This window comes from Amycolatopsis sp. 505 (genome assembly GCF_031625235.1).
GTDB lineage: Bacteria > Actinomycetota > Actinomycetes > Mycobacteriales > Pseudonocardiaceae > Amycolatopsis.
In genome coordinates this window covers 789,274-900,073 of sequence record NZ_JACKQP010000001.1, presented here as the reverse complement: position 1 = coordinate 900,073, position 110,800 = coordinate 789,274, and the positions used below count along the sequence as shown (strand labels likewise).

The 110,800-nt window shown below is 72.1% G+C and carries 123 protein-coding genes and 1 pseudogene (2 of these 124 running past the window's edge); 72 read left to right on the top strand and 52 right to left on the bottom strand.

What is annotated here, in order from left to right; genetic code table 11:
* Together H5965_RS04310 and H5965_RS04305 are read left to right on the top strand one after the other, a co-directional pair.
* Positions 1–298, top strand: the final stretch of a protein-coding gene (locus H5965_RS04310) for an SAM-dependent methyltransferase (protein ID WP_310967994.1). The gene continues 551 nt to the left of window position 1, outside the view; only the last 298 of its 849 coding nucleotides appear in the window; its start codon lies off the left edge, out of view; its stop codon occupies positions 296–298.
* Positions 295–903: a class I SAM-dependent methyltransferase gene (locus tag H5965_RS04305; protein ID WP_310967993.1), complete on the top strand. Its 609-nt coding sequence runs from the start codon at positions 295–297 to the stop codon at positions 901–903. Before H5965_RS04310 ends, H5965_RS04305 begins: the two co-directional genes overlap by 4 nt.
* Positions 904–966: 63 nt before the next feature.
* Here the strand turns inward: H5965_RS04305 and H5965_RS04300 are convergent, their stop codons facing one another.
* Complete coding sequence (locus H5965_RS04300; protein WP_310967992.1) at positions 967–1,221, bottom strand: hypothetical protein; 255 nt, start codon at positions 1,219–1,221, stop codon at positions 967–969.
* A gap of 429 nt (positions 1,222–1,650) precedes the next feature.
* Between H5965_RS04300 and H5965_RS04295 the strand changes: the two genes are divergently transcribed.
* Positions 1,651–1,905, top strand: coding sequence for a DUF397 domain-containing protein (locus H5965_RS04295; RefSeq protein ID WP_043788437.1), 255 nt, complete (start codon positions 1,651–1,653; stop codon positions 1,903–1,905).
* Positions 1,906–2,016: 111 nt separating this feature from the next.
* Here H5965_RS04295 and H5965_RS04290 read toward each other — a convergent pair whose 3' ends face one another.
* From H5965_RS04290 to H5965_RS04270, 5 genes are all read right to left on the bottom strand, one after another.
* Entirely contained in the window at positions 2,017–2,562 is a 546-nt protein-coding gene (locus tag H5965_RS04290) for a hypothetical protein (RefSeq protein ID WP_310967991.1), read from the bottom strand.
* A complete protein-coding gene (locus H5965_RS04285; protein ID WP_310967990.1) occupies positions 2,555–3,697 on the bottom strand; it encodes a hypothetical protein in 1,143 nt (380 codons plus the stop codon). Before H5965_RS04285 ends, H5965_RS04290 begins: the two co-directional genes overlap by 8 nt.
* Positions 3,698–3,719: 22 nt before the next feature.
* A complete protein-coding gene (locus tag H5965_RS04280; RefSeq protein WP_310967989.1) occupies positions 3,720–4,112 on the bottom strand; it encodes a FixH family protein in 393 nt (130 codons plus the stop codon).
* Entirely contained in the window at positions 4,109–5,506 is a 1,398-nt protein-coding gene (locus tag H5965_RS04275; RefSeq protein WP_310967988.1) for a hypothetical protein, read from the bottom strand. The genes H5965_RS04280 and H5965_RS04275 overlap by 4 nt, the downstream gene beginning before the upstream one ends.
* Positions 5,507–5,601: 95 nt before the next feature.
* The gene (locus H5965_RS04270; RefSeq protein WP_310967987.1) at positions 5,602–6,456 is read right to left on the bottom strand and encodes an alpha/beta hydrolase; all 855 of its coding nucleotides are present in this window, start codon (positions 6,454–6,456) and stop codon (positions 5,602–5,604) included.
* Between the two features lie 54 nt (positions 6,457–6,510).
* Here H5965_RS04270 and H5965_RS04265 point away from each other — a divergent pair, with 54 nt between their 5' ends.
* Positions 6,511–7,086: a CGNR zinc finger domain-containing protein gene (locus H5965_RS04265; protein WP_310967986.1), complete on the top strand. Its 576-nt coding sequence runs from the start codon at positions 6,511–6,513 to the stop codon at positions 7,084–7,086.
* Between the two features lie 430 nt (positions 7,087–7,516).
* On the opposite strand, the gene H5965_RS04260 is transcribed toward H5965_RS04265, so the two are convergent.
* The 3 genes from H5965_RS04260 to H5965_RS04250 are packed head-to-tail and all read right to left on the bottom strand — an operon-like array spanning position 7,517 to position 10,301.
* Complete coding sequence (locus H5965_RS04260) at positions 7,517–8,383, bottom strand: oxygenase MpaB family protein (RefSeq protein WP_310967985.1); 867 nt, start codon at positions 8,381–8,383, stop codon at positions 7,517–7,519.
* A complete protein-coding gene (locus H5965_RS04255; protein WP_310967984.1) occupies positions 8,383–8,958 on the bottom strand; it encodes a TetR family transcriptional regulator in 576 nt (191 codons plus the stop codon). Before H5965_RS04255 ends, H5965_RS04260 begins: the two co-directional genes overlap by 1 nt.
* Positions 8,925–10,301 (bottom strand): amidase, encoded by a 1,377-nt coding sequence (locus H5965_RS04250; protein WP_310967983.1) that lies wholly within the window; start codon positions 10,299–10,301, stop codon positions 8,925–8,927. The genes H5965_RS04255 and H5965_RS04250 overlap by 34 nt, the downstream gene beginning before the upstream one ends.
* A 126-nt stretch (positions 10,302–10,427) precedes the next feature.
* Here H5965_RS04250 and H5965_RS04245 point away from each other — a divergent pair, with 126 nt between their 5' ends.
* Both H5965_RS04245 and H5965_RS04240 read left to right on the top strand, forming a co-directional pair.
* Positions 10,428–10,976 (top strand): dihydrofolate reductase family protein, encoded by a 549-nt coding sequence (locus tag H5965_RS04245; protein ID WP_310967982.1) that lies wholly within the window; start codon positions 10,428–10,430, stop codon positions 10,974–10,976.
* A 38-nt stretch (positions 10,977–11,014) separates the two neighbouring features.
* On the top strand, positions 11,015–12,049 hold the full coding sequence (locus H5965_RS04240; RefSeq protein ID WP_310967981.1) for a D-cysteine desulfhydrase family protein: 1,035 nt from the start codon (positions 11,015–11,017) through the stop codon (positions 12,047–12,049).
* Between the two features lie 78 nt (positions 12,050–12,127).
* On the opposite strand, the pseudogene H5965_RS04235 reads toward H5965_RS04240, so the two are convergent.
* Both H5965_RS04235 and H5965_RS04230 read right to left on the bottom strand, forming a co-directional pair.
* A pseudogene (locus H5965_RS04235) lies at positions 12,128–12,694 on the bottom strand (DUF998 domain-containing protein); the annotation flags it as partial.
* 34 nt (positions 12,695–12,728) lie between these two features.
* A complete protein-coding gene (locus H5965_RS04230; RefSeq protein ID WP_310967980.1) occupies positions 12,729–13,514 on the bottom strand; it encodes a protein phosphatase 2C domain-containing protein in 786 nt (261 codons plus the stop codon).
* Positions 13,515–13,804: 290 nt separating this feature from the next.
* Between H5965_RS04230 and H5965_RS04225 the strand changes: the two genes are divergently transcribed.
* Entirely contained in the window at positions 13,805–14,014 is a 210-nt protein-coding gene (locus H5965_RS04225) for a sigma factor-like helix-turn-helix DNA-binding protein (protein WP_004559389.1), read from the top strand.
* The gene (locus H5965_RS04220) at positions 14,014–14,541 is read left to right on the top strand and encodes a Clp protease N-terminal domain-containing protein (protein WP_310967979.1); all 528 of its coding nucleotides are present in this window, start codon (positions 14,014–14,016) and stop codon (positions 14,539–14,541) included. The genes H5965_RS04225 and H5965_RS04220 overlap by 1 nt, the downstream gene beginning before the upstream one ends.
* On the opposite strand, the gene H5965_RS04215 is transcribed toward H5965_RS04220, so the two are convergent.
* On the bottom strand, positions 14,538–15,158 hold the full coding sequence (locus H5965_RS04215; protein ID WP_310967978.1) for a hypothetical protein: 621 nt from the start codon (positions 15,156–15,158) through the stop codon (positions 14,538–14,540). The genes H5965_RS04220 and H5965_RS04215 overlap by 4 nt on opposite strands.
* A 61-nt stretch (positions 15,159–15,219) precedes the next feature.
* Between H5965_RS04215 and H5965_RS04210 the strand changes: the two genes are divergently transcribed.
* Positions 15,220–16,668 (top strand): PLP-dependent aminotransferase family protein, encoded by a 1,449-nt coding sequence (locus H5965_RS04210; protein ID WP_310967977.1) that lies wholly within the window; start codon positions 15,220–15,222, stop codon positions 16,666–16,668.
* A 495-nt stretch (positions 16,669–17,163) separates the two neighbouring features.
* Here H5965_RS04210 and H5965_RS04205 read toward each other — a convergent pair whose 3' ends face one another.
* Entirely contained in the window at positions 17,164–18,465 is a 1,302-nt protein-coding gene (locus H5965_RS04205) for a hypothetical protein (RefSeq protein ID WP_310967976.1), read from the bottom strand.
* A gap of 720 nt (positions 18,466–19,185) precedes the next feature.
* Complete coding sequence (locus H5965_RS04200) at positions 19,186–20,352, bottom strand: pyridoxal phosphate-dependent aminotransferase (protein ID WP_310967975.1); 1,167 nt, start codon at positions 20,350–20,352, stop codon at positions 19,186–19,188.
* A gap of 29 nt (positions 20,353–20,381) precedes the next feature.
* On the opposite strand from H5965_RS04200, the gene H5965_RS04195 reads away from it, so the two are divergent.
* A complete protein-coding gene (locus H5965_RS04195; protein WP_310967974.1) occupies positions 20,382–21,680 on the top strand; it encodes a DUF445 family protein in 1,299 nt (432 codons plus the stop codon).
* A gap of 213 nt (positions 21,681–21,893) precedes the next feature.
* Here the strand turns inward: H5965_RS04195 and H5965_RS04190 are convergent, their stop codons facing one another.
* A complete protein-coding gene (locus H5965_RS04190) occupies positions 21,894–22,355 on the bottom strand; it encodes a CGNR zinc finger domain-containing protein (RefSeq protein ID WP_310967973.1) in 462 nt (153 codons plus the stop codon).
* 83 nt (positions 22,356–22,438) lie between these two features.
* Here H5965_RS04190 and H5965_RS04185 point away from each other — a divergent pair, with 83 nt between their 5' ends.
* From H5965_RS04185 to H5965_RS04175, 3 genes are read left to right on the top strand one after another with little or no spacing between them, the layout of a single operon-like run.
* Positions 22,439–22,807: a VOC family protein gene (locus tag H5965_RS04185; RefSeq protein WP_310967972.1), complete on the top strand. Its 369-nt coding sequence runs from the start codon at positions 22,439–22,441 to the stop codon at positions 22,805–22,807.
* A 7-nt stretch (positions 22,808–22,814) separates the two neighbouring features.
* On the top strand, positions 22,815–23,198 hold the full coding sequence (locus H5965_RS04180; protein WP_310967971.1) for a zf-TFIIB domain-containing protein: 384 nt from the start codon (positions 22,815–22,817) through the stop codon (positions 23,196–23,198).
* A gap of 1 nt (position 23,199) precedes the next feature.
* Positions 23,200–23,811 (top strand): AAA family ATPase, encoded by a 612-nt coding sequence (locus tag H5965_RS04175; RefSeq protein WP_310967970.1) that lies wholly within the window; start codon positions 23,200–23,202, stop codon positions 23,809–23,811.
* On the opposite strand, the gene H5965_RS04170 is transcribed toward H5965_RS04175, so the two are convergent.
* Positions 23,808–24,953 carry a methyltransferase domain-containing protein gene (locus tag H5965_RS04170; RefSeq protein ID WP_310967969.1) on the bottom strand — a complete coding sequence of 382 codons (1,146 nt, stop codon included), beginning with the start codon at positions 24,951–24,953 and terminating at the stop codon, positions 23,808–23,810. The two genes, H5965_RS04175 and H5965_RS04170, sit on opposite strands and share 4 nt — an antisense overlap.
* A 144-nt stretch (positions 24,954–25,097) precedes the next feature.
* Between H5965_RS04170 and H5965_RS04165 the strand changes: the two genes are divergently transcribed.
* The 6 genes from H5965_RS04165 to H5965_RS04140 all read left to right on the top strand — a co-directional run bounded on the left by H5965_RS04165 (position 25,098) and on the right by H5965_RS04140 (position 29,586).
* On the top strand, positions 25,098–25,517 hold the full coding sequence (locus tag H5965_RS04165; RefSeq protein ID WP_310968491.1) for a helix-turn-helix transcriptional regulator: 420 nt from the start codon (positions 25,098–25,100) through the stop codon (positions 25,515–25,517).
* Entirely contained in the window at positions 25,514–26,203 is a 690-nt protein-coding gene (locus H5965_RS04160) for a hypothetical protein (protein ID WP_310967968.1), read from the top strand. The genes H5965_RS04165 and H5965_RS04160 overlap by 4 nt, the downstream gene beginning before the upstream one ends.
* An 84-nt stretch (positions 26,204–26,287) precedes the next feature.
* Positions 26,288–26,581 (top strand): DUF2516 family protein, encoded by a 294-nt coding sequence (locus H5965_RS04155; protein WP_013222364.1) that lies wholly within the window; start codon positions 26,288–26,290, stop codon positions 26,579–26,581.
* Between the two features lie 10 nt (positions 26,582–26,591).
* On the top strand, positions 26,592–27,137 hold the full coding sequence (locus tag H5965_RS04150; RefSeq protein ID WP_310967967.1) for a YbaK/EbsC family protein: 546 nt from the start codon (positions 26,592–26,594) through the stop codon (positions 27,135–27,137).
* Entirely contained in the window at positions 27,134–28,141 is a 1,008-nt protein-coding gene (locus H5965_RS04145) for an ornithine cyclodeaminase family protein (protein ID WP_310967966.1), read from the top strand. Before H5965_RS04150 ends, H5965_RS04145 begins: the two co-directional genes overlap by 4 nt.
* Positions 28,138–29,586 carry an aromatic amino acid lyase gene (locus H5965_RS04140; RefSeq protein WP_310967965.1) on the top strand — a complete coding sequence of 483 codons (1,449 nt, stop codon included), beginning with the start codon at positions 28,138–28,140 and terminating at the stop codon, positions 29,584–29,586. The genes H5965_RS04145 and H5965_RS04140 overlap by 4 nt, the downstream gene beginning before the upstream one ends.
* A gap of 229 nt (positions 29,587–29,815) precedes the next feature.
* Here H5965_RS04140 and H5965_RS04135 read toward each other — a convergent pair whose 3' ends face one another.
* Entirely contained in the window at positions 29,816–30,751 is a 936-nt protein-coding gene (locus tag H5965_RS04135; RefSeq protein WP_310967964.1) for a GNAT family N-acetyltransferase, read from the bottom strand.
* A 155-nt stretch (positions 30,752–30,906) separates the two neighbouring features.
* On the opposite strand from H5965_RS04135, the gene H5965_RS04130 reads away from it, so the two are divergent.
* Positions 30,907–31,479, top strand: coding sequence for a cadmium resistance transporter (locus tag H5965_RS04130; RefSeq protein WP_310968490.1), 573 nt, complete (start codon positions 30,907–30,909; stop codon positions 31,477–31,479).
* A gap of 101 nt (positions 31,480–31,580) precedes the next feature.
* Positions 31,581–32,285 carry a M15 family metallopeptidase gene (locus tag H5965_RS04125; protein ID WP_310967963.1) on the top strand — a complete coding sequence of 235 codons (705 nt, stop codon included), beginning with the start codon at positions 31,581–31,583 and terminating at the stop codon, positions 32,283–32,285.
* 183 nt (positions 32,286–32,468) lie between these two features.
* On the opposite strand, the gene H5965_RS04120 is transcribed toward H5965_RS04125, so the two are convergent.
* Positions 32,469–33,179: an ABC transporter permease subunit gene (locus H5965_RS04120; RefSeq protein ID WP_310967962.1), complete on the bottom strand. Its 711-nt coding sequence runs from the start codon at positions 33,177–33,179 to the stop codon at positions 32,469–32,471.
* Positions 33,176–33,874, bottom strand: a complete 699-nt coding sequence (locus H5965_RS04115) for an ABC transporter permease (protein ID WP_310967961.1) — start codon at positions 33,872–33,874, stop codon at positions 33,176–33,178. Before H5965_RS04115 ends, H5965_RS04120 begins: the two co-directional genes overlap by 4 nt.
* 138 nt (positions 33,875–34,012) lie before the next feature.
* Here H5965_RS04115 and H5965_RS04110 point away from each other — a divergent pair, with 138 nt between their 5' ends.
* Positions 34,013–34,933: an ABC transporter substrate-binding protein gene (locus H5965_RS04110; RefSeq protein WP_310967960.1), complete on the top strand. Its 921-nt coding sequence runs from the start codon at positions 34,013–34,015 to the stop codon at positions 34,931–34,933.
* Positions 34,934–34,948: 15 nt separating this feature from the next.
* Here the strand turns inward: H5965_RS04110 and H5965_RS04105 are convergent, their stop codons facing one another.
* From H5965_RS04105 to H5965_RS04070, 8 genes are read right to left on the bottom strand one after another with little or no spacing between them, the layout of a single operon-like run.
* Positions 34,949–35,728, bottom strand: a complete 780-nt coding sequence (locus tag H5965_RS04105) for a class I SAM-dependent methyltransferase (protein WP_310967959.1) — start codon at positions 35,726–35,728, stop codon at positions 34,949–34,951.
* A 29-nt stretch (positions 35,729–35,757) separates the two neighbouring features.
* Positions 35,758–36,228, bottom strand: a complete 471-nt coding sequence (locus H5965_RS04100; protein WP_310967958.1) for a MarR family transcriptional regulator — start codon at positions 36,226–36,228, stop codon at positions 35,758–35,760.
* Between the two features lie 9 nt (positions 36,229–36,237).
* Positions 36,238–38,910, bottom strand: coding sequence for a fumarate reductase/succinate dehydrogenase flavoprotein subunit (locus H5965_RS04095; protein ID WP_310967957.1), 2,673 nt, complete (start codon positions 38,908–38,910; stop codon positions 36,238–36,240).
* Positions 38,907–39,626, bottom strand: a complete 720-nt coding sequence (locus H5965_RS04090) for an ABC transporter ATP-binding protein (RefSeq protein ID WP_310967956.1) — start codon at positions 39,624–39,626, stop codon at positions 38,907–38,909. The genes H5965_RS04095 and H5965_RS04090 overlap by 4 nt, the downstream gene beginning before the upstream one ends.
* The gene (locus H5965_RS04085) at positions 39,623–40,456 is read right to left on the bottom strand and encodes an ABC transporter permease (RefSeq protein WP_310967955.1); all 834 of its coding nucleotides are present in this window, start codon (positions 40,454–40,456) and stop codon (positions 39,623–39,625) included. The genes H5965_RS04090 and H5965_RS04085 overlap by 4 nt, the downstream gene beginning before the upstream one ends.
* Complete coding sequence (locus H5965_RS04080) at positions 40,453–41,841, bottom strand: ABC transporter substrate-binding protein (RefSeq protein WP_310967954.1); 1,389 nt, start codon at positions 41,839–41,841, stop codon at positions 40,453–40,455. Before H5965_RS04080 ends, H5965_RS04085 begins: the two co-directional genes overlap by 4 nt.
* A complete protein-coding gene (locus H5965_RS04075; RefSeq protein ID WP_176173465.1) occupies positions 41,838–42,065 on the bottom strand; it encodes a ferredoxin family protein in 228 nt (75 codons plus the stop codon). Before H5965_RS04075 ends, H5965_RS04080 begins: the two co-directional genes overlap by 4 nt.
* Before the next feature lie 11 nt (positions 42,066–42,076).
* Positions 42,077–42,793, bottom strand: a complete 717-nt coding sequence (locus H5965_RS04070) for a GntR family transcriptional regulator (protein ID WP_310967953.1) — start codon at positions 42,791–42,793, stop codon at positions 42,077–42,079.
* 198 nt (positions 42,794–42,991) lie between these two features.
* Between H5965_RS04070 and H5965_RS04065 the strand changes: the two genes are divergently transcribed.
* Positions 42,992–43,426 (top strand): SRPBCC family protein, encoded by a 435-nt coding sequence (locus H5965_RS04065; protein WP_310967952.1) that lies wholly within the window; start codon positions 42,992–42,994, stop codon positions 43,424–43,426.
* 151 nt (positions 43,427–43,577) lie between these two features.
* Complete coding sequence (locus H5965_RS04060; RefSeq protein ID WP_310967951.1) at positions 43,578–44,585, top strand: NADP-dependent oxidoreductase; 1,008 nt, start codon at positions 43,578–43,580, stop codon at positions 44,583–44,585.
* Here the strand turns inward: H5965_RS04060 and H5965_RS04055 are convergent.
* Positions 44,582–45,205 (bottom strand): HAD family hydrolase, encoded by a 624-nt coding sequence (locus tag H5965_RS04055; RefSeq protein ID WP_310967950.1) that lies wholly within the window; start codon positions 45,203–45,205, stop codon positions 44,582–44,584. The two genes, H5965_RS04060 and H5965_RS04055, sit on opposite strands and share 4 nt — an antisense overlap.
* Positions 45,206–45,276: 71 nt before the next feature.
* On the opposite strand from H5965_RS04055, the gene H5965_RS04050 reads away from it, so the two are divergent.
* Positions 45,277–45,663 carry a helix-turn-helix transcriptional regulator gene (locus tag H5965_RS04050; RefSeq protein WP_310967949.1) on the top strand — a complete coding sequence of 129 codons (387 nt, stop codon included), beginning with the start codon at positions 45,277–45,279 and terminating at the stop codon, positions 45,661–45,663.
* On the opposite strand, the gene H5965_RS04045 is transcribed toward H5965_RS04050, so the two are convergent.
* A complete protein-coding gene (locus tag H5965_RS04045; RefSeq protein WP_310967948.1) occupies positions 45,578–46,192 on the bottom strand; it encodes a pyridoxamine 5'-phosphate oxidase family protein in 615 nt (204 codons plus the stop codon). The genes H5965_RS04050 and H5965_RS04045 overlap by 86 nt on opposite strands.
* A 9-nt stretch (positions 46,193–46,201) precedes the next feature.
* Complete coding sequence (locus tag H5965_RS04040) at positions 46,202–46,801, bottom strand: TetR/AcrR family transcriptional regulator (RefSeq protein WP_310967947.1); 600 nt, start codon at positions 46,799–46,801, stop codon at positions 46,202–46,204.
* A gap of 102 nt (positions 46,802–46,903) precedes the next feature.
* Here H5965_RS04040 and H5965_RS04035 point away from each other — a divergent pair, with 102 nt between their 5' ends.
* A complete protein-coding gene (locus H5965_RS04035; protein WP_310967946.1) occupies positions 46,904–47,953 on the top strand; it encodes an NAD(P)-dependent alcohol dehydrogenase in 1,050 nt (349 codons plus the stop codon).
* A 21-nt stretch (positions 47,954–47,974) separates the two neighbouring features.
* Here H5965_RS04035 and purU read toward each other — a convergent pair whose 3' ends face one another.
* The 5 genes from purU to H5965_RS04010 all read right to left on the bottom strand — a co-directional run bounded on the left by purU (position 47,975) and on the right by H5965_RS04010 (position 51,332).
* Positions 47,975–48,841, bottom strand: coding sequence for a formyltetrahydrofolate deformylase (purU, locus tag H5965_RS04030; RefSeq protein ID WP_310967945.1), 867 nt, complete (start codon positions 48,839–48,841; stop codon positions 47,975–47,977).
* Positions 48,842–48,938: 97 nt separating this feature from the next.
* On the bottom strand, positions 48,939–49,277 hold the full coding sequence (locus H5965_RS04025; RefSeq protein WP_310967944.1) for a hypothetical protein: 339 nt from the start codon (positions 49,275–49,277) through the stop codon (positions 48,939–48,941).
* 4 nt (positions 49,278–49,281) lie between these two features.
* Entirely contained in the window at positions 49,282–49,983 is a 702-nt protein-coding gene (locus tag H5965_RS04020) for a VTT domain-containing protein (protein ID WP_310967943.1), read from the bottom strand.
* A 63-nt stretch (positions 49,984–50,046) separates the two neighbouring features.
* The gene (locus tag H5965_RS04015; protein WP_310967942.1) at positions 50,047–50,847 is read right to left on the bottom strand and encodes a class I SAM-dependent methyltransferase; all 801 of its coding nucleotides are present in this window, start codon (positions 50,845–50,847) and stop codon (positions 50,047–50,049) included.
* Positions 50,826–51,332 carry a DUF2505 domain-containing protein gene (locus H5965_RS04010; RefSeq protein ID WP_310967941.1) on the bottom strand — a complete coding sequence of 169 codons (507 nt, stop codon included), beginning with the start codon at positions 51,330–51,332 and terminating at the stop codon, positions 50,826–50,828. Before H5965_RS04010 ends, H5965_RS04015 begins: the two co-directional genes overlap by 22 nt.
* A 24-nt stretch (positions 51,333–51,356) precedes the next feature.
* Here H5965_RS04010 and H5965_RS04005 point away from each other — a divergent pair, with 24 nt between their 5' ends.
* From H5965_RS04005 to H5965_RS03975, 7 genes are all read left to right on the top strand, one after another.
* Positions 51,357–52,409: a UDP-N-acetylmuramate dehydrogenase gene (locus tag H5965_RS04005; RefSeq protein ID WP_310967940.1), complete on the top strand. Its 1,053-nt coding sequence runs from the start codon at positions 51,357–51,359 to the stop codon at positions 52,407–52,409.
* A 161-nt stretch (positions 52,410–52,570) separates the two neighbouring features.
* Positions 52,571–53,749 (top strand): Ig-like domain-containing protein, encoded by a 1,179-nt coding sequence (locus H5965_RS04000; protein ID WP_310967939.1) that lies wholly within the window; start codon positions 52,571–52,573, stop codon positions 53,747–53,749.
* 3 nt (positions 53,750–53,752) lie between these two features.
* A complete protein-coding gene (locus tag H5965_RS03995) occupies positions 53,753–54,568 on the top strand; it encodes an alpha/beta hydrolase (RefSeq protein WP_310967938.1) in 816 nt (271 codons plus the stop codon).
* A gap of 49 nt (positions 54,569–54,617) precedes the next feature.
* Positions 54,618–55,892 (top strand): D-inositol-3-phosphate glycosyltransferase, encoded by a 1,275-nt coding sequence (gene mshA / locus H5965_RS03990; protein WP_310967937.1) that lies wholly within the window; start codon positions 54,618–54,620, stop codon positions 55,890–55,892.
* Positions 55,889–56,401, top strand: a complete 513-nt coding sequence (locus H5965_RS03985; protein ID WP_310967936.1) for a YbjN domain-containing protein — start codon at positions 55,889–55,891, stop codon at positions 56,399–56,401. The genes mshA and H5965_RS03985 overlap by 4 nt, the downstream gene beginning before the upstream one ends.
* 70 nt (positions 56,402–56,471) lie before the next feature.
* Positions 56,472–57,347 (top strand): DUF4349 domain-containing protein, encoded by an 876-nt coding sequence (locus tag H5965_RS03980; RefSeq protein ID WP_310967935.1) that lies wholly within the window; start codon positions 56,472–56,474, stop codon positions 57,345–57,347.
* Positions 57,348–57,779: 432 nt separating this feature from the next.
* Positions 57,780–58,529, top strand: a complete 750-nt coding sequence (locus H5965_RS03975) for a phosphoglyceromutase (protein ID WP_310967934.1) — start codon at positions 57,780–57,782, stop codon at positions 58,527–58,529.
* 4 nt (positions 58,530–58,533) lie between these two features.
* Here H5965_RS03975 and H5965_RS03970 read toward each other — a convergent pair whose 3' ends face one another.
* Together H5965_RS03970 and H5965_RS03965 are read right to left on the bottom strand one after the other, a co-directional pair.
* Positions 58,534–59,409, bottom strand: a complete 876-nt coding sequence (locus H5965_RS03970; RefSeq protein ID WP_310967933.1) for a hypothetical protein — start codon at positions 59,407–59,409, stop codon at positions 58,534–58,536.
* Positions 59,406–60,044, bottom strand: coding sequence for a DNA-binding response regulator (locus H5965_RS03965; protein ID WP_310967932.1), 639 nt, complete (start codon positions 60,042–60,044; stop codon positions 59,406–59,408). The genes H5965_RS03970 and H5965_RS03965 overlap by 4 nt, the downstream gene beginning before the upstream one ends.
* Positions 60,045–60,111: 67 nt before the next feature.
* Between H5965_RS03965 and H5965_RS03960 the strand changes: the two genes are divergently transcribed.
* The 12 genes from H5965_RS03960 (at position 60,112) to H5965_RS03905 (ending at position 72,156) form a co-directional block, all read left to right on the top strand.
* A complete protein-coding gene (locus H5965_RS03960; RefSeq protein ID WP_310967931.1) occupies positions 60,112–60,972 on the top strand; it encodes an aldo/keto reductase in 861 nt (286 codons plus the stop codon).
* A 146-nt stretch (positions 60,973–61,118) separates the two neighbouring features.
* Positions 61,119–62,360 carry an ATP-binding protein gene (locus H5965_RS03955; RefSeq protein WP_310967930.1) on the top strand — a complete coding sequence of 414 codons (1,242 nt, stop codon included), beginning with the start codon at positions 61,119–61,121 and terminating at the stop codon, positions 62,358–62,360.
* Positions 62,357–63,046, top strand: a complete 690-nt coding sequence (locus tag H5965_RS03950) for a response regulator transcription factor (RefSeq protein ID WP_086680214.1) — start codon at positions 62,357–62,359, stop codon at positions 63,044–63,046. The genes H5965_RS03955 and H5965_RS03950 overlap by 4 nt, the downstream gene beginning before the upstream one ends.
* Before the next feature lie 112 nt (positions 63,047–63,158).
* Positions 63,159–64,142, top strand: a complete 984-nt coding sequence (locus H5965_RS03945) for a Ppx/GppA phosphatase family protein (protein ID WP_310967929.1) — start codon at positions 63,159–63,161, stop codon at positions 64,140–64,142.
* Positions 64,143–64,305: 163 nt separating this feature from the next.
* A complete protein-coding gene (locus H5965_RS03940; protein WP_310967928.1) occupies positions 64,306–65,985 on the top strand; it encodes a hypothetical protein in 1,680 nt (559 codons plus the stop codon).
* Positions 65,986–66,053: 68 nt separating this feature from the next.
* Positions 66,054–66,866 carry a sugar phosphate isomerase/epimerase family protein gene (locus H5965_RS03935; RefSeq protein ID WP_310967927.1) on the top strand — a complete coding sequence of 271 codons (813 nt, stop codon included), beginning with the start codon at positions 66,054–66,056 and terminating at the stop codon, positions 66,864–66,866.
* Positions 66,867–66,999: 133 nt separating this feature from the next.
* Positions 67,000–67,818, top strand: coding sequence for a thioesterase family protein (locus H5965_RS03930; RefSeq protein ID WP_285994060.1), 819 nt, complete (start codon positions 67,000–67,002; stop codon positions 67,816–67,818).
* 522 nt (positions 67,819–68,340) lie between these two features.
* Positions 68,341–69,150, top strand: coding sequence for a pyrroline-5-carboxylate reductase (proC, locus tag H5965_RS03925; RefSeq protein WP_310967926.1), 810 nt, complete (start codon positions 68,341–68,343; stop codon positions 69,148–69,150).
* Between the two features lie 208 nt (positions 69,151–69,358).
* Positions 69,359–69,574 (top strand): helix-turn-helix domain-containing protein, encoded by a 216-nt coding sequence (locus tag H5965_RS03920; RefSeq protein ID WP_013222402.1) that lies wholly within the window; start codon positions 69,359–69,361, stop codon positions 69,572–69,574.
* Positions 69,575–69,729: 155 nt separating this feature from the next.
* On the top strand, positions 69,730–69,831 hold the full coding sequence (locus H5965_RS03915; RefSeq protein ID WP_007030867.1) for a 30S ribosomal protein bS22: 102 nt from the start codon (positions 69,730–69,732) through the stop codon (positions 69,829–69,831).
* Between the two features lie 256 nt (positions 69,832–70,087).
* On the top strand, positions 70,088–71,131 hold the full coding sequence (locus H5965_RS03910) for an NAD-dependent epimerase/dehydratase family protein (RefSeq protein ID WP_310967925.1): 1,044 nt from the start codon (positions 70,088–70,090) through the stop codon (positions 71,129–71,131).
* Entirely contained in the window at positions 71,128–72,156 is a 1,029-nt protein-coding gene (locus H5965_RS03905; RefSeq protein WP_310967924.1) for a lysophospholipid acyltransferase family protein, read from the top strand. The genes H5965_RS03910 and H5965_RS03905 overlap by 4 nt, the downstream gene beginning before the upstream one ends.
* 1 nt (position 72,157) lies before the next feature.
* On the opposite strand, the gene H5965_RS03900 is transcribed toward H5965_RS03905, so the two are convergent.
* The 5 genes from H5965_RS03900 to H5965_RS03880 all read right to left on the bottom strand — a co-directional run bounded on the left by H5965_RS03900 (position 72,158) and on the right by H5965_RS03880 (position 77,006).
* Positions 72,158–72,940 carry a maleylpyruvate isomerase family mycothiol-dependent enzyme gene (locus H5965_RS03900; protein WP_310967923.1) on the bottom strand — a complete coding sequence of 261 codons (783 nt, stop codon included), beginning with the start codon at positions 72,938–72,940 and terminating at the stop codon, positions 72,158–72,160.
* 219 nt (positions 72,941–73,159) lie between these two features.
* A complete protein-coding gene (locus H5965_RS03895; protein WP_310967922.1) occupies positions 73,160–74,068 on the bottom strand; it encodes a type II CAAX endopeptidase family protein in 909 nt (302 codons plus the stop codon).
* Positions 74,069–74,169: 101 nt separating this feature from the next.
* Positions 74,170–75,057, bottom strand: a complete 888-nt coding sequence (locus tag H5965_RS03890; RefSeq protein ID WP_310967921.1) for an HAD-IB family hydrolase — start codon at positions 75,055–75,057, stop codon at positions 74,170–74,172.
* Positions 75,058–75,131: 74 nt separating this feature from the next.
* Positions 75,132–76,199: a DUF5667 domain-containing protein gene (locus tag H5965_RS03885; RefSeq protein WP_310967920.1), complete on the bottom strand. Its 1,068-nt coding sequence runs from the start codon at positions 76,197–76,199 to the stop codon at positions 75,132–75,134.
* 114 nt (positions 76,200–76,313) lie between these two features.
* A complete protein-coding gene (locus H5965_RS03880) occupies positions 76,314–77,006 on the bottom strand; it encodes a sigma-70 family RNA polymerase sigma factor (protein WP_310967919.1) in 693 nt (230 codons plus the stop codon).
* Positions 77,007–77,320: 314 nt separating this feature from the next.
* Here H5965_RS03880 and H5965_RS03875 point away from each other — a divergent pair, with 314 nt between their 5' ends.
* The 7 genes from H5965_RS03875 to H5965_RS03845 all read left to right on the top strand — a co-directional run bounded on the left by H5965_RS03875 (position 77,321) and on the right by H5965_RS03845 (position 85,915).
* On the top strand, positions 77,321–78,832 hold the full coding sequence (locus H5965_RS03875) for an AMP-binding protein (RefSeq protein WP_310967918.1): 1,512 nt from the start codon (positions 77,321–77,323) through the stop codon (positions 78,830–78,832).
* 10 nt (positions 78,833–78,842) lie between these two features.
* On the top strand, positions 78,843–79,082 hold the full coding sequence (locus H5965_RS03870; protein WP_310967917.1) for a glutaredoxin family protein: 240 nt from the start codon (positions 78,843–78,845) through the stop codon (positions 79,080–79,082).
* Positions 79,083–79,139: 57 nt separating this feature from the next.
* On the top strand, positions 79,140–80,696 hold the full coding sequence (locus H5965_RS03865) for a molybdopterin-dependent oxidoreductase (protein WP_310967916.1): 1,557 nt from the start codon (positions 79,140–79,142) through the stop codon (positions 80,694–80,696).
* A gap of 413 nt (positions 80,697–81,109) precedes the next feature.
* Positions 81,110–82,042, top strand: coding sequence for a redox-sensing transcriptional repressor Rex (locus H5965_RS03860; protein ID WP_310968489.1), 933 nt, complete (start codon positions 81,110–81,112; stop codon positions 82,040–82,042).
* Positions 82,039–83,346 (top strand): glutamyl-tRNA reductase, encoded by a 1,308-nt coding sequence (locus H5965_RS03855; protein ID WP_310967915.1) that lies wholly within the window; start codon positions 82,039–82,041, stop codon positions 83,344–83,346. Before H5965_RS03860 ends, H5965_RS03855 begins: the two co-directional genes overlap by 4 nt.
* A gap of 20 nt (positions 83,347–83,366) precedes the next feature.
* Positions 83,367–84,296 carry a hydroxymethylbilane synthase gene (hemC, locus tag H5965_RS03850; RefSeq protein WP_310967914.1) on the top strand — a complete coding sequence of 310 codons (930 nt, stop codon included), beginning with the start codon at positions 83,367–83,369 and terminating at the stop codon, positions 84,294–84,296.
* A gap of 86 nt (positions 84,297–84,382) precedes the next feature.
* Positions 84,383–85,915 carry a bifunctional uroporphyrinogen-III C-methyltransferase/uroporphyrinogen-III synthase gene (locus H5965_RS03845; protein WP_310967913.1) on the top strand — a complete coding sequence of 511 codons (1,533 nt, stop codon included), beginning with the start codon at positions 84,383–84,385 and terminating at the stop codon, positions 85,913–85,915.
* A gap of 48 nt (positions 85,916–85,963) precedes the next feature.
* Here H5965_RS03845 and H5965_RS03840 read toward each other — a convergent pair whose 3' ends face one another.
* Positions 85,964–86,836, bottom strand: a complete 873-nt coding sequence (locus H5965_RS03840; RefSeq protein ID WP_310967912.1) for an NAD(P)-dependent oxidoreductase — start codon at positions 86,834–86,836, stop codon at positions 85,964–85,966.
* Complete coding sequence (locus tag H5965_RS03835) at positions 86,833–87,627, bottom strand: AraC family transcriptional regulator (protein ID WP_310967911.1); 795 nt, start codon at positions 87,625–87,627, stop codon at positions 86,833–86,835. The genes H5965_RS03840 and H5965_RS03835 overlap by 4 nt, the downstream gene beginning before the upstream one ends.
* An 85-nt stretch (positions 87,628–87,712) precedes the next feature.
* Here H5965_RS03835 and hemB point away from each other — a divergent pair, with 85 nt between their 5' ends.
* From hemB to H5965_RS03795, 8 genes are all read left to right on the top strand, one after another.
* Positions 87,713–88,684: a porphobilinogen synthase gene (gene hemB, locus H5965_RS03830; RefSeq protein WP_310967910.1), complete on the top strand. Its 972-nt coding sequence runs from the start codon at positions 87,713–87,715 to the stop codon at positions 88,682–88,684.
* A gap of 17 nt (positions 88,685–88,701) precedes the next feature.
* Positions 88,702–89,238, top strand: a complete 537-nt coding sequence (locus H5965_RS03825; RefSeq protein ID WP_310967909.1) for a hypothetical protein — start codon at positions 88,702–88,704, stop codon at positions 89,236–89,238.
* Positions 89,235–89,675, top strand: coding sequence for a hypothetical protein (locus H5965_RS03820; protein WP_310967908.1), 441 nt, complete (start codon positions 89,235–89,237; stop codon positions 89,673–89,675). Before H5965_RS03825 ends, H5965_RS03820 begins: the two co-directional genes overlap by 4 nt.
* A gap of 236 nt (positions 89,676–89,911) precedes the next feature.
* Positions 89,912–90,250, top strand: a complete 339-nt coding sequence (locus tag H5965_RS03815) for a hypothetical protein (protein ID WP_310967907.1) — start codon at positions 89,912–89,914, stop codon at positions 90,248–90,250.
* Between the two features lie 62 nt (positions 90,251–90,312).
* Positions 90,313–91,593 carry an efflux RND transporter periplasmic adaptor subunit gene (locus H5965_RS03810; protein WP_310967906.1) on the top strand — a complete coding sequence of 427 codons (1,281 nt, stop codon included), beginning with the start codon at positions 90,313–90,315 and terminating at the stop codon, positions 91,591–91,593.
* Complete coding sequence (locus H5965_RS03805; RefSeq protein WP_310967905.1) at positions 91,590–92,294, top strand: ABC transporter ATP-binding protein; 705 nt, start codon at positions 91,590–91,592, stop codon at positions 92,292–92,294. The genes H5965_RS03810 and H5965_RS03805 overlap by 4 nt, the downstream gene beginning before the upstream one ends.
* Positions 92,291–93,493: an ABC transporter permease gene (locus tag H5965_RS03800; RefSeq protein WP_310967904.1), complete on the top strand. Its 1,203-nt coding sequence runs from the start codon at positions 92,291–92,293 to the stop codon at positions 93,491–93,493. The genes H5965_RS03805 and H5965_RS03800 overlap by 4 nt, the downstream gene beginning before the upstream one ends.
* A 10-nt stretch (positions 93,494–93,503) precedes the next feature.
* A complete protein-coding gene (locus H5965_RS03795) occupies positions 93,504–94,013 on the top strand; it encodes a hypothetical protein (protein WP_310967903.1) in 510 nt (169 codons plus the stop codon).
* Here the strand turns inward: H5965_RS03795 and H5965_RS03790 are convergent.
* Positions 94,010–94,486, bottom strand: a complete 477-nt coding sequence (locus H5965_RS03790; protein ID WP_310967902.1) for a TspO/MBR family protein — start codon at positions 94,484–94,486, stop codon at positions 94,010–94,012. The two genes, H5965_RS03795 and H5965_RS03790, sit on opposite strands and share 4 nt — an antisense overlap.
* A 60-nt stretch (positions 94,487–94,546) precedes the next feature.
* Here H5965_RS03790 and hemL point away from each other — a divergent pair, with 60 nt between their 5' ends.
* The 4 genes from hemL (at position 94,547) to H5965_RS03770 (ending at position 97,492) form a co-directional block, all read left to right on the top strand.
* A complete protein-coding gene (gene hemL, locus H5965_RS03785; protein WP_310967901.1) occupies positions 94,547–95,848 on the top strand; it encodes a glutamate-1-semialdehyde 2,1-aminomutase in 1,302 nt (433 codons plus the stop codon).
* Positions 95,845–96,471, top strand: a complete 627-nt coding sequence (locus H5965_RS03780) for a histidine phosphatase family protein (RefSeq protein WP_310967900.1) — start codon at positions 95,845–95,847, stop codon at positions 96,469–96,471. The genes hemL and H5965_RS03780 overlap by 4 nt, the downstream gene beginning before the upstream one ends.
* The gene (locus H5965_RS03775) at positions 96,468–97,031 is read left to right on the top strand and encodes a redoxin domain-containing protein (RefSeq protein ID WP_310967899.1); all 564 of its coding nucleotides are present in this window, start codon (positions 96,468–96,470) and stop codon (positions 97,029–97,031) included. Before H5965_RS03780 ends, H5965_RS03775 begins: the two co-directional genes overlap by 4 nt.
* An 89-nt stretch (positions 97,032–97,120) precedes the next feature.
* Positions 97,121–97,492, top strand: coding sequence for a hypothetical protein (locus tag H5965_RS03770; protein WP_310967898.1), 372 nt, complete (start codon positions 97,121–97,123; stop codon positions 97,490–97,492).
* Here the strand turns inward: H5965_RS03770 and H5965_RS03765 are convergent.
* A complete protein-coding gene (locus H5965_RS03765; RefSeq protein ID WP_310967897.1) occupies positions 97,438–97,857 on the bottom strand; it encodes a hypothetical protein in 420 nt (139 codons plus the stop codon). The two genes, H5965_RS03770 and H5965_RS03765, sit on opposite strands and share 55 nt — an antisense overlap.
* Between H5965_RS03765 and H5965_RS46110 the strand changes: the two genes are divergently transcribed.
* The 5 genes from H5965_RS46110 (at position 97,780) to H5965_RS03745 (ending at position 103,189) form a co-directional block, all read left to right on the top strand.
* Entirely contained in the window at positions 97,780–98,643 is an 864-nt protein-coding gene (locus H5965_RS46110; RefSeq protein WP_396136875.1) for a phosphotransferase, read from the top strand. The two genes, H5965_RS03765 and H5965_RS46110, sit on opposite strands and share 78 nt — an antisense overlap.
* Positions 98,528–99,241 carry a cytochrome c biogenesis CcdA family protein gene (locus H5965_RS03760; RefSeq protein WP_396136874.1) on the top strand — a complete coding sequence of 238 codons (714 nt, stop codon included), beginning with the start codon at positions 98,528–98,530 and terminating at the stop codon, positions 99,239–99,241. Before H5965_RS46110 ends, H5965_RS03760 begins: the two co-directional genes overlap by 116 nt.
* Positions 99,238–100,830 carry a cytochrome c biogenesis protein ResB gene (locus tag H5965_RS03755; protein WP_310967895.1) on the top strand — a complete coding sequence of 531 codons (1,593 nt, stop codon included), beginning with the start codon at positions 99,238–99,240 and terminating at the stop codon, positions 100,828–100,830. The genes H5965_RS03760 and H5965_RS03755 overlap by 4 nt, the downstream gene beginning before the upstream one ends.
* A gap of 3 nt (positions 100,831–100,833) precedes the next feature.
* Positions 100,834–101,802, top strand: a complete 969-nt coding sequence (ccsB, locus tag H5965_RS03750) for a c-type cytochrome biogenesis protein CcsB (RefSeq protein WP_310967894.1) — start codon at positions 100,834–100,836, stop codon at positions 101,800–101,802.
* A 76-nt stretch (positions 101,803–101,878) separates the two neighbouring features.
* Positions 101,879–103,189, top strand: a complete 1,311-nt coding sequence (locus H5965_RS03745; RefSeq protein ID WP_310967893.1) for an AAA family ATPase — start codon at positions 101,879–101,881, stop codon at positions 103,187–103,189.
* A gap of 177 nt (positions 103,190–103,366) precedes the next feature.
* On the opposite strand, the gene H5965_RS03740 is transcribed toward H5965_RS03745, so the two are convergent.
* Positions 103,367–103,552 (bottom strand): hypothetical protein, encoded by a 186-nt coding sequence (locus H5965_RS03740; RefSeq protein ID WP_310967892.1) that lies wholly within the window; start codon positions 103,550–103,552, stop codon positions 103,367–103,369.
* 147 nt (positions 103,553–103,699) lie between these two features.
* Positions 103,700–103,912: a BldC family transcriptional regulator gene (locus H5965_RS03735; protein ID WP_086837800.1), complete on the bottom strand. Its 213-nt coding sequence runs from the start codon at positions 103,910–103,912 to the stop codon at positions 103,700–103,702.
* A 277-nt stretch (positions 103,913–104,189) separates the two neighbouring features.
* Between H5965_RS03735 and H5965_RS03730 the strand changes: the two genes are divergently transcribed.
* From H5965_RS03730 to H5965_RS03720, 3 genes are read left to right on the top strand one after another with little or no spacing between them, the layout of a single operon-like run.
* A complete protein-coding gene (locus H5965_RS03730) occupies positions 104,190–104,663 on the top strand; it encodes an Lrp/AsnC family transcriptional regulator (RefSeq protein ID WP_310967891.1) in 474 nt (157 codons plus the stop codon).
* An 11-nt stretch (positions 104,664–104,674) separates the two neighbouring features.
* Entirely contained in the window at positions 104,675–104,962 is a 288-nt protein-coding gene (locus H5965_RS03725) for a DUF4229 domain-containing protein (RefSeq protein WP_310967890.1), read from the top strand.
* Positions 104,959–106,038 carry a PLP-dependent cysteine synthase family protein gene (locus H5965_RS03720; protein WP_310967889.1) on the top strand — a complete coding sequence of 360 codons (1,080 nt, stop codon included), beginning with the start codon at positions 104,959–104,961 and terminating at the stop codon, positions 106,036–106,038. Before H5965_RS03725 ends, H5965_RS03720 begins: the two co-directional genes overlap by 4 nt.
* Here the strand turns inward: H5965_RS03720 and H5965_RS03715 are convergent.
* From H5965_RS03715 to menE, 4 genes are all read right to left on the bottom strand, one after another.
* On the bottom strand, positions 106,035–106,907 hold the full coding sequence (locus tag H5965_RS03715; RefSeq protein ID WP_310967888.1) for a 1,4-dihydroxy-2-naphthoate polyprenyltransferase: 873 nt from the start codon (positions 106,905–106,907) through the stop codon (positions 106,035–106,037). The genes H5965_RS03720 and H5965_RS03715 overlap by 4 nt on opposite strands.
* Positions 106,908–106,930: 23 nt before the next feature.
* Entirely contained in the window at positions 106,931–109,735 is a 2,805-nt protein-coding gene (locus H5965_RS03710) for a BTAD domain-containing putative transcriptional regulator (RefSeq protein ID WP_310967887.1), read from the bottom strand.
* A 190-nt stretch (positions 109,736–109,925) separates the two neighbouring features.
* Positions 109,926–110,069: a hypothetical protein gene (locus H5965_RS03705; RefSeq protein ID WP_310967886.1), complete on the bottom strand. Its 144-nt coding sequence runs from the start codon at positions 110,067–110,069 to the stop codon at positions 109,926–109,928.
* A gap of 51 nt (positions 110,070–110,120) precedes the next feature.
* Positions 110,121–110,800, bottom strand: the 3' portion of a protein-coding gene (menE, locus tag H5965_RS03700; protein WP_310968488.1) for an o-succinylbenzoate--CoA ligase. 445 nt of this gene lie beyond the right edge of the window; only the last 680 of its 1,125 coding nucleotides appear in the window; the start codon falls outside the window, past its right edge; its stop codon occupies positions 110,121–110,123.

Sequence of the window (110,800 nt, the reverse complement as noted above, 5' to 3'; positions counted from 1 at the left end):
GCTGCCGTCCGGCTCCTACTTCCTGTCCTCGCACCTCACCGACGATGGCCTGCACGACATGGCCGACGCGGACAGCCGCGAGACGATCATGAAGCAGTACAACCAGTCGAGCACGCCGCTGCACCTGCGCAGCCGCGCGGAGTTCACGTCGTTCTTCGAGGGACTGGAGCTGGTCGAGCCGGGCATCGTCTACCTGCCGGAGTGGCACCCGGAGGAGATCGAGTCCAAGGCCACGAAGAAGCTCGCGAACGACCCGGCGTTCGTCGGTCACCTCTGCGGCCTCGGCCGCAAGCCGTGACGGCGGCCGCCTACGACGCGATCGCCGATCAGTACGCGGAATTCGCCGCCGAGGTCTGGGACAAGCACCCCCTGGAGCGGGCGGTGTGGACGGCGTTCGCGGATTCCGTCCGCGGGCGCGGTCCGGTCGCCGACCTCGGCTGCGGGCCCGGGCACCTGACGGCGCACCTGCGTTCGCTCGGCGTGGACGCGTTCGGCGTCGACCTGTCGCCGGCGATGATCGCGCTCGCCGGGGCCGCCCACCCGGGCCTGCGGTTCGAAGTGGGTTCGATGGCGGCGCTGGACCTGCCGGACGGGTCGCTCGCCGGGATCCTGTCGTGGTACTCGCTGATCCACACCCCACCGGCGGAGGTGCCCGCGTACTTCGCCGAATTCGCCCGAATGTCGGCGTCCGGTGGTCACGTTCTGTTGGGGTGCTTCGAATCCGGCGGCGGCCCGCTGACGTCGTTCGACCACAAGGTGACGACGGCCTACAGCTGGCCGCTGGACGACCTGGCCGGGCTGGCGGCCGCGGCGGGCTTCACCGAGGTGGGGCGGGTGTACCGCGAGCCGGTGGCGGGGGAGCGGCCGATGCGGCACGGCTGCCTGCTGCTCCGGAAACCGTAGCCGGAGAAGGCAAGAGCCCCGGTTCCGCAGGAAACCGGGGCTCTTTCGCGGTGGTACGGCAGTTCAGGCGCGCGAGCCGATCCGGCCGCTCATCAGCGGCGTCAGGTCGATCGCGGCTTCCAGCGGGCGGGTCGTGCGGACCCCGTCGGCGTGGCGCCGCAGCGGGAGGTCCTGGTCGGTGGCCCACGTCGTGGTCTTGCGCAGCGGCGCCTGGATCAGGCTGAAGCCGAAGCGGTTGCGCAGCTCGTTCCCGATGCCCCGGCGGCCACGGTGTTCTTCGTCCTCGCGGCGGAAGAGCGAGTTCACTCGGACGGCCATTCGTCTACACCCCCAGCTCTCGTCGCGGTGCTTCGGCGCCCCGGAGGGAAAGCGCTTCCGCTTCCGGAGTTCGGACCAGCCTGGTCACGGCCAGCGCGCCGGGTGGCGCACCTTCCTCGACGATCACGCTGTTCCTCCCCCATGAGGTCCTGCGGTGGCGTTGGCTTGGTTGGTTCCGGCTCTGGTCGTTCCGGCTGTTCGGCCCGCCTCGACGACCGCCCGCCGCGGGCAGGCAGTCATTCACCGACACCAGCGCCCCGGCCGATGCGATTAATCCTACTCCTGGAATAATCTTCATGTCGAGGCCGTACCCAGTTGATCACCCGCTTGGCCCTGTGGCTTGCTCCATTGAGACACTGAGTAGCCGGGAGCGGGTGCCTTCGACCAGGTCACGACCGCGCCCCCCATCGATCCTCGGAGGTACGACCCATGGCGGATTATCCGTCGTTCGCGGATTACGATCCGAACACGGCCGTGACCCTGTTCGAAGAGGCCGCCTGGGAGAAGTCGTTCGCCAGCGAGCCCAACGGCGGCAGCTGCGTCGAGGTCAACCTGGGCCGTGACGGCCTGATCGGCGTCCGGGACACCAAGCTCGCGACCAGCCCGGTCTTCGTGTTCGACACCGCCGAGTGGGAAGCGTTCCTAATCGCCGTCAAGGCCGGGCAGTTCGACCTGCCCGCCTGATCGCCCGTGCCCCGGAAGACGAATGGTGAAGGCCCCCTTCCCCGCTCTCTACGGTGAAGGAGGCCTTCGCGGCCGTCCGAATACGTCCGGACACCCGATGTGAGGGGAATCTCACCCGATTGCCGGAAGCTCACCCCCGCGCAGGCGGCCGCGGGTCCGGCGCCAGGCCACCACGACCAGTGCCACGAGCCCGATCAGCGGCAACGTGCTGATCGCCCAGCTCACGCCCATCGGCGGCCCCGGTTGTTCCAGCACCGGCAACGCGCGCAGTTCGCCGGTGCCGGAACCGGCGGGGCCGTTGACGGTGAAGCGGAAGGTCCAGTCGCCCGGCCGCGGCATCGAGCGGACGTCGAGTCCCCACACCTCGAGTTTGCGCGGGTGCCGGACCAGCGGCTGCTTCCGGTTCTGGCCGCCCTCCGGGTTGAGCATGGTGAGCGTGCCGGACTTGCCCTCGATCCCGCCGTCGGGGATGAAGGTGAAGTCCAGGGACTGCATGGCCTTCAGCGGCCAGGTGCTGAAGCCCACGGTCAGCCCGTACGGCCCGGCCTGCACCCGCTCGGTGTGCACGATGTTGACCGGCTCGTAGGCGTTCGCCGGCGCCGCGGTGGCGAACAGCAGCCCGGCCACGACGGCGAGAGCGAGCAGACTCTTACGCATCAGCGGTTTCCCCCTTCTTCGCGGGCGCCAGCAGGCAGAGCATCCCGCCGAACCGCCACCCGGCGAACCCGCCGAGCAGCCCCAGCGCCGCGCTGAGCACGGCGGTCGTCGTCAGGTACCAGGCCGGCGGCACGTGTGCGCCGGTGTAGAGCAGCGCCCGCTGCAGGGGCAGGCTCAGCCCGAGCAGCAGCCCGGCGATCCCGCCGGCGACCACGGACACCCGGCCCGCGCGCCACCCCCGGCGTCGCCCGGTGAAGTAGACCAGCTCCATCAGCGCGGCGACCGGCAGCAACGCCATCGGGGTCAGCGACGGCATCGCCGGCACCCCGGAAATCGCGTCCCGTAACGGCAGGCCGACCAGGTCCGCGTACGCCTTCGCCGCCCACGGCGAGAACCACCAGAACACCGCCTGCACGGCCGCGACCAGTGCCGCGGTGCCTGCCGCCCCGCCCGGACGGCGGGCGAACCCGGCGCCGACGGCGACCAGCAGCACCGCCATCATCGACGTCCCGATCGCGACGGCGTCGGCGTAGTCGTCCGGCACCTGCTGCAAGCCGAGCGCCAGCACCGGCCCGAAGGTGAGCAGCACGGTCAGCGACGCCAGCGTGCCGAGCCGGCCCCAGCGGTGCTCCCGGGCCGCGGCGAACACCGCGGTCGTGCCGATCAGCGACACCGTGATCGACAGCAGCAGCCCGATGTGCGGCGGCGAGTCGATGACCGCGTCGAAGCCGTAGAGCCCGTGCCACCACTGGTCCCACAGCCCGTACAGCAGGAAGGTCGCCGCGCCGACGCCCGAAACCAGGTACCCCAGCGGGGCCGCGAACGTCCGGCCGAAGACGTTGACCACGCGCCCGCCGATCCGCGGGTCGACCGGCCGTCCCGCCCGCCGCGCCGCCGTCGTCAGCAGCACGACGGCGAGGCTCGCCAGGCCGACGACCGCGCTGCCCGCGTACAGGAACAGGTGCGGCAGCGTGAAGAACGTGTCCGGCCCGACGTCGTCGTGCCACTGGATGTCCCAGGTGAGCCCGACCAGCGACAGCAGCGACCCGCCGAGCACGGCGTTCGCCGGCAGCAACCCCGTTCGAGCCTGTTTCGCCACCGACGTGGTGCGCACGCCGGATGCGGTGAGATCCATGCCCCCTCCTTTACTCGACCGACTACTTGACCAACACGGGAAAGACGATCTGCGCGGGCCCGCCGGGGCCGCGCAGCGAAACGGAAATCTCCCACTGCCCGGACATCGGCAGCCCGACGTCCGTGGCGCGGTACCGGCCGGGCCCGTCCGGCGCGGCGGGGACCGCCGGGAACGCGTGCCCCATCTGCGCCATGACCGGAGCCACCGTGACGGCTTCGGGCGTCGGCCCGCTCACCGTGACCACGATCGTGTTGCCGCCGAGGTGGGGCTGTTCCGCGGAGAACTGGACGGTGTAGGGACCCGAAACCGCCTGCTGGGCCGTGGGTTTCGCGTCGCCGCCACCCCAGAGCAGCCACGCGGCACCGGCCGCGACGACCAGGGCGACGACGGCGATCAGCAACGTCGGGCGTTTCACCGGCCGGCTCCGGTCGCCGGGACGTCGACCACGGCGGGCACGGTGAGCACCCGGTAGCCGCGTTCGGCCTGCAGCCAGATCCGGTACCGGCCGGGCTGGGCGAAGGTGTAGGTGAAGCCGACGTCCGGGCCGTACGCGGCAACCGTCTCATCAGGACGGTCCCGCTGGCCCGCGACCGGCGGGATCATGGCGTGGACGTGCGCCCAGGTGGGTGCCTTCGCGGCGCTTTCGCCGACGGGGCCGGTGATCGGCCCGGCGATGATCAGGTGGCCGAGCATGCCCAGCCACGGCTGGAGGTCCTGGGCGGGGAAGCGGGCGGTGATCGTCGTCGGCGTCCCGGGACTGATGGTGAGGTCGACCGGGGTGCCGTCGATCGTCCGCGGCCCGGCGCCGGGTGGTTCGGGTGCGGGGGCGGCGGTGCCCTTGAGGTCCACTGTGGACCGGGCGAGCTGGACCCCGCCGCCGCGCCGGGCGAGTTCGGCCGCGACCGCGTACGTGCCCGTTTCCGGATCGGCGAGGTGGACGCGGTAGTCGCCGGGGCCGACGCGCACCGGGTGCAGGTGGCTCAGCCGGCCGGACGGCGAGACGAGCACCAGGTGCACCAGGGCGTTGTCCCGGACCAGCAGGTCGTCGGCCGGGCGGCCGGTGGCGCCGTCGGTGAGGCTCAGCTCGAGGTCGTCGTTCCCGGCTCGGACGGCCAGGTTCACCGGCGGCCGCGAATAATCCACAGTGGACAGCTGGGCGTTTGCGTACGGATCGGTGACGTTGTCGAACGTCGGGTCCAGCTGGCTGCCGGGCGCCGGCGGCGGCGGAGTGCCCGCCGACAGCAGCGCCCCGGTGACGGCGACGGCGATCGCGGCGACCACGCCGGCGCCCGGGATGAGCGCGAACGCCGTCCGCTTGGCGCGCAGCCCCACGGCCAGGGCGATGAGCAGGAAGGCGCCCGCGGCGACGAACCCGCCGTAGGTCGCCTTTTCCCACGGCGGGACCACCCGGGCGGGCACGATGAACGGGATCGTGGCTGTCCGCCCGGTGTCGTCGCTCAGCGAGAGTTCCCACGGTCCCGGTTTGTCGACTTGGAGATTCCCCGGGTAGACGCCCGGCGTGGCGCCGAGGGCGACGTCCGTGCGCGAGCTCGGGACGCCGTCGGCCGCGACGGCCAGGTGCAGCGTGCCGGGCGCGGTGCCCTGGTGCGTCACGACGTCCACCCTCAGCGGCGACGGTGTGGTGTCGACGCGGCGGATGATCACGGTGAGCTCGCGCTCGCCGAGCGTCTGGGCGACCTGGACGTCGGCGCCGCTCGGTGCGCCGTCGGCGTGCGCGATCCCGCCGCCGGCCACGATCCCCAGTGCGGCCAGCAGCATCAGCAGTACGGCTCTCGGTTTGCTCCCCATCGTGTGCCGAACCTAACCGGTGGATCCGGTGGCGGGCGTCACGGCGGCGAGGGAACTCCGGTCCCCAGTTCGGGGGACCGGAGGCCCCGGGAGTCTCAGGGGTGGAGGAATTTCCGCAGGTGGGCGACCACTTCGCCGGGCTGCTCCTCGGGCAGGAAATGGCCGCACTCGGCGAGGGGTTCGCCGGTGACGTCGTCGGCGTACTCGCGCCAGATGTCGAGCGTGGGGAGGGTGCCGAGCAGGCCGTTCGCGCCCCAGAGGGCGAGAAGTGGCTGGGTGAGGCGCTTCCCGGCGGCGAAGTCGGCGTCGTCGAGTTCGGCGTCGTCGGGGAAGGAGGCGCGGTAGTCGTCGAAGCCGGCCCGGAGCGCGCCCGGCTGGGAGAAGGCGCGGACGTACTCGGCCTGCGCGTCGGCGTCGAGGGCGTGGCGCTGGTGGGTCCAGCGCTCGAAGAAGTAGCCGAGGTAGGCGGCGATGTTCTGGCCGGCCAGGAGTTCCGGCAGGTCGGGCTGGAGGTGGAAGAGCCAGTGCCAGTACCCCTTGGCGATGCCGGCGTCGAGGCGCTGCCACATCGCGCGGGTCGGGGCGATGTCGAGGACGGCGAGGCGGTCGACCTGGTCCGGGCGGTCGAGGGCCCAGCGGTGGGCGACGCGGCCGCCGCGGTCGTGCCCCACGACGGCGGTGGTGGCGAACCCGAGGTGGTCGGCGAGGGCGGCGATGTCGGCGGCCATGGTGCGCTTGTCGTAGCCGTCCCTCGGCTTGTCGCTGCGACCGTAGCCGCGCAGGTCGGGGGCGATCACGGTGTGCGTCTCGGCCAGGGGGTCCAGGACCTTGTGCCAGCAGTGCGACGTCTGCGGCCAGCCGTGCAGCAGGAACAGCGGCGGGCCGTCACCGGCGCGGAGGTAGTGCAGGCGGATGCCGTTGACGGTGGCCATGTTGTCTAACCGGTTCATAGGGTTAGACGGTAGCGCTGCTTCTAACTGTCTTCAAGGGTTAGAATGACCGGCATGGAGTGGGTCTTCGACGGCGGACGGCCGTGCCTCGACCTCGTCAACACGATGCGCAGCCGGCACGAGTCCGGCGTGGAGCTGCTGACGGGCCCGGACGCGCTGGCGGAGTGGTTCTCGTTGGCGGGGCTGACGACGGGCCCGGTGCCGGTGACGGCGGGCAACGTCCTGGCGGCGAAGGCGCTGCGGGAGGCGATCGACCGGGTGCTGCTGCCGCCGGAGGAACCGTCCTCGATGGACGTCGAGTTGGTCAACAACGCGGCGGCCTCCGCGCCGGCACCTCCGCCGCGCCTGGCGTTGGCGGGCGGAGCGCTGCGCCGCGAGGTCCCGGCCCCGAAGGACCCGGTGGCGGCGGCGTTCGCAGCCCTGGCGGCGGACGCAATCGACCTGGCCACGAGCGACGCCGAGGTCCGAGTCTGCGCGGCCGACGACTGCGGCTTGCGGTTCTGCGACGCCTCACCCCGCCGCAACCGCCAGTGGTGCTCGATGTCCCGCTGCGGAAACCGAGCCAAAGCCCGAGCCCACTACGCCCGAACCGCTCCACAGGCGAGGCGAGATGTGGACAACCCGGCCTAGCCAGCCGTCTCACCACCGGTTTCCGTCATAGCCAGCCGATACGCTGGAGACGGGGGGCGCCCCCGCGGGCCACTCCCTCAAATCCCACGTGTCGCCCTGCCAATCACGCGTGTCGCCCTGCCAATCACGGGTGTCGACCCTCCAGTCACGCGTGTCGACCTTCCAAACACGTGTCGACCCTCCAGTCACGCGTGTCGACCCTCCAGTCACGCGTGTCGACCCTCCAGTCACGCGTGTCGACCCTCCAGTCACGCGAGTTGCCCTTCCAGACAGGCGAGGTGCGCCTCTAATCACGCGAGTTGCGCCTTCAATCACACGAGATCGCTCTCCAATCACGTGAGATCGGCCGGCGATCACGCGAGATCGCACCTCGATCACGCGAGATCGCGCCAGTTGCGCCCTCGACCACCCAAGGCTCAGCCGGCCGGCGTCAAGACCGCTGCGCCGAGCCCGGGCCCCTGCCGCCAATCAACCGGTCGTAAACCCCCGGATGCGCGCGGAACCACACGTTGAGCTTCCCGATCCACCGCATGTGCGCGGTCCGCAACCCGGCCGGAATCGGTGTCGCCAGCAGCCGCACCGCCGCCGCGAACCGGTCGAACCGCCGCTGGTCCCGTGACGTCCACTGTAGACCGAGGCGCTCCCGGAAAGCCGGTGGCAGCGTCGCCCGGATCAGGAACATCTGGATCCGCGCGTGCCACCGCCACCACGAGTCGGGCAGCCACCGGACCGGCTTCGGCACCGTCCGGATCGTCTCGAAAAGCTGCTCGATCGCCGGGTTCGTCACGAACCCCGCGACCATGGCGTCGTAATACCGCTCGAAAGCCGCCCAGTCCGGCGGCAAATCCCGCGAACGCACCCCCAGCATCCGCCCGACGTCGCACATCTGCGCGTAGTACTCGTCCAGTTCCGATGTGGACAGACGCCGTCCAAAGAACCGTTGCGCGTCAACCGGAACCTTTACCAACGTCGCATGCACCCACGCATACGCCGCAGGGTCCAGCGCGCTGTACCGCCGCCCGTCCGCCACGCCCGTGAACCTCCGGTGCAACGCGCGCAACCGAGCCGCCTCGACACGCGCGCCCGCCGGGCCGCCGTAGACGTAGATCGACAGCGATGCGCCCGTTCGCATCAGGCGCGTCCACGGGTCCGACGTGTAATCCGAGTGGTCCCGCACCCCCGCCGCGACGACCGGGTGGGCCACCTGCAGCACCAGCACCTGCCCGGCCAGCAGCCCGTCGCGGAAGTCGCCGAAGTACTTCCACGCCGCCGTGCCGCGGACGACCGGGCGGGCCATCAAGCTCCGCGGAGCAACATTATCAGCGGCTCGGCCACCGGCGTGTCCGTCTCGCCCGTCGCCAGGCGCCGCAGCTGCAACCCCGCGATCAGCGCCACCACCGGCCCTGCCAGCCGGGCCGGATCGGGCACTCCCAACGCGCTGAGGATCGTCACCGCCAGTTCGTCGTACGCCGCGAAGCACCGCGAAGAAGCTTCGTGCAGCTCCGGGTCCCGCGCCGCCTGGAGGTACAACTCGTGCGCGCCGAGCTCGTCCGCGCCGAACGGCAGCTGCGCGATCACGTGCTCCACCACCGACGCCGCCTGCTCGACGCTCAGCCCCTCCGAGCGGTAGCCGTCCACGATCGCGCCGAGCTTCGCCGTCTCGTCCTCGACGAACAGCAGCATCGCCTCGCGCAGCAACGCCGTCTGGCTGGGGAAGTGGTAGGTCAACGTCCCGAGGGAGACACCCGCGGCGGCGACGATCCGGCGGTTGGTCAGCCCGCCGACACCGTGTTCGCCGACGACGGTCAGCGCGCCGCGCAGGATGGCCTCCCGGGTGCTCACCAGCTTGTCGCGGGATGCCGCTCCGGCCACCGTTCGACCTCTTCCAGTTGCGCGGCAAGCGAAATCAGCCGCTCCTCGGCGTGCGACGGGCCGAGCAGCTGCGCGCCGAGCGGCAACCCGTCCGCCGTCTGCCCGGCCGGGACGTTGACTCCCGGCCAGCCCAGCACGTTCCACGGCCAAGCGTACGGGCACGCGGCGATCATGGCCTGGTCGGTCTCCCAGCCGGACAGCCCGTCGAACGTGCCGATCGCGGGCGGCGGGGTGGCGGTGGTCGGCGTCAGCAGGACGTCGACGCGGCCGAACACCGAGCCGATCCGCCGGTGCAGGCCCGGCTCGAGGGCACGGGCCAGCCGAAGCGCGGGGCCGGCCAGCAGGCGGCCGTGACCGGCGTTGCTGCGCGTGCGCGGGTCGAGCCCGGCCCGGTCGGGCACCCGCAGCGCCCAGTCGCGGACGCCGGTGAGCGACCGCGGCAGGAAGGTCAGCCCGATCAGGCCGTAGTCCGGCTCGACCTCGACGATCTCGTGCCCCAGCCCGGCCAGGGACTCGGCGAGCCGGCGCACGGCGGCGTCGACGACCGGGTCGAGGCGGGTCTTGGTGGCGGTGAACGGGATTCGCGTGGACAGCCCGATCCGCAGCTTCCCGGGCTCGCGCGCGGCGGCCGCGCGGAACACGCCGGACGTCCCGGCGGCCGCGTCGAGCAGCAGGGCGGCGTCCTCGGTGGTGCGGGCCAGCGGCCCGAGCACGGTCAGGCCGTGGAACAGCTCGCCGTCGGTCGGGATCCGGCCGCGCTGGGTCTTGATGCCGACCAGCCCGGTCCACGCGGCCGGGATGCGCACCGAACCGGCGCCGTCGGACCCGAGCGCGGCCGCGATGACCCCCGACGCCACCGCGGCCGCGCTCCCGCCCGAAGAACCCCCTGGGGTGTGGCCGGTGTGCCACGGGTTGCGCGTCACGCCGAAGGCCGGGCCCTCGGTGAACGGCCACTGGCCCAGTTCGGGGGTGTTTGTCTTGCCGATGATCACCGCTCCGGCCTCGCGCAGCAGCGCGACCGCGGGCGCGTCGGCCGTCGCGCACGGGAATTCGCCGGGGCAGCCGAACGAGGTGGGCAGGCCGGTGAGGTCGACGTCGTCCTTGATCGCGACCGGCACGCCGAGCAGGGGAGCGCATTCGCCGGCGGCCAGGCGCCGATCGGCCTCGGCGGCTTCGGCGAGGGCTTCGTCGTCACGCAGGTGGCGGAACGCGTTGAGCGTCGGCTGGCTCGCGTGCGCCCGCCCGAGCGCGGCCGCCGTGAGCTCCGCGGAGGTGATTTCACCCGCGGCGAGCTGCGCGGCCTGGGCGGCGAGGCCGGTGAAGTCGAGGCTCGTAGCGGTCATGGTGGCCCCCGAAGGTTCTCGTTCGTTCGAACGAACGTTACCGGATACCGACGGTCTTCGGCTACTCCCGATGAGTTTTCCCGGCCCCGGCGGTCTACCTCGCCGACGACTACGTGAGGAGAAACCATGGCCACGGTGCACGCGGGGATGAGCATGTCGCTGGACGGCTTCGTCGCCGACCGCCACGGCGGCACGGCGCGGCTGTCCGACCCGGCCGCCTCGAACGGCAGCGAGTACATGACCGGCCTGATCCGCGAGACCGGCGCGGTCGTCCTCGGCCGCCGCACCTTCGCGATGGCCGAGGACCCGGACTGGTACCTCGGAAACTACGAGTTCCAGGTCCCGATCTTCGTCGTCACGCACACGCCGCCGGCCGTGTCGCCCGCGCAGGACGAGCGCCTCACCTTCACCTTCGTGACCGACGGGATCGCGTCGGCGATCACGCAGGCGAGGGCGGCCGCGGAAGAGTGGGCGGTCAAGGTGATCGGCACGAGCGTGGTCCGGCAGGCCGTGCGGGCGGGGCTGGCCGACGAGCTGCACGTCCGGATGGCCCCGGTGCTGCTGGGCGCCGGGCTGCCGCTGTTCGGCGACCCCGAGCTCGACGGCGTCAGGCTCCGGCGGATCGGCGTGCGCGAGGTCGGGCCGCACACCGAGCTCCGCTTCGCGGTGCTTTAACCCCCTATAGTGGTTAGAAAGCCGAGCCTGGAGGGCCGATGACGTTCGACTTCGCCGGATTCCCCGACGCCGCGCTGGCGGCGATCCCCCGCGTCGACCTGGGTGGCTGGCCGACGCCGCTGCACGAGGCGCCGCGGCTCGGCGAAGCCCTCGGCCTGCGCAACCTCTGGCTGAAGCGCGACGACGTCCACCCGCTCGGCGCCGGCGGCAACAAACTCCGCAAGCTCGAGTATCACCTGGGCGCGGCCCAGGCGGCCGGCGCGGACACCGTGATCACGTTCGGCGCGCTCCAGACCAACCACGGGCGTCAGACCGCCGCTGCGTGCGCGAAGCTGGGCCTGCGCTGCGAACTCGTGCTGACCGCCAAGGTCCCGCGCGACGGCGAGGCGTATGAACGCGGCGGCAACCTCCCGCTCGACAAGCTGTTCGGCGCGACCGTCCACGTCTGCGCGGACGGCGAGGAGACCGGCCGCACGTACGACCGGCTCGTCGCCCAAGCGCAGCAAGACGGCCGGAAGGTCTTCACGATTCCGGTCGGCGGCTCCAACGACCTCGGCGCCCTCGGTTACGTCCGTGCTACCCATGAACTCGCGAAGCAGCTGGAGGAACGCGGCATCGAGCGCGCTCACCTCGTCGTCCCGCACGCCAGCGGCGGCACCGCGGCCGGGGTGGTCCTGGCCACCGCCCTGCTCGGCGGCCTCGGCGTCGGCGTCGCCTGCGTCAGCCACCCGCTCGACGAGGCCACGGAGAACCTCCGCGACCTCGTCGACGGCGCGGCCAAGCTCCTCGGCGTCGAGCCGCCGCCCTCGCCCTTCCCGCACGCGAGACTGGGCGATTCCACCCTCGGCCCCGGCTACGGCATCCCGACCGACGCCGTCTGGAACGCGCTACGGCTCTTCGGGCGCACCGAAGGCGTGGTGCTCGATCCGGTCTACACCGGCAAAGTGGCCGCCGCGCTGGTCGAATGGGCGGGCCACTTCGCCCCGGACGACCACGTGGTGTTCCTGCACACCGGCGGCATGCCCGGCCTGTACGGCTACGCGCCCGAATTCGCGGCGGCCGTCGAAAGCTGACTCGAGCCGGGCCGCCAGCCACAGCAGCGTCCCCAGCAGCACGACGTCGGCGAGCAGCAGCAGCCGCTGCGTGACGCCGATCGGGAAGGCGTCGGAGATTTCGCGGAACGGCGTCACCCCGGCCTCGCTCAGCCGCACGAACACGAAGCTCAGGGCGAAGAGCGCGAACGCGCCCGCGGTCAGCCGGATCGACCGGACCAGCGCGACGCGCTCGGGCCGGCCCTTCAGCGGCTCCAGCAGCGAGATCGCCGCGCCGGGCAGGCTGCAGAACGCGACCAGGCACGCGTAGAGGTGGATTTCGCCGCTCACCGGGTCGGGTGCCTCGGGGTAGCTGGCCGGGAAGATCGCGGCCGCGGCCAGCCCGAGCGCCCACAACGCGAGCAGCAGCCGGGTCGTCCGCGACAACGGCACGCCGGCGACCTGCAGCGCGCCGAGCACCGCGAGCGACCCGATGGCCAGCGAGAGCACGCTCGCCGCGAGCATCCCTTCGCCGCGGTCGGTCACCGTGTAGCTCGACAGCGTGTCGTACACCGGATTGCGTGAGCTGATGATGTGCAGCACCACAGCGGTGAACAGGCCCCACCCGATCGCCGCCACCGCGACGAGCCGCCACGGTCTCGTGCGCTTCCCCGTTTCCGTCCCCATGCGACCAGGTTCGCGGGAAACGCGACCGCCGTGATCAGGGAAGACCCTGATTAACCCCCTGATTGAAATCCACGAGGACGAGCGCCTGGTCGTCGTGCCGCTTCGGCCGCGGCCAGCGCTCGCCGTCCGGATCCTGCTTTTCGGCGGTGCGGACGGCATCGAGCACGGCGTCCGGCCCGTCGCCGCGGGTGATCGCCAGAACTTTGCGCCAGTCGAAAAGTTCGTACTGGTCGACGCCGATGGACACACCGTCGCTGGCGAGCAGCACCGCATCGACGTCGTCCCGCGGCCAGCTGCGCCGGACCGAGTGCGCGGCGGCACCGGGGACGGCTTCGGCGACCCAGAAGCCGTCGTGGGCGTTGCGCCGGCGCCGGACGTCGGCGCCGGTCTGGAGCAGCCCGCGTCTTCGCAGCCGGGTCAGCCGGTCGTCCGACACGACGTCGACGCCGAAGCGGCCGAACCCGACCACCGGGCTGTCGGCGAGGACGAGCGCGTCGACCCGGTCTCCGAGCCAGCGCACGGCCGCAACCGTGCTCGACGGCGAGCGTTGCGGCTGTAGTTCGTGTTCGGCGGTGAGGGCGGCGATCGCGCTGGTCAGCACCTCGGTCAGATCGGCTTCCGGGGCCGCGCGGAGGTCGCCGGCGAGGCGCCGGGCCAGGCGTTCGGCGTACCAGCCGCCGGGTGGATGCGAGGGATCCGACGAGGTGGCGCCGTCGAGGACGAGCACCGCGTTGTCCAGCACGACGACGTGGTCCTCGGTGGGGCGTGGGTGGCCGTCGGCGCCCACCCCGGCCCGTTCGGCGATCGCGATCTCGGGCATCACCCGACTGTACGTCGCCCGTCCGGCACGTTCGCGCTGAGCGGCGCGGGCCCGGCAGAACGGCACGTTGACGCCGGACTCGCACCCCACCCAGACCTCCCCGGCGGGCAACTCGCGCACCGGCGGCGCCTGCATTGTCGCGAATGACTCATTCGGGACGTCCGAGGTCCCCAATGAGTCATTCGCGACCCTCGGAGAGCCAGCCTCGGCCGACATCCGCAACCCAGCGCAGAGAACCGCCGTGTCAACCGGAGTTGACAGCCTCCGAATGTCAACGTAGGTTGACAAGCATGACGGAAGCGACGGACTTGGCCGCCCGGGCGGGTGATCGCGATCCCCGGGTGGGGCTGCGCGCGGTCGCCGCGCTCCGGCGGCTGCTGGAACAACTGGAGGCCGTGCAGGTGCGCAGTGCGCGGGTGCACGGCTGGTCGTGGCAGGAGATCGCCGCCGAGCTGGGGGTCAGCCGGCAGGCCGTGCACAAGAAGTACGGGAGGCACTGATGTTCGAGAGGTTCACGGCGGACGCGCGGATGGCGGTCGTCGAAGCGCAGATCGTGGCGCGGGAGTCCGGCTCGGTCGAGATCGGGCCCGCCCACCTGCTCGCCGGGCTGGTGAAGACCGGCGCCCAGGTGCTCGCCGACCTTGGCGTGTCCACTGAGGACATCGCGGCCGAGCTGGCCCGCACCCGGCGCCGCGGCGGTGTGAGCGACGCCGACGCCGAGGCGCTCACCGAGTTCGGTATCGACGTCGAGCAGATCGTCGAGCGCGTCGAGCAGACGCACGGCGAAGGGGCGCTGGCCGGGCGGCTCGGCCCGGCCAAGCGCGGGCACATCCCGTTCACCGCACAATCGAAGAAGACCCTCGAACTGAGCCTCAGGGAAGCCGTCCGGCTGGGCGACAAGCACCTCGGCCAGGAGCACATCCTGCTCGCGCTGGCCCAGCAGCGCGGCACCGACGACGTCCTCGCCCGGCGCGGCGCGGACTACCTGACGCTGCGCCGGGCCGTGCAGCAGCGCAAAGCCGGTTAGCTCTCGCGCCAGGTCGTCCTGGGCAGCAGCGCCTGGGTGAGCGGGCCGATCGCGAGCGCGTAGAGGACGGTGCCGACGCCGACGGTCCCGCCGAGCAGGAAACCGGCCGCCACCACGGTCACCTCGATGCCGGTGCGCACCAGCCGGATCGGCCAGCCGGTGCGGCCGGCGAGCCCGGTCATCAGGCCGTCGCGGGGGCCCGGCCCCAGCCGGGCGCCGACGTAGGTGGCGGTCGCGACCCCGTTGAGCACCACTCCGCCGACCAGCAGCGCGATCTGCCACGCCAGCTCGTGCTGCTCGGGGAGGAACGCGCGGACGACGTCGACCACGACCGAGATGATCACGACGTTCGCGATGGTGCCGATGCCGGGCCGCTGGCGCAGCGGGAGCCACAGCAGCAGCACGGCCACCGAGATGAGGCCGGTGACGGTGCCGAACGTCAGGCCGGTGTGCTTCATCACGCCTTCGGCGAGCACGCTCCACGGCTCGAGCCCGAGGCCGGCGCGGGTGACGAGGGCGACGCTGGCGCCGTAGAGCGTGAGGCCGGCGAGCAGCTGCACGCTGCGGCGGACGGGGTTGCGGGAGATCCGGACGGGCCGGAGGTCGATCTGAGCCACGACCTCACTATCGTCGGAAAGTGGCCTGGCAAACCATAGCCAATTGCGGGATATTGGCCTTATGGAAGCTGTGCTCCCGGTAGGTGGACGTATTTCTGGCCCGCGATTGGCCGTCATGCTGGGCTCGTGGCGGCAAGGTGGCTCCCGTCAGGGGGCCGCGGACCTCGCGGCGGCCATCGAGCTGCAGGTGCTCGACGGCCAGCTCCCGCTGGGCACCCGGCTGCCCGCCGAGCGCGAGCTGGCCGATGCGCTCGGCGCCAGCCGGACGCTGATCGGCGCGGCGCTGGACCGGTTGCGGGAGAGCGGGCTGGTCGCGAGCCGCCGTGGCGCGGGCTCGTGGGTCGCCGCGCCCGGGCGGCGGCGCCGCGGTCCGCTCGCGCCGGCGGGTGACGGCTCGATCGACTTCACCCACGCGTCCTCTCCCGCCGTCCCGGGCATGGCCGCGGCGGTCGACGCGGCACGCGTCCGGCTCGCCGACCACCTGGGCGACCACGGCTACCAGGAGCGCGGCCTGCCCGCCCTGCGCGAGCGGATCGCGCGGCGCTACACCGAGCGCGGACTGCCGACGACGCCCGCCCAGGTCATGGTCACCAACGGCGCGCACCACGCGTTCGTGCTGGTCCTGCGGATGCTCGCCGGGCCCGGTGACCGTGTGCTGGTCGAGCAGCCGACGTACCCGAACGCCCTGGAGGCGATCCGCGCCGCGCACGCCATCCCGGTGCCGGTCGCGCTCGATCCGAGCGGCGAGCGCGGCTGGGACATCGCCGGCATCGACGCGGCCCTGCGCCAGGCGTCCCCGCGGTTCGCCTACCTCGTCGTCGACTTCCAGAACCCGACCGGCCTGCGCCTGGACACCGACGGCCGCTCCCGGCTCGGGGCCGTGCTGGCCCGCGCCCGGACCCCGGTCGTGGTGGACGAAACGCTCGTCGAGCTGGACCTGGAGGACGATCCGCGGCACGGACCGCCGCCGCTGGCCGCGTTCGCCGGTGACCTGGCGATCTGCGTCGGTTCGGCGTCCAAGACGCACTGGGGCGGACTGCGGCTCGGCTGGATCCGCGCGTCGGAGGACCTGCTCGGCCGCCTGGTTTCGGCGCGCTACGCGGTCGACCTCGGGTCGCCTGTGTTCGAACAGCTCGTGCTGACCGAGCTGATGGCTGACGAGACCCTGCTGCACCGCAGGCGCGAGGAGCTGCACGGCTACCGCGACGCGCTGGCCGGCGCGGTGCACCGGCACCTCGCGGACTGGACGTTCACGCTGCCGGCGGGCGGCCTGTCGCTGTGGTGCCGGATGCCGGAGCCGGTGAGCTCGCGCCTGGCGGTGGCGGCGGCGAGCCACGGCGTCCAGGTGGCACCGGGTTCGCGCTTCGGCGTCCACGGCGGGCTGGAACGCTGGATCCGGCTGCCGTTTTCGCTGCCACCGGACCGGATCGACGAGGCGGTCCGGCGGCTGAGCGCGGCCGAAGCGTCCGTCCGCGGCACCCCGGCGTCCTTGGACGCACCCATCGCATGACGGAACCGGTGCGCTGGATGCGAGCCTGCTCCCAGGGATGGGCGGCGTTCATGTGCATCCAGCGCACCGGTTCGTCGTTCCACACACCCGCTCACGGACGTGACCCCGTTCGCGGGTACCGCGGCTTCCCGGCACAGCCCCTCGACGTGCCGGGAAGCCGGCGGCTCAGGTGCGCTCGCGGTACTGCGAGTCCTCGCTCGGCGCGGTGAGCAAGGGCTCCCGGAGCGCACCCGGTGTGGGTCCCGGCGCCGCGGGGGCAGCGCGGCGCCGGGACCGGGATCCGACCCGGCCGGGCGCGGTCGGCCGGTCGGAAAGTCTGTGGTTTCGCATGGTTTTCGCCCCTGGGGTACGTCGGACGCGCGTGCGGCGTCACGAGACGTGAAAGAGCCACGGATTGCTGGCTGGAGCAGGGGAAACGTCACGCCTCAACGGCGTGCGGGCGCACCTTGATGATCTTGATTTGGGCGCACTTGTCCCCGGCTGCCCGGTCGGGGGTCAGTCGGGGGAGGTGGTGGGCAGGGCGGCTTCCCGGCCCGCGCCGTCGACCTCGTGGTCGCGGCTGGTGCCGATCAGCTTGAGCTGCGTGGTGGTGACGTCGTCGGTGTGGACGGCGAACGCGTGGCGGGCGCCGCCGGAGCCGTCGTGGCCCGCGGCCGCGGTGGGAGCCGGCGCGCTCGGGGCGGTGGTGCCGCCGGGCAGGCCGGGCGTGGAGTCGCCGCCGCCGGTGACGTGGGTACCGGAGTCGCGCGGCTGCTCGTGGACCGCCGGCAGCGAGCCGGCGTGCCGGACGACGACCAGGTGCACGGCCGAAGCCCGGGAGGTCTGCTGCTGGCCGGCCGTCGCGGAGGCCGCGGCGGGGACGGTTTCGGCGACCGCGGCCGGTGCCTGGGTGCCGACGGCCGTCACGCCGTGGTCGACCGCGGTCACGCCGCCGGCGTTCGAGCTGCCGCCGAGCACCGGGTTCAGGAGGTCGTCCAAGGGCAGCAGCACCGGCGCGTCCGGGTGGCCCGCGGGCGGCTGGGTGAGCGGCGCGAGCACGGTGTGGGACAGCGTGTCGGTGACCGTGCCGAGGGTGTCCGTGACGGTGGTGAGCGTCCCGCCGACCACGTTCAGCACGCCGCCGACGAGCCCGCCGACCAGACCACCGCCGGACGAGGTGGCCTCGGCCGGCGCGGCGGTGTCCTTTGTGGTCGTTCCGGTGACCGCCTTCAGGGTGCCGCCGACGAGGCCGAGCAGGTTCCCGCTGGAAGAGGTGGCCTTCGGTGCTTCGGAGCTTTCCGAGGACGCCGCCTTCCTGGTGGCCGCGGGCTCCTCGGCGGGCGAGGTGTCCGACGGCTCCGCCGTGGTGGCGGCTCCGGCGGAAGGGCTTTCCGGGTCGTCCTTTGTGGTCTCGGTCGCGGTGGGTGCTTCGGCCGGCTGCGTCTCGTCCGCCGCGGGCGGCTCGGCGGTGTCGGCCTTCGGCTGCGCCGAGCAGGTGCCGGCGCCGGTCTCGTGGTGGCTCTTGCGGTGCCTGGCGTGCCAGAGCGGCTTCGCGGCATGGTCCACAGTGGAAACCACGGGCGCATCGGGGCACGCCGGGCGCTCGGCCGCCGAAGCGGTGCTGCCGGACAGCGCGGCGCCGAGCAGCCAGCCGGCCAGGGTCAGGCCGCCGGCGACCAGGATCTTGGCGGCGGGCCGCTGCAGCGACGCCGTCCATGGGCGCGGCGCGCGTACGCGCGCGTACGAGGCAACCGGATCACCCGCGGTGAGCGCAGGCCGAACGGGAGCGTCGCGGCGCGCGTCCGCCGTGCTGCTCACCGCCACCACCACCGTCCGCGCCTGAGGCTTCCGCGATTTCCGCTCGAGCCTGTTCTTGCTGGGGTCTTTCTCCGGTCAGGTCGCAGTTCCCCCGGGGCTGCACTCTTTCCAGCGCCGCTCGGGAGTCTTTCATCTCTCCCGCGTTCGATCCAGCCCGCAAGGCCGGGCGGCCCGGTCGGGCACCGCATCTGCGGCCGACAAGTTGATCACTCTCAGTGCCGTTCGGGTGCTCGCTTACGGCCATTCGGACGAGTTCTGCAATTTGCACATCTCGGCGTTGACCTGATGTTTCCACGAACCCGAACGCGCTTTGTGTCGAGTCGGTTCCGCTCGGTGCGCAACCGGCGGTTCCGGCCAAGTGACCGGAATTTGACCGGGATGTGGGACGGCCACTGGGCCGAACGGGTTCCGCGCGCGGCTTCACTTGCCCTGCCCCGAAAAGTGCGCGACCCGGACCGCCCCCGGATCCGGCTGCGGTCCGTGATCGCGAACTCCTCGCCGGGACGCCGCGCGGGGCGCCCGGTGCGGCGGGGGCGCGCCAGGCGGAGCCGCGCGTCGAGACCGTCGCTGCGTCCATCGTGGACACAGGCGCCACCAACGCGGAGAGTGACGACCGTGAGCGGCAAGTGGTGGACCCGGCGGTTGGTCCGTCCGGGCTCCGTGGCCCCGGCCGGGGTGAGCTCGCGCCGGAACGCCGTCTACTCAGCCGGACCGCGGTGATCAGACCAGTTTGCGCAATCGGGTGATGCCTTCGTCGATGACCTCGTTGCGCTTGCAGAACGCGAAACGCAGCAGGTGTTTCCACTCGTCCGGGTGATCGGTGAACACCTTCACCGGCACCGCGGCGACCCCGACCCGGGCCGGCAGTTCCCAGGCCAGGTCGGCGGCGTCGGTGAAGCCCAGCGGCCGCACGTCGACGCAGACGAAGTAGGTGCCCGCCGTCCGCCGGACCGCGAACCCGGCGTCCGCGAGCCCGGCCGAAAGCCGGTCCCGCTTCTCCTGCAGCGACTCGCGCAGGCCCTCGACCCAGGGCAGCTCGTGGTCGAGCGCGTGCGCGACGGCCGGCTGGAGTGGTCCGCCGGACACGAAGGTCATGAACTGCTTCGCCGCCTTCACCGCCGCGACGAGCTCCGGCGTCGAGCAGACCCAGCCGATCTTCCAGCCGGTGCAGTTGAACGTCTTGCCGGCGCTGGAGATGCTCACCGTCCGCGGCCGCATGCCGGGCAGCGTGACCAGCGGGACGTGCTCGGAGTCGTCGAAGACGAGGTGCTCGTAGACCTCGTCGCAGATCGCGATCAGGTCGTGCTCGACGCAGAGCGCGGCGAGCGCCTCCAGCTCGGCGCGGGTGAACACGGTGCCGGTCGGGTTGTGCGGCGAGTTCACCAGGACCGCCCTGGTCCGCGGCGTGACGGCGGCGCGCAGGCCGTCGAGGTCGAGGCCGAACCGGCCGTCGGGGCCTTCGACCAGGCCGACGACCCGGCGTTCGGCCCCCGCCATCGCGACCGCGGCGGCGTAGGAGTCGTAGTACGGCTCGATGACGATCACCTCGTCGCCGGGCTCGGTCAGGGCGAGCAGCGACGCCGCGATGGCCTCGGTGGCGCCCGCGGTGACCAGGATCTCCGTGTCCGGGTCGTACTCGGTGCCGTAGCGCTGCCGGTGCCGCGCGATCGCGGCCCGCAGCTCGGGCCGCCCGGGCCCCGGCGGGTACTGGTTGGCCCCGCCGAACAGCGCGTTCTTCGCCGCTTCGAGCATGCCGGCCGGCCCGTCGGTGTCCGGGAAGCCCTGGCCGAGGTTGACGGCGTCGTGCCGGACGGCCAGCGCCGTCATCTCGGCGAAGATGGTCGAAGTGAACGGCCGCAGCCGGGGGACGAGAGCAGGTTCGCGCACGATCAGCCATCCTCACGGACAATGGCGATGTGGAGCAACTGACCCCCGCGAAGGTGACGCCCGCCGACCCACCGGGCGGCGCGGCCGGTGAAGAGGAAAAGCGGCGCGCGCTGCGCAAGATGAAGCTGGTCGCGCTGTCGTTCCTGCTCGGTGCCACGCTCGTGTTCCTGCTGACCAGCTGGGCGCAGGCGAGCGGCTGGCCGGGCTGGGTCGGATACGTGCGCGCCGCGGCCGAGGCGGGCATGGTCGGCGCGCTCGCCGACTGGTTCGCCGTCACCGCGCTGTTCCGGCACCCGCTCGGGCTGAAGATCCCGCACACGGCGATCATCCCGAACAAGAAGGACGCGCTGGGCAACAGCCTCGGCGACTTCGTCGGCTCGAACTTCCTGTCCGAGGAGGTCGTGCGCGACAAGCTCAAGCGCGTCGAGATCGCGCGGCGCCTCGGCGCGTGGCTGGCGCAGGAGGAGAACGCCGAGCGCGTGACGTCCGAGCTGGCCACGGTGGTCCGGGCGGCCGTGCGCGTCCTCCGGGACGAGGACGTCCAGGCGATCATGGAGCAGGCGGTCGCGCGGCGGATCATCGACAAGCCGTGGGGCCCGCCGCTGGGCAAGATCCTGCAGGGCGTGTTCGCCGACGGCGCGCACCACAAGCTCGTGGACCTGATGTGCGACCGCGCGTACGAGTGGGTCCGCGACAACCACACGACGATGCTGCGCGTGGTGTCGGACCGGGCGCCGAGCTGGTCGCCGAAGTTCGTCGACGAGATGCTCGCGGACAAGGTCTACGGCGAGGTCCTGTCCTTCGCCTGGGCGGTCAAGACCGACGTCAACCACCCGATGCGGCTGGCGCTGGACAAGTTCCTCGGCGAGTTCGCCCAGGACCTGCAGACCGACCCGGACGTGATGGCCCGCGCCGAGCAGGTGAAGGGCCAGATCGTGCACCACGAGGAGGTCCAGCGCCTGATCGGCTCGGCGTGGAGCACGGCGAAGGAGATGCTCCTGACCGCGGCCGAGGACCCGTCGAGCGAGCTGCGCCGCCGCGTCCGGCTCGGGCTGGTGTCGCTGGGGACCCGCCTGGTCTCCGACGACCAGCTGCGGTCGAAGGCCGACGGCTGGGTCGAGGGCGCCGCGGCGTACCTGGTGAAGAACTACTCACGGGAACTCACCACGATCATCACCGACACGGTCGAGCGATGGGACGCCGAGGAGACGTCCCGCAAGATCGAGCTCCAGGTGGGCCGCGACCTGCAGTTCATCCGGATCAACGGCACGGTGGTGGGCGCGCTCGCCGGCCTCGTCATCTACGCGGTCGCGGAGCTGCTGTTCTGACGGCCGAGCTCTATACCACACCCGGGGGACCTTCAAACCAGTTGTCCACAGGAACCTGAGTTATCCCCCGGGTTATCCACAACTTTTCACGGTGATGGCCTAACGGCTGTCCACAACGTGTGGGGGCCGGGGCCCCGGAGGCGTGGATATGTGGTGCTTCGTCCCCAAGTTGTCCACAACCGTTCGAGTGTCCGCCGCTCGGATGAGGGCCGCTCAGCCCGCCGCGGCTCGGGCGCGCCAGCCGCGCGCCTTCTCGCGGTTGCCGCAGACGCGCATCGAGCACCACGTGCGCGAGCGGTTGCGCGACTCGTCGTAGAACGCCCACAGGCACGTATCGGCCGGGCAGATCTTCAGTCGGATCCAGTCACCGCGGACGACCAGCCGGGCGCAGGCGACGAACACCGCGCCGACGACGTCGTCCGCGACCAGGGCCGGCCCCTCCGCGGTCAGCGAGATCCGGGTGCCGACGTCGACACTGCCGCCCGGCAGCCGTGGGTCGCCGATCGCCGCGCGCAGGGCGTCGCGAGCCGCGCGGGCCTCGGCGGCCGGGTTGGCCGCCAGCCCGTGCCCGGCCGCCCACTCGCGCCACCGCTCGGGATCTTCGAGCAGGTCGGTGCCCTCTTCGACGTTGACCGTGTTGAGGAACTCCACCACGAGGGACGCGTCGGTGTGCACCTGCCGATTGTACGGCGGTTGCCTTCGGGTGTGCTAACCCACATAATCGCTTCACTGGTTACTCACGATCGAAGGGAGCGACGATGAGTGCGGTACCGACGCTGGGCGTGGTGGCCCTCGACTGCCCGGACCCGGCGGCGCTGGCCGAGTTCTACCGCTCGGTGCTGGAGTGGGACGCGCCCGAAGTGGCCGAAGACGGGCGCTGGGTGACGCTGCCCAACCCCGCGGGCGGCGCGGGCATCGCGTTCCAGCGGGTCCCCGACTACCGGCCGCCGGCCTGGCCGTCCGCGGAGAACCCGCAGCAGATGCACCTGGACCTGAACGTCACGGATCTGGAAGCGGCGCACGAGCGCGTGCTCGGGCTGGGCGCCAAGCTGCTCGACGACAACCCGAAGACGTTCCGCGTCTACGCCGATCCGGTCGGCCACCCGTTCTGCCTCTGCGCCTGCTGACGCGTTATTGCGTAGGCTCTGCGGTGTGATTTGTCCGAAGTGTCAGAACCAGATGCGGACCGTCGACAAGAACGGCATCCACATCGACCAGTGCGACGGCTGCCGCGGGATCTTCCTGGACCGCGGTGAGCTCGAGGCGATCGTCGGTGCGGAGAGCTCGTTCTACGGCCAGCAGCCGCCGCCCTACCAGTCCGGTCCGGCGCCGACGGCGCACTACGGCCGTCCCGACTCGCCGCGGCCCTACCGCGGCGGCTACCCGGACTCGCCCAAGGCGTACCGCGGTGGTTACCCGGACTCGCCGCGGCCGCACCGCGGGGGCTACTCGGACTCGCCGCGGCCGTACGGGCACGGGCACCGCAAGCGCAGCTTCCTCGAGAACCTCTTCGACTGAGATGGGGCTCGACCTGCGGATCTGCCCGGCGTGCGGCGAGCGGGCAGACCGCCCGGTCGTCACGGACTCGATCGTCTCGTGCGCCAAGTGCGGGCACGAGTGGCCGTTCGAGAAGCTGCCGCTGTTCGCGCTGACCGGGCCGAGCGGCGCCGGGAAGTCGACGATGGGGCCGCTGCTGGCCGACCGGCTGGCCGGCGACGTCGTGGTGCTGGACCAGGACATCCTCTGGATCGGCGCGCTGCGCGACGACGTACTGGACTTCCGGTCGGTCTGGCTGCGGATGGCGGCGATGCTGCACCAGAACGGCCGCCCGGTCGTGCTGTGCGGGACGGTCGCGCCACCGGAGTTCGAGCCGCTGCCGGAGCGCGCGTTCTTCAGCGACATCCACTACCTGGCCCTGGTGGGCACGCCGTCGTCGTTGCGCGCCCGGCTGCGGGCGCGCCCGGCGTGGCGGGAGTGGGACGAGGAGCGGATCGACGAGATGCTGGAGTTCAACGACTGGCTGCGCAAGTCGGCGCCCGGACTCGGCGTCGACGTCTTCGACACCACGGACGTCTCCCGTGAGGCGACGGCCGACCACGTGGAGAAGTGGATCCGCGCGCGGCTGCCTTAGCCCAACGGCCAGGTGCGGCCGTCGGGGGAGTCGAGCCAGAACTCCTGGCGGTCGCCGGTCACCGTGACGCCGAACCGGTCGCGGTCCGGCTTGCCCAGCTCGCACCACTCGACGAAGGCCGCCTCGGCGAGCTCCCACAGCGCCCGCGGGCCGCCCTGGGCGACCTCGTTCGCGCCGCCGCGCTTGCGGTGGCGGACCCACGAGCCGTCCGGGTGGACCAGCGCGAGTCCCGATGCTTCCTCGCCGCCCTCGCGCACCGGGCGGACACCGGGCAGCGCCAGACCCGCGAAGAATTCGAACTGCTGACGCGGTTGGAGCACGGTCGACAGCGGCAGCCGCGTCTGCTCCCAGTCGCCGCGCGAGGGCATCGGCAGCGGGCCCGTCTCGGGGAGCCGGTGCGCGCGCAGCGGCATGAACCGGCCGTCGCGCGCGAGGACGCGGCCCTGCGCGGTGCCGCCCTCGCCGGCGACCAGCCGGACCAGCCCGGCGCCGATGGGGCGGTTCAGCGTCGTCACGATCAGCCCGCCCGGCGCCGTCTGCGCCAGCCAGGCCGGCGGGATCGACGTCACCGCGGCGGTGCACAGCACCCGGTCGAAGATCGTGCCGGCCGGGAAGCCGAGCGCGCCGTCGCCCGCCGCGCACGCCGGGTGGTACCCCGCCGCGGCCAGCCGCTCGCGCGCCGTCTCGACGAGCACCGGGTCGATGTCCACTGTGGACACCCGACCGGCCCCGCAGCGGTGGCTCAGCAGCGCGGCGTTGTAGCCGGTGCCGGTGCCGATCTCGAGGACGCACTGCCCGTCGCGCACCCGCAGCTCCTCGAGCATGATCGCCATGATCGCGGGCATGCTCGACGAGCTCGTCGGCGTACCCGCCACCGGGCCGTCGCGCCGGGCGACCTCCCAGCGGTCCGGGTCGTCGTCGAGCTGCGTCACCAGCACGTCGCGGGAGTAGACGGTCTCCAGCCAGCCCGGGTCGCCGCGGTCGACCGCCGCCCACAGCCCGTCCGCCGGGGCGAAGAACCGCGGCAGGAAGACGTGGCGGGGCACCGAGCGGAAGGCGGCGATCCACTCCGGCGCGTGCAGGACGTCCTCGTCGAGGAGGTGCTCGACGAGGCGTCGCCGCAGCCGGGCCGAGCGCGTCATGGGACCACGGTAGCGGTGAGCGTCACACCCGAAGGTTGCAAGCAGGGTGCTTGCAATAGCTAGCACTCCGGCGTACCGTCGAAGGTGTCGCGAGGAGGTGACCGGATGACAGAGACCGGTGGGACGTCAGGATCCGGCAGTCCCATGGAGAAGGTCGCGGACATCGCTTCCGACATCGGCGAGTACATCCGCCAGCAGCGCAACACCGCGAAGATCTCGTTGCGCCAGCTGTCGAAGCTCGCCGGCGTGTCCAACCCGTACCTGAGCCAGATCGAGCGCGGGGTGCGCAAGCCCAGCGCGGAGATCCTCCAGCAGATCGCCAAGGGCCTGCGCATTTCGGCGGAAGCGCTGTACGTGCAGGCCGGGATCCTCGACCTGCCGACGGGCGGGCCGGTGGGCGACGCGATCCGCGCCGACGCCGAGCTGACCGAACGCCAGAAGCAGGTCCTGCTCGACGTCTACGAGTCCTTCCGCCGGGAGAACGCCGCGGCACGGCCGGCCGCCACTCCCGCCCCGGACACCACATCAGCCGCTTCAGCCGCGAAAACCGAGGAGTCAGCATGACCACCCCCAAGACCGAAGACGTCAAGAAGGCCGTCACCAACGCCCTCGACCAGGTCCGCACCCCGCTGCTCGCCGCGCTCGGCGCCGGCAACCTGGCCACCCACGCCGTCACCGACGCCGTGGCGAAGGCCAAGGAGAACGTGACCAAGGGCAGCGAAGCCGCCCGCAAGAACCTGCAGGAGCTGCCGACCGACGTCGAGAGCCTCCGCGAGAAGCTGGACCCGGCCGAGCTGCGCAAGGTCATCGACGAGTACACCGAGGCCGCGCTCAAGCTGTACAACAAGCTGGCCGAGTCGGGCGAGCAGGCGTGGGACAAGATCGCCGCGCAGCCGCAGGTCAAGAAGGCCATCGAGCAGCTCGAAGAGGCCCTGACCACCGCGCAGGGCCAGGTCGAGGGCGTCACCGCCGAGGTGCGCGAGCGCGTCGACGGCGTGCTGGGCACCTTCACCAAGCGCACCCGCTCGGTCGGTGAGAAGACCGCCCGCAAGGTGACCGAGGTCGCCGGCGAGGCCGCCGACGCCATCGAGGAGCTGGGTGACGACGTCGCCCACGAGACCCGCTCGGCGAGCCGCCGCGTCGCGAACAAGACGGCCCCGAAGACGGCCGCCCCGGCCCGCCGGAGCACCACGTCGAGCACCACCAGCGCCGCCGCGAAGAAGCCGGCCGCGCCGAAGACCGACAAGTGACATCGCCGTGAACTCCCGGCCCCGCCACCGCACCCGCGGTAGCGGGGCCGGGGTCGTTCGGGTGGTTTGCCGTAAGCTGTCGCTGTGCTAGTCGCCATCTGGATCCTCAATGTCATCCACTGGGGCAGCGCGCTGGTCGGGCTCTTCGCCTTCGTGCACGCGCTGCTCCAGCGCGCCGACGCCTATTCCGCGGCCGACCGCAAGACCAAGCCCATCTGGATGCTGATCACCGGTGGCGCGACGCTCGCCATGGTGCTGTTCCCCGTGATGGGCCCGGGGATGATCTTCTACGTGCCCGCGATGGCCGCGGCGCTGGTCTACATCGTGGACGTGCGCCCGAAGCTGATCGAGGTCCAGCGCGGCGGCTCGAGCTGGTAGCTACCCTGGGGTGGTGACCTGGACCATCGCCGGGAGCCTCACCGTCGTTCCCGCCTCCACGCGTACTGAACTGCTCGCCGAGCCCGTGGCCAAAGCCCTCGCCGCGCTCGCCGACCCGGACGCCGTCGGCGTCGCGGAGATCGACCCGTCGCTCGCCGACACCGCCGCCTTCTGCGAGGCCTACGGCTCGCCGCTCGAGGCGTCCGCGAACTGCGTCGTCGTCGCCGGCAAGCGGGCGGGCGAAGTCCGCTTCGCGGCCGCGCTCGTGCTCGCGACGACCCGCGCCGACGTCAACGGCGTGATCAAGCGCCGCCTCGACGTCCGCAAGGCGTCGTTCGCGCCGATGGACGAAGCCGTCTCGCTGACCGGGATGGAGTACGGCGGCATCACGCCGGTCGGCCTGCCCGCCGAATGGCCCATCCTGCTCGACCGCCGCGTCGCCGAGGCGCCCGAGCTCGTCATCGGCAGCGGGATCCGCGGCAGCAAGCTGCTGATCTCCGGCGCCGCGCTGGCCGCCCTGCCCGGCGCGGAGGTCATCGAGGACCTCGCCCGGTGACGTCCGTCTGGCTCCGGTACCTGACCGGTGCCGACATCGACGCGCTCGGCATCACGGACGCCGAGATCGTCGGCGCGGTCGAGGACGTGCTCGCCGACCACGGCCGCGGCCAGGTGGTCTTCGAGCCGCGTACGCACCTCGTGCCGGACAACGGCGGCAAGGGCCACTTCAACATCCTTCGCGGTCACCTGTCCGCGAAGCAGGTCAGCGGCGTGAAGGTCGTCGGTGACTTCGTGGGGAATTTCGAACGGGGCCTCCCTTCGGAAATGGCGTTGATCCTGTTGCTCGACCCGGACACCGGCATGCCGCGGGCCATCGTCGACGGCACGATGATCACCGAGGCCCGCACCGGCGCGATGACCGCCGTCGGCGCGAAGTACCTGGCCCGCCCGGAGGCACGGGTGCTCGGGCACATCGGCGCCCGCGGTACCGCCTGGTGGAACGTCGTGCTGCTGGACTCCTTGTTCGACTTCGCCGAGATCCGCGTGACCAGCAAGCGCCCGGAGTCACGCGAGGACTTCGGCCGCCGGCTGTCCGAGCGGCTCGGCAAGGACGTCCGCGTCTGCGCCACGGCCGAGGAGACCCTGGACGGCGCGGACATCCAGGTCGAGGCCTCCCGGCTGGTCGAGCCCGAGGCGCTGGTGCGCCGCGAGTTCCTCCGGCCGGGCACCTTCCTGGTGCCCTACGGCACGATCAGCGCGCTCGAGCTCACGCTGCTCGACGACGTCGACAAGGTCGTCGTCGACGACTGGCGCGAATCGCGGTCCGGCAACCCGCGGTTCGGCGCCCTGCGCCCGCAGCTCAACGCCGGCCTCCTCACCGAGGACAACGTCCACGCCGAGATCGGCGACATCGTGGCCGGGAAGAAGCCGGGCCGCGAGCACGACGCCGAACGGATCCTGTTCTGGCACCGCGGACTGTCCACAACGGACGTCGCGGTGGCGAACCTGATCCTCACCCGTGCCGAGGCTTCCGGCGTCGGCACCATGCTGCCCTACCGATGATCGTCTCCGACAGCGAGTTCGCCGACAGTGAACGGCTGGTTTTGGACAAACCGCTGGTAGAAGCCCTGCGGCGGCGCCGGAATGAGGTCTTGACAGCCCTCGCGGACCGGTCCGGGCCGGTCTACGGGGTCACCACGGGGATGGGCCGGCTCGCGGGTGTCGCGCTCGACGCGGACCAGCAGGCCGAGCACCAGCGGAACCTGCTGATCGGCCGTGCTGTGGGCGGTCCGCCGTGGCTGCCGCCCGAAGACGTCCGCGCGCTGCTGGTCGTCCGGCTGCGCGATTTCCTGCGGCCGTGGTCGGGGGTGAGCGCCGAGCTGGTGCAGTTCCTGGTGGACCGCTTGAACGACGGCTTCACGCCGGCGGTCCCGCGTTCCGGGCTCGGCAGTTCGGGCGAGATCATCGCGCTGTCCCACGCGTTCCAGACGTTCCTCGGCATCGGCACGGTCTTGGAGGACGGCGTCGAAGTGCCGGCCGCTTCGGCGCTCGCTGCGCGTGGTGCGGCGCCTTACGTTCTCGGGCCGAAGGAAGGCGCTTCGCTGCTTCAAGGTTCTCCGCTGGCGGTGATGCACTCCGCGCGCGGCTGGACGGAAACCCAGCAGCTCATCGACCTGCAGACGCTCACCGCGGCGATGGCGATCGACGTCCTCGGCGCGCCCCGGGACGTGTTTTCCCCGGTCATGGCGGGCGGCGACGACCACCTGAGTGCGGTGCTCCACGAGCTTTCGGGATTGGTGGGCAGCGGCCCGGTGCGGCCCGGCGTGGTGCAGGCGCCGCTGTCGGTGCGGGTCGCGCCGCGGGCGCTGGCGCACGCTTCCCGCGTCAACGGCGAGTTGCACGAGACTCGCCGACGCTGGAAGACGATGCCGGGGGATTCGCCTTCGTTCGTCGACGGCGCGTTCGTGCCGGGGACGGCGTACCACGCGGTGGACCTGGGGCTGCGGATGGACGCGGTGACGGCCGCGCTGGTGCACCTCGGCGAGGTTTCGGTGCAGCGGACGCACCGGTTGCTGGACGAGCGGTTCAGCGGGTTGCCGCCACAGCTCACGGCCGATCCGGGGCCGCGGGCGGGGTTGGTGCCGCTGCACAAGCGAGCGGCCGGGGAGCTGCACGCGCTTCGGCGGCTCGCGGCGCCGGCGACGTTGGGGTCGATCGACACGTCGGCCGGTCAGGAGGACGTGCAAGCGTTTGCGTCGGCGGCCGGGGAGCAACTGCGTGCGGCGGCTTCACATCTTTTCGCGATCACGGCTGGTGAGCTGATCACGGTGTCGCAGGCGCGGTACTTGGCCGGTGGGGAGGGTGCGCCGGGGGTTCGTGCGGCGTACGGGTGGGTGCGGTCGGTGGTGCCGCCGGTGGACGAGGATCGTCCTCTGGGGCCGGAAGTCGAGCGTCTGATTGCTGCTTGCCGGGCGGCTTTCTTCAACGACCTGGCGACGCTCACCTGAGTCCGGGCTTTGCTCGGGGGAGCTGTTGCTGGGCGGGTGGACTCGCCGTCTCGCCGTATTGCCGCATGACGCCGTGCCCGGGGGCGCCCCCCGTCTCGACTCTATCGCGCGATGCCGACGTTTTTGCCGCTCCGGCAACGAAATCCACGGAACTGTCCACAACTACGCCGGGCTGTGGACAACCACCCTCCGTGCGCCGCCGAATCGGACATCCGGCGGGGGCGGCGCGCTACGTTCGTTCGTGAGCGCCCTCCGGGGACGCGGGCCCCGGGGAAGGAGGGATACGACGGCGGGTCCGCGTGAAGGTGAGGGTGCGGGCATAGGGGCGGAAGCCCAGAGCGCGATACAGAGGGAGGGCACCCACGGACTTCGGATGGTTGATCACCGGATACACGACGGCTTCGCGAGCGCCGGCGTGGTGGGCCGCGTGCAGCGCGGCGAGGCACACCGCGCGGGCAAGCCCGGTGCGACGGAACTCCGGCAAGGTTCCGACGGGCTCCAGCTCGCCGACGGCATTGCGGTCGTCGAGCCAGATCAGGCACTGGGCGGCGAACCGGCCGTCGGGTGTTTCGGCGACCCAGTCCAGCCCGGCCCGGTAGGGCCAGGTGGCCATGACTGTCCGGTAGCTCGGTCCGGTCACCCTCGACGGGTGCCAGACCGTGCGGTGCACGGCCACGCGGCGGTCCAGATCGTCCGCGCCGGCCGGCCGGAGCGTGAAGCCGGCGGGTGCGACCGGCTCGGGCAGATCCACGAGGAGGCGAGACATATACGACTGGAACACAGGACTCTCCTGAAGCGCGTAACCGCAACGCTCCAAGGCGGCGACGACATGCTTCTCGGCGTCGAGCACGGTGACAGCGAGCTCGGCCGCGGAGGCGGTGTCTTCGAACCAGGCGAGCACCTCGGGCGCGAGTCCGGGATGCGCCGGATCCACGAGCAGCGCGAGTTCACCGGGTAGCGAAATCCAGCCCCACGCGACGACTTCGCCATCCGCTTCCCACAGCACGGTCGGCCACTCGGCTTCGCGGCCGGCGTGCTGGAACCGCTGCCACGCGAGATCACCGACGTGCACCGAACTCGACTTCGACCAGATCCGCTGGGCCAGGCTCTGCATGGCCCGCAGGTCGGCCGGACCGGCGTAACCGCGGCGCGTGACGACGGGCATGGGCAGCATCATCCGGTGCCGCACCGGCCCCCGCCAAGCGATTTACCGATCCGGCCGGGCCCGGGCCGGCCACCGGTGGCACGTAACCGTTGCCACACAACCGGATGGCCGTGACTGTGGTCGAATCGGTGCGGCACAGTGCCGCGGAGGTGGATGTGGACGCCGGACTGCTCGGGCGTGCGGCGGCGATGTTCGCGGTGACGAACGTCGACGACCTGGTGCTGCTCGCGGTGTTCTTCGGCCAGGCGGCCGGCCGCCGTGGTGCGGTCAAGGTCGTGGCGGGTCAGTTCCTGGGCTTCGCGGCGATCCTGGCCGTGGCGGTCGCGGGTGCGCTCGGGGCCGGGCTGCTGCCGGCGGGCGCGGTCCGCTGGCTGGGCGTGCTGCCGGTGCTGCTCGGCGTCCGCGCGGCGTGGCAAGCCTGGCATGCGTGGCGGCAGGACGACGACGAGCCGCCGCCGACGGCCGACGTGCTCGGCATCGCCGTGGTGTGCTTCGCCAATGGCGGTGACAACGTCGGCGTGTACGTCCCGGCGTTCGCCGCCACCGGGCCCGCGGGCCTGGTCGGCTACGTCGCGGTGTTCCTGGCGGGCGTGGCGGTGTGGTGCGCCGCGGGCCGGTTCCTGGCGACCCGGCCGGGCGTGGCGCGGGTGCTCGCACGGTGGGGTCACGTGGTCCTGCCACTGGTGCTGATCGCACTGGGCGTGCTGATCTTGGCCGGCGCGTTCTGACCGACTGCTCGCGCGGTCGCCTGGGGCGCGAAAAAGGTTGAGCCGCTGTGGCGTATCCGACTCGGGTGCAGCCGATCAACGGGGCCAGGCGTCGAGTGATCATGAATCTGAGAACCAGAGTTCTTGCCATCGTCACGTTCACGCTCTCCGCGGCCGTCGCCGTGGTCGCGCCGGCGTCGGCGGCCACCGGCTCCGGCATCGGCACCCAGACCGTGGAACTCGCCGCGCCGGCCGGAAGTGGTCTTGCGCCCTATGTCGCCGTCATCAAGCCCGTCACCGCCGAGCGGCTGGGGAACAGCTGGCACGAGGGGTGCCCGGTGGGGCCCGACCAGCTGCGGCTGGTCAACTTGAGCTTCCTCGGCTTCGACGGTGCCGTGCACCGGGGCGAACTGGTCGTCAACGCCGATCGGGCGCTCGAGGTCGCCCGCGTCTTCGGTGACCTCTACTTCGGACGGTTCCCCATCGAGCGGATGGAGACCGTCGAGAAGTACAACTCCGACGACGACGCTTCCATGGCGGCCAACAACACCTCGGCGTTCAACTGCCGGGCGATCACCGGCGGCACCGCCTGGTCGAACCACTCCTACGGGCGCGCCATCGACATCAACACCGTCCAGAACCCGTACATCTCCGGCAGCGGCGCGGTCTACCCACCCAACGGCGCGCCGTACGTCGACCGGACGCAGCACGCGCCCGGCATGATCCACGCGGGCGACGTCACCGAGCGGGCCTTCACCTCCCGCGGCTGGACCTGGGGCGGCTCCTGGGACACCCCGATCGACTACCAGCACTTCGAGAAGCCCTGACACCGACCGGAAATCCGCTGGGGTAACACAATCGTCCGTGGGCTGCGTCCGGGACAGGCCGTGATGGGAACCGCAGCCTCACGTACTGGGGATGAAGGAAACTCGCCCGGGATCGTCACCGGCCGGACCGGCGGCGATCCCGGGCAGGTCCGCCGGGCGGCGGTGCGCGACGGCGACCGTCGGCTAGTCGCGGCGGGCGTTCTGAAGCGCCAAGCCGCGCGGGGTTGCCAAGCGGGTGATCAGTGCGAACGCCCCGTCGCACAGCAGCGCCAGGATCACCGCGGCCAGGCCGCCCGCGAAGATTGCTCCGTAGCCCTGGGCGCCCAGCGCGAAGCCGTCGACTATGTAGCGGCCCAGGCCTCCGCCGTCGTTGACGATTGCTCCGATGGCCACCGTGGCGATCAGCTGGAGGAAGGCCACGCGCGCGCCCGCCAGGATCACCGGGGAGGCCAGCGGGAGCTCGAGGCGGGCCATGATCTGCCACTCTCGGTAGCCCGTTCCGCGGGCCGCGTCGATCGTCTCCTGCTCCAGGGTCACCACGCCCGCGTACGTGTTCGTGAACAACGGTGGCATCGCCAACGCGACCAACGCGAGCAGCAACGGCCAGAACGCCGTGTCCAGCTCCCAGCGGCTCGCCAGGAACCAGAACAGGATGATCAACCCGAAACTCGGGATCGCCCGGCCGATGTTGACCGCGCTGCTCGCGAGGAACGCGCCGCGGCGGTAGTGCGCGAGCCAGAGCGCCGCCGGGATGGTCAGCGCCGCCGCGATCGCCAACGCCAGCAACGAAAACCTCAGGTGCTCCAGCGTGCGGTACGGGACGCCCGCCTTGTCGGTCCAGCTCCAGCGGTTGGGGTCCGCGAGCCACGCGTTCAGCTGGTCGAAGAAGCTCATCGCGTCCGCACCTTCCGCGACCAGGGCGCCAGCACGCGCTCGCTGAGCCAGAGGACCAGGTCGACCACCACCGCCAGGGCGACCGACAGGACCACGCCGACGATGATCTCCGTCGGGTTGGGGGTGGCCGTCTGGATGCCCGCTCGGATGAAGTACCCGAGGCCGCCGAGGCCGAGCATCGAAGTGACCGTCACCAGGCCGATCGTCGTCACCGCCGCCACCCGGAGGCCGGCGATCACCACCGGGAGGGCGAGCGGTAGCTCGATCTGCCAGAGCAGCCTGCCGCGCGTGTACCCCATGCCGACCGCCGCCTCGCGGACCTCGTTGGGTACCTGGTCGACGCCGGTCACGATGTTGCGGACCAGGATGAGCAGCGTGTACGTCGCGAGCGGGATCATCGCGGACACGAACGTCAGCCCGAAGAACGGCACCAGGACCGCGAACGCGCCCAGGCTCGGGATCACGTACAACGCGCCCGCCGTACCGAGGATCACCGGGTACGACCAGCGGAAACGCAGCGAAACGACGGCGAGCCCGATCGACACCACCAGGCCGATGCCGAGCGCGGCGCCGGTCAGCGAAACGTGCTCGACGAGGCGCTGGACGATGTCGTCGGCGTTGCGGTCGACCCACTTCCACTGGAAGATCGGGGGCTCGCTGTCGGCGGCCAGCGGCGTCACCGTGGTCACGTGCACCGGCCGACCCTACCCCGATCGGGCCCAAATATTCCGCGGAGTGGGAATATCGGGTGCTTTCTCCCACGATGTGGATTCTTGTCGGAGGTCAGGACTAGGGTCCTTTCGTCTGTTCGAGTGACGAGGGAGTGGGGATTCGTGCGCTGGTTCCGGAACGCGTCCGTGGTGGCGGTGGCCGTCGCGGCCACGCTCGGTTTGGCCGCCTGTGGCGGCAGCGACAGCGGTGACAAGCCCGCCGCGCAGAGCAAGGGGGGCGCGCCGATCGTCGTCGCGTCCTTCAACTTCACCGACAGCCAGATCCTCGCCGAGATCTACGCTCAGGCGCTGGAGGCCAAGGGCTACCCGGTGACGCGGAAGCTGAACCTCGGGTCGCGGGAGCTGATCTACCCGTCGCTGAAGTCCGGTGAGCTGCAGTTCATCCCGGAGTACCAGGGTGCGGCGATCACCACCGGCTTCGGCCAGGAGGCCGGCAAGACCGCGCAGGAGGAGCACGAGCAGCTGGCCAAGCTGTTCGAGCCCAGCGGCGTCGGGCTGCTGAACTTCGCGCCGGCCGAGGACAAGAACACCTACATCGTCAAGTCCGACCTGGCCAAGGACAAGGGCATCGCGTCGATCAGCGACCTGAAGAAGCTCGACAAGGTCGTCATGGCCGGGCCGCCGGAGTGCGAGAAGCGCCTTCCGTGCTTCAAGGGCTTCACCGACGTCTACAAGCTGACCAACATCAGCTTCCAGACCATCCAGGAAGCCGGCCCGCGCGTCCAGCAGCTCAAGTCCGGGGCCGTCACGGTCATCCCGGTCGACTCGGTCAGCCCGCTGACCGGCGACCCGGCCTACACCGTGCTCAAGGACGACCTCAACATCGTGCCGACCGAGAACGTCGTGCCCGCGGTGAACAAGAAGGTCCTCGACGAGCGCGGTGCCGACTTCGCCACCGCCGTGAACGCGGTGAGCGCGAAGCTGACCACGGACATCATGCGCGACCTGAACAAGCGCGTGGACTCCGACGGCGAGAAGGCGGCGGACGTCGCCAAGGACTGGCTGGCGCAGGCCGGCCTCTGACGCCGGAACCGGCGGTCACGCGGTCCCGCTGACGACCCACGCCCGGGCCGTCAGCGGGATCGAGCCGTCCGGATCGGCCGGCAGGCGGTCGCGCAGCAGCTCGCGGAGGCGGTCGCGGTGGGCCTCCGGGAGGGTGGCCAGGTACGACGGCGCCGGGCCCTGCGCGCCGAGGAACGGCTGCCAGTAGTCGTCGAAGTCCGCGAACACCGTCGGGATCGTGATCTCGCCGACGGACACCGCCGTGAAGCCCGCGTCCGTCCACAACCGGCCCAGCGGCTCCGGGCGGCACAACGTGTACTTGCGGCCCTCGTCCAGCTCGGCGACCGTCGAGGGGTCGAGCTCGGCGGCCGCGTCCCAGAAGCGGCGGATCAGCTGCATGCCTTCGGCGAGGTCCCACAAATACACCGCGGCCAGTCCGCCCGGCGCGGTCACCCGGGCGATCTCCGCCGCCGCGCGGGCCGGCTCGGGGACGAAGTTCAGCACCAGGCCCGACACCACCACGTCGAACCGGTCGTCCGGGAACGGCAGCGAGCGCGCGTCGGCGACCTCGAACGACGCCCGCGGGTCGGTCACGCCCGCGCGAGCCGTCTTCAGGAAGCCCTCGGACGGGTCGGCGCCGACGACTTCCGCGGGGTCGGCCGCCCTCAGCACCTCCGAGGTCAGCGCGCCCGTGCCGCAGCCGACGTCGAGCCAGCGCCGGCTCGCCGGGGCGCCGAGTTGCCGGACGAACGTCGCCGCGACCCGGCGGCTCCACCGTCCGATGTAGGCCTCGTAAGCGTCGCCTGACTGCCACATGCCCCCGAGTACAGCACAGAACCCGCTGCTCAGCCCCCGGTCAGCGCCCCGGTCGCGTCCTGGCCCGCCGCCGTCGCGCGGCGCAGGAACCCGGTGATCAGCGCCAGCTCGTCCTCGCTGTAGCCGGCGCAGAGCTCGTCCATCGCGGTGTTCATCCCCGCGTACAGCCGGAACAGCTCACCGTTGCGGCCGCGGACCGCGCGGACGGCGACCGAGCGCCGGTCGGCCGCCTCGGGGTCGCGCTCGCGGACGATCCAGCCGCCCTTCTGCAGCCGGTCGAGGATGCCGGTCAGCGTCGCCGGGTGCAGACCCGCTCGGCGAGCGAGCGCGCTCGGGCTGAGCGGGCCGTGCCGGGCGATCAGCTCCAGGCACTCCAGGTCGACGTCCTTGAGCGCCAGCTGGGCGCTGACCTGGTGGTTCAGCAGTGCGAGCTGGTTGCGCAGCTCCCGCAGCGCGTCCTTCACCGCCACGGTCGACCGGCGGTGCGCTCCCGAACCCATGCCCGGAGCCTAACCGCCGAGGGCCATCCGCGTGTACGCGCGGACGTCGGCGTCCGAGTCCCCGCGCCGCGTCCTCAGCCGTGCCGCCACCGATGGCCGATCAGCCCACTTGCCCAGTGCCTGCACCGCCGCCCGGCGGACGTTCGGGTGCTCGTCCTCCAGCGCTTCGAGCAGCTGCTCGGACGGCTCGGCCAGCGCACCCAGCGCCGTCGCCGCCCCGCGGCGCACCTGCCACGCCGGGTCGGCGGCCGCGGCCACCGCGAGGTCCGCCAGGTCGCCGCCGCAGCCGAGGTCGGCGGCCGCGGTCAGCGCGGCCGCGCGCACCAGCAGGTCCGGGTCGACGGCCAGCGCGGACACCGTTCCGGTGGCCCGCGGGTCGCCGATCGTCCCCAGCCCGGCCGCCACCGCGACCCGGACCTCCCGGGAGGTGTCCGACGCCGCCTCCGCCAGCGTCGACGCCGCGTCCAGCGACACCAGGCCGCGGATCGCCTCCAGCCGGACCGCGACCGCCGGGTCGGCCAGCGAGGCGGCGAACAGCGGCACATCGCCGAGCCGCAGCGCCCGCAGGACGTCCAGGGCCACCGACCGCACGTCCGCGTCGGACACCGCCAGTGCCGACCGCAGCCCGTCGCCCAGGGACGACGTCGGTGCCAGCACCTCCACCAGCTCCCGCAGCCCGGCCGCCGCCGCGGCCCGCACGCGCGCGTCGATGTCGTGCAACGCCGTGACCAGCGCCGGCCCGAAGCCGTCCGGCGCCGACTCGGTGAGCACCGCGATCGCCGTCGTGCGGACCTCGGCGTCCGGATCGGAGAGGTAAGACGACAGCAGCGCGAGCGAAGGCTGTTCTTCCGCCAGCGCGACGACTTCGAGGACCCGCGGCGACGAATGCGTCCGCGCCGGGGAGACGGTGGTCGCGTCCGGTGGCGTGTGCCCGCTGAAGGCCGTGTGGGTGCCGAGGAGCTCGACGTCGAAGTCCGGCACCGCGAACTCCGGCACCGGCACGACGTACGGCGCGACCGGCCGCTTCACGAACTCCATCTCGCCGGCCGCCGTCTTGCGCAGGTTCAGGTGCGCGAGCCACGAGACGTCGTCGCGGCCCGGGTGGTCGGTCCGGTCGTGGTAGAGCCCCCACCGGCTTTCCGTCCGCACCAGCGAGGCCCGCGCGGCCATCTCGGCGCAGTCGCGGATGAACGTCACTTCGGCGCAGCGCATCAGCTCGTGCGGCGTCCGCGCGCCCATCGCCGCGATCTCGCCGGTCATGCGCGCGAACGTCTCCAGCGCGATCTCCAGCTTCGCCGTCGTCTTGGGCGGGGCAACGTAGTCGTTGACGAACCGCCGCAGCTTGTACTCCACCTGCTGCTGCGGCGGACCGTCCGGAGTGGACAGTGGCCGGTAGATCAACGAGTGTGCCGCAGCGATCTGGTCCTCGGGCAGCGAAGCCAGAGGAAGCAGGGAACCCGAAGCGTGCGCGCCCGCAAGGTCGCCGTAGACGAACGCGCCGATCATGTAGTTGTGCGGCACGCAGGCGAGGTCGCCCGCCGCGTACAGGCCGGGGACCGTCGTCGCGCCGTTCTCGTCCACCCAGACGCCGGACGCCGAATGCCCGCCGCACAGGCCGATCTCCGAGATGTGCATCTCGACGTCGTGCGTGCGGTAGTCGTGGCCGCGGGTGGCGTGGAACGTCCCGCGCGTCGGCCGTTCGGTCGTGTGCAGGATGTTCTCCAGCGCGCCGAGCGTCTCCTCCGGCAGGTGCGTCAGCTTGAGGTAGATCGGCCCGCGCGCCGACGAGATCTCGCGCGCGACCTCGGCCATCATCTGCCCGGACCAGTAGTCGCAGTCGACGAACCGATCGCCCGCCGCGTTGACCTGGTAGCCGCCGAACGGGTTGGCGACATAAGCGCAGGCCGGGCCGTTGTAGTCCTTGATCAGCGGGTTGATCTGGAAGCACTCGATCCCGGACAGCTCGGCGCCCGCGTGGTAGGCCATCGCGTAGCCGTCGCCGGCGTTCGTCGGGTTCTCGTAGGTGCCGTAGAGGTAGCCGCTCGACGGCAGGCCCAGCCGTCCGCACGGGCCGGTCGCGAGGATCACCGCGGACGCGGACACCGTGACGAACTCGCCGGTCCGCGTGTTGAACCCGGCGGCACCCACCGCACGCCCGCCGGACGTCAGGACCCGCACCGGCATCACGCGGTTCTCGATCGTGATGCGCTCGCGCATGTGCTTGGCCCGCAGCACGCGGTAGAGCACCTTCTTGATGTCCTTGCCCTCCGGCATCGGCAGCACGTAGCTGCCGGACCGGTGCACGGGGCGTACGGCGTACTCGCCGTACTCGTCCTTCTCGAACTTGACGCCGTACTTCTCCAGCCGCTGCACCATGGCGAACCCGCGCCGCGCGGTCTGGTACACAGTGGACTGGTTGACCACGCCGTCGTTGGCGCGGGTGATCTCGGCGACGTAGTCCTCCGGCGTCGCCTTGCCCGGGATGACCGCGTTGTTGACGCCGTCCATGCCCATCGCCAGCGCGCCCGAGTGCCGGACGTGCGCCTTCTCCAGCAGCAGCACGTTCGCGCCGTTCTCGGCGGCGGTCAGCGCGGCCATGGTCCCGGCGGTCCCGCCGCCGATGACCAGGACGTCGGTCTCGAAGTGCGTCCGCGAGGACAGCGGGGGTGCTTCGAACGTCATGCCGCCACCAGCCCGTCCAGGACTTCGGCGCGCTCGGCCGCCACGGCGGGCTCGGCCGTCCGCGGCCGCGACGACTCGACGACCTTCGCCAGCCGCCCGTCGCGGGTCAGCACGGCGACGCGGTCGGCCAGGAACAGCGCCTCGTCGACGTCGTGGGTCACGAACACCACCGTCGTCGGCCGCTTGCGCCACACCTCCACGAGCAGCCGCTGCATGGCCGTGCGGGTCTGGGCGTCCAGCGCGCCGAACGGCTCGTCGGCCAGGATGACCCGCGGCGCCCCGGCGAGGGTGCGGGCGAGCTGGACGCGCTGCCGCATGCCGCCGGACAGCTCTCGCGGCAGGTGGTCCTCGTACCCGGCCAGCCCGACCTGGTCCAGCCACGACTCGGCCTCCACCCGCCGCCGCGCCCGCGGGACGCGCCGGATGGACAGCGGCAGCTCGACGTTGCGGCGCACCGAGCGCCACGGCAGCAGCCCGTCGTCCTGGAACACCAGCGCGCGCTCCGCGGACGTGCCGGTCACCTCCACGCCCGCGGAAAGGACCTGCCCGGACGACGCCGGAAGCAGGCCCGCGAGAGTCCGCAGCAGTGTCGACTTGCCGCACCCGGAGGGACCGGTGACGGCCAGGATCTCGGCGTCGGCGACGTCGAGGTCGATGCCGGACAGCACCGCCCGCGGTCCGTAGTGGACGGTCAGGTTCTCGATGCGGAGGCTCATGCGTTCTCCCCTCGGGGCAGCCAGCGGGTGGCGCGGCGGCCGAGCAGTTCGACGGCGGCCGAGGTGACCCAGCCGAGCAGGCCGATGGTGAGCATCCCGACGATCACGCCGGGGTAGTCGACGACGGTGTAGGCCTGCCAGGTCCGGTAGCCGACGCCGAACTCGCCGGAGATCATCTCCGCCGAGATCACGCAGATCCACGAAACGCCCATGCCGACGGACAAGCCGCCGAACACGCCGGGCAGCGCGCCCGGCAGCACGACGTTCCACAGCACCCGCCGCCGCGAGCCGCCCATCGTGCGGATCGCGTCCTCCCAGACCACCGGCAGCGCGCGCACGGCGTGCCGCGTCGAGACCACGACCGGGAAGAACGCGGCGACGAAGGTGATGAAGACGATGCCCTGCTCGTTGCTGGGGAACAGCAGGATGGCGATGGGGACCATCGCGATGGCCGGGATCGGCCGCAGGACTTCCAGCAGCGGCTGGACGACGTCGGACGTGCCGCGGGAGCGCGCGATCGCCGTGCCGAGCCCGATCCCGAAGACCGCGGCGAGAGCGAACCCGGTGACGATCCGCCGCAGGCTGTCCAGGAGGTCTTGGTAGTAGACGGCGGTGCCGAGCTGGTAGCCGAGGTCGCGGGCGACTTCGACCGGGGTGGGGAGGCGGTCGAAGTGCAGCCACAGGTCGACGTCGAACGCGGTCAGCAGCTCCCAGACGACCAGGGCGGCGACGATGCTGCCGGCGCGGACGGCGAGCCGGCTGAACCGGCGTCTCGGGGGTGCCGGTGGGGTGACGACGGTGGCGGGTTCGTGGTCGAGGGTCTGGGTCATCGGGACTCCTCCACGGCTTGCGCGTAGCTGACGATCGAGCCGGGGTGCCCGGCGAGGTGGGCGCGGGCGCCGTCTTCGGTGGTGAAGGGCAACAGCGCGCCGCCCGCGTCGCGCACCCAGACGGCCTTGTCGGCGAACCAGCGGGTGCCCGTGGCCGCGTCCGGGACGTAGGCCGCGCGGACCGGCTTCGCCGCGTGGGCCACGGCCTTGAGCAGGCACGATGGCGTGGCGGCGGGGTGCGTCGCGGTCTCGCCGGACAGCCACAGCTCACCGGCGGCGCGCGGATCGGTGACGGGCCGCGAGCACGTCGTGTCGAAACCCGTCACCGGCGCCGGATTGTCCGAAGAGGACGCGGCCGGGTCGTACGACGGGCCGTAGATCTCCCGCAGGTACCGGTCGTCGACGAACGCGCCGAGGTCGAGCCGCTTGATGTTGCCGATCGAACGCAGGAACGGCGCGTCGGTCTCCAGCGCGCTGATCAGCGGGCGCTTCAGCGGCAGGTCGAAGGTGACCATGCCGCCGGCGCCGTTGTAGAGGTAGACGACCTCGGGCGGCAGCTTGGTGGCGGACGCGACCTTCAGCGCCGCGTCCATCGGGTGCTGGTGCAGGTAGTCCGTTGCGTCCCGTTGCGCGCGCAGGAACGCCGTGACGACGTCGTGGTGACTGTCCGCATAGGACTCCCGGACGACGACGCCGTGCCAGGTCGGCAGGTTCAGCGCCGAGCCGTCGTAGAGCAGCCGGGCCTGGTTTGCGAACACCAGCTGGCCCGGCCAGGCGACGAATTGCCCGAGCGCGTCGACCGACCCGGACAGCAGCCCGGACGCGCCGACCGCGGGCGCCTGGTTCTGCAGGTGGACGTCGTCGGGGCCGATGCCGATGTTCTGCAGCGCGTGCACGGTGGTGCCGTGGCCGGCTGAGCCGATGCTGGCCGAAATCTTCTTCCCGCGCAGGTCGGCCAAGGCGTGGGCCGGCGACTTCGGCGGCACGACCACCATGTTGAGCGCGCCGAGCAGGTTGTAGCCGGTCGCGGCGACGAGCTTGGTGCGGCCGTCGCCGAACTCCTGCGTCCGCGAGCCGTTGATGAGCAACGGGTAGTCGCCCATCGAGCCGATGTCGATCTTCCCGGCCACCATCTGCGCGGTGATCGGCGCGCCGGTCGAGTAGTCCTGCCAGGTGACGTGATAGCGCTTCCCGTCCCGTTTGCCCAGGTCGGCGAGGCGCTGCTCGAAGTACCCCAGCGACCGCAGCAGCGTGCCCGCGGTGACGGTGTTGATCGTCTTCGACTGGTAGCCGATGACGACATCGACATCGCCGGACGTCGACGCGTTCGCGGTGCAGCCCGCGGCCAGCAGCGCGGCGGCGAGCAGGAGCCGGACGGCTTTCACCGCAGCAGGTACGGCATGTTGATGGTGACCGCGCCGGTGGGGCAGCGCGCCGCGCACGGCCCGCAGTACCAGCACTCGTCGACGTGCATGTACGCCTTGTCGGTGTCCGGGTCGATGGCCAGCGAATCGAGCGGGCACATGTCGACGCACAGCCGGCAGCCGTCGAGGCACTTCGACTCGTCGATCGTCACCGGGACGTCGACCCGGCTCGGCACGAGGGGCATGGTGGTCTCCTTCAGGAACGGTCGAGGCGGGCGCGCATGGTGAGGCGGTCGCCGCGCAGGCGGATGTACTCGAGGTCGACGGGCCGTCCGTCGGCGAAGTGCGTGAGGCGCTCCCACCGCAGCAGCGCCGCGCCCGGCGGAACTTCGAGGACCGCGGCGGTTTCCGGGTCGGCGTTGAGCGCTTCGACGTCGATGTCGGCGTAGCCCAGCCGCTGCCCGGACGTCTCTTCGATGAGCGCGAAGACGTCCCGGCCGGCGAGGTCGTGCTCCAGCAGCGGCTTCCCGATCCCGGGCAGCAGGTAGGTCAGGTCGAGCGACAGCGGGACGCCGTCGAGGCGCCGCAGGCGTTCGAGGTAGACGACTTCGGAGCGCTCGGGCACGCCGAGCCGCTGCGCCACCACGGCCGGGGCGGGCACCAGGTCCGCCGTCCGGACGTCGTTGGTCACCTCGCCGTGTTCGCGCAGCACCTCGGCAAGGCCGGCCAGCCGGTTGAGCCCGTGCGGGTACTTGTGGCCGACGACGACCGTGCCGACGCCGGGCTGGCGGGCGATCAGGCCGTCGTCGCGCAGCAGCGCGAGAGCCTCCCGCACGGTGTTGCGGGTCGCCGAGAACTCCACCGTGAGGTCCTCCTCGCACGGCAGCGTCTCCTCGGCCAGCACCTGACGGCGCAGCAGGTCGGCCAGCTGCCGGGCGCTGTCGGATCTCGTCCGCCGGGGTGTCGTGGGCATGGCGGCGAGGATGGCCAGCGGACGTTAACACCGTGTTACGCCACCAATTGAACCGAAAGCGACGCTCTGACCTGCGAAAACGGCAGTCCAGAGCGGACTTCCGCCGCTCACTATCTGGGACGTCCGAGGGCGCCCGCCGCGGGTGCGGTGCGCGGTGAAATCGTGGACCCTGATTCGTACGCCGGGAGAAGGAGTGAAATGGGAAAGGTCACGGCCACCGCGGAGCGCACCATCGACGCCCCGGCCGACAAGGTCCGCGCGCTCGTCGCCGACTACGCCGAGACGCGGCCGAAGCTGCTCACCGAGCACTACCGCGACTACCAGGTCACCGAAGGCGGCATCGGCGCCGGGACCAAGGCCGGCTGGAAGCTGCAGGCGACCTCCAAGCGGGTGCGGGACGTGCGGGCGACCGTCACCGAGCCGCGGCCGGGGACGCTGGTCGAGACCGACGCGAACTCCAGCATGGTCACCACGTGGACGGTCACCGAAGCGGGGGAACGCAGCGTCGTGAAGATCGAGACCACCTGGGACGGTGCCGGCGGCATCGGCGGCTTCTTCGAGAAGACGTTCGCCCCCGGCGGGCTCAAGAAGATCTACGACGGTGTGCTGGAGAAGCTCGCCGAAATAGTGTGACAGCGGCGCGGAGCGCCTCCGTTGAGGGTGGTGGCGGGGAAGAAGGTCGGGTGTGACGCCTCACAATCGGAATCTGCGCCCCGGTTAGCTGGTTACATCGGGTGGAATCCGGGGCGCCTGCCCCGCTTCGAGACTTGGAGGAGATTCGACGATGACCACGGCGACCGAAATCCGGCTGGCTTCGCGTCCGGAAGGCGTGCCGACGCACGACAACTTCGAGATCGTCGACACCGAGGTGCCGACGGCGGGCGACGGCCAGATCCTGGTGCGCAACCTGGTGATGAGCGTCGATCCCGCGATGCGCGGCCGGATGAAGGACGTGAAGTCCTACGCGCCGCCGTTCCAGGTCGGCGAGGTCATGTCCGGCGGGGCGGTCGGCGAGGTCGTCGAATCGAACGTCGACGACGTCAAGGTGGGCGACCACGTCCTGCACCAGGCCGGCTGGCGCACCCACGCCGTGCTCGACGCGGGCCGGTACGTCAAGGTCGACGGGGCCGCGGCGCCGCTGTCGACCTACCTCGGCGTGCTCGGCATGCCGGGCCTCACCGCGTACGCGGGCCTCCTGGAGTCGGCCGAGTTCAAGCCGGGCGACACCGTGTTCGTCTCCGGCGCGGCCGGCGCGGTTGGCTCCCTGGTCGGGCAGCTCGCGAAGCTGAAGGGCGCCAAGCGCGTCATCGGCTCGGCGGGCTCGGCGGAGAAGGTCCGGCACCTGATCGACGACCTCGGCTTCGACGCCGCCTTCAACTACAAGGACGGCCCGGTCGCCGAGCAGCTGCACCAGGCGGCGCCGGAGGGCATCGACGTCTACTTCGACAACGTCGGCGGCGAGCACCTCGAAGCCGCGATCGACGCGATCACCCTGCACGGCCGGATCGCCATCTGCGGGATGATCTCGACGTACAACGCGACCGAGCCGACGCCGGCGCCGCGCAACCTCGCGCAGGTCATCGCCAAGCGGCTCACCATCCGCGGCCTCCTGGTGATCGACCACTGGCACCTGCAGCAGCAGTTCGTCACCGAGGTCGCGCCGCTGGTGAGCTCCGGCGAGATCAAGTACTCGGAGACCTTCGTCGACGGCATCCGCAACGCGCCCGAGGCGTTCCTCGGCCTGCTGTCGGGCGCCAACACCGGCAAGATGCTGGTCCGGATCGCCGGCTAGAGCAGTTCGGCCAGTTCCGGCAGCGTCGACGCGGTGTAGGTGGGCGCGGGCGAGCCGGGCAGCGGGTGGACGCCGGGACGGGTGAGCAACGCCGTCCCGAGCCCCGCCGCCTGGGCGCCCGCGATGTCCCAGTCGTGCGCGGCGATCATGACCGCGCGCTGCCCGGGGTAGGCGGCCGTGACCTGGAGGTACGGCTCCGGCGCGGGCTTGAGTCGGCCCACCTGCTCGGCCGAGAAGATCCGGTCGAGCAGCGGCGCCAGCCCGGCGTTCTGCAGCTGCGCCTCGGCGGTGGCGAGCGGCGAGTTCGTCAGCGCGACGACGGTGTGGCCCCGCTCGCGCAGTCGCACCAGGCCCGGCTCGACGTCCGGGTGGGCCGGGAGGCTGCGCAGCCCGGCGCCCACCCGCGCGAGGTCGACCTCCCGCCCGTGCCGGGCCGCGGCCTCGATCGCGGCGTCACCGGCGATGCCCGCGAAGTCGCGGTAGCCGCCGGTCGCCGTCACGGTCAGGACGGTGTGGATGGCCAGCCCGAACCACTCGCGCCGCAGCTCGGCCCCGCCGATCAGGGGATCCATCGCGGCCAGGTCGAGCAGGGTCTCGTTGACGTCGAAGACGCACAGCACTGAGGGCCTCCGGAGGTTCGATGGTGTTCGTACCTCGCCGAAGGTACGATGATTGTCGTACCATGTCCAGCATGCCTGGTGAGTTCCCCGTTCCCGAGCTGGCCGAGGTCGACCTCGGCGCGGTGCTGTCCGCCCTCGCGGACCCGCACCGGCGTGAGGTGGTGCTGCAGCTGCTCCGCGAGGACGGCGAAGAGCGGGCCTGTGCGTCGTTCCCGCTGCCGATCGCCAAGTCGACCCGGACCCACCACTGGCGCGTGCTGCGCGAAGCCGGCCTGGTCCGGCAGCGCGACGCGGGGAACGGCACGTTCGTCCGCCTGCGCCGCGACGAGTTCGACGCGCGGTTCCCCGGGTTGCTCGACGTGGTCGCCGGGATCAGTACTGCTGGGTCCGCGCCCGTTCGTCGAGCCGCGCGTCCAGTTCCCCGGCCGCGATCGGCAGGGACATCTGGTCGCGCATGATGGTGCCCATCGACGGCAGCGTCGAACGGTCCGGCCAGGTCTCCGGCTGCCACAGCGACGACCGCAGGAACGCCTTCGCGCAGTGCATGTACAGCTCTTCGACCTCGACGACCACCGCGAGCTTCGGCCGTTTCCCCCGGACGACCAGGTCGTCGAAGAACGGCGCGTCCGAAACCAGCTTCGCGCGGCCGTTGACCCGGAGCGTCTCGTTCATGCCCGGGATCAGGAACAGCAGCCCGGCGTGCGGGTTGTCGACGATGTTGCGGAAGCTGTCGATCAGCTTGTTGCCCGGCCGGTCCGCGAGGACCAGCGTCCGGTCGTCGAGCACCAGCACCGAACCCGCCGGGTCGCCGCGCGGGGAGACGTCGCAGCTGCCGTCCGGTGCCGACGTGGCCAGCAGCACGAACGGCGAGTGCGCGATCAGGGTGCGTGCGTGCTCGTCGATCCGGTCGATGACCTTCTGCTGCGTCAGCTCGGCGGCCTCGCCGATCACTTCGCGCAGTGCTTCGTGTGAGTCGATGATCCCCATGCGCCCAAGCTAGCGCGCAGCACCGGCACTCCGGCCCGCGATGACGATCCGCGCGGCCTCGGTCGACTTCCGCACCACCAGGTCCACCGAATAGCCGTGCTTGACGAAGACGCCGTCGAGCTGGAACGTGCCGTAGCCGTGCGCCTGGGTGAACAGCTGCTCCATCAGCTCCAGCGCCGTCGCCGGGTCCGGGGCGACCGTCAGGCAGCGCAGCAGGAACTCGTCGGTCAGCCGGCGGGTCTGCTCGTGCAGGCCGGTGTGCTCCGGGCCGTGGAGGCCGTCGGCGTAGAGGATGTTCATCCCGGCCCGGCGCTCGATCACGTACCGCGTGTACGCGCCCGCGGCCGCGGCCAGGGCGTCCGCCGGGTCCTCGTGCCCGGCCGCCGCCTCGGTGACGCGGTCGGCCAGCTGGCAGGCGATGTGGCCGGCCACCTCGGCCAGCAGGCTCTCCCGGGTGGGGAAGTGCCGGTAGGGCGCGCCCGGGCTGACCTTCGCCCGCCTCGCCACCTCGGCGACCGAGAAGCCGGCCAGGCCCTGCTCGGCGATGAGGTCGAGCGAGACGCGCACGAGCTCGCCGCGGAGGTCGCCGTGGTGGTACTTGCCGCCCATGACCCGGATCACATCTCCCGTTCGAAATATGTAAGAGCCCTCTTACGTAGAGGTGTAAGAGACCTCTTACGAGGACGACGGTACTTGAACTTGGAGGGTTCCATGAGCACGACCACGCACGCCATCGCCGTTCCGGCGCCGGGCGCGCCGCTGGCGCCGACCACGATCGAGCGCCGTGACCTGCGTCCCGACGACGTGCTGATCGACATCGCCTACGCCGGCATCTGCCACAGCGACATCCACCAGGCCAAGGAGGACTGGGGCCAGGCGATCTTCCCGATGGTCCCGGGCCACGAGATCGCCGGCGTGGTCGCCGCGGTCGGTTCGGACGTCACGAAGTACCAGGTCGGCGACCGCGTCGGCGTCGGCTGCATGGTCGACTCCTGCGGCGAGTGCGAATACTGCCGGGCCGGTACCGAGCAGTTCTGCGTCAAGGGCAACGTCCAGACCTACAACGGCGTCGGCTTCGACGGCGAGAACACCTACGGCGGCTACAGCAACCAGATCGTCGTGAAGGACGCCTTCGTCTGCCGCATCCCCGAGGGCATCGACCTCGACGTCGCCGCGCCGCTGCTGTGCGCGGGCATCACCACCTACTCGCCGCTGCACCACTGGGGTGCCGGCCCCGGCAAGAAGGTCGCCGTGATCGGCCTCGGCGGGCTCGGCCACCTGGGCGTGAAGATCGCGGCCGCCATGGGCGCCGAGGTGACCGTGCTGAGCCAGAGCCTCAAGAAGCAGGAAGACGGCCTGAAGCTGGGCGCTTCCGACTATTACGCGACCAGCGACGAGGCGACCTTCGAAACGCTCAAGGGCAAGTTCGACCTCATCCTCAACACCGTGTCGGCCAAGCTGCCGGTGGACGCCTACCTCGGCCTGCTGCGGGTCGGCGGCGCGATGGTGAACGTCGGCGCGCCCGGCGAACCGCTGGCCTACAACGCCTTCTCGCTGCTCGGCGGCAACAAGGTGCTGGCCGGCTCGATGATCGGCGGCATCGCCGAGACCCAGGAGATGCTGGACTTCTGCGCGGAGCACGGCATCGGCGCGGAGATCGAGACGATCTCGGCCGACAAGGTCAACGAGGCCTACGAGCGCGTCGAGAACTCCGACGTCCGCTACCGGTTCGTCATCGACGCGTCGACGATCGGCGCGTGATCCGCGGGCACGGCAACCGGGTCAGAACACCACGGTCCGGTTGCCGTGCACCAGCACGCGGTTCTCCAGGTGCCACCGGAGGCCGCGGGCGAGCGTGACCTTCTCGATGTCGCGGCCCTTGCGGACCATGTCCTCGACCGAGTCGCCGTGGTCGACGCGGATGACGTCCTGCTCGATGATCGGGCCCGCGTCGAGGTCCGCCGTCACGTAGTGGCAGGTCGCGCCGACCAGCTTCACGCCGCGGGTGTGGGCCTGGTGGTACGGCTTCGCGCCGATGAACGACGGCAGGAAGCTGTGGTGGATGTTGATCGCCCGGCCGGCCCACTCGCGGCACAGGTCCGCGGGCAGGATCTGCATGAACCGGGCCAGCACCACCGCGTGCGGGTCGTGCTCGTCGACCAGCTTGCGGACCTGCTCGAACGCCTCTTGTTTGCCACCGGCCGGGAACGGCACGTGGTGGAACGGGATGCCGTGCGCGCGGGTGATGTCGGCCAGCGAGTCGTGGTTGCCGATCACCGCGGCGACGTCGACGTCGAGCTCCCCGGACGCGACCCGGCCGAGCAGGTCGTACAGGCAGTGCCCGGCCTTGGAGACGAGGATCACCGCGCGGCGCCGCTCGCCGGTGTCGCTGACCTGCCAGCTCGACTCGGCCGACAGCTCCGCGGCCACCTCGCCGAAGCGGGCGCGCAGCTCGGCGGCGTCGAAGGGCAGCGAGTCGGCCCGGACCACCTGGCGAGTGAAGAACCAGCCCGTGTCCGGGTCGGTGTGGTAGGCCGCCTCGACGATCCAGCCGCCGTGCTCGGCGAGGAACCCGGAGATCCGGGCGATGATGCCGGTGCGGTCGGGACAGCCGAAGGTGATGACGTAGCGGCGTTCGGGAGCGGTCACCCGGACATTCTCCCTGGCGCTGGTCAGCCTGCCGGGAGCCGGGCGGGTCCCCGGTGCCGCGAATGACTCATTCGGGACCTCCGGCGTCCCGAATGAGTCATTCGCGACGTTCCGGGCCGCCGCTGCACCCGGCCGAACCCGGCAGCACGACGGCGCAAACGAGTTCGCCGGGCCCCTCGGCGAGCTCGGGCGGCAGGCGCGTCGGCACGGGCGTGGCGAGCGCGGATTCGGCGTCGAGGCGGTGGATCGCCGTCGCGTGGGCCAGCCGGCCGGTCCACGGCGATCCGGGGTTCCGCACCAGGGCTTCGCGCAGGGCGAGGCGCTGCCCGTCCCACCACCCGAGCACGTCGTCCCAGCCCGGTGGCGGCGTCGGTGGCGAAGGCCGGTCCAGCACCCGGCCGATGGCCGCGCAGTGCACGGAAGCGATGTGCGTCACCAGGTCATGGACAGTCCACTTCGGACAGTTCGGCACCGGGGCCGACGGGCCGGCCGTCAGCGCCGCCCGCTTCAGCGCGTCGGCGTGGACGTCGATCGCTTCGAGCATGGGCCGACCGTAGCCGCCTTCCGGCCTCGATGGCGAACACCAACCCCAGGCCGAGGCTGAAGGACAGCAGCAGGCCCTTGGCCGGTTCGTCGGCGAAGGCGGCGCCGCCGGCGAGGCCGATCAGCACGCTGTACACCGCCCAGATCGCCGCGCCGGCGGCGTCGAGCGGCACGAACCGGCGCAGCGGGTAGCCGAGGCTGCCGTTGGCCAGCGCGCTGGCGACCCGCCCGCCCGGCAGGTAGCGGGCCGCGATGATCAGCAGCCCGCCGTTGCGCCGCACCTGGTCGCGGGCCCATTCGTGACGACGGCGGCCCTCGGGCCCGCGCTGCAGCCGCGCGATGGCCTGTGGCCCGGCGGCGCGGCCGACGGCGTACCCGAGGCAGTCGCCCGCCCACGCGCCTCCGGCCGCCACCGCGGCGAGCAGGACGAGCGGCACGGGGTCGGGGCCGAGCAGGACGGCGACGGTGACGACCGTGGTCTCGCTGGGCATGAACGGCAGCAGCGCGTCCAATCCGGACACGGCGAAGACGAGCACCCACAGCCACGGCGAGCCGAGCGTGCCCCGCAGCAGCTCGGTGACCTGCCCCAGGAGTTCCACGGCTCAATGGTGATCACCGGAGGTCACCCCTGGGTGACGCAGCGGGGGTGGCTCGGTGAACGTTCAGGCGGGGGCGACCGCTGCCCACGGGACGGTCAGCTCGCCGAGGCGGACGCGCGACGGCGGGCCCAGCACCGGCCAGCCCCGCGCGGCCAGCAGCCGGACCGTCTCCAGCCACCGCGACCGCACGCCGAACGACTGGTGGGGAGCCGCCGTCGCCCAGCAGATGTCCAGCTCGGACAGCAGCGCGTGGACGCGCTCGCCGGGCACGTTCCGGTGGATCAGCGCCTTCGGCAGCCGCTCGGCGATCGTCGCCGGGCGGTCCAGGCCCGCCAGCCGCATCGAGAGCGTCAGGGAGACCGGGCCGGAGCGGGCCACCAGGACCCACGTCGACAGCCGGCCGATCTCGTCGCAGGTGCCCTCGACCAGGAGGCCTTCGGCGGGCATCGAGTCCAGCATCAGGCCCCACGCGCCCGCGACCTCGTCCTCCGCGTACTGCCGGAGGACGTTGAACGCCCGCACGAGCACCGGCCGCGTCCCGGCCAGCTCGAACCCGCCGCGGCGGAAATCCAGCAGCGGCGGCGACGCGGCGGACTGGGCTGCCGCCACCCGCACCGGATCCAGCTCCAGGCCGAGCACCCGGACGTCCGGGCGGACCCGGCGCAGCCAGCGGGCGAGCTCGACCGTCGTCACCGGGGAAGCGCCGTAGCCGAGGTCGACGACCAGCGGATCGGCCGCCGAGCGCAGCAGGCGGGACGTCGACGGCGCGGACGCGATCCAGCGGTCGACCCGGCGCAGGCGGTTCGGGTTGGTCGTGCCGCGCGTCGGCGCGCCGACCGGGCTCAGTTTGCTTGCGCGAGCCACTTCGCGGTGAATTCGGCTTCGCGCTCCAGCAGTTTCGTGACCTGCTCGGCGATCACGCTCTCCAGCTTCCCGCCGAACAGCGGGATCCGGACCGTCACCTCGCCGCTGGTCCGGTGCACGGTCTTGCCGTCGCCGGCCAGCAGGGCCGTCCGCGCGGTGATCTCGCCCGGGACGCCGCCGACCTCGACCGAAGCGTTGCCCTGGCGGCCGGTGCCGTCGTTGCTCACGCGCCAGGTCTGCGTGCGGGTCACCAGCAGGTCGCCCTTGTGCAGTGTCCGCACCGCCTGCGGGAGCTTGTCCGCGCTGATGCCCTGCCGCAGCTGGTAGCGCAGGTCCGTGCCGGACACCTCGTACGCCAGCAGCGCCGCGCCGTGGCCGCCGATCTCCTCGAGGCGGGCCCGCAGCGCGTCCTCGCCGGCGACGGCCGCGTACGTGGACGCGACGTCGGCGGCGAACTCAGCGCGGTGCTCGATCCGGGATCCCATGGACCGAACAGTACCGTCAGGCGGGTGAACCCCCGTACTTCCGAACTCCCGAAGCTCGCCGCGTACACCACGCTGCGCCTCGGCGGCCCGGCCCGTCGCTTCGTCAGCGCCGTGACCAGCGAAGACCTCGTCGCGGCGGTCCGCGAGGCGGACGCGGCGGGCGAGCCGGTGCTGCTGCTCGGCGGCGGCTCCAACCTGGTGGTCGGCGACGCGGGGTTCGACGGCACGCTCGTCGAGGTGGCGAACACCGGCTGGCGCCGTGACGGTGCTCACGTGGAGGTCGAAGCCGGCCAGAACTGGGACGCCTTCGTCGCGGCCCTGGTCGAGGCCGGGCTGGGCGGGCTCGAATGCCTCTCCGGCATCCCCGGCAGCGTCGGGGCGACGCCGATCCAGAACGTCGGCGCGTACGGCTGCGAGGTCGCCGAGTCGATCGTCTCGGTCGAGCTGTACGACCGCGGAACGCGCGAGGTGCGCACGCTCAAGGCCGACGAGCTCGGCTTCGCCTACCGCACCAGCGTCCTCAAGGGCACGGACACCGGCGTCGTCCTGTCGGTCCGCTTCGAGGTCCGCGAAGACGGCCTGTCCGCGCCCATCCGCTACGCCGAGCTGGCGCGCACGCTCGGCGTCGGGATCGGCGCCCGCGTCCCGGCCGCCGAAGCGCGCTCCGCGGTTCTGGAGCTGCGGCGCGGCAAGGGCATGGTGCTCGACCCGGCCGACCACGACACGTGGAGCGCCGGCTCCTTCTTCACCAACCCGATCGTGCCGAGCGCCGAGGCCGAAGCGGTCCTGGAGCGGATCACGGAGGTCGCCGGCGCGGACGCGCCGCAGTACCCGGCCGACGGCGGCGTCAAACTGTCCGCGGCCTGGCTGATCGAGCGCGCCGGGTTCGCCAAGGGGTACCCCGGACCGGGGAACCGGGTTTCGCTCTCGACGAAGCACACCCTGGCGCTGACCAACCGCGGCGACGCGACGACCGAGGACCTGCTCGCCCTGGCCAGGGAGGTCCGCGACGGCGTCCACGAGCGGTTCGGCGTCCGCCTGCACCTCGAACCGCTGCTGATCAACTGCGTGATTTGAGCCGAACCGGGCAACCCGTACGTGTGTAGGACGTCTTTGTCGACAAAGACGTCCGCCACCTGATCGGTCGGTCTTTACCTTCCGGCGGGTAACGTCGGCTGGGTCACCAGCGCTAAAGGCGTGTGCCCGCTGGTCGGCGGGGGATTCCAGGAGGTTTTTCGGTGATCGAACGGCGTACGGTCTTCAAGGCTGCTCTGGCGGCTGGGGCCGCACTGGTCGCCGCCGCGTGTTCGAGCGAGAACGGCGGCAACGCGCTGCCCACCGGCGCGGCCGGTGCCGACGGCGAGAGCGCGAAGCCCGTGGCGAAGATCACGGCCGAGCCCGCCGCCGACGCCAAGGACGTCCCGGTGCTCAAGCCCGCCGTGCTCAAGGTCGCCGACGGCAAGCTCACCGAGTGCAAGCTGACCGCCGACGGCGGCAAGGCCGTCAAGGGCGACCTCGCGCCGGACGGCCTCACCTGGACCAGCTCCGAGCCGCTCGGCTACGGCAAGACCTACACCTACGCGGCCAAGGCCACCGGCTCCGACGGCAAGCCGGTCGACTTCACCGGCAGCTTCACCACGATCGCCCCGGCCAAGCAGGTCCGCGCCACGCTGAACCCGGCCGACAACCAGACCGTCGGCGTGGCCATGCCGATCAGCGTGAAGTTCGCGTCGCCGGTCAAGGACCGCAAGGCGGTCGAGAAGGCCCTGTCCGTGAAGACGGACAAGGGGGAGGTCGAGGGCGCGTGGGGCTGGCTGTCCGACAGCCAGGTCGACTACCGGCCGAAGGAGTACTGGCCGCAGAACATCACCGTGAACGTCGAGGCGAAGCTGTACGGCGTCGAGCTGGGCGGCGGCGCGTACGGCAAGGCCGACGTCACCACGAAGTTCAAGATCGGCCGCAACCAGGTGGTCAAGGTCAACACCCCGGACCACCAGATGCGCGTCTACCGCGGCGGCTCGCAGGTCAAGAGCTACCCGTGCGCGAACGGGCTGGACGCCGAGGTCGACCGCAACACCCCGAACGGCACCTACATCATCATGAGCAAGGAGCCGTCGGCGATCTTCGACAACGCCCGCTACGGCTACACGAACGTCAACAAGAAGTGGGCCTGCCGGTTCTCCAACCACGGCGAGTTCATCCACGAGAACCAGGACAACGCGGCCAACATCGGGAAGAACAACAACTCCCACGGCTGCATCAACCTGCTCGAAGCCGACGCCAAGGACTACTTCGACTCGGCGATGATCGGCGACCCGGTCGAGATCACCGGCTCGAAGCTGTCCCCGCCGATGAATTCGGACGTCAAGGACTGGAACTTCAGCTGGTCGGCCTGGCAGGGGATGGGTGCGAAGTAACCCGTGCGCACCGAAGTCGTCGGGCACGGCGGGGTCCGGCTCGGCCTGCGGGTCGAGGGCGAGGAGAACAGCCGGCCGATCGTGTTCGTCCACGGCTGGGCACAGTCGGCCGGGTGCTGGGCCGCGCAGCTCGCCGATCCGGCCCTGACCGAGCGGTTCCGGCTGATCGCCGTGGACCTCCGGGGCCACGGCGCCTCCGACGTCCCGGCCACCGGGTACGACGACCCGGTGGCCTGGGCGGACGACCTCGCCGCGGTGCTCGACTTCGCCGGCCCGGACGCGATCGTCGTCGCCTGGTCCTACGGCGGCCTGGTGCTGGTGGACCACATCCGGGTGCACGGCACCGCACGGCTGCGCGGGCTCGTGCTCGTCGGCGCCATCACCGAGATCGGCCGCGACCGGCCGGGCGGGCGCGTCGGGCCGTTGATGCGCGAGCACATGCGGGCGATGCTTTCCGACGATCCGGACATCGCGGTCCCCGCGCTGACCGCGTTCACCCGGGCGATGGTCACCGGGCCGGTGCCCGGCGCCCAGGCGCAGGCCCTGCTCGGCGCCTCGCTCAGCGTGCCGCCTTCGGTCCGCTCGGGGCTGTTCCGCCGGGACGTCGGCAGCGAGGACGTGCTGGCCGGCATCGACAAGCCGGCGCTGGTCGTGCACGGAACGGCCGATCGCGTGATCGAGCCCTCGGCCGCCGAACACGCCCTCGGGAAGATTCCGGGTGCCACCGGGCGTTGGTTCGTTGACGGGGGGCACGCGCCCTTCGCCGAGTCCGCGGCCGAGTTCGACGCGGTGCTCCGGCAATTCGCCGAGGAATGCTGAAGTACGCAGGAGACGTGACCAGGTGAGCAACATCCGAAGGTTCCGCGCTGTGCCGCGCCGGATCGCGGTGCTGTCCGTGCACACCTCCCCGCTCGAGCAGCCCGGGACCGGTGACGCCGGGGGACTGAACGTCTACGTCAGCCAGACCGCGACCGAGATGGCCCGCCGCGGCGTCGAGGTCGAGGTGTTCACCCGCGCGACCGCGTCCGGCCAGCCGCCGGTGGCCGAGCTGGCGCCCGGCGTGACCGTGCGGCACGTGCAGGCGGGTCCGTTCGAGCCGCTGGGCCGCGACGAACTGCCCGCCCAGCTGTGCGCGTTCACCTCCGGCGTGCTGCGGACCGAGGCCTTCCACGAGCCCGGCCACTACGACCTCATCCACTCGCACTACTGGCTCTCCGGCCAGGTCGGCTGGCTCGCCCGCGACCGGTGGTCGGTGCCGCTGGTGCACACGGCGCACACCCTGGCGAAGGTGAAGAACGCCGCGCTCGCCGAGGGCGACAAGCCCGAGCCGCGCACCCGCGTGATCGGCGAGGAGCAGGTGGTCGCCGAGGCCGACCGGCTGGTCGCCAACACCGCGGTCGAAGCGCGCCAGCTCATCGACCTCTACGACGCCGCGCCGGACGCGGTGCACGCCGTGCCGCCGGGCGTCGACCTCGAACGCTTCACGCCGGGCTCGAAGTCCGTCGCGCGCGCGGAGCTGGGGCTGGCCGAAGACGACGTCGTGCTCGCCTTCGCCGGCCGGATCCAGCCGCTCAAGGCGCCGGACGTCCTGCTGCACGCCGCGGCCGCGATGCTGCGCCGCCGTCCCGAGCTGGCGGCGCGGCTGGTCGTGCTGATCGTCGGCGGGCCGTCCGGCACCGGGCTGGAGCAGCCGCAGGCCCTGCGCGAGCTGGCCGTCGCGCTGGGCATCGAGCGGCAGGTCCGGTTCCTGCCGCCGCAGCCGGGCGAGTCGCTCGCCCGCGTCTTCCGCGCCGCCGACGTCGTCGCGGTGCCGAGCTACAACGAGTCGTTCGGCCTGGTCGCCCTCGAGGCGCAGGCCTGCGGGACGCCGGTGGTCGCCGCCGAGGTCGGCGGGCTGCCGGTGGCGGTGCCCCACGGCGTCTCCGGGCTGCTGGTGCCCGGGCACGGCGCCGACGAGTGGGCGGACGCGCTGGCCGCCGTCGCCCTGCGTCCGGACCGGCGCGCCGAACTCGGCGCCAACGCCGTCGTGCACGCCCGCCGGTTCTCCTGGCGCCGCACGACGGACGCGCTCCTGGACATCTATGCTCAGGCGACGAGCGCGTTCCGGAACGCGCTGGACCTGCGCGCGGAGGTGGCGGTGTGAGCCTGGACCAGCTGATCCAGTCTACTTTGGACTCGAACGAGCTGAAGTACGACAAACGCGGTCCCGGCAAGTACTTCGTCACGCTGCCCGGCACGAAGAAGCTGCAGACGAACGCCTGGCTCGTCGACGGCGACCACGCGTTTTCGGTGGAGGCCTTCGTCTGTCGCCGTCCGGATGAGTCCCATGAGGACGTTTACCGTTTCCTGTTGCAGCGCAACGCGAAGCTCTACGGCGTTCACTACACAGTGGACAGTCTCGGGGACATCTACCTGGTCGGCCGGTTCGGCAAGGAGACGATGTCCGCCGACGAGCTGGACAAGGTGCTCGGCCAGGTGCTGGAAGCGGCCGACGGCGACTTCAACACGCTGCTCGAGATCGGCTTCGCGACGTCGATCAAGCGCGAGTGGGACTGGCGTGTCTCCCGCGGTGAATCCCTGGCGAACCTCCAGGCGTTCAAGCACCTCGTCGCCCCCGAGCGGCCGCACGAACCGGGCTTGACCGAGTCGTGACCAGGGCCGTGCAACGGCCCTGAACCGGACATCCGTCTCTTCGCCAGCCGAAACTGGAGGGAGACGCAGGATGCGGACTCGATGGAGAGCCGGGCTCGCGGCCGTGGCCGTGGCGTTCGTGCTGGCCGGCTGCTCGGCGGCCCAGGACAAGGGGATGTCCACGGCGGACAGTGCCGGATCCGGGCCGGTCCCGGCGGCGCCGCAGCAGGGCAGCGGCAAGACCGGGGCGGAGAAGGTGACGCCGCCGCAGCCGGGTGCCACCGAACGCAAGCTTTCGCGCAGCGCCCGGCTGGAACTGACCGCCACCAAGGTGGTCGACGTCGTCGCGCAGGCCAGAGGCATCGCGCTGGGGGCCGGCGGCTACACCGGGCAGGAGAGCACGGGCGAGGAGCTGGCGACGCTCAGCCTCGCGGTGCCCGCGGACAAGCTGGACGGCGTGCTCGACCAGCTCGCGCACCTGGGCAGCGCCATGGTGAAGCGGGAGCTGAACACCCAGGACGTGACCGAGCAGGTCGTCGACGTCGAAGCGCGGCTGGCGACGCAGCGGGCGTCGGTGGAGCGGATCCGCGCGTTGCTGGCGAAGGCGACTTCGGTGTCCGAGATCGCTTCGGTCGAGAGTGAGCTGACGAGCCGCGAAGCGACGCTCGAATCGCTCGAACAGCAGCGGAATTCGCTGGCCGGCAGCGTCGCGATGGCGACCGTGGCGATGACCATCCGGAACGTCGCCGCCCCGCCGCCGCCGTCGGAGGACCACAGCGGGTTCCTCGGCGGGCTCGCCGGCGGCTGGCACGCATTCGGAGTCTTCGGCGGCGGCCTGCTGACCGTGCTGGGTGCGCTCGCGCCGTTCCTGCTCTTCATCGTGCCGCTGGGCTGGCTCGGCTGGTGGCTCTACCACCGCCGCCGGCCACCGGCCGCGGTGCCGGCCGCGGAGCCGGGCGAGGGCTGAGCGGAACAGGCGGGACGGCTCGAGGGAGGGGGAGTCGCGATCTCGAGCCGCCCCGCTGAAGTTCCCGCCGATCAGGACCCGGTGACGAGGGGGGTGCCAACGGGGCCGGCGGGCCGCGGCTCGGCAGGGGGGAGACGAGCCGCGGTCAACGCCCGAATCCGGCCGGGGAGTGCGTGGAATCCAGCCGCTCGGGACGTAGTCAACCTGTCAGATCCCGCCGGGTAATCACAAGGCTACTGGCTAGCCCGTTCGAGTGAATTTACCGATGAGCGATAACGGTCCGCAGTCCCCGGCTGGATTTTTGCGCGTTGTTGGCGGGCGGACTTGTCGAAGGGTGAGGTGTTACTTCGCGGTAACACACTCTGGGTAGGACGTGCGGTGCGGCGGAGGTCACCACTCGGCCGCGTGGTGCGTTCTGGCAGGCTGTTGCCCATGGCCGAGATTGGGACGTTGGTGCTGCTGCGGCACGGGCAGAGCACGTGGAACGCGGAAAACCTGTTCACCGGCTGGGTGGACGTACCGCTGTCGGAACAGGGCGAGGGCGAAGCCCGCCAGGGCGGCCAGTTGCTGGCCGACGCCGGGCTGCTCCCGGACGTGGTGCACACCTCGCTGCTGCGCCGCGCGATCTCCACCGCGAACATCGCGCTGGACGCCGCCGACCGGCACTGGATCCCGGTGAAGCGCGACTGGCGCCTCAACGAGCGCCACTACGGCGCGCTGCAGGGCAAGAACAAGAAGCAGACGCTCGACGAGTTCGGCGAGGAGCAGTTCATGCTCTGGCGCCGCTCGTACGACACCCCGCCGCCGCCGATCGACCCGGACGACGAGTGGAGCCAGGCGGGCGACCCCCGCTACGCGAACCTCGGCGACGCCGCGCCGCTGACCGAGTGCCTGAAGGACGTCGTCGAGCGGCTGCTGCCGTACTGGGAGTCCGAGATCGTGCCGGACCTGCGCGCGGGCAAGACCGTGCTGGTCGCCGCGCACGGCAACTCGCTGCGCGCCCTGGTCAAGCACCTCGACGGCATCTCCGACGCCGACATCGCGGGGCTGAACATCCCGACCGGCATCCCGCTGCGCTACGACCTCACCGAGGACCTGCAGCCGGTGAAGCCGGGCGGCGAGTACCTCGACCCCGAGGCCGCCAAGGAAGCCGCCGCCGCGGTGGCGAACCAGGGGCGCTGAGCGTTCAGGCCACGGTGACCGGACGCACGCCGGTCACCTTCCAGCTCGCCCCTTCGCGGACGACGTCGAGTTCGGCCGGGAAGGGGCGGCTGGTCACCTGGCCGGTCGCGGCGGTGACCTGCAGCGTCGTGAAGAACAACACGATCGCCTGCCCGCCGGTGACGGCGACCACCCCGGCCATCGGCTCGGGACCGAGTGCCACCTTCGTGCCGCTCGCTCGGATGGCCTCGACGTAGGACGCCTTCTTCGCGCGGTAGTCGTCGAGGAAGGGCCCGGCGGCGACCGCTTCCGCCCGCGCGTAGCTGCCTTCCGGATCGGTGCTGTCGGTCGTGAACAGCGCGCCCGCCGCCACCCGGGCTCCCGCCAGCGCCGAATCGCGCAGCCCGCCCGTGCTGCCGTCGTCCGGCTGCGGCGCGGGCGACGGCTGGGCGGGGTTCACCGCGATGTCGGAGAGCCGCCAGCGCCCGCCGTCCCGGACCGCGGTGAACGCGACCGCGGCGATGCCCTTCGAGGTGCCGTTGTCCTGCTGGAGCACGGCCAGGTCCCGGATCCGGTCGCCGGTGAACTCCAGCGCCGCCGCCTGCCGCACCCGGGTGACCAGGTGCACCGGCTGCGGGCTCTTCCTGACCTGCTCGAACAACGCGGTGAGCTGGGCCTTCGCCGCCCCGGAGACGTGCTCGGCGACGGCCTGGTCGAATCCCGCCGGGTTCCCGGAGTCGTAGCTGAACACCGCTTCGGCGGCCGCCTTCACCGCGTCGAGGGCGAGGCCGGTCCGCCGGGCGTCGACCAGGGCGAGGTTGGCGCCGACCGGCACGGCCGTGCCGGTGATCGTGCACGCGGAGGTGAGCAGGACCGCCAGCGCCGGCAGCGCTCGCCTCACAGCAGTCCGGCTTCGCGGGCCCTGGCTCCGGCCTGGAACCGCGACGACGCCCCGAGGAGCTCCATCAGCTCCGCCACCCGGCGCCGGTAGGTGCGCAGGCTGATGCCGAGGGCCCGGGCCGCCGTCTCGTCCTTGCAGCCCGAGGCCAGCTGCTCCAGGATCTCCCGCGCGCCCAGCTCGGTGAAGCGCGCCTGGTAGGACTCCAGGTCCGTCGCCGCGTGCCAGGCCGCCTCGAACAGCGATTGGATGCCCTGGACCAGGTCCGGGCTGCTGATCACCGTGTAGCCGCGGACCCCGCCGACGCGGTCGCCGGCCACGATGGCGATGCGGCGGTCCAGCAGGATCGTCTCGTTGATCTCGCGTTCGGTGATCCGGATGCCGGCACCGCCCGCGGCCATCCGCCGCAGGTGCTCGGCGAGCGCCGGGTCGAACAGCACGCCCGGCTGGTACACCTTGCGGATCTTCAGCCCGCGCACCGACTGCTCCCGTTCGGGGGCCACCTTGTGCGCCACCGACCACGTGTGCAGGTCGCGGGCCGCGCAGGAAATCTCCGTCGCGAGCTCGAAGAGGTGCGCCGTCCGCTCGAACAGCTCCGCTTCGCCGCGCACCATGACGACGTCAGTCACCTTCTCCACGCGGTCCAGTGTGGCAGCAAACTGCCAAACCCGGTGGTCACGCGGGCACCGCCGGAAGGCTGGGGGCATGACCACGAACACCCTCCCCGCCGCCGCGGCGGGCACCTGGAAGCTCGGCTCCTTCGAAGTCAACCGCCTCGGGTTCGGCGCCATGCGCCTGATGTCCACCGCGGACGGCGGCATCCGGGCCCGCGAGACGTCCCTCGCCGTGCTGCGCCGGGCCGTCGAGCTCGGCGTGAACCACTTCGACACCGCCGCCTTCTACTTCGCCGGGCCGCGCTCGGCCAACGAACTGCTCAACACCGCCCTCGCGCCCTACGACGACCTCGTCATCACGACCAAGGTCGGTCCCGGCCGCGACTTCACGGGCGAGTTCCACACCGCCCGGCCGGAGCAGCTGCGCGCTCAGGTCGAGCAGAACCTGCGGGAACTCGGCCTGGACCACCTCGACGTCGTCAACTACCGGATCGGCCAGGACCTCGACCGCGGCACCGGCTCGCTCGCCGACGGCTTCGGCGCGCTCGCCGAGCTGCGCGAAGCCGGGCTGATCCGCGAACTGGGCATCTCCAACGTCGGCCCGGAGCACCTCACCGAGGCCCTCGCGATCGCGCCGGTCGTCTGCGTCCAGAACCAGTACGGCCTGACCGCCCGGCGCGAGGACGACGAGCTCGTCCGGATGTGCGCCGAGCGGGGGATCGCCTTCGTGCCGTTCTTCGCCGTCGCGAGCGGGACCGGCGAGGACGCCCGGGTCGCCGAGGTCGCCCGCCGCCACGGCGTCACCCCGGCGCAGGTGCGGCTCGCGTGGACGCTCCACCAGGGACCGAACGTCCTCGCCATCCCGGGCACCGGCGACGTCGGGCACCTCGAGCAGAACGTCGCCGCGGCGGCGCTCGAGCTGACTCCCGAAGACCTGACCACCCTCGGGTGAATTCGCCCGGAATGTCTCGCCGGGGAATCGATCGGGTGAACGCCGCCTGAAGCCCCGGCGAACATGTCCTCCGCAGGTGTCGCGGTGCTCACGACAAGGCGGACAACGCTAGGCCGGAGGGCCACTTCTCAGCTTACGATCGGCCCGTGACCACGCCTGTTTCACTCGCACTGGCCATCGGCGCACTGGTGGCCGGTGCGGTGGCCGGCTACTTCCTGGCGCGGGCGCGCACCCGCCGGGAAGAGGCCCGGCCACCGGGCCCGACCGTCGCGGAGCTCCTCGAACGGCTGGTCCGCTCGTCGAACAACGGCGTCGTCGTGCTCAACCGGTTCGGCGACATGGTCCTGCACAACCCGCGCGCCTACGAGCTGGGCCTGGTCAAGGTCAACCAGGCCGACCCGCGGGCCCGCAAGGCCGCCGAGCAGGTCGTCGAAACCGACGAACCGATGGAGATCGACCTTTCGCCGCTCGAAGCGCGCGGGCGGCAGCCGGAAGCGGTGCTCGGCCAGGTCCGGCCGCTCGGCGACGGCTTCACCGTCGTCGAGGCCGTCGACCACTCCGAGGCCATCCGGCTGGAGGCCGTGCGCCGCGACTTCGTCGCCAACGTCAGCCACGAGCTCAAGACCCCGGTGGGCGCGATCGCGCTGCTCACCGAGGCCGTCCTCGACGCCGCCGAGGACGTCGAGGAGGTCCGCCGCTTCGGCGGCAAGATCCTGCGCGAGTCCACGCGCCTCGGCCAGCTCGTCACCGAGCTGATCGCGCTGTCGCGGCTCCAGGGCGCCGAACGGCTGCCCGACCTCAACGTCGTCGAGGTCGACGCGGTCGTCCGCGAATCGCTCGGCCGCACGACGCTCTCGGCGGAGTCCGCCGACATCAGCATCACCACCGACAGCCCGAGCGGCCTGCTCATCGAGGGCGACCGCACGCTGCTGGTCACCGCCCTGTCGAACCTGCTGGAGAACGCCGTCGCGTACTCGCCGGCCGGCAGCCCGGTCTCCATCAGCAGGCGGCTGGCGGACGGGATGGTCGAGATCGCCGTCACCGACCGCGGCATCGGCATCGCCGAGGACGAGCAGCAGCGCGTGTTCGAGCGCTTCTACCGCGCCGACAAGGCCCGCTCGCGCGCCACCGGCGGCACCGGGCTCGGCCTGGCGATCGTCAAGCACGTCGCGGCCAACCACGGCGGCTCGGTCGGCCTGTGGAGCCGTCCGGGCACCGGCTCGACGTTCACCCTGCGCATCCCCGCGCACGTCAGCCCCGAACCGGCCCCCGAGCCGGCCCGGGCGGCCAAGACCTCGCCGGCACCGCGGCAGGAGAAGACCCCCGAGCGCACCCCGAGGCTCGTGGTTACCGGGCAGGACAGCCCAGATCATGGAGGAAACCTGTGACCAGGGTTCTCATCGTCGAGGACGAGGAGTCGTTCGCCGACCCCCTCGCCTTCCTGCTGCGCAAGGAAGGGTTCACCGCGGCCGTCGCCGGGACGGGTCAGGCCGCGCTGGAGGAGTTCGACCGCAACGGCGCCGACATCGTGCTGCTCGACCTCATGCTGCCCGGCATGAGCGGCACCGACGTCTGCAAGCAGCTGCGCCAGCGCTCGGCCGTGCCGGTCATCATGGTGACCGCGCGCGACAGCGAGATCGACAAGGTCGTGGGCCTGGAGCTGGGCGCGGACGACTACGTGACGAAGCCGTACTCGGCGCGTGAGCTGATCGCGCGGGTCCGGGCGGTGCTGCGCCGCGGCGGCGAGCCGGGCACGGACGGCGAGCTGGCCCCGCTGGTGCTCTCGGCGGGCCCGGTCCGGATGGACGTCGAGCGGCACGTGGTCACCGTGGACGGCGCCGAGGTTTCGCTGCCGCTCAAGGAGTTCGACCTGCTCGAATACCTGCTCCGCAACGTCGGCCGGGTGCTGACCCGCGGGCAGCTGATCGACCGGGTGTGGGGCGCGGACTACGTGGGCGACACGAAGACGCTCGACGTCCACGTGAAGCGGCTGCGCTCGAAGATCGAGCCGGACCCGGGTTCGCCGCGGCACCTGGTGACGGTGCGCGGCCTGGGCTACAAGTTCGAGACGTAAGTCCTTTTTGGTGCGGTATCGCCCCGGCGGAGGCGCGCCGGGGCGAAGCCGCACCGAGTGTTTTCGGTTACATGTTCGAGACCTGCCGCTGAGGCCGGTACCCTGGACCCCCGTGCGCCTAGGGGTACTCGACGTCGGTTCCAACACCGTCCACCTGCTCGTGGTCGACGCCCACCGTGGCGCCCACCCGACGCCGATGCATTCCGAAAAGTCCGTGCTGCGGCTGGCCGAGCAGATCACCCCGGGCGGTGAGCTCTCCAAGGCCGGCGCCGACGAGCTGGTGACCGCCGTCGAATCCGCCAAGGACGCCGCCGCGCGGCTCGGCTGCGAAGAGCTGATGGCCTTCGCCACCTCCGCGGTCCGCGAAGCGAAGAACTCCGCCAAGGTGCTGGCCCGCGTGGCCGACAAGACCGGCGTCGAGCTGCAAGTTCTCTCCGGGGTCGACGAAGCCCGGCACACCTTCCTCGCCGTCCGCCGGTGGTACGGCTGGTCGGCCGGGCAGCTGCTGGTGCTCGACATCGGCGGCGGCTCCCTCGAGGTCGCGATGGGCCGCGACGAGGAACCGGTGCTGGCCGAATCGCTGCCCCTGGGCGCCGGCCGCACCACGCGCACCCGCTTCAAGCACGACCCGCCGACGCGCTCCGAGCTCGTCGCGACGTCCGCGTGGCTGGACGACCAGCTCACCGACCTCGCGCGCAAGGTCACCAAATGGGGTGAACCCGATCGGGTCGTGGCGACGTCGAAGACGTTCCGCTCGCTCGCCCGGCTGACCGGCGCCGCCCCCTCGGCGGCGGGCCCGCGCGTCCGACGTACGCTCACGGACACGGCATTGCGCCAGCTCCTGGCCTTCATCTCGCGGATGCCGTCGGCCGATCTCGCCCAGCTCGAGGGGGTCAGCTCGAGCCGGTCGCACCAGCTCGTGGCGGGTGCGCTCGTCGCGCAGGCCACGATGCGGGCGCTCGGGGTGCCGGAACTCGAGATCTGCCCGTGGGCTCTGCGAGAGGGTGTCATCCTGCGGCGGCTGGACCATTCGAACGGCGCGGATGAGACTGGAGCCGCCCTCGCCGGGCGCTTCGGCGCACAGGAGGACCGGTGAAAGCACGCGGCTGGACTTCCCGGACGGATAACGGGCACGGTGGAGAGGTGACGGACATGCAGAGGTCGGTGTACAGCGCGCGCGGCGCCGCCGGTGTGCCGTCGGGTTTCGCTCCGCGAGGTGCCGACAGTGGCAACACGGTGCGCGCAGGGGATCACCAGGTATGACGGACCAGACCGGAGGCGACCAGCCGCAGAAGACCGTGGCTGAGCTGCTCGCCCAGCACGGTGCCCAGGTCGACGGCGGACGCCGTCGCCGTCGGCGCGCCGCCGATGACGACGACGAACCCGCCACCCCGGAAGCCCCGCCCGGCGCGACCGGTTCGCACCGGCGGCCCGGCGTGAGCGACACCGGCCCGCAGGCGATCATCGACCGGGTGGCGTCCGAAGGCACGCCGGCCCCGCCCGCGCGCCCGGCCGGCCGCCGCCGCGCCGAGCCGCCGTCCCCGCCGCCGCCCGCGCCCCGGGCGGTCCCGCAGGACTCCCAGCCGCTGCCCCGGCCGGTGCCGCCGCCCCCGGCGCGGCCCGCCCCCGGCGGCGCCGAGTCCGGCCAGTACGCCCGCCCGGCCCCGCAGGAGTCCGGCCAGTTCGCCCGGCCGCCGCAGGAGTCAGGCCAGTTCGCGCGCCCGCAGGACTCCGCGCAGCTGCCGGTGCCGCCGCGCGCCGCGCCGCGCCGCCAGCCCCCGCCGCCCCCGCAGCCGTCCCAGCAGCTGCCGGTGCCGCCGCCGCAGCCGTCCCAGCAGCTGCCCGTGCCGCCGCCGCAGCCCTCGCAGCAGCTGCCGGTCCCGCCGGCCGCCGAGGAGACCCGCGCGGCCGTCCCGCCGGTCCGGCGCCGTCCCGGCCCGCCGCAGCCGTCCCAGCAGCTGCCGACGCCGCCCCAGCCGTCGCAGCAGCTTCCGGCACCCCCGCCGCCCGGCAGTCCACTCTCGGCCCGGCTCGACGGCCTCAACGGCACCCCGGACGCCGACATCGACCTCCCGCCGGGCCCGATGGCCAGCGGGTCGTTCGCGAACCCGCCCGCCGCACCCGGCCGCCCGCGCCGCGCCCCGGCGCGCCGCCCGGAGCCGAAGCGCGAGGACCACACCGAGCAGTTCTCGGCGGTCCCCGACGACGAGCCGCCCGCCCCGCCGGTGCCGCCGAAGGCCAAGAAGCCCGACGAGCCCGCCTCGCCCGCGGGCCTGGCGAACTGGCGCAAGCGGCGGCAGAAGGAGCAGATGGAGGACACCGAGATCGGCGTCATGCCGGCGGTGCCCTCCGACACCCCGGACGACGGCTACCCCGAGGACGACTTCGAGCCCGACGGCTTCGCCCCGGAGAGCAGCGGCTACCAGGCCGCCTACGACGCGGGCCCGCCGACCGGCGCGTACCCGCCGCCGATGCCGTTCGCGCCCGGCGACCGGGCCTCGCGGGCGCCGATCCCGGACGACCTGGCGCCGTACGAGCGCGAGTTCGCCGACGACTACCCGGCGGACGGCCCGGACTTCGAGCAGGACGACTACGGCTACGAGCAGGGCGAAGGCTACGAAGACGACGAGTACGACGACGCGCCCGAGCCGGCCGCGGAGCCGGAACCGGCGGCGTCGCCCGGCAAGCAGTGGCTGGCCCTGGCCGGCCAGCTGGCGATGGGTGTCGTCGGCGGCGCCGCCGTCTGGCTCGGCTTCAACTGGCTGTGGGTGAACATCCCGGCCGCCGCGCTGATCGCCGCCCTGCTGGTGGTCGTCGCGCTGGTCTGGATCGTGCGGAAGATCCGCCGCGCCGAGGACCTGCAGACGACGGTGCTCGCGGTGCTGGTCGGCCTGGTGGTGACGGTCTCACCGGCGGCGTTGCTGCTCGTCGGGCGCTGACACCGGCGCGGTGATCCGCGTCGCGTTGGCGGCCCGGCGGCGCCGCGCACCGTCGGTGACGAGGCAGGATGGCGCCCGTGACAGACGAGCAGCCGGTCCCCGTCGGACTCAGCACGGCGTCGGTGTGGCCCCTCAAGGCGGGGACGGCGTTCGAGCTGGCCGCCGAGCTCGGCTACGACGGTGTCGAGGTGATGGTCTGGGCCGACCCGGTCAGCCAGGACGTCACCGCGCTGCGGCGCCTGTCGCGGCGCACCGGCGTGCCCGTGCTGTCGGTGCACTCGCCGTCGCTGCTGATCACCCAGCGGATCTGGTCGCCCGATCCGGTGGTGCGGCTGCGGATGTCGGTCGACGCCGCCCTGGAGCTCGGCGCGCGCACGGTGGTGGTGCACCCGCCGTTCCGGTGGCAGCGCCGGTACGGCGACGGGTTCGGTGATCTGGTCGCCGAACTGGAGGAGTCGAGCGGCGTCGAAATCGCCGTGGAAAACATGTTCAAGGTCCGGCCGCCCGGTGGTTCGAAGAATTCGCGCGTGTCCGCGTTCCGGCCGTCGATCGATCCGACGGACGTCGGGTTCCGGCACTACACGCTCGACCTGTCCCACACAGCGGCAGCCGAGATGGACGCGCTGGCGCTCGCGCAGCGGATGGGTGACGGCCTCTCACACGTCCATCTGGCGGACGGCACCGGCGTCCCGAAGGACGAACACCTGGTACCCGGCCGCGGCGGCCAGCCCTGCGCCGAACTGCTCGAGAAGCTGGTCAGCAACGGTTTCGGCGGCCAGATCGTGCTGGAGATCAACACCCGGCACGCCGTCACCGCGGCGGAGCGTGTCCGCGATCTGGCGGAGGCGTTGTTGTTCGCGCGGTTCCACCTCGGCCAATAAGTGCGTCGCGCCTATCTACTCCCCAGTGCATTTCCGCCGGTTGTACCCGTAAAGTTCGGACTGTGAACCCGTCGCACTCGTTGCTCGTCACCTACCCCGATTCCCGAAATGGCGCGGACCGTTCGTGAGCGGAATGGACGGCACCGCCGTGTCCTTCGACACGGCGAGTGCGGCGCGGTCGCTGGGGGACGGCACCTTCACCGCGGTGCTGCGTGCGGAATGGGCCATCGGCTCGCACCCGCACGGGGGTTTCCTGCTCGCCCTGCTGGCCCGGGCGGCGATCGCCGCCCTGCACGAGCGCGGTGAGCCGCACGCGGAGCCGCTGGTCGTCAGTGCGGAGTTCCTGCACGCGCCCGCGCTCGGCCCGGTGCTGCTGCGCACGGACGTCCGCAAGGTCGGCCGCCGCGCGACGGTGGTCGAGGTCCGTCTGGAGCAGCGCGGCCGCAGCTGCGTCGAGGCGAGGGTGACGACGGGCCGCCTGCCGATGCGCCGCCCGGAGTGGACCGACGTCCCGTCGATGCCGGCCGAGCCCCCGCCGGGCGCGCTGGCGATGGCGGAGAGCACGGAGGGGCCGTTCAACCTGGCCAAGGGGTGCGAAGTCCGCCTCGACCCGGCGACGGCGGGCTACCTGACGGGCCGCACGGGCGAGCCACCCCGGATGCGGCTGTGGGTCCGCCCGCGGCACAGCCTGGTGGACCCGTATTTTTCGCTGCTGGCGTCGGACGTGAACCCGCCGGTGGTGATGAACCTCGGCCGCATCGGCTGGGCCCCGACGGTCCAGCTGACGGCGCTGCTGAGGACGCGCCCGGCGCCGGGCTGGCTGCGAGTGGTGGTGGAGTCGAGGTCGGTCCACGAGTCGTGGTTCGACTCCGACGCCACGGTGGTCGACGCCCAGGGCCGGCTCGTGTGCCAGGCGCGCCAGCTCGGGCTGGCGCCGGCTCCTGGGGGGTGAGCGCGGGTTCGGGCGGCGAGTCCGGAGGTCGCGAATGACTCATTCGGGACGTCGGAGGTCTCCAATGGGTCATTGGCGACCTGGCACACCTCGCTTCGGCACCCGGGCGGTGTGGCGCGGGCTCGTCGCCAGCGCGGCTTCGATGGCTGCGCGCTCGCCGGTGACCCCGCGACGGTCGGGCTTACCAGGGGCACTCCGGCAACGGTTGGCGTGACCGCGGGCCCGTCCGCCCGGCGCCCGGCTTGCCCGGAGGCTCGGCAACTGGTGGCGTGACCGCGGGCCCGCCACCGGGCAGCGGCGGCGCAGCCTTGCCGCCGCGGCCCCAGCGCGCCCCGGCGCGGCAGTCTCACCGCCGGCGCCCTGCGAGCGCACTCCCGGCATCCGGTGGCCCCAGCGCGCCCCGGCGCCGGGGCGCGCGCGGCAGCGTCACCGCCGGCACCCTCCGAGCGCACCCCCGGCGACCGGCGGCCCCAGCGCGCCCCGGCACCGGGGCGTCCGGCTTCGTTTGGCACCCTTGCCACCATGACGGTCATCGCGGTGCTGGGTGCGGGCAAGATCGGTGAGGCGTTGCTCTCGGGGCTGCTGCACGGTGGCCACGACGCCGGCGACCTCCTCTTCACCGAGCGGTACCCGGCGCGCGTCGATGAGCTGACCAGCCGGTACGGCATCCGGGGTGTCGAGGTCGAGGAAGCCGCCAAGCGGGCCGACATCCTGGTTGTCGCCGTGAAGCCGCAGGACATCGAGCCCGTTCTCGACGAGCTCGCTCCGCTGCTCGGGCCGTCCTCGCTCGTCGTCTCGCTCTGTGCCGGGCTGCCCACCTCGCTCTACGAACGGCGGCTCGCCGAGGGCGTTCCCGTCGTGCGGGTCATGCCGAACACGCCGATGCTGGTCAACGAGGCCATGAGCGCCATCTCCGCCGGCCGGTACGCGACCGGTGAGCACCTCGCCGTCGTGCGGGACCTGCTTTCGCACGTCGGCCAAGTCGTCGAGGTGCCCGAGGCGCAGCAGGACGCCGTCACCGCTCTGTCCGGGTCCGGGCCCGCCTACTTCTTCTACCTGGTCGAGGCCATGATCGACGCCGGGATCCTGCTCGGCCTGCCGCGCGCGCTCGCCGGGCAGCTGATCATCCAGTCGGCCGTCGGCGCGGCGAAGATGCTCGCCGAATCCGATGAGCACCCCGTGCTGCTGCGCGAGGCCGTGACCTCCCCGGCCGGGACGACCATCAACGCCATCCGCGAACTCGAGAAGCACGGCGTCCGCGCCGCGCTGCTGGCCGCCATCGAGGCCGCGAAGGACCGGTCGGTGGAGCTGGGCAAGGCTCACGAGAGCTGACTCCCGGGCGCCCGATTTCCCCGGAAAGGGCGATCGCCCGGGTCTTGCACGCGCCGGTGCTTGTGCGTTAGCGCTGGTAGGGGCCCATCTCGGTGACAGGCGTCGCATTAGTCCCACCAGTCCCGCTACTCTCGATAGAGCACGTGCGTGTCGATACCACAGGTGGGGAAGCCTCGTGGCGCGACACGTGTCGAAGGACGCGGTAAACATGTCGCCGAACAAGAAGGAGGATTTGCCCGCCGTCGGGCAGGTCCAGTTCCTGACGGTCGCCGAAGTGGCCACGCTGATGCGGGTCTCCAAGATGACCGTCTACCGTCTCGTGCACTCGGGTGAGCTGCCCGCCGTCAGGGTCGGCAAGTCCTTCCGGGTGCCGGAAAAAGCAGTGCACGAATACCTCCAGGGTGCCTACTACGACGTGGGTTGATCCACGGCCCGGCCGGCGGCACGCCGTGTTACGACGTGCCCGCTGACCGGCCCGCCCGGGGAGACGGGTAACCTGGAAAACCGCTCGTGCCTGTGCGCTCCACCCGTTGGACGCTGCGCCGGGCAGCGTGACCGACGTCGACCTAAGGAGCGCCCATGGGCTCTGTGATCAAGAAGCGCCGCAAGCGCATGTCGAAGAAGAAGCACCGCAAGCTGCTTCGCCGTACGCGCGTCCAGCGTCGTAAGGCCGGCAAGTAAGCCTGCCGAGTGTGACCGTGGCCCGTCCAGTCTCTGGACGGGCCACGTCCATGTGGTGGGCACGGTCCGCCCGTTCGAGTGAGGCGTTCGTCGCTTTCCGGGGAAACCGGTGTTAATAGCACGTGAGACAGCCCGGAGCTACCACTGAAGAGCGGTAACATCTCAAGGGCGTCCGCGCGATGCTTCCAGTGAGTGCAGGTTCGCGCGCCTCGGGTGACTGTCCACCCCCCACTTGCCCTACGCCGCAGGGAGTCGCATGCCGTCGAACATCGTGCTCGTCACCGGGGTCGCCGGGGAACTGGGCGGGAAACTGCTCGCCCGGCTGGGCAACAACCCCGACTTCGAACGGGTCATCGGTGTCGACACGGTCCCGCCCGACAAGACGGTCCTGCAGCGCATGGGGCACGCGGAGTTCGTCCGCGCGGACATCAGGAACCCGTTGATCGCCAAGGTGATCAGCACGGCCAAGGTGGACACGGTCGTGCACGCGTCCTGCACCGCGCACCCGGCCGGGCCGGGGCGCCGCACGGCGATCAAGGAAGTCAACGTCATCGGCACCATGCGGCTGCTCGCCGCCTGCCAGCGCTCGCCGCTGGTCCGGAAACTGGTGGTCAAGTCGACGGCGGCGGTCTACGGCGCCGGCGCCCGCTCGCAGGCGGTGTTCACCGAGGACTCCGAGCTCATCCCGACGTCGACCAGCGGATATGCGAAGGACGCCGTCGAGATGGAGGGGTACGTGCGCGGCCTGGTGCGCCGCCGCCCGGACATCACGACCACGCTGTTCCGCTTCGCCAACATCATCGGTCCCGAGACCGACACCGTCCTCGCGCGCTACTTCGCGCTGCCGGTGGTGCCGACGGTCTTCGGCTACGACGCGCGGATCCAGCTGCTGCACTCTTCGGACGCGCTGTCCGTCCTGGAACGGGCGACCCTGACCGACCGGCCCGGCGTGTTCAACGTCGGCGCGGAGGGGGTACTCACCCTTTCGCAGGCGATCCGGCGGGCCGGCCGGGTCGAGCTGCCGATGCCGCGGAGCGTGGTGCCGTCGGTCGGCAAGGTCCTGCGTGGTGCGCGCGTCGTGGACTTCTCCGCCGACCAGGTCCGGCTGCTGAACTTCGGCCGGGTCGTCGACATCGCCAAGCTGAAGCAGGAGTTCGGCTACACCCCGCGCTGGACCACGCGGGAGGCGTTCGACGACTACATCGTCGGACGCGGGCTCCGCCCGGTGCTCGACGGCGGCAAGCTGGCCGGGCTGGCCGGCAAGGTGCTCGTCGCGGCGGCGACGGGGCAGAGCCGATGACCAGGCCACACGACTACTTCGGAAGCGAGGCGGGAACGGTGGGCGGTGCCGAAGCGCAGGTCATCCCCCTGCACGGACCGGGCCGGGAGAAGCCGGAAGCCGTGGAAGCCGAGCGGGACCTCCGCGAGCAGGCGGAGGCGCCGGTCGTCGCCTTCCCCGGCGGCGTCGACCGGCCGGCGCCGGACGAGCCCCTTTCGGACGCGGCGCGCTCGGCGCTCGGCTTCATCCGCGACCGGCTGACCGGCGATTACACGGTCGACGAGTTCGGCTTCGACGCCGAGCTGACCGAGGCGGTGTTCCTCCCGCCGCTGCGCGCGCTGTACAAGAAGTGGTTCCGCGTCGACACGTACGGCGTCGAAAACCTCCCCACGGCCGGTGGCGCGCTGCTGGTGTCCAACCACTCGGGCACGATCCCGCTCGACTCGCTGATGACGGCGGTGGCGGTCCACGACGAGACGGGTGGCCGTCACCTGCGCGGACTGGGCGCCGACCTGGTGTTCCAGGTGCCGCTGGTGGGGTCGTTCGCTCGCAAGTCCGGCCAGACGCTGGCCTGCCACGCCGACGCCGAGCGCCTGCTGCGCAAGGGCGAGCTGGTCGGGGTGTGGCCGGAGGGCTTCAAGGGGGTCGGGAAGCCGTTCGCTTCGCGCTACAAGCTGCAGCGCTTCGGCCGCGGCGGCTTCGTGTCGGCGGCGCTGCGGGCGGGTGTGCCGATCATCCCGGTGTCGGTGATCGGCGCCGAGGAGATCTACCCGAAGCTGGGTGACATCAAGGTCCTGGCGCGGATGCTCGGGCTGCCGTACTTCCCGGTGACGCCGTTCTTCCCGATGCTGGGCCTGCTGGGCGCGGTCCCGCTCCCGACGAAGTGGAGCATCGAGTTCGGTGCCCCGATCGCGACGGATTCCTACGGCCCGGACGCCGTCGACGACCCGATGCTGGTGTTCCAGCTGACCGACCAGGTGCGGGAGTCGATCCAGCAGACGCTGTACCAGCGGCTTTCGCAGCGGAAGTCGGTCTTCCGCGGCTGAGTCAGTCGCTGACGTGGGCGGTGTGGTCGAGCCAGTGCCGAGCGAGCTCGGCGTCGCCCTCGACCGTGGTTTCGGTCAGCGGCATCCGCCGGGTCAACGTCAGCAGCAGTGACGCGGCCGGGCCGCTGATCGTCACGTCGGCCGGTCCGGTCTTGTGCTGCCAGGTCGCCCCCTCGGGGCGCCGCTCGATGAACCACGCGCCGTCGGCGATGTCGGTGGCCCGCCACTGCAGGGTCTGCCCGGAGCCGCGAATGGCCTGCGCGGACGCGGGCCGCTGCAGCTCCCAGGTCGGCGAGGTGAGCATCGTCAGGTGGTTGGTGACGAGCGCGGCCGCGACGTCGGCTTCGACGTCGGCCGGCCGGCCCGCCGCGGCGGCCCCGTCGAACCCGTGGACAACGGCCTCGTTGAGCATGGCGGACAGCCAGAACCGCGTCCCGGACCGCTCGTCCCCGGAGGCGTTGAACACCGGCGCGTCGAGCGCGTCATCGGAACACGCGGCCGCGACGCGGTCCGCCGCCTCCGCCAGCCAGGCCGGCCACGCGCCCGGGTCGGCGGGCAGTTCCGGCAGCTCGGTGGGCAGCCGGGTGGGATCGGTGATGCGGCGCTCGACGATCTCCGCGACCCAGTGCTGGGTCTGCCCCAGGTGCCGCACCAGATCGGTGACGGTCCACTCCGGAGCCGTCGGAACGGCAGCGTCGGGGCCGGCCGCCGCCGCGGCTTCCGCCAGGCGCCGGGTGTGGTCGACGATCGCTCGCCGGGTGCGGTCCGTGGTCAGCTCGGTCATCGGGTGTCCTCGGTGTTCGGGGCGCCCCCCTGTGGGTGCCTTCGCTCGAGCGTCGAACGACGGTGGTGCGGATCGACACGCCCCCGGCGGAAATCTTCCGTGCCCTCGCACGGCCGTGGCTTCCGAGGGTGACGCTCCCCGAAGGTCGCGAATGACTCATTCGGGACCTCGGACGTCCCGAATGAGTCATTCGCGACACCGCGGGCCGGGGGGCCTCGCTCAGGCTTCGAGTTCGCGGGCTTTCGGCCGGTAGCCCAGCCGTCCCCGGGTGGCGATGAGCAGGACCAGGGCCACCGCCGTCGAGGCGAGCAGGAATGCGTGGGTCGTGTCCTGGGCCCGCAGCGACGGGAACATCTCCGACCAGGCGATCGAGAAGAAGTTGTTGACGCTCGTGTGCAGCAGCATGGCGAGCGGCAGGCTCTGGCCGGTGCGGTTGAACACCCACGTCATGATGATGCTGAAAGTCACGCAGGTGGCGACGAACTCGATCGGCGTCAGCCAGGTGACGTCCGGCCAGCCACCCCACTCGCTGAAGAACAGCGGCAGGTGCCACACGCCCCACAGCGGGCCGAGGATCAGCGTGCCGCCGAGCGGTCCGTAGCGCTGCTGGAGGCGGGGGAGGGCGAAGTCGCGCCAGCCCGGTTCCTCCGCGAGTCCGGTCGTCACCATCTGCAGCAGCAGGCCGGGCAGGTAGGCCACCAGCGTCGCCACGGCCGGGGCGAGGGGAGTCTGCTCGGTCAGCGCCATCGTGGCGATCGTGAGCAGGGCCGGCACGCTGAGCACCACCGCCACGTACCAGAACCAGTGGACCCGCCACTTGAACAGCCGCGCGGTCCACCGGCGGAGGCCGGTGCGTCCGTCGGCGAGGGCGGTCACCAGGAACGCCGCGGCGATCGGGCCGAGGTAGGCGCCCGGCAGGACGCCGGCGAACTGCGCGGTGCCGAGCAGCTCCGGGAACCGGAAGTGGAGGACGCCCAGTCCGTTCTCCGACAGGATGTACGGCGTCCACGCGACCCAGCTCAGCAGGTTGGCCAGGGCGAAGAACCAGGTCAGCGGGTGCCTGCGGAGGCTGTTCCGCAGCCTGCCCCCGCCACCGGTCCGCTCTTCGATGTCCACTCGGGTTGCCACCACACTGTCCCTTCGGGAGTTGCTCTTCCGATGGGAAAAGCACACCAGCCGAAGGCGGCCGGGTCATTCCCGCGAGCACCCGAAGCGGGGTAGCGCAGGCGCTACCGGCGGCGGTAAGCCATCCCGGCCGCCACCGCACCGGCCAGCGCTCCGGCCCCCAGCACCGATGGCACGCCGATCTTCGCGGCCTTCCGGCCGGTCCGGAAGTCCCGGATCTCCCAGCCCCGCGCCCGGGCGACGTCGCGCAGCCCGCCGTCGGGGTTCACCGCGACCGCCGTGCCGACCACCGACAGCATCGGGATGTCGTTCGCCGAGTCCGAATACGCCGTGCAGCGCTTCAGGTTCAGTCCCTCGCGCGAGGCCAGGGCCCGCACCGCGTGCGCCTTGGCCCGCCCGTGCAGCAGGTCACCCACCAGGCGGCCGGTGTACACACCGTCGCGGGTCTCCGCGACCGTGCCCAACGCGCCCGTGAGACCGAGCCGGCGGGAAATGATCGCCGCCAGCTCGATCGGGGTGGCCGTCACCAGCCACACCCGCTGGCCCGCGTCCAGGTGCATCTGGGCCAGCGCGCGGGTTCCGGACCAGATCTTGTCCGCCATCAGCTCGTCGTAGATCTCTTCGCTGATCGACGTCAGCTCCGCCACCGTGCGGCCGGCCACAAAGGACAGTGCGCGCTCGCGGTGGGTCTTGATGTCCTCTTTGTTCTCCCGGCCGCCGAGGCGGAACTTGATCTGGCCCCAGACGAACCCGGCCAAGTCCGACGACGTGAAGAACTTGCGCGCGGCCAGGCCGCGGGCGAAGTAGAAGATCGACGCGCCCATCATCATCGTGTTGTCGACGTCGAAGAACGCGGCCGCGGTCAGGTCCGGCGGCGCGGGCGGGGCCGGGGGTTCGGACAGGGCGTGCGCGGCCTCCGCCGACGCCTCACCCGCCAGCGCGGCGAGCCGTTCGAGCTCCTGACTCTTGTCCTTGCCACGCCAAGCTGACACGTACACCGCCTCCACGTCTCCTTCGCACAGCGTAGCGAGCCGCCCACCGCGCCGTCGCAGGTGTGGGCCGGACCTCAGCCGATGATGATCGGCGGAAGCCCCGGCAGTAGCGGCGGCAGCGAGATCAGCGGGGGCTGGGACGTCGTCGTGGTCGGCGCCGGCGGGCGGGACGTCGTCGACGGCTGGCCGAACACCGGGGGCGGGGTCACCCCACCGGTCGGTGCCGGGATGCCCGGGGTCGCCGCGGCGTCCGACGGCGGCAGCTGCGTGCCCGTCGGCGTCGGCGTCGTGCTCTCCTGCGACGAAGGCGCGACCGACGCCGTCGGCTGCCCCCCGGCCGCCGGAGCGGGCCGCTGGGTGCACTCGCCGGTCGCCGGGAGCGGGCCCAGCTCGTCCGCCGCGCCGGTGGTGATCTGGTAGCAGTTCATCCGCGCCACCAGGCCGCTCGCCCGCTCCTGGACCTTGCTCAGCAGGTCGCGGACGTCGCCGAACACCGGGGCGGCGTCCGCCGGGAGCCGCAGCGCGGCCAGCCGGGCCGCCTGGTTGCGGGCCCACAGCCGGACGTCGGACAGCGCCTGCGTGCCGCCGCCGTCGGTGGTCGCCACGGTGGACAGCTGGGCGACGCCGGCCCGCAGGTCGGCGGCGAAGTCGTCGTACGCGGTCCGGTAGTCGGCGGCGCTCGCGTCTTCCGCCGCCAGCTCGCCGAGCTCGGTGATCCGGTTGGTGGCGAACTCGAGGTGCTTGCGCGCCTTCTCCTGGTCACCGAACGTCAGGCCCAGCGCGGTCGACTCGCCGGCGCGCTTGACGCCGTACAGCGGGTCACCGGGCAACGCCGTGCGCGAGAGCACCAGCGTCAGCCCCGAGAGCACGAGGAAGAGGAAGAGCGCGGCGGCCACCAGGTCGGCGGTCCGCGGCCGCCACCTCCGACGCGGGGTGGTGGCCGCCGCCGTCTCCAGGCGGCCCGCGATCTCCGCCCGGATCCGCTGCCGCGTCTCCAGGTCCGGTGACCCGGCCGCGCCGAGGTCGCGCAGGGCGCCGACGATCGCGAGCTCGTCGGCGAACTCCCCGTCCCGGCGGACCGGCGACGGTTCCAGGGCACGCGCGAACCGCTCGCTCTCGGCTCGCTCACGCGCAAACCTCACGGCGCTGCTCTCCATCCCGGGCTTCGGCCGGCCTGACACCGGTCTGCGTGGGGTAACGATCCAGAAGCCGCCAGGGTTACCGGTTTCGGCCGACGAACGGAAAAGTTCGCGGGTTCAGCGCAATCCGGTGGGCAGGAGTTGTGCCAATCGGCGTACGGCGCGGTGCTGGAGCGCCTTGATGGCGCCTTCGTTGCGGTTCATGATCTCGGCCGTCTCGGCCACCGACAAGCCCTGCAGGAACCGCAGGACGATGCATTCGCGCTGGTCCTCGCCCAGCTCGGCGACGCAGCGCAGCAGCTCGGCCCGGGTGGCGCGGCTGATCGCCTCCTGCTCGGGGCCCACCTGGGCGGTCGCGCCGACGCTGAACGGCGCCGAACCCGGCTCGGTGACCTCGTCGGTGACCACCTCGAGCTTGAACCGGCTCGACTTGACGTGGTCGAGCACGAGGTTGCGGGCGATGGTGACGAACCAGGCGCCGACGTCACGTCCCTGGTAGCTCACCGACGTGATGCGGCGCAGCGCCCGCAGGAACGTCTCGCTGGTGACGTCCTCGGCGAGGTCGCGGTCGCCGAGGCGGAACAGCACGTACCGGTAGACGACGTCGACGTAGCGGTCGTAGAGCCGGCCGAACGCGGACGAGTCGCCGTCCTGCGCGGCCCGCACCAGGTCCCAGGCCTCGGCCTTCGCCGCCTCGGCGCGCTCGTCGTCGGCCGCCTGCCTGCTCAGCGGCACGGACGGCGCCCGTCCGAAGACGCGCTCGGCGAACATGAAGACGGGCCCACGGCTCACGGCGGTCGGCACGGTCATCGGGCGGCACCTCCGGCGGTGGCTTCGGCCCAGCGGGCCACGGTACCCCCGGAACGGCGGCGAGCAGGGATCGGCCGGCTCGCATGCCCCACGACCTCGTGGGCAGGCAAGTTCCTCACGGCGACTCCCTCTCTCCGGCCGCGGCGGTGATCAACACCACCGGCGCGACGCAGTGCAGCATACGTGTAGTTACCGCTAAGTAGGTAGTGGTTCCGGGGTTGCGCAGACGCGACGCTCGCGGTCAGCACCCATGACGTCGCTTCAGATGACAGACTTGCAACGGTTGACGCCGGGCGAGAAGAGGTGGGTCGCGGGTGAGTGCTCCAGAAGGGACGCAGCCGGGGGTCGGCGGGCTGCTCACACGGGCCGCGGCGACGTGGCCGGAGCACCCGGCCGTGGTCGAAACCGGCACCGGGCGCAGCCTGACCTACCGCGAGGCCGACGCGGCCGCCCAGGCCCAGGCCCGCCGGCTGGCGGACGCCGGGGTCGGCCCCGGCGACCGGGTGGGGCTGCGGCTGCCGACGTCGGTGGACTTCGTCATCGCCTTCTTCGGCGCGCTGCGGGCGGGCGCCGTGGTCGTCCCGCTGTCGCCGCAGGTGCCCGGGCCCGAGCTCGAGAAGCTCCTCGAGCACAGCGGCGCGAAGGTCGTCGTCCAGCGCGACGCCGAGGGGGATCTCCCCGACGGCGTGAGCGGTCTCACGCCGGGGGTTGACCCGGACGGAGGAGGGGATTTCCCAGACACCGGCCGGGCCGGCGAGGACATCGCGGTCATCTCGTACACCTCGGGCACGACCGGCCCGCCACGCGGGGTGATGCTGTCGCACCGCGCGCTGCTGGCGAACCTCGAGCAGATCAGTGCGGTCGAGGGCGTGCTCGAGCAGGACGACCGGGTGCTGATCACCATCCCGCTCTTCCACGTCTACGGCCTCGGGCCCGGCCTGCTGCAGGCCACCGCGGTCGGCGCGACGGCGGTGCTCTCCGAGCGCTTCGAAGCCCAGCGCACGCTGGACGACTGCGCCGAGCACCGCGTCACCTCGATCACCGGCGTCCCGACGATGTACGGCGAGTTCGCCGCGTTCGGCGCCGACGAGCTCCGCCGCGGCCTGGCCACCGTGCGCCGGATGACCTCGGGCGCCGCGCCGCTGCACCCGAAGGTGCTGACGGCCATCCGCGAGGCCACCGGCCTCGACGTCTACGAGGGCTACGGCCTCACCGAATGCGCGCCGGTGGTGACGTCGACGCTGGTCACCGGCTACCCGAAGCCCGGCTCGGTCGGGCGGCCGCTGCCCGGGATCGAGCTGCGGCTGGTGGACAGCGACGGCACCGACCAGGCCGTCCCGCTCGACCCGGACGACGTCGACGACGTCTTCGAGGCCGAGGGCGAGACCGGGCTGGTGTCGATCCGCGGCGCCAACCTCTTCTCCGGCTACTGGCCCGACGGCGGCCACGGCCCGGACGACGAGGGCTGGTTCCGCACCGGCGACGTCGGCTACCTCGACACCGACGGCGACCTGCACCTGGTCGACCGGGCCAACGACCTGATCATCGTCAACGGCTTCAACGTCTACCCGCGCGAGGTCGAGGAGGTCATCGGGCAGCTGCCCGAGGTGGCCGAGGCCGCGGTCGTCGGCGTCGTCGACGAGCGCAGCGGCGAGGCGGTGAAGGCGGTCGTGGTGCCGTCGGCCGGGGCGGCGCTGTCCGAGCAGCAGGTCGTCGACCACTGCGCGGCCCACCTGGCCGGGTACAAGGTGCCGCACCTGGTCGAGTTCGCCGAGTCGCTGCCGCACTCGGCCACCGGGAAGCTGCGCCGCCTGCGGCTGCGGTAGGAAGGACGGTATGGCGCACGAAGTGACGGTGCTGGGCCGGGACGGCTGCCACCTCTGCGAGGTCGCGGAAGCCGAGGTCGCGCGGATCTGCGGGGAGCTCGGCGTGGCGTGGAAGGCCGAGGACGTCGACACCGACCCGGAGTGGCGCGCGGAGTACGGCGACCGCGTCCCGGTGATCCTGGTCGACGGCGCCGAGCACGGGTACTGGCGCGTCGAAGAGGACAGGCTGCGGCGCGCGCTGCAGCCGTAACCGGCTCGTAAGGGCGATCGAGCAGCCGCTTCACGTCTTCGCTCCGAAGATGGAGACGTGAGCACTCTGCAAGAAGCGCCGCCCGAAGCGCCCCGGCGGCTCTCGCTGCCGGTCGCGACGCTGATCGGCCTCCTCGCGCTGGCCGCCGCCCTCGGCGTCGGGCACCTGGTCGCGGGCTTCGTCGGGTACACGGCGTCGCCGTTCATCGCGGTGGCGAACTACGTCATCGACCACAGCCCGACCGCGATCGTGAAGTGGGCCGAGCGAACGCTGGGCACCTGGGACAAGCCGGTGCTCAAGCTCGGGCTCGCGGTGGTGCTGGTCCTGTTCGCGCTGCTCGCCGGGCAGCTCTCGCGCCGGACGCCGCGGGCCGGGCAGATCCTCGTCTTCGTGCTCGGTGCCGCCGGGGTCGCGGCCGTGTTCGCACGCAGCGACCTCGGGCAGGTTTCGCTGCTCGCGCCGGTCGCCGCCCTGGTTGCCGGGCTCGCGGTGTTCACCTTCCTGCACCGGCTCGCGCTGCCCGTCGACGTCGGGCCGGACCGGGGCTTCGACCGGCGGAAGTTCCTGCGCGCCGGGGTCGGCGTCGCCGCGGGCTCGGGCCTCGCGGCCGTCGTCGGCCAGGTCGCCGGGACCAGCTCGAACGCCGAGGACTCGCGGGCCGCCGTCGGGCCGCTCGTGCCCGCGCGCACCGCGCCGCCGCTGCCCGCGGACGCCGACTTCGCGAAGCTCGGCTCACCGCCGTTCCTCACGCCGAACGCGGACTTCTACCGGATCGACACCGCGCTGGTCGTGCCGCAGATCCGCACCGAGGACTGGAGCCTGAAGATCCACGGGATGGTCGACCGCGAGGTGACCTTCTCCTACGCCGACATCCGCAACCGGCCGCTGGTCGAGCGCCGGGTGACGCTGACCTGCGTGTCCAACGAGGTCGGCGGGCCGCTGATCTCGAACGCGTCCTGGATCGGCGTCGACCTGGCGGACCTGCTGGACGAGGCCGGGGTGCAGGCGGGCGCGGAGCAGATGTTCGCGACCAGCGTGGACGGCTGGACGTGCGGGACGCCGGCGAACGTCGCCCTCGACCCGGCCCGCGGGGCGATGCTGGCGATCGGCATGAACGGCGAGCCGCTGCCGGTCGAGCACGGCTTCCCGGCGCGGATCGTCATCCCCGGCCTCTACGGCTACGTGTCGGCGACGAAGTGGGTCGAATCGCTCGAATTCACCAAGTGGGACGCCCGCCAGGCGTACTGGCTGAGCCGCGGCTGGGCCGAGCAGGCGCCGATCAAGACCGAGTCCCGCATCGACACGCCGAGCGGCTTCGCGGGCGTCACGGCGGGCAAGGTCCGGCTGGCCGGCACGGCGTGGGCGCAGCACACCGGGATCGCGAAGGTGGAGGTCCGGCTCGACCAGGGCGAATGGCGGGAAGCGACGCTGTCGGCGGAGGTGAGCAAGGACACCTGGCGGATGTGGTGGATCGAGCTGGACGTGCCGAAGGGGACGCACCAGGCGTCGGTCCGGGCCACCGACTCCGGCGGCTACACGCAGACGGAGAACCGCGCGGACCCGGTCCCGGACGGCGCCACCGGCTGGCACTCGGTCACCCTCGACGCCCGCTGACCGCCCCAAGCGCCTCGGCCCGGTGCCGCGAATGACTCATTCGGGACGTCCGAGGCCGCGAATGAGGCATTCGCGGCAATGGGGCGCGACCGATCGGGACTGGCCGCTCGCAGCGCGGGACCGGCCGTTCGCCGCGCCGCCGTGGGGACGTCGCCGGGCGGCAGTCGATCACCGCCCGGGTGGACGAGCGCCGGAAGTGCCTGGCGGACAAGGATTCTGACGCCGCGTCATGATCGTGCGGTCGTCGGAACCGCCTCCGACCAGTGACTTTGTGCGTGCGTTCACAAGTGGTCTACCGTAGGAGCGTCGCCCGGGACGGGCCGGTATCGAACCGGACTCCGGGGCCTGGGTCAAGACACAGTTCCGAATGGCGATGGCCGCCAGACGTGCACAGCGGGCAGGAGAACTACGGCGTGGTGACACAGCGGGGGAGGCGCGACGCGGCGGACTCCCCGGGCCGGGCGCCCCGGCGGCCCCGCCGTCCGGCCGGCCCCGACGCCGACAACGCCCCCGACGCCGACAACGCCCCCACCGCCGAGATGCCCGCGGTACCCGCCGGTGAGCCGGGCCGCAACGGGGATGCCCCCGAGGCCGTCCGGGCCAAGTCGATTCCCGAAGCCGCCGTCGCGCGGCTCGCCGTCTACCTCCGCGTATTGTCCGGAATGTCGGAACAGGGCGCGACCACCGTTTCGAGCGAAGAACTGTCGCAGGCCGCCGGCGTCAATTCCGCGAAGCTGCGCAAAGACCTCTCCTACCTGGGCTCCTACGGCACCCGCGGCGTCGGTTACGAGGTCGGCGTCCTGGTCAGCCAGATCGAGCGCATCCTCGGCCTGACCCGCCAGCACAAGGTCGCCGTGGTCGGGATCGGCAACCTGGGCCACGCGCTGGCCAACTACGGCGGCTTCCCGGGGCGCGGCTTCCCGGTCGAAGCGCTGTTCGACCTGGACCCGGACCTGATCGGCGTGCCGGTCGGGGGCCTCCCCGTCTCGCACATGGACGACATCCCGCGGATCTGCGCCGAACGGGGCATTTCCATCGGCGTGATCGCCACTCCGCCCACCGCCGCGCAATCGGTGTGTGACCGCCTGGTCGCGGGCGGTGTCCAGTGCATCCTCAACTTCGCCCCGGTCGTTCTGCAGGTTCCTGCTCACATCGAGGTCCGCAAAGTGGATTTGGCCGTGGAGCTGCAGATACTCTCGTTCCATGTGGCCCGCCGAGCGGATGACGCCGCTGGCAATCAGGGCAATTCCGGATTACCTGCGGGCGTACTGCCGTCCGAAAATGGGAACGGCAGGCGGAACGGCTCGGGACCGGACGGCGGACGGGAAATGGTGGTGCGCTCATGAGCGTGTTGGCGGTCGGTCTTTCGCACCGGAGTGCGGAGCTGAGCACGCTGGAACGCGTCGCGGTGCCCGCGCCCGAGGTCGGCAAGGTCCTCGACGAGCTGCAGCAGGCCGAGCACGTCAGTGAGGTCATGCTGGTCTCGACGTGCAACCGGATCGAGGTCTACGCGGTCGTCGAGACCTTCCACGGCGGCCTCAACGACGTCTCCGAGGTGCTCGCCCGCCAGGCCGGGATGGCGCCCGCCGAGCTCTACGACAGCCTGTACGTCCACTACGCCGGTGCCGCCGTCGAGCACCTGTTCTCGGTCACCTCGGGCCTGGACTCGATGGTCGTCGGGGAGACGCAGATCCTCGGCCAGATCCGCGGCGCCTACGCCACCGCCCGCGAGGCCGGCACTGTCGGCCGCACGCTGCACGAGCTCATCCAGACCACGCTGCGCGTCGGCAAGCGCGTGCACAGCGAGACCGGCCTCGACCAGCTCGGCGCGTCGGTCGTCTCCGAAGCCCTCGCCGCGGCCGGGGACGTCACCGGCAAGCACGCCGTCATCGTCGGTGCCGGCTCGATGGGCGCGCTGAGCGCCTCGCAGCTGCGCAAGGCCGGGATCGGCGAGATCACCGTCGCCAACCGCACCGACGCCCGCGCCCGCCGCCTCGCCGCGAACGTCACCGAGCAAGGCGTGCCGGCCCGCGCGATCCCGCTGTCCGCCGTCGCCGACGCGGTCCGCGACGCCGATATCGTGATCTGCTGCACCGGCGCGCAGGACGCCGTCTTCGCCCCGGAGCACGTGCTGCCGCGCGGTGGCCGGGAGCTCGTCGTCTGCGACCTGGGCCTGCCGCGGGACGTCGACCCGGAGGTCGGCGAGCTGGCCGGCGTCCGGGTGGTCGACCTGGCCACCATCCAGCGCCGGATGCGCGAGGCGGGCACACCGACCACCGAGCGCCAGACGGCCAAGGCGACCGGGATCGTCCTCGACGAGGTCCGCGACTACCTCGCCGGGCAGCGCAGCGCCGAGGTGACGCCGACGGTGACCGCGCTGCGCCGCCGCGCGGCCGAGGTCGTCGACGCCGAGCTGCTGCGGCTGGACAACCGCCTGCCCGGCCTGGACGGCGCCGTCCGCGAAGAGGTCGGCCGCACGGTCCGCCGGGTGGTCGACAAGCTGCTGCACGCGCCGACGGTGCGGGTGAAGCAGCTGGCCGCCGAGACGGCCGACACCGACTACGCGAACGCGTTGCGTGAACTGTTCTGCCTCGACCCGCAGGCGCCCGCCGCGGTGGCGAGCCCGAAGCCCCCCTCAGAGAAGAAGTAGCAGTGACCAGAGTCATTCGCATGGGTACGCGCGGTTCGAAGCTCGCGCTCGCCCAGACCGGGACCGTCGCCGACGCCCTGCGCGCCACCGGCGCCGAGGTCGAGATCGTCAAGGTGACCACGCCCGGTGACCAGTCCTCCGCGCCGATTCCCACGATCGGGGTCGGCGTCTTCACGTCGGCGCTGCGGGAAGCGTTGCTGCGCAACGAGGTCGACGTCATCGTCCACTCGTACAAGGACCTGCCGACCGCCCCCGAACCGGGCATCTCGCTGGCCGCCGTGCCCCCGCGCGAGGACCCGCGGGACGCGCTGGTCGCCCGCGACGGGCTGACGCTCGGTGAGCTGCTGCCGGGCGCGAAGGTGGGCACGGGCTCCCCGCGGCGCACCGCGCAGCTGCGGGCGCTGGGTCTCGGTTTGGAAATCGTGCCGATTCGCGGCAATATCGACACCCGCATGCGCAAGGTGTCCGACGGCGAGCTCGATGCCGTGGTGCTCGCGCGTGCCGGACTGGCCAGGATCGGCCGGGCCGAGGCGATCACCGAGACCCTCGACCCGATCCAGATGCTGCCCGCGCCCGCGCAGGGTGCGCTCGCGGTGGAGTGCCGGGCCGCCGACGTGGACCTCGAGCAGCTGCTCCGGTCCACTTTGGACGACGAGGGCACGCGGGCCGCGGTGACGGCCGAGCGTTCCCTGCTGGCCGCGCTCGAGGCGGGGTGCAGCGCGCCGGTGGGCGCGCTCGCCGAGGTCGTCGAAGACCTCGACGCCGAGGGCAAGGTCGTGGAACGGATCTCGCTGCGCGGCACCGCCGCCGCGGAAGGCGAGAACGGCGCGGTGGACATGGTCCGGGCCTCCGCGCTGGCCGACAAGGACCAGGCCGCCCAGCTGGGCAAGGACCTGGCCGCCGAGCTGCTGGACCTGGGCGCCGGAGCACTCTCCGGACCCGCGCAGTAGCGCTCTCGCGAGCGCTTCGAAGAGACGTGTAGGAGACCTGCGTCCGTGCATTCGCGCACGGTCGCCGCAAGAGGAGAAACGCACAGATGACCCCCGCGCGAAAGACCACCGGGCGCGTCGCGTTCGTGGGCTCCGGCCCCGGCGACGCCGGCCTGCTCACGGTCCGTGCCCAGGAGCTGCTGACCAAGGCCGAGGTCGTGGTGACCGACCCCGACGTCCCGCAGGCCGTGCTGGCCATGGCCGCCGAAGGCGCCGAGGTCCGGCCCGCCGTCGGCGAGGCCGCCGAGGTCGCCAAGGACCTGACCACCGAGGCCAAGGCCGGCCGGCTGGTGCTGCGCCTGGTCGCGGGCGACCCGCTGACCACCCCGGCCGTGGTGGCCGAGGTCCAGGCGGTCGCGCGCACGAGCGCCGTGTTCGACGTCATCCCGGGCGTCTCCCCGGCCGCGGCCGTCCCGGCGTACGCGGGGGTCGCGCTGGGCGGCACGCACACCGAGGTCGACGTCCGCGGCGACGTCGACTGGGCGGCCCTGGCCGCCGCGCCCGGCCCGCTGGTGCTGCACGCGACGTCGGCGCACCTGGCCGAGGCCGCGTCGGCGCTGACCGGCAACGGCGTCCCGGCGTCCACCCCGGTCGCGGTCACCGCGAACGGCACCATCAACACCCAGCGGACCCTCGACACCACGCTCGAGAAGGTCGCCAACGACGCGGGCGAGCTCGTCGGGCCGCTGATCGTCACGATCGGCCAGGCCGCCGGCCACCGCTCGAAGCTGTCGTGGTGGGAGTCGCGCGCGCTGTACGGCTGGAAGGTCCTGGTGCCGCGCACCAAGGAGCAGGCCGGCGAGATGGCCGAGCGCCTGCGCGGCCACGGCGCGACGTCGCACGAGGTGCCGACCATCTCGGTCGAGCCGCCCCGCAGCCCGGCGCAGATGGAGCGCTCGGTCAAGGGCCTGGTCGACGGCCGCTACCAGTGGATCGTCTTCACCTCCACCAACGCGGTCCGCGCGGTGTGGGAGAAGTTCGAGGAGTTCGGGCTCGACGCCCGCGCGTTCTCCGGCGTGAAGATCGCCTGTGTGGGTGAGTCGACCGCGGCGAAGGTGCGCTCGTTCGGCATCATCCCGGAGCTGGTCCCGTCGGGCGAGCAGTCGTCCGAGGGCCTGCTGGCCGAGTTCCCGCCGTATGACGACGTGCTGGACCCGGTCGACCGCGTGCTGCTCCCGCGGGCGGACATCGCCACCGAAACGCTGTCGGCCGGCCTGCGCGAGCGCGGCTGGGAGATCGACGACGTGACGGCGTACCGGACCGTTCGGGCCGCCCCGCCGCCCGCCGAGACCCGCGAGATGATCAAGACCGGCGGCTTCGACGCGGTCTGCTTCACCTCGTCCTCGACCGTGCGGAACCTGGTCGGCATCGCCGGCAAGCCGCACACCCGCACGCTGGTCGCGTGCATCGGCCCGAAGACCGCGGAGACCGCGGTCGAGTTCGGGCTGCGCGTGGACGTCCAGCCGGAGAAGGCGGACGTGCCGCACCTGGTGGACGCCCTGGCCGAGCACGCGGCTCGGTTGCGTGCGGAGGGTGCGCTGCCGCCGCCGCGGAAGGCGAAGCGGGCGCGCCGCTCCTGAGGTTCTCGACGTCGAAGGCCGCCCCGGTCGGGGCGGCCTTCGGTCGTTTCAGCGGTCGTTGGTCTCACGCCACTTCAGGTAGTCGGCCACCGAGGCGGGGACGTCGAACCGGGGCTTGAAGCCCGTGTCCTCCGTGAGCCGCGAGATGTCCAGGTACGGGCCGTTCGAGCCGCCCGGCTGGAGGGTGGCGCCCAGCGCCGACGCGAACTCGCCGTAGGTGAACGGGCGGCCGCTCGACACGTTGTAGACCTCGTGGTTCAGCGTCGGTGCCGTCGTCAGCAGGGCGATCGCGCGGCCCGCGTCCGGGGCGTAGCAGACGTCGCCGCCGTCATCGGTGTGCAGGTGCGAGGTTCCGGTGTTGACCAGCGAAGGGATCGGGCAGAACGGCGACTCCGGGTCCACCAGCGGGCCCCAGATCGTGCCGATGCGCAGCACCACCGGCTGGATGCCGCTGCCCGCCAGGCTGTGCGTCGTCAGCGGCTCGACCGCCTTCTTGTACGCGATGATCAAGTGCGGCAGCGACGCCGTCAGCAGGGGGAGGTCTTCCGTCCACGGGACCTCGGGACGGCCGATGTACACGCCGAGGCTGCTCGCGACCGCGAACCGGCGGACGCCCCACGCGCGGGCCGCGGTCAGCGCGTTCAGCAGCCCCGCGGTGTCCGTGCGGAAGAACTCGACCGGGTCCTCGCCGGGGATGCTGCCGGCGAGGTGGACGATGTCGGTGATGTCGTGGCGCGAACCCAGCGCCAGAACGGCCTCGCGATCGGTGACGTCGAGGGCCTCCACCGTCACGCGGCCGGCCAGGAACGAGGGGACTTCCGTGCGCCGGTGGGCCGTCACGACCACGTCGTGGCCGAGGTCGAGGAGCGCGCGGGCGGTGTGGGCGCCGATCATGCCGAGCCCGCCGGTGACGAGGATCATCGCGCCAGGCTAAGGACGCCGTCCCGGGGTTTCTTGAACGAATCGCGCAGGAAGGGCAGGTAGGACGCCGAGTGGTCGTGGCCGCAGGCGCACTCCTCGACGCTGCCGCCGAGCAGCTCCCGCGGGGTGAGCCCGGTCAGCCGGAGGCACTCCCGGCCGAGGTGAGCCTGGTCGGCGTACCCGGCGTCGGCGGCGAGCCCGGCCGGGCTGCCGGCGCCCGCCTGGGCCAGCGCGAGGAAGCCCTGGAACCGGAGCGTCCGCTGCAGGACCTTCGGCGCGACGCCCACCGCGCGCAGGCAGCGGCGGCGCAGCTGGCTGGGGGAGAGCGCGAGGTAGCCGGCCAGGGTGTCGATGTCGACCGGGCGCCACGGCATCAGCAGGCGCACGGCTTCGGCGACCAGCGGGTCCACCGCTGCCACGGGCAGCCGGGCCTGGAGGACCTCGAGGGCGTGCTCCGGGGACGCGGTCGCGGCGACGGCTTCGGCCAACCGGTCGTCCCCGAGGTCGACGTGCTGGTCGACCAGCTCGTCGAGGGGTACCGGCAGCGTGGGCGCGGCACCCGGGTGGAACCGGACGCCGACGAGGGTCGTGCGGGCCGGGATGACCTCGAGCCGGGCCGCGGTCAGCGGGCCCAGCAACCGGGGGCGGCCGCCGAGGGGGACGTGCAGCTCGGCGCCGCCGGTCGGCAGGTGCCGCTGGAGGTACGGATCGTCGCCGGTGCGCTGGAACCAGACCGTCCGCACGAAGGGCGCCAGCCGCGGCACGGGCAGGCGTTCGACGTACTCGGTCACCCCCGTACCGAATCGCCCGCGCGAACCGGCGTCAAGCGCACCCTTGCGGAACTCCGGCAAAAGCCGCGGGAGTACCTTGGGAGGGGTGTTCCCCGAGCATCGTCCCCGCAGGCTTCGCACCACACCGGCCATGCGCAGGCTGGTGGGCGAAACGACACTGCGGCCACGCCAGCTGATCCTCCCGATGTTCGTCGCCGAAGGGATCGACGCGCCGCGGCCGATCTCGAGCATGCCCGGCGTCGTCCAGCACACGCGCGACACGCTGCGGAAGGCCGCCGTCGACGCGGTCAACGCCGGGGTCGGCGGGCTCATGCTGTTCGGCATCCCGGCCACGCGGGACGCCGAGGGCTCCGGCGCGGTCGACGAGAAGGGCATCCTCAACGTCGCCCTGCGCGACCTGCGTCACGAGCTGGGCGACGCCACCGTGCTGATGGCCGACACCTGCCTCGACGAGTTCACCGACCACGGCCACTGCGGCGTCCTGGACGCCGACGGCGGGGTCGACAACGACGCCACCCTGCGGATCTACGCCCAGATGGCGATCGCGCAGGTCGAAGCCGGGGCGCACGTGCTCGGGCCGTCCGGGATGATGGACGGCCAGATCGGCGTCATCCGCCGGGCGCTCGACGAGGTCGGCCACAAGGACGCGGCGATCCTCGCCTACTCCGCGAAGTACGCCAGCGCGTTCTACGGCCCCTTCCGCGAGGCCGTCGACTCGCAGCTCAAGGGCGACCGCAAGACCTACCAGCAAGACCCGGGCAACGGCCGCGAGGCGCTGCGCGAGATCGAGCTGGACCTCGCCGAGGGCGCGGACATGATCATGGTCAAGCCCGCCCTGGCCTACCTGGACGTCATCAAGGCGGCGGCAGACATCTCCCCGGTCCCGGTGGCGGCGTACAACATCTCGGGCGAGTACGCGATGGTCGAGGCCGCCGCGGCGAACGGCTGGCTCGACCGCGAGCGGACGGTCCTCGAGGTGCTGACGTCGATCCGCCGCGCGGGCGCGGACATGATCCTCACCTACTGGGCCGCGGAAGCCGCTGCGTGGCTGGACTGACGGGCTAGAGTCCTCGCGTGGCAGAGAACGACGACCTGACCGGTCTGACCGACGACGAACGGCGCAAGCAGGGCCGCTCGCCCGACCCGGTGCTCCCCGGCGAGAAGGCGCCCAAGGCGACTCCGCCGCGCCCGGTGGCCGTGTCGTTCTGGCTGTGGCTGGCCGGCGGGGTGGTGCTGATCCTCGGGTACGTCCAGCTGATGGCCGGCAAGTCCGCGGTCATCGACCGGTACGTCGAGGGCACCAAGGACCCGAAGATCACGCCGCAGATGATCGCGGACGGCGTCACGGCGATGCTGTGGTTCCTGCTCGTCGGGTCGATCGTGTTCACGCTGCTGTTCCTGCTGTTCGCGTACAAGGCCCGCGAAGGCACCCGCTCGGCCCGGACGGTGCTGACCGTCCTGCCGATCGTGATGGTGCTGCTGATCTTCACGTTCGCGCCGGTGCTGACGTACCTGACGCTGGTCGCGGTGCTGCTGTTCGTGATCGCGCTGGTGCTGCTGTACCTGCCCTCGGTGAGCGGCTACTTCCCCAAGGTCGGCAAGAAGCTGTGAGGCTGTACGCCGAGTCCGGCGTGAGCTGGGCGGCGATCGGCTGGGGTCCGGTGTTCGCGCTGGTGGGTGCGCTCGCGGAGCTGGCGACGGGCGGTCCGGTGCACGTGGTGGGCTGGCTGCTGGTCGGCTTCGGCCTGTGCGTGATCACGATGCCGTGGGTGTACGCCCGGCGCCGGTTCCTCTCGGTGGAAGTGACTTCCGAGCAGCTGCGCCAGGGCCGGGAGAAGGTGCCGGCGGCGGAGATCGCCTCGGTGACGGACGTCGGGACACCGGTGGGCGCGCGGGTGCTCGGCGGCGGCTGGTCGGTGCCGCGGAAGTACGACTCGCTGCCGGTCGAGCTGGCGGACGGCACAGTGGTGCTGGCGTGGGCGAAGGACGTCGAGGCCCTGCGGGACGCGCTGGACCGGCTCGTCCGGGCGACGCCGCGCGAAGCATGAGGCCGGCCGGGTAGGTGGGGTGGGCCGGGTTGTGTCGGTAGTGCTCGGCTTTGTCGCGCCCCGCCCCTGGGCGCCCCCGCCGCGCCGCGCGCCTCCTGCCTCGCGCCTCGAGCCCCCGGTGCGGGAGGCGTAGGAGCCGTCGGCTCGCTCCGCGGTTTCCGTCGCCGAAGTCCTGCGGGACGCGCTGGACCGGCTCGTCCGGGCGACGCCGCGCGAAGCATGAGAAAATCGCCGGCGTGATCGACCTTCCGCAGCCCACCGGGGCCGAACTCTGGCCGCCGGAAGAACCCGGCCCACCCGCGAGGCTGCACAAACCCTGGCGGACGCTCGTCGCCGTCGTGGAGGTCGTGCTCGCCGTGCTCGCCGGGTGGGTGGCCTACCTGTGCTGGCACGACAGCGTCGCCACCGTCGTCACCCGGACCGATGACGGCGCCGCGCTCGAGTCGCACCGGTACTTCGGGGGCCTGCTCGCCGCCGCCATCGGGCTCGGGACCGTGGCCGCTCTGCTGCTCGTCGACGCGGTGCGTCAGCTCGCGCTCGCCATCCGTGCCCGGAGCCCCAAGCCGAAGGCCTGATACACAGCTCGCGCACAGGCAACGAACAGTCAATTGCTAAGCACCCGCACCAAAGTTGCCGCATGACGCGCGTGCGTGCCTCGAAGGCATGGGTGATCAACGGAGCTCTGGTCGTACTGCTGGCCGGGGCGGGATTCGGGATATACCAGGCATTCAGCCCCGAACCGAGCTCGGCGCAGGCGCAGTCGCGCAGCACCCCGGTCCGCCGGGCGACGGTCACCGAGACCGTCTCCGCCGCCGGGACGCTCGCCAGCAGCTACACCGGCGCGGCGAACTTCGCGACGGCCGGCAAGGTCACCTCGATCGACGTCAAGGTCGGTGACGTCGTCAGCGCCGGGCAGAAGCTCGCCACCGTCGACAGCACCCAGGCGGCGAAACAGCTTCAGGTCGCGAAGGCGAACCTCGCCGTCGCGCAGGACGGCCTGGACACCGCGGAAACCGCCGAAGCCACGCCGGCCAGCGGGCAGAACAGCCAGAACGCCCAGACCAACGCGGCCAACAACGTCACCTCCGCGCAGGCGAAGCTCGACCAGGCCGAGCTGGACGTCCAAACCGCGCAGCAGGCGCTCGACAACACAGTGCTGTACGCGCCCGGCGCCGGCACGGTCACCGCGATCAACGGCACCGTCGGGCAGCAGTCCTCCAGCGGCTCCTCCGCCACGGCGCAGTCGTCGAGCAGCAGCGGCAGCGGCCAGGGCGGCCAAGGCTCGTCGAACTCCAGCTCCGCCGCGTCTTCGTCGTCCGGCAGCAGCTCGGGGTTCATCACCATCACGAACCTGACCGGCCTGGTCGTCGACACCTCGGTCGCGGAGATCGACGTCAGCAAGGTCAAGGCGGGCCAGAAGGCCACGGTGACGCTCAACGCGCTGCCGGACAAGCCGATCCAGGCCACCGTGTCGAGCATCAACCTCACCCCGACCACCAGCGGCAGCGTCGTCTCCTACGGCGCGCAGCTGGCTCTGGCCAATCCGCCGGACGGGCTGCGGCCAGGCCAGTCGGCGAGCGTGGTGATCACCGTCGCCGAGGCGGACGACGCGCTGAGCGTGCCGGCCGCGGCCGTGCAGGCCGTCGGCAGCACCAACCTCGTCACCGTGCAGGAAAACGGGCAGAACGTCACGCGCCAGGTGCAGGTCGGGCTGCGCGGCGAGTCGACCGTCCAGATCACCTCCGGGCTGACCGAAGGCGAGAACGTCGTGCTCACCGCGACGGCCTCGACCGGGACCACCGGCGGCACCGGGCGCACCGGTGGCACCGGCGGGTTCCCCGGCGGCGGGACCGGTGGGTTCCCGGGCGGCGGCCAGCGCGGCACCGGCGCGGGCGGCGGCTTCGGCGGCCGCGGGTGAACCCGGTGATCGCGGTCTCCGGACTGCGCAAGACCTACGGCGCCGGCGAGACCGCCGTGCACGCGCTGCGCGGCGTCGACCTCACCGTGTGGCCCGGCGAGTACGTCGCCATCATGGGCGCGTCCGGCTCGGGGAAGTCCACCCTGCTGAACATGCTGGGCTGCCTCGACGTGCCGACGTCCGGCCGGTACCTCCTGGACGGGTTCGGCGTCGGGAAGTTGAACGAACGGCAGCTGGCGTTGCTGCGCAACCGGAAGATCGGCTTCATCTTCCAGTCCTTCAACCTGGTGCCCCGGACGTCCGCTTTGTCCAATGTGGAGCTTCCGCTCGTCTACAGTGGACTGCGCCGCTCGGAGCGACGCCGGCGCGCGCTCGCCGCGCTCGACATGGTCGGGCTGTCCGACCGGGCCAAGCACCTGCCGAGCGAGCTCTCCGGTGGCCAGATCCAGCGCGTCGCCGTGGCGCGGGCGCTCGTCACCGGCCCGGCGATGCTGCTGGCCGACGAGCCCACCGGCAACCTCGACCGGCGCAGCACCGAGGACGTCCTCGGCGTCTTCGACCGGCTCAACGCCCTCGGCCGCACGATCGTCGTCATCACCCACGAAGACGAGGTCGCCGAGCACGCGCACCGCGTGGTTCGCGTCGACGACGGCTTGATCGTGTCGGACGAAGTCACGCGCGCGGTGGGGGCGGTCTCGTGAACCTCCTCGAAATCCTGCGGTTCGCCGTGCGCGGGCTCACCGCGAACAAGCTGCGCTCGGCGCTGACCACGCTCGGCATCACCATCGGCGTCGCCGCGGTGATCCTGCTGGTCGCGGTGGGCAACGGCGCGTCGGCGGCGATCGCGGCCAGCATCCAGGGCCTCGGCACCAACGTCGTCAACGTCTCCCCGGCCCGCGGCGGCGGCCAGGGCGCGACCGCGCGGCCGCTGACCGTCCAGGACGCGCACGCGCTCGTCGACCCCGTCGGCGCCCCCGACGTCAAGGCCGCCTCGCCGGTGGTCAACACGACGGCGACCGCGACCTACGGGCAGACGTCCTACGACATCTCCAGCGTCGCCGGCACCGAACCGGCGTACTTCACCACGACGAACCGCGAGCTCGCCCAAGGTCAGTTGTTCACCGGCGAGGACGTCACGGCCGCGCGGAAGGTCGTCGTGCTCGGCCCGACGACCGCGGAGTCGATCTTCGGGGCGACCGACCCGGTCGGCAAGAACGTGCTGCTGAACAGCATCCAGTTCACCGTGATCGGGGTGCTGCAGGCCAAGGGCAGCACCGGCCTGCAGAACGCCGACGACGTCGCCATCGCGCCGATCTCGGCGGTCCAGAACTCCCTGGCCGGGTACGGCAGCCTCAGCCAGATCGCCGTCCAGGCCACCAGCGCCGACGCCGTCTCGCTGGCCCAGTCCGAGATCACCGCCATCCTCAACGCCCGCCACGGCATCCGGCTCGGCGGCACGCCGGACTACCAGATCCAGAACTCCGAGCAGCTGCTCGCGACGCGGACGTCGGCGACCGAGACGTTCACCGTGCTGCTGGCCGCGGTCGCGGCGATCTCCCTGCTGGTCGGCGGGATCGGCGTCACGAACATCATGCTCGTCACGGTCACCGAGCGGATCCGTGAGATCGGCATCCGCAAGGCCATCGGCGCCCCGCGTGCGGCCATCCTCGGCCAGTTCCTCGCCGAAGCGACCATGCTCAGCCTGTTCGGCGGGCTGCTCGGCGTCGCGATCGGGCTGATCGGCAGCCGGTTCACCATCTCCGGGATCAAACCCGTGGTGGTGCCCTCGTCGATCCTGCTCGCCTTCGCGGTATCCGCCCTGATCGGGCTGTTCTTCGGCAGCTTCCCGGCGAACCGGGCCGCCAAGCTGAGGCCCATCGACGCCCTGCGTCACGAATAAGGAGTCTTCGATGTCTTCGTCCACCACGACCCCGCCGAACGCGGAGGACATCATCGCCAGCCCGGCGGTCGAGGGTGATCTCAACGCCGAAATGCGCCAGGCCGCGAAGCCGTTCTCCCGCACCACGCTGGTGCTCGCTGGGCTCGTCGTGCTCGCGATCGCCTTCGGTGGCGGCGCCTGGACGCACGCCGCGTTCGGCTCGTCCTCGTCGGCGCCCACCCGGCCGGCGGGCGGCACCCAGAACGGCCAGCAGGCCGGCGCGGGCCAGCAGGGCGGCGGGTTCCGCGGCGGCCGCGGCACCACCGGCACGGTCGACCGCGTCGACGGCACCACGGTGTACGTCAAGACCGCGCAGGGCGACGACGTCAAGGTGTCCACATCGGACTCGACCACGGTCGGGGTGACCCAGCAGGGCAAGCTCTCGGACCTCAAGCCGGGCGCGACGGTCGTCGTCCAGGGCCAGGCCGGCAGCGACGGGACGGTGGCCGCGCAGGCCATCACCCAGCAGGCCGCGCGCTAGTTGAGGACGACGATCGCGGCGTTGAGCGCCGTCGCGTAGAAGATCCAGGCGAGGTAGGGCACCAGGAGCGCGGCGGCGGCCTTCGACCGCCGGCCGAACAGGACGATCGTCACCGCCACGACGACGTCCAGCAGCACGATGTCGGCCAGCGCGACCCGGGCCGCGCCGCTCTCGAAGAACAGCGGTGTCCAGAGCAGGTTGAACAGCAGGCCGATGCCGTACGCGGCGAACCCGCGGGTCTCGCCGTCGGTCCGCCAGTACAGCCAGCCGGCCACCGCGATGGTGACGTAGAGCACCGTCCACACCGGACCGAACAGGGACGGGGGCGCCGCCCACGACGGCTGCTCGAGCCGGGCGTAGACCTCGCGCGCCGACGTCGCCGCCAGGCCGCCGACCACGGCCACCACGGCGACGACCCCCGCGAACCCGGCCAGCATCAGCCACTGGTTGCGGTGCGGGGCGCGTTCGGTCACCGGCTGTTCCCCTCCCGGGCGGCTGCCCGCCATCCTATGCGGGTTTGGGACACTGGACCGGTGAGCACTGGAACCGAGCAGTCCAAGGCATGGTTCGACCGCGCGAAGACGGCCATCCCCGGCGGGGTGAACTCGCCGGTGCGGGCGTTCAACTCGGTCGGCGGGACCCCGCGCTTCATGGTCCGCGGCGAGGGCCCGCACCTGTGGGACGCCGACGGCAACCGGTACGTCGACCTGGTGTCCTCCTGGGGCCCGATGATCCTGGGCCACGCGCACCCGGCGGTGGTCGAGGCGGCGCGCACGGCGGCGACGTCCGGGCTCTCGTTCGGCACGCCGACGATCGGCGAGGTCGAGCTGGCCGAGGAGATCATCGGCCGGGTCGAGCCGGTCGAGCAGGTCCGGCTGGTCAACTCCGGCACCGAGGCCACGATGAGCGCGATCCGGCTGGCCCGGGGGTTCACCGGCCGGTCGAAGATCGTGAAGTTCGCCGGGTGTTACCACGGTCACGTCGACGCGCTGCTGGCCCAGGCCGGCTCCGGCGTCGCGACGCTCGGGCTGCCGACGTCGCCGGGCGTCACCGGGGCGCAGGCGGCGGACACGCTGGTGCTGCCCTACAACGACCTCGACGCCGTGCGGAAATCCTTTGTGGACAACCCGGGCGAAATCGCCGCGGTGATCACCGAGGCGGCGGCCGGGAACATGGGCGCGGTGGCGCCCGCCGACGGCTTCAACGCGGGGCTGCGCGAGCTGGCCCACGAGCACGGCGCGCTGCTGATCATGGACGAGGTGATGACCGGGTTCCGCGTCTCGCACGCGGGCTGGTTCGGCCTCGAAGGCGTGGCCGGCGACCTCTACACGTTCGGCAAGGTGATGTCCGGCGGGCTGCCGGCCGCGGCCTTCGGCGGCCGCGCCGACGTGATGGCCAAGCTCGCGCCGGGCGGGCCGGTCTACCAGGCCGGGACGCTGTCCGGGAACCCGGTCGCGGTGGCCACGGGCCTCGCGACGCTGCGGGCGGCCGACCACGCCGTGTACGCGGCTCTCGACGCCAACGCGAAGCGCCTCGGCAACCTGTTCCACGCCGCGCTGAGCGAAGCCGGGGTTGCGCACAACGTCCAGTACGCGGGCAACCTGGTGAGCGTGTTCTTCGGTGAGGAGCCGGTCCGCGACTACGTCGGCGCGCAGGCGTCCGAGACGTGGCGCTTCCCGCCGTTCTTCCACGCGTTGCTCGACGGAGGCGTGTACGCGCCGCCGAGCGCGTACGAGGCCTGGTTCGTCAACGCGGCCATGGACGACGAAGCGTTCTCGGTGATCGAAGCGGCTCTGCCCGCGGCGGCGCGCGCGGCGGCTGGGGCCGTCCAGTGACCACCGTCGTCCACATGCTGCGGCACGGCGAAGTGCACAACCCGACGAAGATCCTGTACGGCCGTCTGCCTGGCTACCGGCTTTCGGAGCGCGGGCAGCGGCAGGCGCTGACGGTCGCCGAGGCCGTCGCGGGGCACGACCTCGTGCACGTCGTCGCGTCGCCGTTGCAGCGGGCGCAGGAGACGGCGGCCCCGATCGCCGCCGCGCACCGGCTCGACATCGCGACCGACGACGGGCTGATCGAGGCGGGCAACCAGTTCGAGGGCCTGCAGGTGGCGGTCGGCGACGGCGCGCTGCGGGAGCCGAAGCACTGGCCGAAGCTGGTCAACCCGTTCAAGCCGTCGTGGGGCGAGCCGTACATCGAGATCGCGCACCGGATGCTCGGCGCGGTCCACCGGGCCCGCGAGGCGGCTGCCGGGCACGAGGCCCTGTGCGTGTCGCACCAGCTGCCGATCTGGACGTTGCGGCGGTTCCTCGAGGGCAAGCGCCTGTGGCACGACCCGCGGCGCCGCCAGTGCTCGCTGGCGTCCCTGACTTCGCTGGTGTTCGAGGGCGACGAGCTGCGCGAGATCGTCTACAGCGAGCCCGCGGGCGCGACCGACCCGAAGGTGACCGGGGCATGAAACGGCTGGTCGTCGGCCTGGTCGCGGCGCTCGCGCTGGCCGGCTGCAGCACGGGCAAGGACGCGGTGGTCCAGGGCAGCAGCTTCAGCTTCGTCTCGCCGGGCGGCAAGGTCGACATCACCTACGACGTCGCCCAGCGCCAGACGGCCCCGGTCCTGGCCGGCGAAGACCTGATGAACGAGGGCAAGCAGCTGTCGCTGGCGGACTACGGCGGCAAGGTCGTGGTGCTGAACCTGTGGGGCCAGTGGTGCGGGCCGTGCCGCACGGAGGCGCCGGAGATGGAATCGCTGGCCAAGCAGGGCGTCCAGGTGGTGGGCATCGACGTCCGCGACCCGTCGCGCGAGGTGGCTCAGGACTTCGTGCGGGACCGCGAGCTGACGTACCCGTCGATCTACGACCCGGACGGCCGCGTGCTGCTGAAGCTGAGCGGCTACCCGCGGAACATCATCCCGTCGACGATCGTCCTGGACAAGCAGCACCGCGTGGCGGCGGTGTTCCTGCGGCCGGTGCTGGCCCAGGACCTGCTCCCGGTGACCCAGCGGCTGACCGCGGAAGCCTGATCGGGGGCTTTTGCCGGTTTTTCACCGGAGCGACCGGTTTCTCGGCTAGATTTCCACATGATCGTTTTGCTCGACCCAGGGGAGAACTCGTGCTGAAGAAGCTTGCCGCCGCGGCGCTGATCGCGGCCGCCGCGACCACCACCGTGGCGGTACCGGCCTCGGCCGCGACCACGGCGGCGTCCGCGCCGGTCGCCGTCCAGGGGTTCACGCTGCTCAAGGAGCGGACGGGCTACGGCCGCGCGCTCCGCCTGTGGCTGAACACCGCCAACAACCAGGTCCACGCGAACCTGTCCGGTGCGCGGTACGGCGACAGGCTGTCGATCGGCAGCTGCTGCTACCCGTACACGACGTACGAGACGGTGACGAGCAACGGCCAATCCGAGCTCAACACGGGGGAGTACGGCAACTACGGCCCCAGCGTGAACGGCGTGTTCGCCGACGGCGGCGAGCTCCACTTCTGACCGCATCCGGAGGCGGGCGGGTGACGACCGAGGAAGTGCTCCAGGACCAGCCGCACCGCCGGGTCGTCCGCATCGGCGACACCGTCCGCCGTCCGGTTCACCCGCTGCTCCGGCACCTGGAGGACGTCGGCTTTCCGGCCGCGCCCCGGGTGCTGGGCATCGACGACGAGGGCCGCGAGGTGCTCACCTACCTGGCGGGCGAATCGGGCCCGCAAGGCTGGGCCAAGGTGGTCGGCGAAGACGGCCTGACCGCGTTCGCCCGGCTGCTGCGCGGCTACCACGACGCCGTGGCCGGCTTCCGGCTCGCCGGCGATCTCAGGTGGTTCACCGGCACCGGCACCGGCACCGGCGAGGTCGTCTGCCACGGCGACTTCGGCCCGTGGAACGTCGTCTGGCGGGGCGATCAGCCGGTCGGGATCCTGGACTGGGACTACGCCCGGCCCGCGCCCCGGCTCCACGACGTCGCCTACGCGCTGGAGTACGTCGCCCGTTCCGCGACGACGCCGACTGAGTGCGGAACCTCCGCCATCCGGCCGCCGGACGGAGGTGCTCGCCGAGGTGGCCGGCCGGTGCCGAACCGGGGCGGCGCGGCCCGCCCTTCCCTGGGGGAGTCCTCCCTGGTCCAGTCTATCGGCGAGGCACGACAAACCCGGCCGATCAGCGGCCTCCCGCCGCACCTGTCCACAGCCGCCGCGGATTGTGGGCAAACCCGGGCGGAGGCCGGAACCCGAGCTCGGGTGAAGCCGGTGCCTGCCCGCCCAATGGCCGGGGCCGGCCCGCCCAATGGCCGGGGCCGGCCCGCCCAATGGCCGGTGCCTGCCCGCCCAATGGCCGAGGCTGGCCCGCCCAATGGCCGGGGCCGGCCCGCCCAAGGCCGGAAGCCGGCCGGGACGAAGGTCCTGATCTGCTGTGACCGAGGTCCTGTGAAGCGGCCCCGGCGTTCTCACCAGGACCTCACTGCCTACCCTCAACGGGGTGAACTCCGTGACCGAGCTGGCGATCTCCGGGCCGCTGCTGCTCGCCGCGGGTGTCGCGCTGCTGGCCGGGGCCATCTCGTTCGCCTCCCCGTGCGTCGTGCCGCTCGTGCCGGGGTACCTCGCCTACCTCGCCGCTCTCGTCGGGGCCGATGCTCCCGCCGTCAAGGCCGATGAAGAGCGCAAGAACGGCCGGTGGGCCGTCGTCGGGGCCGCCCTTCTGTTCGTCCTCGGGTTCACCGTCGTGTTCGTCGCCACGCTCGGCACGCTCGTCTGGCTGACCGCGACCCTCACCCTCAACCAGGACCTGCTCCAGCGCATCGGCGGCGTCCTCACCATCGCCATGGCCTTCGTCTTCCTCGGCTGGATCCCCCGCCTGCAGCGCGAGGTGCGCTCGCACCACGTCCCGCGCGGCGGCGTCTGGGGTGCGCCGCTGCTCGGCGCCATCTTCGGCCTCGGCTGGACTCCCTGCATCGGGCCGACGCTGTCCGCCGTCACCACCCTGGCCAGCGCCACCGGCGGGGCCGCGGCCCGCGGGTACCTGCTGATCGCCGTCTACTGCCTCGGCCTGGGCCTGCCGTTCCTGCTCATCGCGCTCGGTGCACGGTGGGCCGTGCGGGCCACCGACTGGGTGCGGCGGCACGGCCGTCAGGTGCAGATCGTCGGCGGAGTCCTGCTGCTGATCGTCGGCGTCCTGCTGGTCACCGGCGTCTGGGGGGATCTGATGGGCTGGCTCCGCAACGAACTCGCCCTCGACCTGAGGCTGCCCCTGTGACGACGACCGAAGCACCCCCCAAGACGCCGCACCCCACGCCCGCCAAGCGCACCTTCGCCTTCCTGCGCAACACCTGGCGCGGCCTGACGTCCATGCGGACCGCGCTCGTCCTGCTGTTCCTCCTGGCCCTGGCCGCCCTGCCGGGCGCGCTCCTGCCGCAGCGGAAGCTCAACGCGCCCAAGGTCGACGACTACATCGCCGCGCACGGCTGGTGGGGGACGCTGCTCGACAAGCTCGAGTTCTACGACGTCTACTCCAGCATCTGGTTCTCGGCCATCTACCTGCTGCTGATGGTCTCGCTCGTCGGCTGCCTGACCCCGCGCAGCTTCGAGTACGTCAAGGCGATGCGCGCCAAGCCCGTGCTGACGCCGCGCAACCTGGCCCGGATGCCGCACTACCGGCTCGGCCGGGGCAAGACCGACGTCGCCGCCGAGGTCGCCGCCGCCCACAAGCAGCTCTCCGGCTGGCGCCGCGTCGAACGCGAGGAAGCCGGCGGCGTCCGGACCATCTCGGCCGAACGCGGGTTCCTGCGCGAGACCGGCAACCTGCTCTTCCACTTCAGCATGCTCGGGCTGATCGTCTTCTTCGCCCTCGGCAAGCTCTACAGCTACGAAGGCCAGGTCATCGTCCAGGCCGACGGCAGCACCTTCTGCAACGCCGGCATCTACAACTACGACTCGTTCAACGCGGGCCTGGACGTCGACGGCACCGACCTCAACCCGTTCTGCGTGAAGGTGAACGACTTCACCGCCCGCTACACCGACGCCGGCCAGCCGGACTACTACCACTCGAACATCGAGTACCAGTCCGGCGCGGACCTGGACACGGGCACCTGGCGCCCGTACGGCCTCGAGGTCAACTCGCCGCTGCGCACCGCCGGCGACCGCGTCTACCTGCTCGGGCACGGCTACTCGCCGAAGTTCACCGTCACCTTCCCGGACGGCTCGCAGCGCACCCAGAACACGCAGTGGCGCACGGTCGACCCGGGCACCATGCTCGCCGAGGGCGCGACGAAGTTCGACCAGCCCGGCATCACCGACGAGGTCCAGCGGCGGACCCGGCAGCTGGCCATCACCGGCCTGTTCGCCCCGACCGCGTTCCTGCACGGCAGCGTCCTGACGTCGTCGGCGCCCGAGGCGAACGACCCGGCCGTCGCCGTCGACGTCCTGCGCGGTGACCTGGGCCTCGACGCCGGGCGCGGGCAGTCCGTCTTCTCGGTCGACCAGTCGCTCGTCGACGACGGCAGGCTGAAGAAGGTCGCCCGGCAGAACCTGAAGGTCGGCGAGGAGCTCAAGCTCGACGACGGCACGAAGATCCGCTTCGACGGCGTCGGCCAGTGGGTCTCGCTGCAGATCTCGCACGACCCCACCCAGGGGTTCGTGCTCGGCTTCGCCATCGCGATGTTCGTCGGCCTCGGCGCGTCCCTGCTGGTCAAGCGCCGCCGGCTGTGGGTGCGGGTGAAGCCGGGAACCGAGGACGAGCCGGGTACCGTGATCGAGGTCGCCGGGCTGGCCCGCACCGACCAGGCCGGGTACGGCGAAGAGTTCCACCGGGTCAGCGAACGCCTGATCAGTGGGCAGAAGGGCTGAGGCATGCCGATCAACGAGACGCTGTCGACCTACAGCGACTGGCTGTACACCACCGCCGCGGCGATCTACGTCGTCGCGCTGATGTTCACCCTGGTCGAGCAGGGCTTCGGCGCCAAGGGACGGCTCGCCACCGAGCGCGCCAAGCTGCGGGCGCGCGAGCTCGTTGGCGCCGGCGGACCGCCGGTCGAGGAGGTCCCCGCCGCGCAGCGCGAGGTCGGCCGCCCGGAGCGGATCGGCCGGATGGGCGCGGCGCTGCTCGTGCTCGGCGCGCTGCTGCAGCTGACGGCGATCGTGCTGCGCGGCCTCGCCGTGCACCGCGCGCCGTGGGGCAACATGTACGAGTACGGCATGGCCGTTACCTTCATCACGGTGCTGACCTGGCTGATCGTGCTGTGGAAGTTCCCGGTCCGGCACCTGACCGGCTTCCTGCTGCTGCCCGTCGTGATCCTGATGTTCATCAACGGCACGCTGCTGTACACGACCGCGGCGCCGGTGCAGCCCGCGCTGCAGTCGTACTGGCTGGTCATCCACGTCGCGGCGGCCATCATCGGCTCCGGCGTCTTCCTGGTCCCGGGCGTCGCGAGCGTGCTGTACCTGTTCCGCGCGGCACACGACAAGGACACCACGAAGTTCGCCCGGTTCGCCCCGAAGCTGCCCGCGGCCGACGTCCTCGACCGGATCGCCTACCGGACCACCATCTTCGCCTTCCCGGTGTTCACCTTCGGCGTGCTCTGCGGCGCGGTGTGGGCGGAGTCGGCGTGGGGCCGGTTCTGGGGCTGGGACCCGAAGGAGACCTGCGCGTTCATCGCCTGGGTCGTCTACGCGGCCTACCTGCACTCGCGCGCGACCGCGGGCTGGCGCGGCGCGCGGGCCGCGATCATCAACATCGTCGGGTTCGCCGCGATGATCTTCAACCTGTTCTTCGTGAACCTCGTCTCGGTCGGCCTGCACTCCTACGCCGGGGTGGGCTGAGCATCCCGCGCGTCCGCCGACTACCGTCGACACCGGGGGACTGTGTGTCAGGCGGAGTGCGCGGAGGTTTTCACCGGTGACCGGACCCAGCGAAGAATCGGCTCCTGGCCACCCCGAACAGGCCGCTGCGGCACCGCAGCCGGGCCTGTTCGCCGACGACCGGACGGACTCGCACCCGCACCCCGAGACGTCGGGGGCGTTCGACGTGCAGCCGACGCAGGCCGTCGCGCCGCCGCCCAACCCGGCGGTTTCGGGCCCGCACCAGGTGCCGAACCCGGCCGTGTCGGGGCCGCACCAGGTGCCCTACGGCTACGACCAGAACCTCCCGCCGCTGCAGCCGCAGTACGGCGACCCGGCGCAGCAGTACCAGGCCAACGCCCAGTACCCGCCGCAGCAGCCGTCCGGCCTGCCGCAGCCCCAGGGCGGCCGGCACGCGGCGCCCCAGCCGGGCCCGGGCCACGACCTGTCGACCGCGCACCTGGTCAAGCAGACCCGGCGGCCGCCGCAGTCGGGCTGGCGCAAGGCGGTCTACGTCGGCACCGGGAAGCTGGTCAACCCGGGGGAGAGCCCGGCGGACACCCGCCGCCGCGAGCTCATCGCCCGTGTCAACCAGCCGCTTCGCGGGTGCTACAAGATCGCGATGCTGTCGCTCAAGGGCGGCGTCGGCAAGACCACGGTGACGACGACGCTGGGCTCGACGTTCGCCTCCCTGCGCGGTGACCGCGTGGTGGCGGTGGACGCCAACCCGGACCGCGGCACGCTGTCGCAGAAGATCCCCCTGGAAACGACGGCGACGGTCCGCCACCTGCTGCGCGATGCGGCCCGCATCACCCGCTACAGCGACGTCCGGTCGTACACCTCGCAGGGCTCGAGCCGGCTGGAGATCCTGGCGAGCGAGCAGGACCCGGCCGTGTCGGAGGCGTTCTCCGAGGACGACTACCGGCGCACGGTCAACCTGCTGGAGCACTTCTACAACATCGTGCTCACCGACTGCGGGACCGGCTTGATGCACTCGGCGATGAAGGGCGTCCTGGACGTGGCGGACGCGCTGGTGGTGGTCTCGTCCGGTTCGGTCGACGGCGCCCGCAGCGCCTCGGCGACCCTGGACTGGCTGGAGGCGCACGGCTACGGCGAGCTGGTCAAGCGCTCGGTGGCGGTGATCAACTCGGTCCGCCCCAAGGGCGGGTCCGTCGACCTCGACAAGCTGTCGGCCCACTTCGGCGCAAAGGTCCGCGCGGTCTGCAAGGTCCCGTTCGACCCGCACCTGGAGGAGGGCGCGGAGATCGAGCTGGACCGCCTGTCGGGCGACACCCGCCTTGCGCTCCTCGAGCTGGCGGCGACGGTCGCCGATGGCTTCGCGACGCCGCTTTCGCAGGGTTACCGCTGACCGGACCCGCGTGCTCCGGCCCGTCACCCGCGTGATCAGAGACGGAAGTCACCTGATCGGGGGTCGGAACTCGCGAGTTGCGGCGCCGATCACCCGAGATCCGGGCCCGTCACGCGGGTGACGGGCCCGATCACGTGAGTTCCGGGTGAGCGGAGGCCGGTGAAAGTAAAGGGCGGGTCAGCCGTCTTCGTCCCGGCGTTTGCGCTGCTGTTCGGCCAGCTGGCGCAGGAAGTCGGGGTCGTCGTCCGGGGCGAGGGGGGCGCGGCGCGGAGCCGAGGGCACCCCGACCCGCTGGCCGGCGAACGACCGCCACAGGAGCAGGGCGACGACCAGCGCGCCGACCGCCGCGAGCAGAGCGAGCATGCCGGATCCTTCCGTATGGCTGCCTGTCCCCCGAGGTTAACCGGTCCGGCCGTGTGATGGGCCTGAAGCCGACCCGGTGGAGCACGAAAGGCCGTGCCGGGGACGGGGTGGTTCCCGTACCCGACACGGCCCTGACGTCCGTCTGGTTCAGGCGGTGCGCGCCGGTTCGCTGGCGTCGGTGGTCAGCTCGGCGAGGAGCTCGTTCACCTCGGACTCCCGGAACCGCCGGTGCCCGCCCGGGGTCCGGATCGAGCCGATCCGCCCCGCGGTCGCCCACCGCGTCACCGTCTTGGGGTCCACTCGGAACAGCGCTGCCACCTCGCCAGGGGTGAGCAGGCGTCCGCCCATCGTCGCGGTCATTTTCCGCCTCCTTAACGAACTCACTGCTATACCGGAGGCGTCCGGGCCCTTCTGCCCGTCGCGCCGGGGTAGCCAACAAGGCAATCGTTGCACTTCACCCGTCGGGTACTCGAACGGTTGTCTCCGAGTAAAGAGCCCTTAAAGGTCAAAACGGACAGGTTGTTTACGGACGGCAACTACCCTGCGGTGATCTGACGTGCGCGGACGGCCCTCCCTTGGCCACCGGCGGCCAGGCGTGGTGCCAATGGGGGATTGTCCAACCGCATAGAGTGATCCCGTGGATCAGTTGGACCGGAAGATCATCGCAGCGTTGCGCATCAACGGACGGGCCACTTACGCCGACCTCGGACGGGCCGTCGGGCTCTCCGCGTCATCGGTGCACGAGCGCGTGGGCAAGCTGGAAGCCGCCGGCGTGATCACCGGCTACCACGCGGTCGTCGACCCCAGTTCCGTCGGCCTCGGCGTCACCGCCCTCGTCAGCATCCACCCCACGGACACCGCCACCGAGGACGACGTCGCCGACGCCCTCGCCGAGCTCGACGAGGTCGAGAGCTGCTACGCGGTGGCCGGCGACGAGGCGTTCGTCGTCAAGGTGCGGGTGCCGACCGTCGACGAGCTGGAACGCACGCTGGGCCGGCTGCGCCGCATCCCCGGCGTCGGCCGGACGAACACCACCGTGGTGCTCTCGACCCGGTTCGAGGGCCGCCCGAACAACGCGGGCCTGCAGAAGGACCGGCCGGGCGGGGCGTAGCCTGCGTTGGTGTGAGCGACGAGAAGCCCCCGCAGCTGGCCCGTGACCTGACGCTGTACCTGCTGGCGCGGTTCGTGCTGGTCGGGGTGATCGCGTGGGCGCTGTCCCTGACCGGGGTGCCGCTGCTGGTCGCCCTGCTGATCGGCCTGGTCGTCGGGCTGCCGCTCGGCCTGCTGCTGTTCCGGCCGCTCAACGCCCGCGTGACCGCCGGGCTGGCGAAGCGCAACGAGAAGCGGGCCCGCGCCCGGGCCGAGCTGCGCGCGCAGCTGCGCGGCGACACCGCCGGGCAGTCCGAGTGAGCCGCCTCCACAGCCGCAGCTGGGTCCGCGAGGCCGTCCGGATCATCGAGGCCGACGCCAACCGCAGCGCCGACACGCACCTGCACGTCTTCCCGCTGCCCCCGGAGTGGGGCATCGACCTCTACCTCAAGGACGAGTCGGTGCACCCGACCGGCTCGCTGAAGCACCGGCTGGCCCGGTCGCTGTTCCTCTACGGGCTGGTCAACGGCCAGATCGGGCCGGACACCGTGCTCGTCGAGGCCTCCAGCGGCTCGACCGCGGTGTCCGAGGCCTACTTCGCCCGGATGCTGGGCCTGCGCTTCATCACCGTCGTGCCGCGGCGCACGTCGAAGGAGAAGGTCGCGCTCATCGAGTTCTACGGCGGCGAATGCCACTTCGTCGACGAAGCCCCGGCGATGTACCCCGAGGCGGAACGGCTCGCGGCCGAGTGCGGCGGGCACTACCTCGACCAGTTCACCTACGCCGAGCGCGCGACGGACTGGCGCGGCAACAACAACATCGCCGAGTCGGTGTTCGCGCAGATGCGCTCGGAGCGCCACCCGATCCCGAAGTGGATCGTCGTGGGGGCGGGCACCGGCGGCACGAGCGCGACCTTCGGCCGGTACGTCCGCTACAAGCGCCACACGACGAAGATCTGCGTCGTCGACCCGGAGAACTCGTCGTTCTACGGCGCCTGGGAGACCGGGGCGCTGGACTACGGCACCGGCATGCCGTCGCGGATCGAGGGCATCGGGCGGCCGCGCTGCGAGCCGTCGTTCGTGCCCGGCGTCATCGACGAGATGTTCCAGATCCCGGACGCCGGGTCGCTGGCGGCCATCCGGCTGCTGCGCGAGCGGACCGGCCACTGGGCGGGCGGCTCGACCGGCACCAACCTCTACGGCGCCTTCCGGCTCATCTCGCGGATGGTCGAAGACGGCCAGGCGGGCAGCGTCGTGACGCTGCTGTGCGACGGCGGCGAGCGGTACGCGCACACCTACTACAACGACGAGTGGCTGGCCCAGCAGAACCTGGACATCGCGCCGCACACGGCGTTGTTCGAGGAGTTCCTGGCCACCGGGAAGTTCCCGGAGCTCTAGAGGTTCAGGCAGATCGCCGTGACCACGGCCCACAGCAGCATGGCCAGGCCGGTGTCCCGCAGCGCCGGGATCAGCTCGCGCCCGGTCTTCCCGCCGTGGACCGCGCCGACCGCGGGGAGCAGCAGGCCGATGGTCAGCACGGCCAGCGCCGCCAGCCCGTAGCCGGTGACCGCCAGGACCGCGCTGAGCACGTACGGCACGGCGATCAGCGCCAGGTAGAGCCGCCGGGTGCCCTGGTCACCCAGGCGGGTGGCCAGGGTGCGCTTGCCGGACTCGATGTCCGTCGGGATGTCGCGCAGGTTGTTGGCCGTCAGGACCGCCGTCGAGAAGCAGCCGACGGCGACCGCGCAGGCCAGCGCCGCCCAGCTCACCCGGCCCGCCTGGACGTACACCGTGCCCAGCACGCCGGCCAGGCCGAAGAACACGAAGACGGCGATCTCGCCGAAGCCGTAGTAGCCGTAGGGCTTATTGCCGCCGGTGTAGAACCACGCGCCGAGGATGCACAGCGCGCCCATGCCCAGAAGCCACCAGTGGCCGCTGACGGCCACCAGGACCAGCCCCAGCACCCCGGCGAGACCCAGCGAGACCAGCGCGGCGGTGAGCACGGCCTTCGGGGCGGCGACCTTCGAACCGACCAGCCGCAGCGGGCCGACGCGGTTCTCGTCGGTGCCGCGGATGCCGTCGGAGTAGTCGTTGGCGTAGTTGACGCCGACGATCAGCGAGAGCGAGACCAGCAGCGCCAGCGCCGAACGCCACCAGGAGAACGCGTCCAGCGCGATCGCCGCGCCGACGCCCGCCACCACCGGCGCCACCGCGTTGGGCAGCGTCCGCGGCCGGGCCCCTTCGATCCACTCGCTCAAGCTCGCCATGGCGCCATTCAACGCCATCTCGATCAGTGCGCCGAGGGGAGCCCGGACCGGGCGCCGTCCAGGGCGTCGAGCTCCCGCCGGACGCGCTCGGCGTCGTGCGTGCGGCCCTGCTGCCGGAACAGCTCGAGCGCTTCCTGCCACGCCGCACGGGCCTGGTCGTGGTGGCCGAGCGCGGCGTGGGGCAGCCCGAGGCAGCTGAGGGTGTCGGCCACCTGGAAGGTGTTGCCGCGCTCCCGGTAGACCGTCAGGGCGCGCTGGTAGTAGTCGATCGCGGCGGCGTGGTGGCCGGTGTGGTGCTCGATGTAGCCGAGGCTGTCGAGCGTGTCCGCTTCGCCGTCGGATTCGCCGTGCCGCCGGTGGAGGGCCAGCGCGGCCGTGCAGTGGCTGCGCGCGGTCTCGAAGTCGCCGGTCCGGGCGGCGAACCAGCCCACCTGGTTGAGCTCGCGCGCCTCCCACACCGGCCGGTCCAGGGTCCGGAAGACCGCCAGCGCCCGGGTGGCGTGCTCCAGGGCCTGCCGGTCGTCGCCGCGCAGCTGCCACACCCACGAGAGCCCGTGGTGGATCAGGCCCTCTTCGGTCGGGTCCTCGTGCTTGGCGGCGAGGGCGGCGGCTTCACCGAGGTGCTCGACCGCCTCGTCGTGCCGCCGGAAGTACATGAAGACGTCGCCGATCAGCCGATGGGCGCGGATGTGCACGGACGGGTCGGACAGGTGCTCGGTGGCCTCCAGCGCGGCCTGCCACACCACGAGCCGGTCGTGCAGCATGCCCCGCCGGTTCTGGAACGTGTGCAGGCTCCACGCCAGGTGCCACACGACGTCGTGCCGGCCGAGGCCCGCGGCGGCGCGCTGGGCGGCCAGCAGGTTGGCGTGCTCGGCGTCGAACCACGCCATGGCTTCCGCATCGTCGGACGGCGAGCCCGGTTCGACGCCGGGTGCGGGGGCGGCGAGCCGGACGGCCTGGCGGTGCGGATCCACCCGGTGGTCGGCCGCGTGCGCGGTGTGGGCGTAGAAGTCGAGCACCCGGTCCAGCGCGGCTCGACGCTCGCCGAGCGGGAGGTCCCGCTCGGCGGTGGCCGTGGCGTAGTCGCGGATGAGGTCGTGCATCGCGTACCGGCCGCCGGCGCGGCGGGTCAGCAGCGAGGCCTCCTCCAGCATGCTGAGCACCTTGGCGGTCCGCCGCGGTGGCGAACCGGCGAGCGCGGCCGCGGCGGGCAGCCCGATGTCCGCTCCGGGCGCGGTGCCGAGCAGGGCGAACAAGGTGCGCTGTTCGCCGGTGAGGGCCCGCAGGGACCACGACAGCACCGTCGGCAGGCTGACCGTGGGATCGTCGTGGTCGAGCGCGTCGAGGCCGAGGTCACGCAGTTCGGCGGCGAACTCGGCGAGCGGGATGTGGGGCCGGGTGTGCGCGTGGCGGCTCATGATGGCCAGCGCCAGCGGGTAGCGCCCGCACAGGCTGATCAGCGCTTCGGCCGCGGCCGGCTCGGCGGCGATCCGGGGCTCGCCGAGGCGTTCGGCCAGCAGCGCGTGCGCCTCCCCGTGGCTGAGGATGTCGAGCTGGAGGTGCCGGGCGCCGTAGCGCGTGATCAGCGGGGCGAGGTGCCGCCGGCTGGTGACGACGGTCGTGCAGGCCGGGCTGCCCGGCAGCAGCGGCACCACCTGCTCGGCGTCCGCCGCGTTGTCCAGCACGACCAGCATCCGCTTGCCGTCGACGAGCTTCCGGTACAACGCGACCTGGGCGTCCGGCTCGGGCGGGATGCGGCTGGGGACGACACCCAGCGCGCCGAGGAACCCGCGCACCACGACGGATGGGTCGAGCGGGGCACCGGCCGAGGAGAACCCGTGCAGGTCGGCGAACAGCCGGCCGTCCGGGAACCGGTCGCGGTGCGCGTGCGCCCAGTGCAGGACCAGCCAGGTCTTGCCGACCCCGCCGGCGCCGGCCAGCGCGGAAATCTGGACCACCCGGCTCACGTCCGCCTCGGGGCGGGACGCGGCGGTGAGCGCGGCGAGCTCGTCGGCGCGGCCGATGAACGACGGCGGCGCCGCGGGGAAGTGGTGCGGCACCGCGTCGGCGCCGGGCAGCGTGCCCGCCGGTGCCGCGGTCAGGTCCGGGTCGCCGCGGAGGACCCGCAGGTGCAGCTCCCGCAGCGGCGGGCTGGGGTCGGCGCCCAGCTCCCGGACGAGCCGTCGCCGCAGCTGCTCGTAGTGGTCGAGGGCGTCGGCCTGGCGGCCGCAGCGGTACAGGGCCAGCACGACCTGACCGGCGAGGCGCTCGTCCAGGGGGTGCTCGCGGGTCCGCACCGTCAGCTCCGGCAGCAGTTCGGCGTGCCGGCCTTGGCGCAGGCACACGTCGGCGTGGTCGAGTTCCGCCGCCCACTGTTCGGCCCGCAGGTCACGGCGCAGCTCGTCGGCCCACGGGGTGCCGACGTCGGCCAGCGCTTCCCCGCGCCAGAGCTCGCGGGCCCGCTCGAAGAGGCCGGCGGCGGCCTCGTCGTCTTCGGCCTCGCGGGCCTCGGCCACGAGCCGGCGGAACCGGTGCAGGTCGACCGCGTCGGGGTCGACGCGCGGGAAGTAGCCGCCGCCGAGCCGCTCGATCTCCAGGCCGCCGCCCGCCAGAACGCCACGCAGCCGGGACAGGTAGCTGTAGAGCGTGTCGCGCGCCCGCAGCGGCGGGTTGTCCGCCCACACGCGGTCGATCAGCTGGTCGACCGGCACCAGCCGGTTCGCGTCGGCGAGCAGCGCCGCCAGCACCGATCGCTGCCGGACCGGCCCGAGCTCCACTTGCCTTCCGTCCTGGCGGGCTTCGATCGTGCCCAGCACCCGGAACTCCACCCCTGCGCCCTCCCTGCGGCCACCGGGCCCGTGCCCGGCCGGCACCGCATTCGACCAGCTCTTTCAAGCGGTCTGCAAGGTTTCGCCACGATGCTTACGGCAAGGTGGTGGACACACCGCGTGAGCGGTCGGGGAAGCACCGGCCGGGACCGTGCCGCCGAGGGGGCGGTGCGGTCCCGGTTCGCCCAGGTCAGTCGGTGGACGGCAGCTGCAGGACGAGCGAGCCGCTGTTCGGGTCCGCGGCGGGAACGTCGGCCAGCGCCGCACCCGCGGGAAGGAGGACCCCCAGGGCGACGGCGGTGCTGATCAGGGCGGTGCGAATCAGGCGCGTCATGGTGAGTAGCCAAGCGGGCGCACCCTGTTCATGTCAACGAAGTGCCGCCATTCAGCCGGTCGGACGCGGCTGGAGCCGGGCCTTCACCGCCGCCCGGTCGACCTTGCCCGGCCCGCGCAGCGGCAGCTCCGAGGCGGATTCGATGCGCTTCGGCGTCGCCGCCGCGCCCAGCTCCGCGCGGACCGCCGCGCGCAGGTCGCCGTGGGCACCCGGCGGGACGACCAGCGCCACGACGGCCTCGCCCCACTCCGGGTCCGGCACGCCGACGACGCAGGCGTCTCGCACCCCGGGCTGCGCGCGGAGGCACCGCTCGATCGCGTTCGCCGACACCTTCACGCCGCCGGTGTTGATCATGTCGTCGGCCCGGCCGAGGACCTCGACGCGGCCGTCGGCGTGCCGAACCCCGCGATCGGAGGTCGTGAACCAGCCGTCCGAGAAGGACTCCGCGGTCAGGTCCGGCCGGCGCCGGTAGCCGTGCGCGAGGACGTTGCCGGCGATGCGGATCCGGTCGCCCTCGACGTCGACCCGGACGCCGTCGAGGGGGACGCCGTCGTAGACGCAGCCGCTGGCCGTCTCGCTCATGCCGTACGCCGGCACGATCCGCACGCGAGCGTCCTCGGCGCGCTCCCGCAGGGACGGCGGGGTCGCCGCCGCGCCGACGACGATCGCGTCGAACGTCCTGGCAGCGGCGAGCCCGGCGCCGCCGTCGTCGAGCAGGCGGACCAGCTGGG

What these genes read in the sequence shown, in the direction of transcription:
- H5965_RS04090 (WP_310967956.1), bottom strand. Translation starts at nt 39,626, where the DNA reads ATGAGCCTCCGCATCGAGAACCTGACCGTCCACTACGGACCGCGGGCG.
- H5965_RS03915 (WP_007030867.1), top strand. Translation starts at nt 69,730, where the DNA reads ATGGGCTCTGTGATCAAGAAGCGCCGCAAGCGCATGTCGAAGAAGAAG.
- H5965_RS04065 (WP_310967952.1), top strand. Translation starts at nt 42,992, where the DNA reads ATGGGAAAGGTCACGGCCACCGCGGAGCGCACCATCGACGCCCCGGCC.
- H5965_RS04160 (WP_310967968.1), top strand. Translation starts at nt 25,514, where the DNA reads ATGACCACCCCCAAGACCGAAGACGTCAAGAAGGCCGTCACCAACGCC.
- H5965_RS04295 (WP_043788437.1), top strand. Translation starts at nt 1,651, where the DNA reads ATGGCGGATTATCCGTCGTTCGCGGATTACGATCCGAACACGGCCGTG.
- H5965_RS03810 (WP_310967906.1), top strand. Translation starts at nt 90,313, where the DNA reads ATGACGCGCGTGCGTGCCTCGAAGGCATGGGTGATCAACGGAGCTCTG.
- H5965_RS03735 (WP_086837800.1), bottom strand. Translation starts at nt 103,912, where the DNA reads ATGACCGCGACGATGGGCGGACGCCTGCTCACCCCTGGCGAGGTGGCA.
- H5965_RS04105 (WP_310967959.1), bottom strand. Translation starts at nt 35,728, where the DNA reads ATGTGGCAGTCAGGCGACGCTTACGAGGCCTACATCGGACGGTGGAGC.
- H5965_RS04230 (WP_310967980.1), bottom strand. Translation starts at nt 13,514, where the DNA reads ATGCCCGAGATCGCGATCGCCGAACGGGCCGGGGTGGGCGCCGACGGC.
- H5965_RS03900 (WP_310967923.1), bottom strand. Translation starts at nt 72,940, where the DNA reads ATGACCGAGCTGACCACGGACCGCACCCGGCGAGCGATCGTCGACCAC.
- H5965_RS03845 (WP_310967913.1), top strand. Translation starts at nt 84,383, where the DNA reads ATGACCCCCGCGCGAAAGACCACCGGGCGCGTCGCGTTCGTGGGCTCC.
- H5965_RS04085 (WP_310967955.1), bottom strand. Translation starts at nt 40,456, where the DNA reads ATGACCCAGACCCTCGACCACGAACCCGCCACCGTCGTCACCCCACCG.
- H5965_RS04140 (WP_310967965.1), top strand. Translation starts at nt 28,138, where the DNA reads ATGATCGTCTCCGACAGCGAGTTCGCCGACAGTGAACGGCTGGTTTTG.
- H5965_RS04050 (WP_310967949.1), top strand. Translation starts at nt 45,277, where the DNA reads ATGCCTGGTGAGTTCCCCGTTCCCGAGCTGGCCGAGGTCGACCTCGGC.
- H5965_RS03910 (WP_310967925.1), top strand. Translation starts at nt 70,088, where the DNA reads ATGCCGTCGAACATCGTGCTCGTCACCGGGGTCGCCGGGGAACTGGGC.
- H5965_RS04270 (WP_310967987.1), bottom strand. Translation starts at nt 6,456, where the DNA reads ATGAACCGGTTAGACAACATGGCCACCGTCAACGGCATCCGCCTGCAC.
- proC (WP_310967926.1), top strand. Translation starts at nt 68,341, where the DNA reads ATGACGGTCATCGCGGTGCTGGGTGCGGGCAAGATCGGTGAGGCGTTG.
- H5965_RS04290 (WP_310967991.1), bottom strand. Translation starts at nt 2,562, where the DNA reads ATGCGTAAGAGTCTGCTCGCTCTCGCCGTCGTGGCCGGGCTGCTGTTC.
- H5965_RS03880 (WP_310967919.1), bottom strand. Translation starts at nt 77,006, where the DNA reads ATGACCGTGCCGACCGCCGTGAGCCGTGGGCCCGTCTTCATGTTCGCC.
- H5965_RS04220 (WP_310967979.1), top strand. Translation starts at nt 14,014, where the DNA reads ATGTTCGAGAGGTTCACGGCGGACGCGCGGATGGCGGTCGTCGAAGCG.
- H5965_RS04095 (WP_310967957.1), bottom strand. Translation starts at nt 38,910, where the DNA reads ATGACGTTCGAAGCACCCCCGCTGTCCTCGCGGACGCACTTCGAGACC.
- H5965_RS04070 (WP_310967953.1), bottom strand. Translation starts at nt 42,793, where the DNA reads ATGCCCACGACACCCCGGCGGACGAGATCCGACAGCGCCCGGCAGCTG.
- H5965_RS03920 (WP_013222402.1), top strand. Translation starts at nt 69,359, where the DNA reads ATGTCGCCGAACAAGAAGGAGGATTTGCCCGCCGTCGGGCAGGTCCAG.
- H5965_RS04035 (WP_310967946.1), top strand. Translation starts at nt 46,904, where the DNA reads ATGAGCACGACCACGCACGCCATCGCCGTTCCGGCGCCGGGCGCGCCG.
- H5965_RS04285 (WP_310967990.1), bottom strand. Translation starts at nt 3,697, where the DNA reads ATGGATCTCACCGCATCCGGCGTGCGCACCACGTCGGTGGCGAAACAG.
- H5965_RS03795 (WP_310967903.1), top strand. Translation starts at nt 93,504, where the DNA reads ATGTCTTCGTCCACCACGACCCCGCCGAACGCGGAGGACATCATCGCC.
- H5965_RS04185 (WP_310967972.1), top strand. Translation starts at nt 22,439, where the DNA reads ATGAGTGCGGTACCGACGCTGGGCGTGGTGGCCCTCGACTGCCCGGAC.
- H5965_RS03870 (WP_310967917.1), top strand. Translation starts at nt 78,843, where the DNA reads ATGGCGCACGAAGTGACGGTGCTGGGCCGGGACGGCTGCCACCTCTGC.
- H5965_RS04040 (WP_310967947.1), bottom strand. Translation starts at nt 46,801, where the DNA reads ATGGGCGGCAAGTACCACCACGGCGACCTCCGCGGCGAGCTCGTGCGC.
- H5965_RS04265 (WP_310967986.1), top strand. Translation starts at nt 6,511, where the DNA reads ATGGAGTGGGTCTTCGACGGCGGACGGCCGTGCCTCGACCTCGTCAAC.
- H5965_RS04045 (WP_310967948.1), bottom strand. Translation starts at nt 46,192, where the DNA reads ATGGGGATCATCGACTCACACGAAGCACTGCGCGAAGTGATCGGCGAG.
- H5965_RS04300 (WP_310967992.1), bottom strand. Translation starts at nt 1,221, where the DNA reads ATGGCCGTCCGAGTGAACTCGCTCTTCCGCCGCGAGGACGAAGAACAC.
- H5965_RS03940 (WP_310967928.1), top strand. Translation starts at nt 64,306, where the DNA reads ATGACGGACCAGACCGGAGGCGACCAGCCGCAGAAGACCGTGGCTGAG.
- H5965_RS04225 (WP_004559389.1), top strand. Translation starts at nt 13,805, where the DNA reads ATGACGGAAGCGACGGACTTGGCCGCCCGGGCGGGTGATCGCGATCCC.
- H5965_RS04170 (WP_310967969.1), bottom strand. Translation starts at nt 24,953, where the DNA reads ATGACGCGCTCGGCCCGGCTGCGGCGACGCCTCGTCGAGCACCTCCTC.
- H5965_RS04125 (WP_310967963.1), top strand. Translation starts at nt 31,581, where the DNA reads ATGAATCTGAGAACCAGAGTTCTTGCCATCGTCACGTTCACGCTCTCC.
- H5965_RS04075 (WP_176173465.1), bottom strand. Translation starts at nt 42,065, where the DNA reads ATGCCCCTCGTGCCGAGCCGGGTCGACGTCCCGGTGACGATCGACGAG.
- H5965_RS03930 (WP_285994060.1), top strand. Translation starts at nt 67,000, where the DNA reads ATGGACGGCACCGCCGTGTCCTTCGACACGGCGAGTGCGGCGCGGTCG.
- H5965_RS03855 (WP_310967915.1), top strand. Translation starts at nt 82,039, where the DNA reads ATGAGCGTGTTGGCGGTCGGTCTTTCGCACCGGAGTGCGGAGCTGAGC.
- H5965_RS04060 (WP_310967951.1), top strand. Translation starts at nt 43,578, where the DNA reads ATGACCACGGCGACCGAAATCCGGCTGGCTTCGCGTCCGGAAGGCGTG.
- H5965_RS03975 (WP_310967934.1), top strand. Translation starts at nt 57,780, where the DNA reads ATGGCCGAGATTGGGACGTTGGTGCTGCTGCGGCACGGGCAGAGCACG.
- H5965_RS04260 (WP_310967985.1), bottom strand. Translation starts at nt 8,383, where the DNA reads ATGGCCCGCCCGGTCGTCCGCGGCACGGCGGCGTGGAAGTACTTCGGC.
- H5965_RS04175 (WP_310967970.1), top strand. Translation starts at nt 23,200, where the DNA reads ATGGGGCTCGACCTGCGGATCTGCCCGGCGTGCGGCGAGCGGGCAGAC.
- H5965_RS04250 (WP_310967983.1), bottom strand. Translation starts at nt 10,301, where the DNA reads ATGACCGCTACGAGCCTCGACTTCACCGGCCTCGCCGCCCAGGCCGCG.
- H5965_RS04275 (WP_310967988.1), bottom strand. Translation starts at nt 5,506, where the DNA reads ATGGGGAGCAAACCGAGAGCCGTACTGCTGATGCTGCTGGCCGCACTG.
- H5965_RS03775 (WP_310967899.1), top strand. Translation starts at nt 96,468, where the DNA reads ATGAAACGGCTGGTCGTCGGCCTGGTCGCGGCGCTCGCGCTGGCCGGC.
- H5965_RS04210 (WP_310967977.1), top strand. Translation starts at nt 15,220, where the DNA reads ATGGAAGCTGTGCTCCCGGTAGGTGGACGTATTTCTGGCCCGCGATTG.
- H5965_RS04240 (WP_310967981.1), top strand. Translation starts at nt 11,015, where the DNA reads ATGACGTTCGACTTCGCCGGATTCCCCGACGCCGCGCTGGCGGCGATC.
- H5965_RS03905 (WP_310967924.1), top strand. Translation starts at nt 71,128, where the DNA reads ATGACCAGGCCACACGACTACTTCGGAAGCGAGGCGGGAACGGTGGGC.
- H5965_RS04100 (WP_310967958.1), bottom strand. Translation starts at nt 36,228, where the DNA reads ATGGGTTCGGGAGCGCACCGCCGGTCGACCGTGGCGGTGAAGGACGCG.
- H5965_RS04165 (WP_310968491.1), top strand. Translation starts at nt 25,098, where the DNA reads ATGGAGAAGGTCGCGGACATCGCTTCCGACATCGGCGAGTACATCCGC.
- ccsB (WP_310967894.1), top strand. Translation starts at nt 100,834, where the DNA reads ATGCCGATCAACGAGACGCTGTCGACCTACAGCGACTGGCTGTACACC.
- H5965_RS03960 (WP_310967931.1), top strand. Translation starts at nt 60,112, where the DNA reads ATGACCACGAACACCCTCCCCGCCGCCGCGGCGGGCACCTGGAAGCTC.
- H5965_RS04245 (WP_310967982.1), top strand. Translation starts at nt 10,428, where the DNA reads ATGGCCACGGTGCACGCGGGGATGAGCATGTCGCTGGACGGCTTCGTC.
- H5965_RS04135 (WP_310967964.1), bottom strand. Translation starts at nt 30,751, where the DNA reads ATGCCCGTCGTCACGCGCCGCGGTTACGCCGGTCCGGCCGACCTGCGG.
- hemC (WP_310967914.1), top strand. Translation starts at nt 83,367, where the DNA reads ATGGGTACGCGCGGTTCGAAGCTCGCGCTCGCCCAGACCGGGACCGTC.
- H5965_RS03980 (WP_310967935.1), top strand. Translation starts at nt 56,472, where the DNA reads ATGCGGACTCGATGGAGAGCCGGGCTCGCGGCCGTGGCCGTGGCGTTC.
- H5965_RS03935 (WP_310967927.1), top strand. Translation starts at nt 66,054, where the DNA reads ATGGCGCCCGTGACAGACGAGCAGCCGGTCCCCGTCGGACTCAGCACG.
- H5965_RS03715 (WP_310967888.1), bottom strand. Translation starts at nt 106,907, where the DNA reads ATGGCGAGCTTGAGCGAGTGGATCGAAGGGGCCCGGCCGCGGACGCTG.
- H5965_RS03740 (WP_310967892.1), bottom strand. Translation starts at nt 103,552, where the DNA reads ATGCTCGCTCTGCTCGCGGCGGTCGGCGCGCTGGTCGTCGCCCTGCTC.
- H5965_RS04010 (WP_310967941.1), bottom strand. Translation starts at nt 51,332, where the DNA reads ATGGGATCCCGGATCGAGCACCGCGCTGAGTTCGCCGCCGACGTCGCG.
- H5965_RS03705 (WP_310967886.1), bottom strand. Translation starts at nt 110,069, where the DNA reads ATGACGCGCCTGATTCGCACCGCCCTGATCAGCACCGCCGTCGCCCTG.
- H5965_RS04120 (WP_310967962.1), bottom strand. Translation starts at nt 33,179, where the DNA reads ATGAGCTTCTTCGACCAGCTGAACGCGTGGCTCGCGGACCCCAACCGC.
- H5965_RS03840 (WP_310967912.1), bottom strand. Translation starts at nt 86,836, where the DNA reads ATGATCCTCGTCACCGGCGGGCTCGGCATGATCGGCGCCCACACCGCC.